This window comes from Citrobacter sp. UYEF32 (assembly GCF_040546205.1).
Lineage (GTDB): Bacteria > Pseudomonadota > Gammaproteobacteria > Enterobacterales > Enterobacteriaceae > Phytobacter > Phytobacter diazotrophicus.
The window spans coordinates 1-115,343 of record NZ_JBEPNI010000006.1 but is presented as its reverse complement, the minus strand read 5'-3'; the positions used below and the strand labels follow the sequence as shown (position 1 = coordinate 115,343).

The 115,343-nt window shown below is 53.1% G+C and carries 109 protein-coding genes, 4 pseudogenes and 1 other annotated feature (1 of these 114 running past the window's edge); of the genes and pseudogenes, 47 read left to right on the top strand and 66 right to left on the bottom strand.

The window, feature by feature from the left end:
• From ABIB59_RS18050 to ABIB59_RS18035, 4 genes are all read left to right on the top strand, one after another.
• Positions 1–433 carry the end of a GntP family permease gene (locus ABIB59_RS18050; RefSeq protein WP_354036449.1) on the top strand. It extends 917 nt beyond the left edge of the window, so 433 of the gene's 1,350 nt are visible here — the last part of the coding sequence; its start codon lies off the left edge, out of view; the stop codon is at positions 431–433.
• Positions 434–834: 401 nt separating this feature from the next.
• Entirely contained in the window at positions 835–2,022 is a 1,188-nt protein-coding gene (locus tag ABIB59_RS18045) for an ROK family transcriptional regulator (RefSeq protein WP_039080080.1), read from the top strand.
• 30 nt (positions 2,023–2,052) lie between these two features.
• Positions 2,053–3,330 carry a hypothetical protein gene (locus ABIB59_RS18040; RefSeq protein WP_354036447.1) on the top strand — a complete coding sequence of 426 codons (1,278 nt, stop codon included), beginning with the start codon at positions 2,053–2,055 and terminating at the stop codon, positions 3,328–3,330.
• Positions 3,330–4,490, top strand: coding sequence for an MFS transporter (locus ABIB59_RS18035; RefSeq protein ID WP_110296008.1), 1,161 nt, complete (start codon positions 3,330–3,332; stop codon positions 4,488–4,490). The genes ABIB59_RS18040 and ABIB59_RS18035 overlap by 1 nt, the downstream gene beginning before the upstream one ends.
• A 99-nt stretch (positions 4,491–4,589) precedes the next feature.
• On the opposite strand, the gene ABIB59_RS18030 is transcribed toward ABIB59_RS18035, so the two are convergent.
• From ABIB59_RS18030 to ABIB59_RS18015, 4 genes are all read right to left on the bottom strand, one after another.
• Positions 4,590–5,363 carry an amino acid ABC transporter substrate-binding protein gene (locus ABIB59_RS18030; RefSeq protein ID WP_354036643.1) on the bottom strand — a complete coding sequence of 258 codons (774 nt, stop codon included), beginning with the start codon at positions 5,361–5,363 and terminating at the stop codon, positions 4,590–4,592.
• A 34-nt stretch (positions 5,364–5,397) separates the two neighbouring features.
• Positions 5,398–6,165, bottom strand: coding sequence for an amino acid ABC transporter ATP-binding protein (locus ABIB59_RS18025; RefSeq protein WP_354036445.1), 768 nt, complete (start codon positions 6,163–6,165; stop codon positions 5,398–5,400).
• On the bottom strand, positions 6,143–6,841 hold the full coding sequence (locus ABIB59_RS18020; protein ID WP_039080075.1) for an amino acid ABC transporter permease: 699 nt from the start codon (positions 6,839–6,841) through the stop codon (positions 6,143–6,145). Before ABIB59_RS18020 ends, ABIB59_RS18025 begins: the two co-directional genes overlap by 23 nt.
• Before the next feature lie 499 nt (positions 6,842–7,340).
• Positions 7,341–8,090, bottom strand: a complete 750-nt coding sequence (locus ABIB59_RS18015) for an SDR family NAD(P)-dependent oxidoreductase (protein WP_354036442.1) — start codon at positions 8,088–8,090, stop codon at positions 7,341–7,343.
• A gap of 117 nt (positions 8,091–8,207) precedes the next feature.
• On the opposite strand from ABIB59_RS18015, the gene ABIB59_RS18010 reads away from it, so the two are divergent.
• On the top strand, positions 8,208–9,107 hold the full coding sequence (locus tag ABIB59_RS18010; protein ID WP_039080073.1) for a LysR family transcriptional regulator: 900 nt from the start codon (positions 8,208–8,210) through the stop codon (positions 9,105–9,107).
• 74 nt (positions 9,108–9,181) lie between these two features.
• Here the strand turns inward: ABIB59_RS18010 and ABIB59_RS18005 are convergent, their stop codons facing one another.
• Positions 9,182–9,868 (bottom strand): B3/B4 domain-containing protein, encoded by a 687-nt coding sequence (locus tag ABIB59_RS18005; RefSeq protein ID WP_125123694.1) that lies wholly within the window; start codon positions 9,866–9,868, stop codon positions 9,182–9,184.
• A 44-nt stretch (positions 9,869–9,912) separates the two neighbouring features.
• Here ABIB59_RS18005 and ABIB59_RS18000 point away from each other — a divergent pair, with 44 nt between their 5' ends.
• Together ABIB59_RS18000 and ABIB59_RS17995 are read left to right on the top strand one after the other, a co-directional pair.
• On the top strand, positions 9,913–10,515 hold the full coding sequence (locus ABIB59_RS18000) for a helix-turn-helix domain-containing protein (protein WP_079496868.1): 603 nt from the start codon (positions 9,913–9,915) through the stop codon (positions 10,513–10,515).
• 202 nt (positions 10,516–10,717) lie between these two features.
• Positions 10,718–11,113 (top strand): (R)-mandelonitrile lyase, encoded by a 396-nt coding sequence (locus tag ABIB59_RS17995; RefSeq protein ID WP_071195109.1) that lies wholly within the window; start codon positions 10,718–10,720, stop codon positions 11,111–11,113.
• Here ABIB59_RS17995 and ABIB59_RS17990 read toward each other — a convergent pair.
• From ABIB59_RS17990 to ABIB59_RS17980, 3 genes are all read right to left on the bottom strand, one after another.
• The gene (locus ABIB59_RS17990; protein WP_071195110.1) at positions 11,070–11,990 is read right to left on the bottom strand and encodes a WYL domain-containing protein; all 921 of its coding nucleotides are present in this window, start codon (positions 11,988–11,990) and stop codon (positions 11,070–11,072) included. The two genes, ABIB59_RS17995 and ABIB59_RS17990, sit on opposite strands and share 44 nt — an antisense overlap.
• Before the next feature lie 218 nt (positions 11,991–12,208).
• Entirely contained in the window at positions 12,209–13,162 is a 954-nt protein-coding gene (locus tag ABIB59_RS17985) for an aldo/keto reductase (protein ID WP_354036439.1), read from the bottom strand.
• A 273-nt stretch (positions 13,163–13,435) separates the two neighbouring features.
• A complete protein-coding gene (locus tag ABIB59_RS17980) occupies positions 13,436–14,371 on the bottom strand; it encodes a LysR family transcriptional regulator (RefSeq protein ID WP_039080067.1) in 936 nt (311 codons plus the stop codon).
• Between the two features lie 205 nt (positions 14,372–14,576).
• Here ABIB59_RS17980 and nfsB point away from each other — a divergent pair, with 205 nt between their 5' ends.
• The 5 genes from nfsB to ABIB59_RS17955 all read left to right on the top strand — a co-directional run bounded on the left by nfsB (position 14,577) and on the right by ABIB59_RS17955 (position 19,378).
• Positions 14,577–15,230, top strand: coding sequence for an oxygen-insensitive NAD(P)H nitroreductase (gene nfsB, locus ABIB59_RS17975; protein WP_039080066.1), 654 nt, complete (start codon positions 14,577–14,579; stop codon positions 15,228–15,230).
• Between the two features lie 442 nt (positions 15,231–15,672).
• Positions 15,673–16,968: an MFS transporter gene (locus tag ABIB59_RS17970; protein ID WP_103281099.1), complete on the top strand. Its 1,296-nt coding sequence runs from the start codon at positions 15,673–15,675 to the stop codon at positions 16,966–16,968.
• A gap of 18 nt (positions 16,969–16,986) precedes the next feature.
• A complete protein-coding gene (gene ttdA / locus ABIB59_RS17965; protein WP_178107383.1) occupies positions 16,987–17,886 on the top strand; it encodes a L(+)-tartrate dehydratase subunit alpha in 900 nt (299 codons plus the stop codon).
• Positions 17,883–18,491 carry a L(+)-tartrate dehydratase subunit beta gene (ttdB, locus tag ABIB59_RS17960; protein ID WP_071195113.1) on the top strand — a complete coding sequence of 203 codons (609 nt, stop codon included), beginning with the start codon at positions 17,883–17,885 and terminating at the stop codon, positions 18,489–18,491. Before ttdA ends, ttdB begins: the two co-directional genes overlap by 4 nt.
• A 26-nt stretch (positions 18,492–18,517) precedes the next feature.
• Positions 18,518–19,378 (top strand): fumarylacetoacetate hydrolase family protein, encoded by an 861-nt coding sequence (locus ABIB59_RS17955; RefSeq protein WP_071195114.1) that lies wholly within the window; start codon positions 18,518–18,520, stop codon positions 19,376–19,378.
• Between the two features lie 45 nt (positions 19,379–19,423).
• On the opposite strand, the gene ABIB59_RS17950 is transcribed toward ABIB59_RS17955, so the two are convergent.
• On the bottom strand, positions 19,424–20,338 hold the full coding sequence (locus ABIB59_RS17950; RefSeq protein WP_107222668.1) for a LysR family transcriptional regulator: 915 nt from the start codon (positions 20,336–20,338) through the stop codon (positions 19,424–19,426).
• A gap of 378 nt (positions 20,339–20,716) precedes the next feature.
• On the opposite strand from ABIB59_RS17950, the gene ABIB59_RS17945 reads away from it, so the two are divergent.
• A complete protein-coding gene (locus ABIB59_RS17945) occupies positions 20,717–21,259 on the top strand; it encodes an RNA 2'-phosphotransferase (RefSeq protein WP_039080065.1) in 543 nt (180 codons plus the stop codon).
• A 43-nt stretch (positions 21,260–21,302) separates the two neighbouring features.
• Here the strand turns inward: ABIB59_RS17945 and ABIB59_RS17940 are convergent, their stop codons facing one another.
• Positions 21,303–22,256 carry a LacI family DNA-binding transcriptional regulator gene (locus tag ABIB59_RS17940; RefSeq protein WP_039080064.1) on the bottom strand — a complete coding sequence of 318 codons (954 nt, stop codon included), beginning with the start codon at positions 22,254–22,256 and terminating at the stop codon, positions 21,303–21,305.
• Between the two features lie 294 nt (positions 22,257–22,550).
• On the opposite strand from ABIB59_RS17940, the gene ABIB59_RS17935 reads away from it, so the two are divergent.
• The 6 genes from ABIB59_RS17935 to ABIB59_RS17910 all read left to right on the top strand — a co-directional run bounded on the left by ABIB59_RS17935 (position 22,551) and on the right by ABIB59_RS17910 (position 28,575).
• The gene (locus ABIB59_RS17935; RefSeq protein WP_071195117.1) at positions 22,551–22,865 is read left to right on the top strand and encodes a PTS sugar transporter subunit IIB; all 315 of its coding nucleotides are present in this window, start codon (positions 22,551–22,553) and stop codon (positions 22,863–22,865) included.
• Positions 22,866–22,876: 11 nt separating this feature from the next.
• Positions 22,877–24,205, top strand: coding sequence for a PTS sugar transporter subunit IIC (locus ABIB59_RS17930; protein ID WP_039080062.1), 1,329 nt, complete (start codon positions 22,877–22,879; stop codon positions 24,203–24,205).
• Positions 24,206–24,219: 14 nt separating this feature from the next.
• Positions 24,220–25,608, top strand: coding sequence for a 6-phospho-beta-glucosidase GmuD (gmuD, locus tag ABIB59_RS17925; protein WP_071195118.1), 1,389 nt, complete (start codon positions 24,220–24,222; stop codon positions 25,606–25,608).
• A 6-nt stretch (positions 25,609–25,614) separates the two neighbouring features.
• Positions 25,615–25,917 carry a PTS lactose/cellobiose transporter subunit IIA gene (locus ABIB59_RS17920; protein ID WP_039080060.1) on the top strand — a complete coding sequence of 101 codons (303 nt, stop codon included), beginning with the start codon at positions 25,615–25,617 and terminating at the stop codon, positions 25,915–25,917.
• A 266-nt stretch (positions 25,918–26,183) separates the two neighbouring features.
• Positions 26,184–27,563 carry a carbohydrate porin gene (locus ABIB59_RS17915; protein ID WP_039080059.1) on the top strand — a complete coding sequence of 460 codons (1,380 nt, stop codon included), beginning with the start codon at positions 26,184–26,186 and terminating at the stop codon, positions 27,561–27,563.
• 106 nt (positions 27,564–27,669) lie between these two features.
• The gene (locus tag ABIB59_RS17910) at positions 27,670–28,575 is read left to right on the top strand and encodes an EamA family transporter (RefSeq protein WP_039080058.1); all 906 of its coding nucleotides are present in this window, start codon (positions 27,670–27,672) and stop codon (positions 28,573–28,575) included.
• A 76-nt stretch (positions 28,576–28,651) separates the two neighbouring features.
• On the opposite strand, the gene nepI is transcribed toward ABIB59_RS17910, so the two are convergent.
• From nepI to rbsK (ABIB59_RS17885), 5 genes are all read right to left on the bottom strand, one after another.
• Positions 28,652–29,833, bottom strand: coding sequence for a purine ribonucleoside efflux pump NepI (gene nepI / locus ABIB59_RS17905; RefSeq protein WP_107222670.1), 1,182 nt, complete (start codon positions 29,831–29,833; stop codon positions 28,652–28,654).
• A gap of 106 nt (positions 29,834–29,939) precedes the next feature.
• The gene (locus ABIB59_RS17900; RefSeq protein ID WP_039080057.1) at positions 29,940–30,392 is read right to left on the bottom strand and encodes a DUF1198 domain-containing protein; all 453 of its coding nucleotides are present in this window, start codon (positions 30,390–30,392) and stop codon (positions 29,940–29,942) included.
• Positions 30,393–30,562: 170 nt separating this feature from the next.
• Positions 30,563–31,576: an aldose 1-epimerase family protein gene (locus ABIB59_RS17895; RefSeq protein ID WP_354036434.1), complete on the bottom strand. Its 1,014-nt coding sequence runs from the start codon at positions 31,574–31,576 to the stop codon at positions 30,563–30,565.
• A gap of 11 nt (positions 31,577–31,587) precedes the next feature.
• Entirely contained in the window at positions 31,588–32,904 is a 1,317-nt protein-coding gene (gene fucP / locus ABIB59_RS17890; RefSeq protein ID WP_354036432.1) for an L-fucose:H+ symporter permease, read from the bottom strand.
• Positions 32,905–32,994: 90 nt separating this feature from the next.
• Positions 32,995–33,915, bottom strand: a complete 921-nt coding sequence (gene rbsK, locus ABIB59_RS17885) for a ribokinase (protein ID WP_354036430.1) — start codon at positions 33,913–33,915, stop codon at positions 32,995–32,997.
• Positions 33,916–34,177: 262 nt separating this feature from the next.
• Here rbsK (ABIB59_RS17885) and ABIB59_RS17880 point away from each other — a divergent pair, with 262 nt between their 5' ends.
• Positions 34,178–34,972 carry a DeoR family transcriptional regulator gene (locus tag ABIB59_RS17880; RefSeq protein ID WP_039080053.1) on the top strand — a complete coding sequence of 265 codons (795 nt, stop codon included), beginning with the start codon at positions 34,178–34,180 and terminating at the stop codon, positions 34,970–34,972.
• Between the two features lie 17 nt (positions 34,973–34,989).
• Here the strand turns inward: ABIB59_RS17880 and ilvN are convergent, their stop codons facing one another.
• The 3 genes from ilvN to ivbL all read right to left on the bottom strand — a co-directional run bounded on the left by ilvN (position 34,990) and on the right by ivbL (position 37,171).
• Positions 34,990–35,280 carry an acetolactate synthase small subunit gene (gene ilvN, locus ABIB59_RS17875; RefSeq protein ID WP_039080052.1) on the bottom strand — a complete coding sequence of 97 codons (291 nt, stop codon included), beginning with the start codon at positions 35,278–35,280 and terminating at the stop codon, positions 34,990–34,992.
• 3 nt (positions 35,281–35,283) lie between these two features.
• Positions 35,284–36,969 carry an acetolactate synthase large subunit gene (gene ilvB / locus ABIB59_RS17870; protein WP_110295997.1) on the bottom strand — a complete coding sequence of 562 codons (1,686 nt, stop codon included), beginning with the start codon at positions 36,967–36,969 and terminating at the stop codon, positions 35,284–35,286.
• A gap of 103 nt (positions 36,970–37,072) precedes the next feature.
• On the bottom strand, positions 37,073–37,171 hold the full coding sequence (gene ivbL / locus ABIB59_RS17865; RefSeq protein ID WP_103281084.1) for an ilvB operon leader peptide IvbL: 99 nt from the start codon (positions 37,169–37,171) through the stop codon (positions 37,073–37,075).
• 519 nt (positions 37,172–37,690) lie between these two features.
• Between ivbL and tisB the strand changes: the two genes are divergently transcribed.
• From tisB to emrD, 3 genes are all read left to right on the top strand, one after another.
• Positions 37,691–37,780 (top strand): type I toxin-antitoxin system toxin TisB, encoded by a 90-nt coding sequence (tisB, locus tag ABIB59_RS17860; protein WP_064572414.1) that lies wholly within the window; start codon positions 37,691–37,693, stop codon positions 37,778–37,780.
• Positions 37,781–37,923: 143 nt separating this feature from the next.
• The gene (locus ABIB59_RS17855; RefSeq protein ID WP_039080050.1) at positions 37,924–38,757 is read left to right on the top strand and encodes a DMT family transporter; all 834 of its coding nucleotides are present in this window, start codon (positions 37,924–37,926) and stop codon (positions 38,755–38,757) included.
• Between the two features lie 175 nt (positions 38,758–38,932).
• The gene (gene emrD / locus ABIB59_RS17850; RefSeq protein ID WP_165159483.1) at positions 38,933–40,174 is read left to right on the top strand and encodes a multidrug efflux MFS transporter EmrD; all 1,242 of its coding nucleotides are present in this window, start codon (positions 38,933–38,935) and stop codon (positions 40,172–40,174) included.
• 166 nt (positions 40,175–40,340) lie between these two features.
• Here the strand turns inward: emrD and ABIB59_RS17845 are convergent.
• Positions 40,341–41,006, bottom strand: a pseudogene (locus tag ABIB59_RS17845) (cellulase family glycosylhydrolase); the annotation flags it as partial.
• 321 nt (positions 41,007–41,327) lie between these two features.
• Here ABIB59_RS17845 and dsdA point away from each other — a divergent pair.
• Positions 41,328–42,662, top strand: a complete 1,335-nt coding sequence (gene dsdA / locus ABIB59_RS17840) for a D-serine ammonia-lyase (protein ID WP_354036426.1) — start codon at positions 41,328–41,330, stop codon at positions 42,660–42,662.
• Positions 42,663–42,665: 3 nt separating this feature from the next.
• Here dsdA and ABIB59_RS17835 read toward each other — a convergent pair whose 3' ends face one another.
• From ABIB59_RS17835 to ABIB59_RS17820, 4 genes are all read right to left on the bottom strand, one after another.
• Complete coding sequence (locus tag ABIB59_RS17835; RefSeq protein WP_039080047.1) at positions 42,666–43,016, bottom strand: DUF202 domain-containing protein; 351 nt, start codon at positions 43,014–43,016, stop codon at positions 42,666–42,668.
• Entirely contained in the window at positions 43,006–43,353 is a 348-nt protein-coding gene (locus ABIB59_RS17830; RefSeq protein ID WP_334749463.1) for a YidH family protein, read from the bottom strand. Before ABIB59_RS17830 ends, ABIB59_RS17835 begins: the two co-directional genes overlap by 11 nt.
• 90 nt (positions 43,354–43,443) lie before the next feature.
• Positions 43,444–44,766, bottom strand: a complete 1,323-nt coding sequence (locus ABIB59_RS17825) for a 6-phospho-alpha-glucosidase (protein WP_354036424.1) — start codon at positions 44,764–44,766, stop codon at positions 43,444–43,446.
• A complete protein-coding gene (locus tag ABIB59_RS17820; protein WP_354036422.1) occupies positions 44,763–46,385 on the bottom strand; it encodes an alpha-glucoside-specific PTS transporter subunit IIBC in 1,623 nt (540 codons plus the stop codon). The genes ABIB59_RS17825 and ABIB59_RS17820 overlap by 4 nt, the downstream gene beginning before the upstream one ends.
• A gap of 222 nt (positions 46,386–46,607) precedes the next feature.
• On the opposite strand from ABIB59_RS17820, the pseudogene ABIB59_RS17815 reads away from it, so the two are divergent.
• A pseudogene (locus ABIB59_RS17815) lies at positions 46,608–47,374 on the top strand (GntR family transcriptional regulator).
• Here the strand turns inward: ABIB59_RS17815 and ABIB59_RS17810 are convergent.
• The 3 genes from ABIB59_RS17810 to ibpA form a co-directional block, all read right to left on the bottom strand.
• Entirely contained in the window at positions 47,321–48,982 is a 1,662-nt protein-coding gene (locus ABIB59_RS17810) for a putative transporter (protein ID WP_354036420.1), read from the bottom strand. The pseudogene ABIB59_RS17815 and the gene ABIB59_RS17810 sit on opposite strands and share 54 nt — an antisense overlap.
• Before the next feature lie 208 nt (positions 48,983–49,190).
• Positions 49,191–49,619, bottom strand: coding sequence for a small heat shock chaperone IbpB (ibpB, locus tag ABIB59_RS17805; RefSeq protein WP_039080041.1), 429 nt, complete (start codon positions 49,617–49,619; stop codon positions 49,191–49,193).
• A gap of 87 nt (positions 49,620–49,706) precedes the next feature.
• A complete protein-coding gene (gene ibpA, locus ABIB59_RS17800) occupies positions 49,707–50,120 on the bottom strand; it encodes a small heat shock chaperone IbpA (RefSeq protein WP_039080040.1) in 414 nt (137 codons plus the stop codon).
• Positions 50,114–50,188: a sequence feature (ROSE (Repression Of Heat Shock gene Expression) occurs in the 5'-region of heat shock genes and acts as an RNA thermometer to modulate expression.), on the bottom strand. It overlaps the preceding gene by 7 nt.
• Positions 50,189–50,427: 239 nt before the next feature.
• Between ibpA and ABIB59_RS17795 the strand changes: the two genes are divergently transcribed.
• Positions 50,428–50,760 carry a YceK/YidQ family lipoprotein gene (locus ABIB59_RS17795; RefSeq protein ID WP_107222677.1) on the top strand — a complete coding sequence of 111 codons (333 nt, stop codon included), beginning with the start codon at positions 50,428–50,430 and terminating at the stop codon, positions 50,758–50,760.
• Here ABIB59_RS17795 and ABIB59_RS17790 read toward each other — a convergent pair whose 3' ends face one another.
• The 6 genes from ABIB59_RS17790 to dgoR all read right to left on the bottom strand — a co-directional run bounded on the left by ABIB59_RS17790 (position 50,761) and on the right by dgoR (position 56,934).
• Positions 50,761–51,987 (bottom strand): YidR family protein, encoded by a 1,227-nt coding sequence (locus tag ABIB59_RS17790; RefSeq protein WP_317077697.1) that lies wholly within the window; start codon positions 51,985–51,987, stop codon positions 50,761–50,763.
• 51 nt (positions 51,988–52,038) lie between these two features.
• A complete protein-coding gene (locus tag ABIB59_RS17785) occupies positions 52,039–53,376 on the bottom strand; it encodes an MFS transporter (protein ID WP_354036417.1) in 1,338 nt (445 codons plus the stop codon).
• A gap of 250 nt (positions 53,377–53,626) precedes the next feature.
• Entirely contained in the window at positions 53,627–54,775 is a 1,149-nt protein-coding gene (gene dgoD / locus ABIB59_RS17780) for a galactonate dehydratase (protein WP_039080037.1), read from the bottom strand.
• Positions 54,772–55,389 (bottom strand): 2-dehydro-3-deoxy-6-phosphogalactonate aldolase, encoded by a 618-nt coding sequence (locus tag ABIB59_RS17775; protein WP_039080036.1) that lies wholly within the window; start codon positions 55,387–55,389, stop codon positions 54,772–54,774. Before ABIB59_RS17775 ends, dgoD begins: the two co-directional genes overlap by 4 nt.
• Complete coding sequence (locus ABIB59_RS17770) at positions 55,373–56,248, bottom strand: 2-dehydro-3-deoxygalactonokinase (RefSeq protein ID WP_125123681.1); 876 nt, start codon at positions 56,246–56,248, stop codon at positions 55,373–55,375. Before ABIB59_RS17770 ends, ABIB59_RS17775 begins: the two co-directional genes overlap by 17 nt.
• On the bottom strand, positions 56,245–56,934 hold the full coding sequence (dgoR, locus tag ABIB59_RS17765; protein WP_039080034.1) for a D-galactonate utilization transcriptional regulator DgoR: 690 nt from the start codon (positions 56,932–56,934) through the stop codon (positions 56,245–56,247). Before dgoR ends, ABIB59_RS17770 begins: the two co-directional genes overlap by 4 nt.
• 241 nt (positions 56,935–57,175) lie before the next feature.
• On the opposite strand from dgoR, the gene ABIB59_RS17760 reads away from it, so the two are divergent.
• Positions 57,176–58,261 carry an FAD-binding protein gene (locus ABIB59_RS17760; protein ID WP_354036414.1) on the top strand — a complete coding sequence of 362 codons (1,086 nt, stop codon included), beginning with the start codon at positions 57,176–57,178 and terminating at the stop codon, positions 58,259–58,261.
• A gap of 21 nt (positions 58,262–58,282) precedes the next feature.
• Here ABIB59_RS17760 and yidA read toward each other — a convergent pair whose 3' ends face one another.
• Positions 58,283–59,095, bottom strand: coding sequence for a sugar-phosphatase (gene yidA, locus ABIB59_RS17755; RefSeq protein WP_039080032.1), 813 nt, complete (start codon positions 59,093–59,095; stop codon positions 58,283–58,285).
• Positions 59,096–59,210: 115 nt separating this feature from the next.
• A complete protein-coding gene (locus tag ABIB59_RS17750; protein WP_354036412.1) occupies positions 59,211–60,236 on the bottom strand; it encodes a zinc-dependent alcohol dehydrogenase family protein in 1,026 nt (341 codons plus the stop codon).
• Between the two features lie 110 nt (positions 60,237–60,346).
• Between ABIB59_RS17750 and ABIB59_RS17745 the strand changes: the two genes are divergently transcribed.
• Positions 60,347–61,282, top strand: coding sequence for a LysR family transcriptional regulator (locus ABIB59_RS17745; RefSeq protein WP_071195134.1), 936 nt, complete (start codon positions 60,347–60,349; stop codon positions 61,280–61,282).
• A gap of 33 nt (positions 61,283–61,315) precedes the next feature.
• Here ABIB59_RS17745 and gyrB read toward each other — a convergent pair whose 3' ends face one another.
• The 4 genes from gyrB to dnaA form a co-directional block, all read right to left on the bottom strand.
• The gene (gene gyrB / locus ABIB59_RS17740; protein WP_039080029.1) at positions 61,316–63,730 is read right to left on the bottom strand and encodes a DNA topoisomerase (ATP-hydrolyzing) subunit B; all 2,415 of its coding nucleotides are present in this window, start codon (positions 63,728–63,730) and stop codon (positions 61,316–61,318) included.
• A gap of 28 nt (positions 63,731–63,758) precedes the next feature.
• Positions 63,759–64,832 carry a DNA replication/repair protein RecF gene (gene recF, locus ABIB59_RS17735; protein ID WP_039080028.1) on the bottom strand — a complete coding sequence of 358 codons (1,074 nt, stop codon included), beginning with the start codon at positions 64,830–64,832 and terminating at the stop codon, positions 63,759–63,761.
• 138 nt (positions 64,833–64,970) lie between these two features.
• Positions 64,971–66,071, bottom strand: a complete 1,101-nt coding sequence (gene dnaN, locus ABIB59_RS17730) for a DNA polymerase III subunit beta (RefSeq protein WP_039080027.1) — start codon at positions 66,069–66,071, stop codon at positions 64,971–64,973.
• Positions 66,072–66,075: 4 nt separating this feature from the next.
• A complete protein-coding gene (gene dnaA / locus ABIB59_RS17725) occupies positions 66,076–67,473 on the bottom strand; it encodes a chromosomal replication initiator protein DnaA (protein WP_039080026.1) in 1,398 nt (465 codons plus the stop codon).
• Positions 67,474–67,817: 344 nt separating this feature from the next.
• On the opposite strand from dnaA, the gene ABIB59_RS26430 reads away from it, so the two are divergent.
• The 9 genes from ABIB59_RS26430 (at position 67,818) to ABIB59_RS17685 (ending at position 74,153) form a co-directional block, all read left to right on the top strand.
• Positions 67,818–67,898 (top strand): hypothetical protein, encoded by an 81-nt coding sequence (locus ABIB59_RS26430; RefSeq protein WP_418904030.1) that lies wholly within the window; start codon positions 67,818–67,820, stop codon positions 67,896–67,898.
• Positions 67,899–68,127: 229 nt separating this feature from the next.
• Positions 68,128–68,268 (top strand): 50S ribosomal protein L34, encoded by a 141-nt coding sequence (rpmH, locus tag ABIB59_RS17720; protein WP_000831330.1) that lies wholly within the window; start codon positions 68,128–68,130, stop codon positions 68,266–68,268.
• A 15-nt stretch (positions 68,269–68,283) separates the two neighbouring features.
• Positions 68,284–68,643: a ribonuclease P protein component gene (rnpA, locus tag ABIB59_RS17715; RefSeq protein ID WP_071195137.1), complete on the top strand. Its 360-nt coding sequence runs from the start codon at positions 68,284–68,286 to the stop codon at positions 68,641–68,643.
• Complete coding sequence (gene yidD / locus ABIB59_RS17710) at positions 68,607–68,864, top strand: membrane protein insertion efficiency factor YidD (RefSeq protein WP_072039764.1); 258 nt, start codon at positions 68,607–68,609, stop codon at positions 68,862–68,864. Before rnpA ends, yidD begins: the two co-directional genes overlap by 37 nt.
• 2 nt (positions 68,865–68,866) lie before the next feature.
• Positions 68,867–70,510, top strand: coding sequence for a membrane protein insertase YidC (gene yidC / locus ABIB59_RS17705; RefSeq protein ID WP_039080024.1), 1,644 nt, complete (start codon positions 68,867–68,869; stop codon positions 70,508–70,510).
• A gap of 103 nt (positions 70,511–70,613) precedes the next feature.
• Complete coding sequence (gene mnmE, locus ABIB59_RS17700) at positions 70,614–71,978, top strand: tRNA uridine-5-carboxymethylaminomethyl(34) synthesis GTPase MnmE (RefSeq protein WP_079496848.1); 1,365 nt, start codon at positions 70,614–70,616, stop codon at positions 71,976–71,978.
• Positions 71,975–72,658, top strand: a complete 684-nt coding sequence (locus ABIB59_RS17695) for a hypothetical protein (protein WP_354036398.1) — start codon at positions 71,975–71,977, stop codon at positions 72,656–72,658. The genes mnmE and ABIB59_RS17695 overlap by 4 nt, the downstream gene beginning before the upstream one ends.
• Before the next feature lie 161 nt (positions 72,659–72,819).
• On the top strand, positions 72,820–73,566 hold the full coding sequence (locus ABIB59_RS17690) for a 4'-phosphopantetheinyl transferase family protein (protein ID WP_071195140.1): 747 nt from the start codon (positions 72,820–72,822) through the stop codon (positions 73,564–73,566).
• A gap of 20 nt (positions 73,567–73,586) precedes the next feature.
• Complete coding sequence (locus ABIB59_RS17685) at positions 73,587–74,153, top strand: NADPH-dependent FMN reductase (RefSeq protein WP_108702268.1); 567 nt, start codon at positions 73,587–73,589, stop codon at positions 74,151–74,153.
• A 92-nt stretch (positions 74,154–74,245) separates the two neighbouring features.
• Here ABIB59_RS17685 and ABIB59_RS17680 read toward each other — a convergent pair whose 3' ends face one another.
• Positions 74,246–75,583: an NCS2 family permease gene (locus tag ABIB59_RS17680; protein ID WP_039080019.1), complete on the bottom strand. Its 1,338-nt coding sequence runs from the start codon at positions 75,581–75,583 to the stop codon at positions 74,246–74,248.
• Positions 75,584–75,751: 168 nt separating this feature from the next.
• Here ABIB59_RS17680 and yieH point away from each other — a divergent pair, with 168 nt between their 5' ends.
• The gene (gene yieH, locus ABIB59_RS17675) at positions 75,752–76,417 is read left to right on the top strand and encodes a 6-phosphogluconate phosphatase (protein WP_039080018.1); all 666 of its coding nucleotides are present in this window, start codon (positions 75,752–75,754) and stop codon (positions 76,415–76,417) included.
• A 38-nt stretch (positions 76,418–76,455) separates the two neighbouring features.
• On the opposite strand, the gene ABIB59_RS17670 is transcribed toward yieH, so the two are convergent.
• From ABIB59_RS17670 to asnC, 23 genes and pseudogenes are all read right to left on the bottom strand, one after another.
• Complete coding sequence (locus tag ABIB59_RS17670) at positions 76,456–77,634, bottom strand: esterase (protein WP_354036394.1); 1,179 nt, start codon at positions 77,632–77,634, stop codon at positions 76,456–76,458.
• A 51-nt stretch (positions 77,635–77,685) separates the two neighbouring features.
• Positions 77,686–79,218: pseudogene (locus ABIB59_RS17665) on the bottom strand (carbohydrate porin); the annotation flags it as partial.
• A 609-nt stretch (positions 79,219–79,827) separates the two neighbouring features.
• Entirely contained in the window at positions 79,828–80,553 is a 726-nt protein-coding gene (phoU, locus tag ABIB59_RS17660; protein ID WP_039080015.1) for a phosphate signaling complex protein PhoU, read from the bottom strand.
• 136 nt (positions 80,554–80,689) lie between these two features.
• Positions 80,690–81,463, bottom strand: a complete 774-nt coding sequence (pstB, locus tag ABIB59_RS17655) for a phosphate ABC transporter ATP-binding protein PstB (RefSeq protein WP_039080014.1) — start codon at positions 81,461–81,463, stop codon at positions 80,690–80,692.
• Between the two features lie 46 nt (positions 81,464–81,509).
• The gene (gene pstA / locus ABIB59_RS17650; RefSeq protein ID WP_039080013.1) at positions 81,510–82,397 is read right to left on the bottom strand and encodes a phosphate ABC transporter permease PstA; all 888 of its coding nucleotides are present in this window, start codon (positions 82,395–82,397) and stop codon (positions 81,510–81,512) included.
• Positions 82,397–83,356 carry a phosphate ABC transporter permease PstC gene (gene pstC, locus ABIB59_RS17645; RefSeq protein WP_039080012.1) on the bottom strand — a complete coding sequence of 320 codons (960 nt, stop codon included), beginning with the start codon at positions 83,354–83,356 and terminating at the stop codon, positions 82,397–82,399. The genes pstA and pstC overlap by 1 nt, the downstream gene beginning before the upstream one ends.
• A 130-nt stretch (positions 83,357–83,486) precedes the next feature.
• Entirely contained in the window at positions 83,487–84,527 is a 1,041-nt protein-coding gene (gene pstS / locus ABIB59_RS17640; RefSeq protein WP_039080011.1) for a phosphate ABC transporter substrate-binding protein PstS, read from the bottom strand.
• Between the two features lie 279 nt (positions 84,528–84,806).
• Entirely contained in the window at positions 84,807–85,373 is a 567-nt protein-coding gene (locus ABIB59_RS17635) for a hypothetical protein (RefSeq protein ID WP_354036391.1), read from the bottom strand.
• Positions 85,374–85,441: 68 nt separating this feature from the next.
• The gene (glmS, locus tag ABIB59_RS17630) at positions 85,442–87,271 is read right to left on the bottom strand and encodes a glutamine--fructose-6-phosphate transaminase (isomerizing) (protein WP_039080009.1); all 1,830 of its coding nucleotides are present in this window, start codon (positions 87,269–87,271) and stop codon (positions 85,442–85,444) included.
• Between the two features lie 171 nt (positions 87,272–87,442).
• A complete protein-coding gene (gene glmU, locus ABIB59_RS17625) occupies positions 87,443–88,813 on the bottom strand; it encodes a bifunctional UDP-N-acetylglucosamine diphosphorylase/glucosamine-1-phosphate N-acetyltransferase GlmU (protein ID WP_039080008.1) in 1,371 nt (456 codons plus the stop codon).
• Between the two features lie 331 nt (positions 88,814–89,144).
• Positions 89,145–89,564 (bottom strand): F0F1 ATP synthase subunit epsilon, encoded by a 420-nt coding sequence (locus ABIB59_RS17620; protein WP_039080007.1) that lies wholly within the window; start codon positions 89,562–89,564, stop codon positions 89,145–89,147.
• 20 nt (positions 89,565–89,584) lie between these two features.
• On the bottom strand, positions 89,585–90,967 hold the full coding sequence (gene atpD / locus ABIB59_RS17615; RefSeq protein WP_039080006.1) for a F0F1 ATP synthase subunit beta: 1,383 nt from the start codon (positions 90,965–90,967) through the stop codon (positions 89,585–89,587).
• A gap of 31 nt (positions 90,968–90,998) precedes the next feature.
• Complete coding sequence (atpG, locus tag ABIB59_RS17610; RefSeq protein WP_039080005.1) at positions 90,999–91,862, bottom strand: F0F1 ATP synthase subunit gamma; 864 nt, start codon at positions 91,860–91,862, stop codon at positions 90,999–91,001.
• Between the two features lie 50 nt (positions 91,863–91,912).
• Entirely contained in the window at positions 91,913–93,454 is a 1,542-nt protein-coding gene (gene atpA / locus ABIB59_RS17605) for a F0F1 ATP synthase subunit alpha (RefSeq protein ID WP_039080004.1), read from the bottom strand.
• A 12-nt stretch (positions 93,455–93,466) separates the two neighbouring features.
• Positions 93,467–94,000, bottom strand: a complete 534-nt coding sequence (gene atpH, locus ABIB59_RS17600) for a F0F1 ATP synthase subunit delta (protein WP_039080003.1) — start codon at positions 93,998–94,000, stop codon at positions 93,467–93,469.
• Between the two features lie 14 nt (positions 94,001–94,014).
• Positions 94,015–94,485, bottom strand: coding sequence for a F0F1 ATP synthase subunit B (gene atpF / locus ABIB59_RS17595; RefSeq protein ID WP_007369369.1), 471 nt, complete (start codon positions 94,483–94,485; stop codon positions 94,015–94,017).
• Between the two features lie 59 nt (positions 94,486–94,544).
• Positions 94,545–94,784 carry a F0F1 ATP synthase subunit C gene (atpE, locus tag ABIB59_RS17590; RefSeq protein ID WP_004393045.1) on the bottom strand — a complete coding sequence of 80 codons (240 nt, stop codon included), beginning with the start codon at positions 94,782–94,784 and terminating at the stop codon, positions 94,545–94,547.
• Positions 94,785–94,832: 48 nt separating this feature from the next.
• Positions 94,833–95,651 (bottom strand): F0F1 ATP synthase subunit A, encoded by an 819-nt coding sequence (gene atpB, locus ABIB59_RS17585; RefSeq protein ID WP_039080002.1) that lies wholly within the window; start codon positions 95,649–95,651, stop codon positions 94,833–94,835.
• Positions 95,652–95,659: 8 nt separating this feature from the next.
• Positions 95,660–96,040 carry a F0F1 ATP synthase subunit I gene (gene atpI / locus ABIB59_RS17580; RefSeq protein WP_039080001.1) on the bottom strand — a complete coding sequence of 127 codons (381 nt, stop codon included), beginning with the start codon at positions 96,038–96,040 and terminating at the stop codon, positions 95,660–95,662.
• 614 nt (positions 96,041–96,654) lie between these two features.
• Complete coding sequence (gene rsmG, locus ABIB59_RS17575; protein WP_165159466.1) at positions 96,655–97,278, bottom strand: 16S rRNA (guanine(527)-N(7))-methyltransferase RsmG; 624 nt, start codon at positions 97,276–97,278, stop codon at positions 96,655–96,657.
• A 112-nt stretch (positions 97,279–97,390) separates the two neighbouring features.
• Positions 97,391–99,280 carry a tRNA uridine-5-carboxymethylaminomethyl(34) synthesis enzyme MnmG gene (gene mnmG, locus ABIB59_RS17570; RefSeq protein WP_071195147.1) on the bottom strand — a complete coding sequence of 630 codons (1,890 nt, stop codon included), beginning with the start codon at positions 99,278–99,280 and terminating at the stop codon, positions 97,391–97,393.
• Between the two features lie 373 nt (positions 99,281–99,653).
• Entirely contained in the window at positions 99,654–100,103 is a 450-nt protein-coding gene (mioC, locus tag ABIB59_RS17565) for an FMN-binding protein MioC (protein ID WP_039079998.1), read from the bottom strand.
• 99 nt (positions 100,104–100,202) lie between these two features.
• Positions 100,203–100,661, bottom strand: a complete 459-nt coding sequence (gene asnC / locus ABIB59_RS17560) for a transcriptional regulator AsnC (protein ID WP_039079997.1) — start codon at positions 100,659–100,661, stop codon at positions 100,203–100,205.
• Between the two features lie 150 nt (positions 100,662–100,811).
• Between asnC and asnA the strand changes: the two genes are divergently transcribed.
• The gene (gene asnA, locus ABIB59_RS17555; protein ID WP_039079996.1) at positions 100,812–101,804 is read left to right on the top strand and encodes an aspartate--ammonia ligase; all 993 of its coding nucleotides are present in this window, start codon (positions 100,812–100,814) and stop codon (positions 101,802–101,804) included.
• On the opposite strand, the gene viaA is transcribed toward asnA, so the two are convergent.
• Positions 101,805–103,256 carry an ATPase RavA stimulator ViaA gene (gene viaA / locus ABIB59_RS17550; RefSeq protein ID WP_079496841.1) on the bottom strand — a complete coding sequence of 484 codons (1,452 nt, stop codon included), beginning with the start codon at positions 103,254–103,256 and terminating at the stop codon, positions 101,805–101,807.
• Positions 103,250–104,746, bottom strand: a complete 1,497-nt coding sequence (gene ravA / locus ABIB59_RS17545; protein ID WP_071195150.1) for an ATPase RavA — start codon at positions 104,744–104,746, stop codon at positions 103,250–103,252. The genes viaA and ravA overlap by 7 nt, the downstream gene beginning before the upstream one ends.
• Positions 104,747–104,968: 222 nt before the next feature.
• On the opposite strand from ravA, the gene kup reads away from it, so the two are divergent.
• The 7 genes from kup to rbsR all read left to right on the top strand — a co-directional run bounded on the left by kup (position 104,969) and on the right by rbsR (position 112,892).
• Positions 104,969–106,837, top strand: a complete 1,869-nt coding sequence (gene kup, locus ABIB59_RS17540; protein WP_039079993.1) for a low affinity potassium transporter Kup — start codon at positions 104,969–104,971, stop codon at positions 106,835–106,837.
• Between the two features lie 203 nt (positions 106,838–107,040).
• Entirely contained in the window at positions 107,041–107,460 is a 420-nt protein-coding gene (gene rbsD / locus ABIB59_RS17535; protein WP_039079992.1) for a D-ribose pyranase, read from the top strand.
• Between the two features lie 7 nt (positions 107,461–107,467).
• Positions 107,468–108,973 (top strand): ribose ABC transporter ATP-binding protein RbsA, encoded by a 1,506-nt coding sequence (gene rbsA, locus ABIB59_RS17530; RefSeq protein ID WP_193796157.1) that lies wholly within the window; start codon positions 107,468–107,470, stop codon positions 108,971–108,973.
• A gap of 5 nt (positions 108,974–108,978) precedes the next feature.
• Complete coding sequence (gene rbsC, locus ABIB59_RS17525; RefSeq protein ID WP_110295981.1) at positions 108,979–109,944, top strand: ribose ABC transporter permease; 966 nt, start codon at positions 108,979–108,981, stop codon at positions 109,942–109,944.
• 26 nt (positions 109,945–109,970) lie between these two features.
• A complete protein-coding gene (rbsB, locus tag ABIB59_RS17520; RefSeq protein ID WP_039079989.1) occupies positions 109,971–110,861 on the top strand; it encodes a ribose ABC transporter substrate-binding protein RbsB in 891 nt (296 codons plus the stop codon).
• Positions 110,862–110,966: 105 nt separating this feature from the next.
• Positions 110,967–111,896 (top strand): ribokinase, encoded by a 930-nt coding sequence (gene rbsK / locus ABIB59_RS17515; protein WP_354036641.1) that lies wholly within the window; start codon positions 110,967–110,969, stop codon positions 111,894–111,896.
• A gap of 3 nt (positions 111,897–111,899) precedes the next feature.
• Positions 111,900–112,892 (top strand): ribose operon transcriptional repressor RbsR, encoded by a 993-nt coding sequence (gene rbsR, locus ABIB59_RS17510; protein WP_103245128.1) that lies wholly within the window; start codon positions 111,900–111,902, stop codon positions 112,890–112,892.
• Here rbsR and mdtD read toward each other — a convergent pair.
• Both mdtD and ABIB59_RS17500 read right to left on the bottom strand, forming a co-directional pair.
• A pseudogene (gene mdtD, locus ABIB59_RS17505) lies at positions 112,858–114,286 on the bottom strand (multidrug transporter subunit MdtD). The gene rbsR and the pseudogene mdtD overlap by 35 nt on opposite strands.
• Before the next feature lie 11 nt (positions 114,287–114,297).
• Complete coding sequence (locus ABIB59_RS17500; protein WP_039079986.1) at positions 114,298–115,002, bottom strand: FadR/GntR family transcriptional regulator; 705 nt, start codon at positions 115,000–115,002, stop codon at positions 114,298–114,300.
• Positions 115,003–115,057: 55 nt separating this feature from the next.
• Between ABIB59_RS17500 and ABIB59_RS17495 the strand changes: the two genes are divergently transcribed.
• Positions 115,058–115,240 carry a hypothetical protein gene (locus ABIB59_RS17495; RefSeq protein WP_165159462.1) on the top strand — a complete coding sequence of 61 codons (183 nt, stop codon included), beginning with the start codon at positions 115,058–115,060 and terminating at the stop codon, positions 115,238–115,240.
• Positions 115,241–115,343: the final 103 nt, after the last annotated feature.

Sequence of the window (115,343 nt, the reverse complement as noted above, 5' to 3'; positions counted from 1 at the left end):
TGCCGGGATTGCTGGTCTGCTGTTGATTATCGGCGGCGGCGGCGCGTTTAAGCAGGTGCTGATTGACTCCGGTGTGGGTCAGTACATTTCCACGCTGGTGTCGGGGATGGATATCAACCCGATTCTGATGGCCTGGGGTGTGGCGGCGTTCCTGCGAATCTGCCTGGGTTCAGCCACGGTGGCGGCGATCTCCACGGCCGGGCTGGTCATTCCGCTACTGGCGGCGCACCCTCATACCAATCTGGCGCTGATTACGCTGGCAACGGGGGCGGGCTCCTGCATCTGTTCGCACGTGAATGATGCCAGTTTCTGGATGATTAAGGATTTCTTCGGCCTGACCACCAAAGAGACATTGTTGTCCTGGACGCTGATGTCGACCCTGCTCTCCATCTGCGGCCTGCTGTTTATCTTGCTGGCGAGTATGGTGATGTAGGTCTTCCCCCTTCATCCCAACCCTCAGAGAGAACAAAGTGTTGCCCGGATAAGCGTCAGCGTATCCGGGCATTTATATTCCTTTTTTATATTTCATTGCATGACAACCCAAATAATACAGCTTAAAAATATTCATGTGATATATAAAACAAACCCTATAATCAGCTCTTAAAATATTTAAAAAACAAATAAAACAACCTCTAAAAATTCATTAAAAAAATACCATGGCGCTAAATAAAAGCAGCGTGTGACAGCGCTCAATAAATTAGTATGGAACACAAACTAAATAAGCAAAAACACTTTACACGAACCTTATTCCTGGCAATAAATACGCAAAAAAGGACATCGAAGTCAGTTAATACTTACGATTAAGTATGGAAAGCAAACTAAAGGGTATTCATTATGACGCCTGTGGTTCCCAATACCTTACGCCAGATGAACGCGACGCTGGTGCTCAATATCATTCGTGAGCAGGGCCCATTATCACGCGCGCAAATCGCTAAAATCAGTGGACTGACCAAAGCGACCGTTTCAGAAATTATTAACGATTTACTGCTGGAGAAAATCATTTTTGAAGGCGGCGTCAGCGAACAAACCGGGCAGGGAAGAAAAGGCATTCTGATTAATTTTGATCCGCACGCCAGGCTGGGGATTGGCATCGATCTGGGCGGAACAAAAATTACCTTTTCGCTGTTTAATCTCGATGCCACGATTTTGTATGAAAAACGCGAAGCGACTTACCAGACCGGCGATCGTAATGCTTTCATTGACCTTTTATCCAACAGCATCGCCAGTTTTATCGTGGAAAGTGGCGTTGAACATCGCCGTATTGGCGTCATTGGTCTTGCGACGCCCGGCATTATCGATATCAGTAATGGCGTCGTGCTGGAGGGCTCGCCCAATCTGCCTGACTGGTCCAGTCTTCCCCTGGCGGATGAGCTAACAAAGCGGCTTTCTCTGCCGGTCATCCTGGAGAATGACATTCGTGCCGCGCTGGTGGGCGAGATGTGGTGCGGTAAATGTCGCAACAGCAACAGCGCCGCGCTGATTGGCATCGGGACTGGCTTAGGATCCGCGCTGCTGATGGACGGTAAAATCATTCGTGGTGCCAATAACGCAGCGGGCGAGATTGGTTACATGATTTTTAACCGCGGCCAGCTCTATAAAAACTGGCGCAATAAGGGGTGCTTTGAAAGCTACTGCTCAGGCTCTGGTATCAGCGACAGGTTTAAAGAACTGACAAACCAGACGCTTTCGCTGGAAAAGATAATGTCATACGTACACAAGGGCGACCCACTGGCCTGCGCACTGCTCGATGAGATGGCCGATTATTTAGCCATGGGGATTATTAATCTCGTGGCGATGGCAAACCTGCAAAAAGTGGTATTAACCGGCGGCGTCACCCACGTGGCGGACTATTTCTTACCCCGTGTGCAGGCCACTCTCGACAGACAGCTTTTCACCAATACCCACGTCACCGTGGAATTATCAGAATTACGCGAAAAAGCACCGCTTTATGGCATCGCCATTCTGGCGCTTTCCGCTATTTATCCCGCAATTCAATTTATGCCAGACGCACAAATTAATTAGTGCCAGTCACCTGACGACAAGGAGAACATAATGGCAGGAATCCATTTGCATCCGCACGATATTCTGGACGAAGGAATGGAGAACATTCTGCAACGCATAGACGGCATGCAGAATGTCGAGCATTTATTTGTCGAATTAAATACCATTTTTGAACGTAATCCTTACCCCGTGGGCGTATTACCGCATAACCCGGTACACGAATCGGTAATGGGCAACGGCATGTTGCACGTCAATATTGATAATCCCGATACGCGTCTGCAGCAGAAAATAGACCCCGGCGTGCTGGCGGGCAACGACCCTTTGCGCCGGGTTCAACAGGCGACAGAAGGCACTCGCTATAAAGTGATTCCCTGGGTAAACATCCTGAACGGGGATTTTAGTGGTGATATCGCTAACAACCAGGTCGTTGATTATCGTGGCCGGGTCATCAAGTACTGGCTATGCCCCAATGCGCCGGATGTGGCCGATTACTGGCAAAAAACGTTCAGCCGCATCAAGAGCCTTTACGGTTACGACACCTTCCTGATTGACCGTATCCGCTTTCCTGACTGGGCCGGAAAAGAGGTCAATCCCGCCGGGCTTTTTACCTGTTTCTGCCCGCATTGCCAGCAGGCCATGAAAGCGCAGGGCCTCGCGCCAGAGGTGGTCAAAGACGAGCTGGATAAAATCGCTGCCGCCCTTGCCGAAGGGGACTTCGCTTATCCCGTCGAGGCGTTTCGCGATAACCCCATCATTGCCCGTTGGGTTGCGTTTCGCCAACAAAGCGTTACCGGGCTGGTCGAACGTAACCTGAAAAACGCGAAAGAGAACATTGGCGATATCCATTTCTGGCTCGACCTGTGGCCACCGGCCTACAGTTGGATCCTCGGGCAGGATTATCGCGCGCTGACGCGTCTTTCCGGCACGCTGAAACACTTCCCTTACCACAAACTCGGGGGCGGTGCGGACGTACAGGGGCTGGTCAATTTCTTTGCCTGCGATGAAGCCGCACATGAACCCGCTTTTGAGGCGTTTAAAAAGTTGTTCAACCTGCCTTACGCGCTCAGCTACAAGGATTTTCAAGCCTCCGGCTTCCCGATCAGTTTCGTCAAAGAGCAAAACGACCGGGTACGCCAGCTCTCACAGGAAGGTACTTTTATTTTCAGCGGCATCCAGATGTGGAATCTGCCGCCAGAGCAGTTGCTGGAAGCGGTACGCGCCGCAGAAGCCAGCGCCTGCGATGACCTGCTCTATTACTGCTACGGATGGGCAGATCAGGCGTTGTTTGACGCCATCGGAGAACATGAACTACGCAAGGAAGCTCAATAATGACGAATGCGCAAAAATGGAAAGTCTTTTTCCTGCTCTTTATGACCATGTTTTTGCTGGGCGGGATTCAGAACACTAAGGGGTTGATTCTTGAACAGGTACAGCACAGCATTGATCTCAATATGGGCCAGGTGGGGACGTTAATTACCCTGTTTCAGATTGGCTTTCTGATTTCCAGCCTGCTGACCGGCTACCTGACCGACAAAAAAGGTCTGAAAATCATGATGCTGGTCGGCTCGCTGCTAATGATTGCCGGCCTGATGGGCACCAGTCTTGCCTATACCGTGGCGCTGTTCTTTGGTTTCTATCTGGTGATTGGTCTGGGCATTGGCTCGATGATGGTCTCCATCGTGACCGTCATTCCGACCTTCTATAAAGACAAAGCCGGGATGATGTTCAATATTTCCAACGCCATGTTTGGCGTCGGGATGATTGTCACCCCGCTGATCCTGCATCAGTTGTTCGCCAACAGTGTCTCCTGGCGCGCCTTCTATGTTGGCATCGCCGTTATCGTCGCCGTGCTGGTGCTGGTTCTGAGCACGTTGAAGCTGGAGAGCAATGCCCAGTCCAGCATGAAGCTGAGCGACTTTATCGAGCTGCTGACCCAGAAACGCATCATGGTCGTGATCGCCTTCCTGCTGTTCTATGTGGCAGCCGAAGCGGCGTTCCTGAACTTCTTCCCGATCTTCTACGCCGCACTCGATATCGCAGACCTGGACGCCGCCGGTAAGGCCGCGAAAGCCGCTTATGTTATTTCCTCGTTTGCCGGGCTGTTTACCATTGGCCGCGTGATTGGCGGTTTTATCACCCTGAAACTGGGCGAGCGCCGGACGCTGATTTGGTTCTCGATTCTGTCGCTGGTTTCCATCATCGTCAGCCGCATGCTGGTAGTGGAGTTCGTCTACCTGTTCATGCTGTTCGGCTTTGCCATGTCCGTGCTGTTCCCGACGGCGGCAGCCATTGCTACGCGCCTTACCCGCAAAAGCGGTTCGGTGATGGGGCTGATTTATGTCGCCTCTGGCTTCGGCGGCGCGCTGGCCGGGTCGGTCATAGGCCAGGTCTCCGACAGTTACGGTATCTCGACGGGCTTTAACTTCATCATCGCTTTCGTCGCCGTGTTCTTTGTCCTTGCAATGCTAATAAAAGAAAAAGCGCAGTAAACGTTGTACTTTTGGCAGCAGTTTGCCCCTGGCTCTCCCGTGCAACTGCTGCCCTTTTTTAAAACCTACAGCGGCGCAATGACCGCTGCGGCTGACCGGTTATTTAGAGACATCGGTCCCGAAGTAGGTATTGGAAATCTTCTGGTAGGTCCCGTCAGCTTTAATGCCGTCCAGGGCTTTATTGATCGCCTTTTGCAGCTCCCCTTCATTCTTACGAATCAGGACACCCACCTGTTCTGCATCATTTTGCGACGCCACAATTTTCACTGGTGCATCCGGCTTGTGTTTCTTGAAGTCGAGGAATGAGAGGTTGTCGTTGATGGTGGCATCCGCACGCCCCTGGGCGACTAACGATACCGACTGGTCAAAGCCATCGGTCCCCACCACTTCCGCGCCGTATTTACGCGCCAGTTGCGCATAGTTACTGGTCAGCGTATGGGCAGATTTCTTGCCTTTGAGGTCATCGAAACTCTTGATCACCGTGTTATTGCTATTAACAATCAGCACCGCTTTGGAGGAAATATAGGGTTCGGAGAAATCAAATTTCGCCTTACGTTCCGGGGTAATCGACACCTGATTGATGACCGCGTCGTAGCGTTTAGCGTCCAGCCCTGCAATCAGGCCATCCCATTTGCCTTCGACAAATTCCGCCTTCACGCCAACACGTTTAGCGATTTCGCGACCAATTTCCACATCAAACCCCACCAGTTTCCCGGAGGCATCATGGTAGGTGAACGGCGGGTAGGTGCCTTCAGTGCCGATTTTTAACACCCCGGCAGATTTGATAGTGGCCAGATCGTCTGCCGCGAAAGCTGCATGGGAAACGCTCAGTTGAATGGCGGTTGCCAGCAATGCAGTGACTAATACTTTCATCATTAGCTCCTTAAAGAGTTGCCGTGTTGTTGTTTTAAATTTCCCAGGAATCGGGAAGGGTGTCGGTCAGGGTGGAAATAAACAGTTGTGTTCGCGTCTTTTTCGCCTGGGTGAATATGGCTTTCGAGGTGCCGCTCTCCACAATGTGCCCGGACTCCAGGAAGACAACCTGGTTGGCGATATTCGCCGCCAGCCGTAAATCATGTGTCGCCATCAACATGGTTGTCCCCTCCTGGGCGAGCTGGCGCAGGACGGCAACGACTTCCAGCGACAATTCAGGATCGATCGCCGACGTCGGTTCGTCGCAGAGCAAAACTTTCGGCGACGGAGCCAGCGCTCGGGCAATCGCCACGCGCTGCTGCTGGCCGCCAGAGAGCATGGCAGGCCAGGCGTCGCGTTTATGTAGCATGCCCACTTTAGTGAGTAACTCTTCCGCCCGTGCTTTAGCTTTGGCAACGGGCCATTTCTGCACCACCACCAACCCGCGCATGATGTTTTCCAGCGCGGTTAAGTGTGGAAATAACTGAAAGTTCTGGAAGACCATGCCGGTCTGCTGGCATATGCGCCGGATGTCTTTTTTCTTCGGTTTGGCGTGTCCGTTAAATGAAATATCTTCGCTGCCAATTTTCACCGTTCCGGCCTGCGGAATTTCCAGCAAATTGACACAGCGTAATAATGTACTTTTTCCACTACCGGAGGGACCAATTAATGCCGTAACGCTGCCCTCCGGAAGCGTAAGAGAAATATCGTGCAGTACTTTCTGCGAACCAAAACTTTTCTCAATTCCGGATAGCGTTATCATTATTATTTTCCTTAACCACGGTATTTCTTTCTAATCGGGTTTCCAGGTGCGACTGTAAATACGATAAGACGGAACTGATCAACAGATAGAGGAGCGCTGCTTCGCTATAAAGAATAAGCGGCTGGTAGGTGACGGCAGCAATACGTTGCGCAGCGAGAAACATCTCCGGAACCGTAATCACCGATGCAAGCGAAGTGTCTTTTACCAGCGAAATAAAGGTGTTTGATAATGGCGGAACCGCCACGCGCGCCGCCTGTGGCAAAATGATGTGCCGCAGCGACTGGCTCCAGCTCATGCTGATGGAGTGTGCCGCTTCCCACTGGCCTTTTGGCACCGAGAGCAAGGTCGCCCGGATCACTTCCGAGGTATAGGCGCCAATATTCAGCGTAAAGCCAATCACCGCCGATGGAAACGCATCGAGCGTGATACCCGCATTCGGTAATGCATAGAAAATAAGGAACAGTTGCACCAGTAAGGGGGTGCCGCGAATAATCCAGACATAAAAGCGCACCAGGCTTTTCAGCGGTGCAGGTCCATATAAACGAATTAACGCCACAACGAACCCCAGAATTAATCCAAGGACGAAGGTAATCAATGTTAATGGAATAGTAAATGTCAGCCCGGCATACAGCATTGGCCAAAATGAATCTATTGCTAACGATAACCAATCAGGCACACTTCACCTTCCCTGAAAATGATTATTTCAGTTGTTATAAATTAGATGACATCGATATATTTTATAAGGCGAGTCTACCACGGGGTTATTGCGGATGTATCGAGATATACCAGGAATGGATAGTTACTTTTAACAATTGCTATTTATGGAAATGCTTTTGTGTTTTAGGCATAAAGGATTTTAGTATCAACAATCCAGAGGGAGTCTATTTCTAAGACTCACCTCAGATATCATTGAATCGTCCAGTCAGACAAACGAATTCCAGGGACCCGCTCAAATTCGCGGGTATTGTTGGTATCCAGCATATATTTCAGCATTAAAAATCTTCCCTGTTTTGCTCCCCTGGCTGCGATTACTTTTAAAGAGTGTCGTTTTTTCCATACGATCCTCCACTGGTGAAAATTTACACGATAAGCTCAAATAATGAACGGGATATGTCAATGGGATATACGTCATTGCCCCACACCTTTCCTTCCTGATGCGGGGCAACACTTATACATTAAATCTGCGCCAGGCCACCATCAACAAACAGCTCGATACCGTTGATGTAGCTCGCATCATCCGAGGCGAGGAACGTGATGGCGCTGGCAACCTCAGAAGGCTGGCCAATACGGCCTGACGGTACCTGTTCGGAGAGCCAGGATTTGGTGCCTTCCGCCTGCTCACCACCGCCAAACAGCTCATTCAGTCCGGCGGTATCGGTCAGGCCAGGGCTTACGGCATTGACGCGAATACGGCGCGGTTTAAGATCCAGAATCCAGCTACGGGCGAAGTTACGTACCGCCGCTTTGGTGGCCGAATAAACACTGAATGCCGGCGTACCTTTCACGCTGGTGGTCGAGGCCGTCAACACAATGGAGGCGCCATCTTTGAGCAGCGGTAGCGCTTTTTGCACGGTGAAAAGCACGCCTTTTACGTTGGTGTTAAAGGTCTGCTCGTAATGCTGTTCGGTAATTTCACCAAGGGGCGCAAAGTCGCCGCCGCCCGCATTCGCCACCAGCACATCAATCTGACCATGCTGTTGCTGAATCACATCATAGAGATGGTCGATATCGGCCAGTTGTCCCATATCGCCACGCACGCCGACCACGCTGCCGCTGATGGCTTGTACCGCCTTGTCCAGTGCTTCCTGGCGACGCCCGGTGATGTAAACATGCGCCCCTTCTGCTGCGAAGGCTTTTGCTGTTGCCATGCCGATGCCGCTGGTACCGCCAGTCACTACCACCACTTTGTTGCTGTATCTGTTCATTTTAAGCTCCGGTTTATTCCGTTGGGTTAGTGATGATGAAGATACCAGTGGAACGATAGTGCAAAAAGATAGCAATTATGCTACCTATCGTTCTATTAAAGGAACGATGAGGCAACAATGCGTACCGATCTGAATGACTATCGCTATTTTGCCGAGGTGGTGCGCCACGGGGGTTTTGCCGCAGCAGGCAGGGCACTACACGAACCAAAATCAAAACTCAGCCGCCGGATTGCCGAGCTGGAATCTCGCCTCGGCGTACGGCTGATTGAACGAACCAGCCGCCGTTTTCGCGTCACCGAAGTGGGCGAGGCGTTTTATCAGCGCTGCCGGGCCATGTTGCAAGAGGCTGAGCAGGCAGAGGCGTTGATTATCAATGCCCATGCCGAGCCGCATGGCCTGGTGCGTTTTAGCTGCCCGACCGGGATGGTGGAGGTGGTTTCCGACACGCTGATGGCCTATATGCACCGCTACCCGAAGGTCCGGCTGCAAATCCTTGCTCTCGACAGGCCCGTGGATTTGATTAATGAACGTATTGATGTGGCCCTGCGTGTGCGCACGCAGCTTAATAGCGATGCGGAACTCATCATGCGCACGCTGGGTACTTCGCACCGCATTCTGGTAGCCAGCCCTTCGCTGGCGCGGCGTGCGGGGGAGGATATCGCCACGCTGAATACCCTGCCCACGCTCAGCACTAACGATGGCGACGCCGAAGTGGAATGGCCGCTGGAAAACCGTGATAAGCAAAGCATGATGTTTCGTCACGAGCCGATGATGAGTTGTAGTGATTTTGCGGCGGTGCGTACGGCGGCAAGTCAGGGGCTCGGCGTGGCGTTTTTGCCGGAGCACTTTTGCCATCGCGCACTAGAGAAGGGGGAGCTGGTGCAGGTATTCCCGCAGTGGCGCAGCGTGCCAGGGATAGTTCACCTGGTATTCACTACGCGCAAAGGGTTGCCGCCTGCGGTCAGGGCCCTGATTGACAGTCTCGCCGCCTATTTTGCGACGTTGACGAGGTTGTAGTGCTCATCCGGGGCATCCCCGGCGGCGCTGCGCTTGCCGGGGCTACGGGCGCACCGCATCCGGGATATTCCCTTTCACACCGTGAGCAGCGACGAACGGATAATGCTGCCAGGCATCATCTCCTGCAAACCGGCAGCCAGCTCATCGCCTGCGGCGTGCAAGGCATCAATCGGCATCTCCGGCAGGCTTTCCAGGATAAACCACATCTGGCTGTCGGTCGCACTCAGGCGGGTACGCACCCCCTGCCGCCAGTTCCAGCGGCGGCACGTCACCCCGAGATCGTCACGCCACACCACTTCACCGGGCTCCGGCGACTCTTCCGCCAGTTGCCCGTCTTTCATCATGTCAAAACGCTCTGTTCCTTCGGCGATAACCAGCCTCGGTGCGCCCACATACGCGGCAAGATTCTCGCCGCCCACCGGAATCGCATAGCGCAAACTGATGGCGTTATAGAGATCCACCACCGGATCAATCGCCGCCATCGAACCGTCACGCAACACCCGTTTTCGCAGCGCGTCGGCAGAACATGGCGTGCGTTTTGGCTTCGCACCGAAGCGTTTAAACACCTCGCTCCACGCATCCAGATGCGCCTGCGCCCAATCAGGGCCACCCGCCACCACCTCTGCACAGGCACGCGCCAGCGCCGCTTCTCCCACCTGAGGATGCCTTAACGGTGCGGCCTCCACCAGCATGCTAAGCGCACGAAACTGTGGTGCAATACGGGCGATACCGGTGTCGATTGACGGCTGAACAGAAAGCATTGGATAATCCTTTTAGTGACTAATTTATCCCATAGTAGTGACCGATGACCAAAAAAGTCAATATACCGACCGACTCAGGTGCCGACCTCCAGACCGTTAGCCAGGCCGTGGCGGTGCGAATTAAAGCGTTTCGCCAGCAACAAAAACTATCGCTGGACGAATTGTCCCGCCGGGCAGGTGTCAGCAAAGGCATGCTGGTCGAGATCGAAAAATGTCTGGCCAACCCCAGCATCGCGATGCTGTGTAAAATCGCCGCGGCGATGGGCGTTTCCGTGGCGGATATTGTCGATGTGGCCAGTAAACCCGCCGTCCACCTGATTGACGCCGGGGATATCCCGGTACTCTGGCACGGGGATAAAGGCGGTTCGGCCCGCTTACTGGCAGGCACCAGTGGGCCCGACATGCTGGAAATGTGGCGCTGGCATCTGTTTCCCGGCGAACGTTTTAGCTCACCGGGCCATCCGACTGGCACCTTTGAACTGCTGCATGTGGAGCAAGGCACATTGACCGTCACCGTCGATGAAACCGTCCTGGCCGTCACGCAGGGCAGCTCCGCCGTGGCCCGGACCGATGCGCCCCATGCCTATGCCAACGACAGTGATGAAGAAGTGTGGTTTACCATGACGGTCAGTGAACGCCATTCATGAGTTAGTCTTTTAACCCCATTTTGCCGCCCGCAATCCGATTCCATCGCTCCGGCTCGCCGTTACTCTGTAGCCGCACAGCCGGGCTCCCCCCTGAGACACTCATGAATGTCTCTCATAAGTCCTTTTCGATTTCCCCGACTAATCAATCCCGGCGGCACTGCGTAAACTTAATCCTGTGGCTTTTACCTTTCAGGAGAAGAAAATGAAAATTATCCGTAGTGGTTCTGTCCCTTCCGCACCCGGCCCGGAGGCCTATTTTACCGGCCGCGTGCGCCTCGACGCCCCGTTCCAGACCGATGCCCCGGCGCGCGTTGGCGGCGCGACTGTCACCTTTGAACCGGGTGCGCGCACGGCATGGCATACCCATCCGCTTGGCCAGACGCTGATCGTCACCCATGGCAAAGGCTGGATCCAGTGTGAAGGGGAACCCATTGAGGAGATGAACCAGGGCGATATCGTCTGGATCCCGCAGGATGTGAAGCACTGGCATGGCGCAACGCCAGACAATGCGATGACCCATATCGCTATCGCCGAATCACAAAACGGCAGCCCGGTTACCTGGCTGGAACAGGTATCGGATGAACAATATCGTCGCTAGCTTCGGCGTAGCGCCGCTGTAAATCTTGCTTAAACGCGTCGCGCAGGGAAGCGGGCGAATGGATGCTGACATCCGGTAGCCAGTAGCGCAGCCAGCGAAACAGCGTGTGCGGGTCGCGAATGTCACATGAAATCGTCATGCCGCCATCGTCGTGCCGTTCCACCAGGCGTTGAGCAGGAAAAAGCGGGCGTCGGCTGACGAACTTCGCCGCATGAGCCGAAATCCGTAACTGCACCTCTGTCTTTTTGCCAAAGCGAATACCCGAGCCTGCTTCCAGCTCTTCCAGCACCAGTGGATCGGCCGTGAAGCGGTTTGCCCCTGGCGCAAACTGGGAAATCAGCGCCAGTTCGAAGGCCTTGAGCGTGCCCGCATCCACCGCCGCCAGGTACCACAAACCATAATGGTTTATCAGGCGATACGGCTGAACGCAGCGGTTTTTCTCACGATAGCGGTACGTGACTTCCTGCCGGGCGGCGATAGCCTGATTGAGCTGGCCTATCAGGTCATCCATGGTGTAATTTTCCCTGCTACTGACGCCATGAAAAGCGATGTTATCCCGGTTTTTCATGCTGTTACGTAGCGACTGTCCGTCCCGACGAGGGAAAAGATGCGCAACGCCCGCGAAATCAGCAAATTCCGCCAGGTGCCCGGTATGGAGTGTCGGCAGCAGATGCGTGCTCAGGCGATAGCGGCCAGGCGAGACCTGATCCAGCAAGTGGGCAAGCCGCGCCAGGTCCCGGTACGCGGTGCGCGCCGTAATGCCAAATTTTGTACATAACCATGCTTTATCGATGGTGTTTCCCTGATAAAGGACCGAGAAAATTTCGCACAGTCGCTCAATCAGCACATCGTGTTTCTTTGCGTGACTTTCCTTCATTGTTCCCTGTCCCGAACGACAAGTCAGAAGGTGCTTACGCGGCGGCAATCACCTGCCGGACTTGTACGGTAATACGTGGCGTTCATCAAAAGGGTTAACGGCAGGGGCGACAAAAACTCCAACCGAACGACGGGAAAAATTGTCTCAGGTCATGCAAAACTACAATTTTTAGGTGGGAAAAGCGCACCGGATGGCGCATAACCATCCGGTTTTGCGCCTTACTGACCGGCGTTATTCAGTGCCGCGATATCCTCACTGGAAAGGGCCAGCGACACCGCCGTCACGAAGCTCTCCACATGGGCGATTTTTGTGGCGCTGGCGATAGGCGCAGTCACACCAGGCTGAGCGATAAGCCAGGCTAGCGCTACCTCAGCGGGTTTCACATTATGTTTCACCGCCACCTTGTCCACCGCATCCAGAATGGCAAAGCCACGTGCATTCAGGTACTTGTTGATGCCCTGCCCGCGCTGACTCTGGCTGAGATCGTTTTCGCTGCGGTATTTGCCCGACAGAAAACCCGACGCCAGGCTGTAGTAGGTCACCACACCGATATTTTCCCGAACCGTTAACTCCTGCAGTTTTCCTTCAAAACTGTCACGGTCATACAGGTTATATTCCGGTTGCAGTACCTGATAGCGCGGCAAGCCGTTGTCATCCGCCACCTTCAGAGAAGCCTGTAACTGTTCCGCATTGAGGTTTGACGCCCCGACCGCACGGATTTTCCCGGCTTTAAGCAGCTTTTGATATGCTCCCAGGGTTTCGTCATACGGCGTTTCGCTGTCCGGCCAGTGGGAGAAATACAAGTCGATGTAGTCGGTTTGCAGACGGCGCAATGAGTCCTCGACCGCCTGTTCAATCCAGCGTGCGGAAAGGCCTTTTTTGCCTGGAGCGCCCAAATCAGCGCCGACTTTCGTAAAAAGAGTCACTTTGTCACGCACGCCAGGATGGGCGGCAAACCACTTACCAATGATGGTTTCCGATTCGCCGCCTTTGTTACCCGGCGCCCACGCAGAGTAAACGTCCGCGGTGTCGATTGCCGTGAAGCCTCGCTCCAGCAACGCGTCCAGCAAACTAAAACTCTGCTTCTCATCCACGGTCCAGCCAAATACGTTACCGCCAAAAACCAGCCGGGGGATCTGTAAACCCGTGGTACCTAATGAACGTAAAGCCATTCGTACATACCTTTTAGATGACGGACTGAACCCGGCACTCCTCGCGTCGCCAGCCCGGACAACATTAGGCGCTGATATACGCCTTTTCGCCGCATTCCTCACTGAACGCGATCCCTGATTTTTTGTATGGCTTCAACAATAGTCGCCTATCACCACATCAGGGGTTAGCAAAACGTGGCTTTTTGAAAGCTGAATATTGTCTGACGATAGACGCACAGGGCATACCCCACCACGCAGGGCCGACGGAGTGTGTGCAAATGCAGGATGAACAAATCAGGGCTGTGGGTGAAACGCCGGGTGGGTATGCAGCAACGCAGTAATCGCGCGCAGAGGCTCGCGTAACACGCTGTGCAACTGGCGAATCGCCGGGGAGAACTGCTTGCGGTGCGGGCAAATCAGGTTGAGGGGCGCCGCTTCGCCAGGGTGCTGCGGTAAGAGTACTTCCAGCCTGCCCGCCTGAACATCCGCGCTGATATCAATCCACGATTTGTAGATGATACCCATCCCTTCCAGCGCCCAGCGGCGGGCAACATCCGCATCGTCGCATAGCATGCGGCTTTTAACGATAAGCTGGCGGCGCATACCGTCTTCCGGGAAGCTCCATTTGTCATAGACGTGGCTGTTCATGGTAAACAGCAGGCAGTGATGATTGACGATGTCGTCCAGGATTTGCGGTCTGCCGTGTTGTTGCAGATAAGCCGGTGAAGCGGCCAGTACGCGGCGGTTATCTTCTGCCAGCGGTAGTGCGACATAGCTACTGTTATCCAGCACGCCATAGCGAATCGCAATATCCACCGGGTCGCGAAAGACATCGCTGATTTCATCGGAGAGCGACAGGCGCAGCGAGATTTTGGGGTACTGCTGGCAAAACCGGGTGATAAGCGGCAAGAGCACGTTGCGGCCAATATCAGACGGTACGGCCACACGCAGTTCGCCCTGAATGTCGTTGTCACTGCTGTGCAGACTTTCCGCCCCCGCATGCACCACGGCTAACATCTCCTGAGCGAAGGGCAGATATTTTTCGCCCTCTGTGGTCAACCGCAGACTGCGGGTCGAGCGCGCAAACAGGCGCTTGTCGAGGTCGCGCTCCAGACGGTGCACGGCGGCGCTGACCTGCCCCGGCAACAGCCCCGCCTCTCGCGCCGCACTGGAGAAACTGCCCAGCGCAGCAGAGCGAACAAATAAGGTGACATCTTCAAGGCGAATCATGCTTTCTCCTGCCGGGCTTACGGTCAGCCCTCTTTTTGCCAGAAAAAACCACAGGCGCAAAGCGCCATGACATTATTTTCACTCCCGGAGGGAAAGTGCTGCACAGCGGAGGTGATTTATCTCGTCACTGTTTGTGTTTATTCTCGACCTACCAGACGGGGCGGCAAGTCCCGTATTTATTTCATTTTCCTGCCGGAGAAAGACGATGACTTTAGATGATGCTGTGCTTGCCCGCCATACCGTTAAAGCCTTTGAAGGGGGTAAGACGCTGCCACAGGAGCAGATTGAGACGCTGCTTAATGTACTACAAAACAGCCCCTCTTCGGTGAACTCCCAGCCGTGGCATTTTGTGGTGGCATCGACGACCGAAGGCCGCGCCGCGATTGCAAAATCCACCACCGGCGCTTTCATTTACAACGAACCTAAAGTGCTGAATGCCTCGCACGTTATTGCACTTTGCATGCGTACAGATCTGGATGATCAGCATCTGCAAAAGGTGCTGGCGCAGGAGAGCGCAGATGGCCGTTTCGTCGCCGAAGGCGCGCAGGCAGGCCAGGATAAGGGCCGTCGCTCTTATGTGGATATGCACCGCTATGAATCCCGTGATATTCCGCAGTGGATGGAGAAACAGGTTTATCTGGCGCTGGGCGGCCTGCTGCTGGGCGCGGCGATGTTAGGTATCGACGCAACGCCGATGGAAGGTTTTGATCAACGTGCGCTGGACCTCTCGCTGGGTCTGCGTGAAAAAGGATTGACCAGCGTGGTGCTGGTGTCGCTCGGTTACCGCAGCGAAAGTGATTTCAACGCCGCATTGCCGAAATCCCGCCTGCCGCGTGAAGAGATTTTTACCTTTATTTGATGGTGAATGCTGTACGCGTGCAGTTTGCGGCATTTCCCCCTCACCCTAACCCTCTCCCGCAAGGGAGAGGGGACCGTACTGCGTGCGCGATGCATACGGGACACTCCCCGGCGGCGCCTGGCATTTTACAGCCAAACATCATAACTGCAGATATTTGAGCCTTATCACATTCCCCACGATTTCTTTCATTCTGAATTTGTTCAAATTACGTTACCAATTCCGGTTTATTTTGTTAACAATTGACCTGTTTTTGCGATTTAATTGATCATAACCATGCTTTATGCATGGGTTTGTTATTCTCACCTCGATTATTCTAATTTTTTATACAATCTTCGTTGGATGATCCCCACCATTATTCCCCGCATAGTTGCCCGCGTCAGCAGGTCACTTTTTATTCCATCACGTCACCTGCCATTATTATATTACCGCTGGAAACGATGACATGAATCCATCAATAGAGCAGATTACCCTCAAGAAAATATCGTGGCGAATAGTGCCATTTGTGATGTTTGCTTATTTTATTGCATTTTTCGACCGTATTAATATCGGCTTTGCTGCGCTCACCATGAACCAGGACCTGGGATTCTCTTCCACGGTATTTGGGGTGGGTGCGGGCATGTTTTTTATTGGCTATTTTTTAACTGATGTTCCATCGAACGTTATTTTACAAAAAGTCGGTCCGCGTATTTGGTTAGCACGAATTATGGTGAGCTGGGGCATTATTGCCGCTTGCATGATGTTTGTGCAAACCGTTACTGGTTTTTATATTCTGCGTTTCTTATTAGGTGTCGCAGAAGCGGGCTTTTTCTCTGGCATTATTCTTTATTTAAGCACCTGGTTCCCGATTAAACGCAGGGCGCAGGTTATTGCGTTATTTATGGCAGCTGCGCCGATCTCCTCCATGCTCGGTTCCCCACTGGCGGGCATCATTCTCAGTATGCACGGCGCGTTTGGCATGAAAGGCTGGCAGCTGATGTTCATGCTGGATTCCGTGGCAGCCATTCTGCTCGGCATCTTCACCTTCTTCTACTTGAGTGACCGTCCGGAGAAAAACCGCTGGCTGTCTAAAGATGAAACTCAGTGGTTGATCGACACTCTGGCAGAAGAGAACAAAGGCAAAGCCGGGCAAGCGAAAACCAGCATCTGGAAGGGGCTGACCGATGTACGCGTCCTGACGCTGGCAGTGGTCTATTTCGGTACTTCCGCGGGGCTTTATTCTCTCAACATCTGGTCGCCGCAGTTTATTAAATCCTTCGGCCTGACCACGATGCAGATTGGCTTTATCAACGCCATTCCGGCTGCGCTTTCTATCGTCGCGATGATTCTTTGGGCCAGACATTCTGACAAAACCAAAGAGCGCACCTGGCACGTTGTGGGCGCTTGCCTGTTCGCCTGTCTGGGCTTCATCCTGGCCGGTACTGTGCACAGCCTGCCCCTGGCGGTTGTCGCGCTGGTGATGGCAAATGTAGGTATCTCGTCGTGCAAACCGCCGCTGTGGAGCATTCCGTCACTGTTCCTCAATGGCCCGGCAGCCGCAGCAGGCCTCGCCGCCATCAACTCAATTGGCAACCTCGGTGGCTTTGCTGGCCCGGCAGTCATTGGCTGGCTGAAAGAGACCACGGGCGACTTCTCCCTCGCACTCTACTGCGTTGCAGCCATGCTGGTGGTTTCCGCCGTACTGACCCTTTCTATTGAAATTAGCCGTAAACGCAAGGCAATGAAAAGCTCATTGGCTTAACGAAAAATGGAGCAAATTGTGAACACTTCAGATGCAATGTCGTCTTTAACTGATGTGATGACCCGCTTTACCGGGTATGTCGGTAAACGTCTGCCAACAGACGTCATGAAAAAACTCGAAGCTTTACGTGCAGAAGAAGATGCACCGCTGGCTGTCGCGGTTTATGACTCAATGTTTGAAAACCAGAAACGGGCGGATGAGTTGGACCGCCCATGCTGCCAGGACACCGGGGTGATTCAGTACTTTATCACCTGCGGCGCAAAATTCCCGTACTTAAGCGGCCTGCAGGATGCGCTGCGTACCGCCACGCTGGAAGCCACCAAAAAAGCCCCACTGCGCCATAACGCGGTTGAAACTTTTATCGAGAAAAACACGGGCACCAACACCGGTTCTCGTGTGCCGTGGCTGGACTGGGACATCATCCCGGATGACGACAGTTGCACCATCGAGGTGTACATGGCGGGCGGCGGTTGCTCCCTGCCGGGCGCAGCAAAAGTTCTGATGCCAGGCCAGGGTTATGAAGGCGTGAATCAGTTCGTGTTCGACGTGATCACCTCATACGGCGTTAATGCCTGCCCGCCGCTGCTGGTTGGTGTAGGGGTCTCCACCTCCGTTGAAACGGCGGCACGATTATCGAAAAAAGCGATTCTGCGTCCGGTGGATTCCGCTCACCCGAACGCTGATGCGGCGAAAATGGAAGTCTTGCTGGAAGAAGGTCTGAACAAAGTCGGTCTGGGTCCACAAGGGCTGGGCGGTAAAGCGACCGTGATGGGGGTCAATATCGAATCCTCCGCACGTCATCCATCCACTATCGGCGTTGCCGTGTCGACCGGGTGCTGGGCACACCGTCGTGGCGCGATCCGTTTCGCAGCTGACCTGTCTTACGAAATTCTTTCCCATGAAGGCGCCGTATTATGAAAAAAGTACTGACAACCCCTATCAAAGACGAAGACTTACTGGCACTTAAGCCGGGCGACATCGTCTATCTGACCGGTACGCTGGTGACTTGTCGTGACGTGGCGCATCGTCGTCTGATTGAACTGAAGCGTGAGCTGCCGGTAGATCTGAAAGGTCTGGCTATTTTCCATGCGGGTCCGATCGTCGTCGAAAAAGGCGAAAATGAGTTCGAAATGATCTCCATTGGGCCGACAACTAGCATGCGAATGGAGAAGTTCGAGAAAGAGTTTATCGAGCAGACCGGTGTGAAGCTGATTGTTGGTAAAGGAGGTATGGGGCCGAACACCGAAGAAGGTTGCCGTACCCACAAAGCCGTGCATGCAGTCTTCCCCGGCGGATGCGCCGTACTGGCGGCCACCTGCGTGGAAAAAATTGAAGATGCCCAATGGCGCGATCTCGGTATGCCAGAGACCCTATGGGTCAATAAGGTGAAAGAGTTCGGTCCGCTGATTATTTCCATCGACTGCGAAGGCAACAACTTATTTGAAGAGAATAAGAAGGTCTTCAATGCGAGGAAAATGCCGATTATCGAAGAGATTAATCAGCAGATTAAGTTTATTAAATAACTCGCCGTCCAGGCACAGGTATTATCATGAAGTTATTAAGTTTTGTTAATCCGAAATCCGGTGTAAAAACATGGGGCTGTATTGAAGGCGAAATGATTTACGATTTGGGAAAACGCCTGTCAGCGTATTATCCCGATTTAAAATCCGTTATTGCCGCCAAAGCAGTAGACGAATTGTCCAGAGTAAAACCGGAGCAGGCAGATTTTCACGCCAGCGAGATCCGTTTTCTTCCAGTCATCGAAAACCCTAACAAAATTTTCTGTGTGGGCATGAACTACATGGAAAAGCGGATCGAGTTTGAACAAACTATCGATGCGCCAACCCTGTTTGTTCGCTTCCCGGACACCCTCTCCGCCCACGGCGAAGTGGTCTGTAAACCGGATAGCAGCAATGAGTTCGACTATGAAGGCGAGCTGGCGGTGATCATCGGCAAACCGACCGACAACGTAAGTCGCGAAGAAGCGTTAGATCATATTGCGGGTTACAGCTGTTTCATGGATGGGTCGGTGCGCGACATGCAATATACCTGGTTTACGTCTGGCAAAAATTGGCGCAAGACCGGCGCATTCGGTCCGTGGCTGGTCACCAGCGACGAAATCCGCGACCCGCAGGATCTGGCGATCAGCACATGGCTGAACGGCAACCGTGTTCAGCACGACACCACGCAGAATATGGTCAGGTCGGTTGCCGCCCTGGTGGAATACATCTCCCGCTTTAGCCCGCTGGAGGCTGGCGATGTGATTATCACCGGTTCACCGGGTGGCGTTGGTAAAAAACGCACACCGCCGCTATTCATGAAAGAAGGCGACGTGATTGAAGTGGAAATCGGCAAGATTGGTCGTCTCGTTAACCGCGTGACCGCCCTGTCAAACGCCATGGCACACTGATTGCGATGAAATAAACCCGGCAGTGCATACTTGCCGGGTTTTTCGTTAATATAAACTGGTTATCGTCTTTAATTCATCCATGACGATCTGCATCATATTATCCCGGGTTTCATCCCGCGCCCCTTTTACCCACACGGCAGACATTGGTAATTTATTGCGAATATTTTCGTAACCTCGACCAATGGGGATAAATTTAATATTTAGCGCCGCCATTCGCATGACCCATTTTGGCATAATCGCCGCACCTAATTCCGCCGCGACCATATTAATGATGGTCTGTTTTTCATCAGCAATCTGGATAAGCTGGGGTTTAAACCCGGCGTGCTCAAACAGGCTCAGGGTTAAGTCATAGCTATGCGGCCTGACACGCTTTTCCGGTACAATCAATGAGATATCGCGTAAATCCTCAACATTAATTTCCGTTTTCTGCGCCAGAGGATGATTTTGCGAAATCGCCAGTACCACATCTTCATAAAACAAAAACTGGCTCTGAAATTCACTGTCCATCGCCCCCATCGGGCGAATAAAAATAAGATCCAGGCGTCCGGTTTTTAACTTTGGTAGCAAGCGAGAGGATTTATCTTCCAGAAAATGGATTTCCACGCCCGGCCACTTTTCACGAAAGTGATGCAGCACATGGGGAATGAGACTTATTGCCGCGCTGTCGATGGCGCCTACACGTAATGTACCGGCATTTTGCCTTGCAAGCGTCTGAAAGCGTTTTTGCACGTCATCCGCCCGGGTAACCAGTTCCCGCGCTTCTGGCAGAAAAAGCGCGCCGTGTGCCGTCAACGAAACATTACGCGTGGAGCGCGTGAGTAGCCGCGTGCCAAGGTTCTCTTCGAGAAGTTTAATATAACGACCCAGCGCCGATGGCAGCATATCCAGCTTCTGTGCCGCGTGGCCAAAATGTAATTCGTCGGCAACAGCAATAAAACAGCGAAGCTGATGGAGTTCCACAAACATTCCTCACAGGTAAATTACTTTTTTTTCTTATACTATTAATAATTCGAGTTGCAGGAAGGCGGCAACATAGTGAATCTCCAGGAGCCTACTCCAGTAAGTGACCGGGGTGAGCGAGATAAGCCAACGCACATGCAACTTGCAGTATGACGAATATATAATAATATTTCGGCCTGCATTCGCGCCAGCGTATAAGTTAAAATGTGTGACACTGCTAAATAACAATTGGCTTCTGCAAGTCTAATTATCTACAGGCTCGCTTCCCAACCATTAACATATCAAAAAGCGAGCTTCCTCAGCGAGGTTTAATTTTATTATTTGCAAAACAGCATTGAATGGTATTCTCACTGAAAACGATGTCTAAGGCAGACAATAATGAAAAAAGCACATAATGAAGTCAGTAAGTTTCTGAGCTACGTTCTGCGCCATCAACCTGAAGCCATTGGTCTGGAACTGGATAGTGAAGGGTGGGCGAACATTGATGCACTGATCGCAGGCGCGGCAGGCCAGGGGCAATCACTGGACAAACAACTCATTGAGGCCGTCGTGGACGGCAGTGATAAAAAGCGCTTCGCCCTCTCCGAAGACGGGCTGCGTATTCGTGCCGTTCAGGGGCACTCGACGGCGAAAGTCGATATCGCCTTTACTGAAAAAAAACCACCGGACATCTTGTACCACGGCACCGCCAGCCGTTTTCTTTCCGCCATTCTTGCAGAAGGATTAACCGCACAGTCGCGACAATATGTTCATCTCTCCGCCGATCGGGAGGTGGCCATCCAGGTCGGACAGCGTTACGGTACGCCGGTGGTGCTGGAAATTAACGCATTAGCCATGTTTGAACAGGGTTATCCGTTCTATCAGGCGGAGAATGGCGTCTGGCTGACCCGGCAGGTTGCGGTGGAATTTATCAGCCCGTGATCCCGGCGTAAAAAAGCCTCCGGGCGGAGGCTCTCTTTAAACGTTAACGCTTGATCATCTCAGGAATAATTAAGTCCCCGCGCACCACACAAGAGCCCAGCGCGCTTTGGGTTTTTTCGTTGAGCCACGCGACAATCCGCGCCGCCATCGAGTCTATGGAGTACTCAATCGCCGGGATTTTTGGAACCCCCGGCAGATGCAGTGACCCCGCCAGGCTAAAGACCATGATGTCGCCCGGTACGGATTTATTGAACGCCTGCAACTGCGGGATCACCCGCTGTGCTTCCTGCTCATCGGCAACCAAAAGGGCGTTGAAATTCAAGGTAGTAGCATTGTTGAGCAATACCTGCAGCGCCACAGATGACGAGGTGTCATCCATAAAGACCAGATTGCGATTAAACGGCAGGAAATTGTTTTCCAGCGCATGCTTATAACCGAGCAGTACCTGGTCCGCCGGGCCGCTGGTATCGGGGTGGATGAGGGCAATCTGGCGTCTTCCCTGGCTTATCAGGAAATTACAGGCCGTTTCCGCCGCGAACGCGTGGTCGAACTGGATACTGTTTGGCGTTTCTGACTCCGCACAATCCACCAGAATAACATTCTCGTCGTTGATATTCAGCGGGAAACGGGCGCCGATAATCAACACATCGTCGCACAACCCACAGGTAAGTTCTTCCAGCGCGCTCAGCACCCCCGCTTTGCTGTTGGCAAAGCGCAGCAGCAAATGTTTCTGACTTTGGCTGAGGTGTTTTTCCAACGCGTAAAGATATGCGGTGGTCTGGTTGATATTGTCCTGGGCGCAAATCACACCGATGCAGCCTGTCGACTGGCTGAGTAAGGACTGTGCGATAACATTGGGCCGATAATTCAGCTCATCGACCGCTTTCAGTACTGCAAGGCGGCTGGCTTCCTTAACGCCGCGCGAACCACTCAACACCCGTGAGACTGTGGCTTTGGACACCCCAGCTAAACGTGATACATCGTTGATTGTAGACATCTTTCTCCCCTGACAGACGACTAATTTACGCCTGAAAATACCAAGTACAGCAATGGTTCATAATATAACCATTCGCAGTATATCCTTTTCTTTTTTTCATGGAAACCGATTTTCCATTTGGACTCTATTGCTATCAGAATCCATCCAAATTCCGTGACCTTAATCCAGAAAAAAGCGCTTATATCATTGAGACTTTGATACCCATCACACTTCTTTTGCGACGAGATGGAAACCGGTTTCCGTATGATATCCAATCATCCCCGCAATAACTTTTTACATTCGAGGAAGGTCAAGATGTTCAGGATTATGTTGTGTTGCTCCGCCGGTATGTCTACCAGCCTGTTAGTCAGGAAAATGGTTGAAGAGGCGCAGCAACGGAATTTGCCGGTCGAGATCGATGCGTACGGTGTGGCTGAATTTGATATGCAGTTTCCACGATACCAGGTCGTGCTTCTCGGACCGCAAGTGAAATATATGTTAAATACGCTGTCAGAAAAGGCCGCCGCCGCCGGTATCCCCGTGCAGCCCATCAATCCGATGGACTACGGGATGCAGCGTGGCGATAAAGTACTGGACTATGCACTGTCGCTGATTGAAGCGGCGCACTAAAAGGTGAACCCATGAGTTCGTTATATCAGTCTATGATTGGCGTCATTGAGCAGTCCATTACCCCGCTTGCGGGCAAACTCGGACAGCAGAAATACGTTATCGCTATCCGCGATGGCTTTACCGCCGCGCTGCCGTTCATGATCATCGGCTCGTTTATGCTGGTGTTTATTTTCCCGCCGTTCTCCCCGGAAACGACCAACGGTTTTGCCCGCGCCTGGTTGGATTTTTCTACCGAATATCGCGCACAGCTAATGTTGCCTTTCAACCTGAGCATGGGGGTCATGACCTTCTTCATTTCTGTCGGTATCGGTGCGAGCCTGGGCCGTCAGTTTAATCTTGACCCGGTGATGACCGGCCTGCTGGCGTTTATGGCGTTCCTGCTGGTAGCGGCCCCCTATCATGAAGGACAGATTTCCACTCAGTACCTCTCCGGCCAGGGGATCTTCACCGCACTGCTGACGTCGATTTACTCCGCTCGCGTTTATGCCTGGCTCAAGCAGCACAACATCACTATTCGCCTGCCGAAAGAGGTGCCGACCGGTGTTGCCCGCTCGTTTGAAATCCTGATCCCGGTTCTGGTGATTATCGGTACGCTGCATCCGCTGAACCTGTTTATTGAAGCGCAAACCGGCATGATCCTGCCGCAGGCGATTATGCACCTGCTGGAACCGCTGGTCTCCGCATCAGACTCACTGCCGGCCATTCTGCTCTCTGTGCTGCTGTGCCAGATCTTCTGGTTTGCCGGTATCCACGGTTCGCTTATCGTCACCGGCATCATGAACCCCTTCTGGATGGCAAACCTCTCCGCCAACCAGGCTGCTCTGGCCGCAGGCGCTGCATTGCCGCACGTTTACCTGCAAGGTTTCTGGGACCACTACCTGCTGATCGGCGGCGTGGGTTCAACCTTACCGCTGGCCTTTTTGCTGCTGCGTAGCCGCGTTGCGCACCTGCGGACTATCGGCAAAATGGGTGTTGTGCCAAGCTTCTTCAACATCAATGAACCGATTCTGTTCGGCGCGCCGATCATCATGAACCCGATGCTGTTTATCCCGTTCGTCTGTGTCCCTCTGGTAAACGCCATTCTGGCGTATGCGGCAACCCGCATGGGCTTACTGGCGCAGGTCGTCTCACTGACGCCATGGACAACACCGGCACCGATTGGCGCATCCTGGGCTGCCAACTGGGCATTCAGTCCGGTGGTGATGTGCGTGATTTGTATGGTGATGTCCGCACTGATGTACCTGCCGTTCCTGCGTGCTTACGAGCGTTCATTGATGAAGACCGAAGAGCAAAAAGCGCAGAACAGCGCACCGATGGCGGAAACCGTCGGCAGTAACTGAACAAGGAGAGAAAAATGAAATATGCATTTCCCGAAAACTTTTGGTGGGGCAGCGCCAGTTCCGCGCAACAAACCGAAGGGGAAAGCTTACAGGGCGGGAAGAGCGCCACAACATGGGATGCCTGGTACGCCAGCCAACCCTGGCGCTTTCATCAGCAGGTGGGCCCACAGGATACGTCCACCTTTTACCAGCACTGGCGCGAAGACATCGCCCTGTTAAAACAACTGAACCACAACAGTTTTCGTACCTCAATAAGCTGGAGCCGACTGATTCCTGACGGTACCGGTGAGGTGAATACCCAGGCTGTTGCGTTTTACAGCACCATGCTTAACGAACTGGTGGAACAGGGCATCGAACCGTTTATCACTCTGTTCCACTTCGACATGCCGATGGTGATGCAGGAGAAAGGCGGCTGGGAAAATCGCGAAGTGGTTGAGGCATTCACCCGCTACGCGCAGATCTGTTTCGACCTGTTTGGTCATCAGGTGAAGCACTGGTTTACCTTCAACGAACCCATTGTGCCGGTTGAAGGGGGTTATCTGTATGACTTCCATTACCCGAACGTGGTGGATTTCAAACGGGCAGCCACAGTGGCATACAACACGGTACTGGCTCATGCCAGCGCGGTGCGGGCGTTTCGCGCCGGGCGTCACCCTGGTGAGATCGGCATTGTGCTCAACCTGACGCCGTCGTATCCGCGTTCACAGCACCCGGCGGATGTGAAAGCCTCACACCATGCGGATCTGCTGTTTAACCGCAGCTTCCTCGATCCGGTACTGCGGGGTGAATACCCGGCGGACCTGGTGGCTTTGCTGAAGGAGTATGATCAGCTTCCTGAGTGCCATCTGGGCGATAAGGAGCTGATTGCCGACGGGAAAATAGACTTACTGGGCATTAACTATTATCAGCCGCGGCGGGTGAAATGCCGGGACAGCGCCGTTAACCCAGAGTCACCGTTTATGCCGGAATGGCTGTTTGATTATTACGAGATGCCGGGGCGAAAAATGAACCCTTATCGCGGCTGGGAAATTTATGAGCCGGGTATTTACGATATTTTGGTTAATCTTCGTGATAATTATGGCAACCCCCGCTGCTTTATTTCTGAAAATGGAATGGGTGTCGAGAATGAACAGCGCTTTATTGAAAACGGGCAAATAAACGATCAGTACCGGATTGCATTTATTGCCGATCACCTCAAATGGCTGCATAAAGGAATTAGCGAAGGCTGTAATTGCCTTGGTTATCATATGTGGACTTTTATTGATAACTGGTCATGGTGTAACGCGTATAAAAATCGCTACGGTTTTGTTCAGCTCGATTTAGAAACCCAGAAACGTACCGTTAAGAAAAGCGGAGAATGGTTTGCCGCCACCGCGAAGAATAATGGTTTTGATGAAGAGTAAATAAATATGGTCGCATTAGAAGAAGCGGTAATGGAAATTATCGTTAACGCGGGTCAGTCACGCAGTCTGTGCTTTGAAGCATTGCGTGCCGCAAGAGCGGGCAACTTTGAGGAAGCCCAAACACTGCTGCGTGAAGCCGATGGTTATTCACGTCAGGCCCATCAAATGCAAACCAAATTAATTGAACAGGATGCCGGCGAAGCCCGGCAACCCATGACATTAATTATGGTACATGCCCAGGATCATTTAATGACGTCGTTACTGGCGCGTGAATTATCAGAGGAGATTATTCAGCTTTATCAGCGTTAAAAGCTCATAGTTTATGGAAGATATAACTCTGTACCTGAATTATAAAATATAAATCAGCTTGTTTTGATACTGGCATGTTGTTCTGTCAAATCAGGACAGGATGGTTATTGTTTAAAAACAACCAACGAGACCCTAAATAATTCGAGTTTCAGGAATACGGCAGGCGAAAGAATCCCGATGAGCTTACTGATGTAAGTGATTCGGGTGAATGCGCGTAGCTAATGCCCATGCAACTTGAAATATAAAGGGTATAAATTGAGATAACTATGAAATTAAACAATAAACTTCCAGTGGCACTGGCGGTTGCGGCTGCGCTTTGCTCTGGTTCGGTGATAGCACAAGAATTTACGCAAGAACAAATCGACGCCATCGTGGCAAAAGCGGTGGATAAAGCATTAGCCGAGCGGCAGGCAAAAATGGATGCCGCCATTGATAAAAAAGCGGATGTCATTACCGAGCCGCAAAGCACTGCGCAAACGCCTGACTTAGCCATTCCTTATGGCGTGAAATTTAGCGGTTACGCCCGTTATGGCGCCCATTACCAGAGCGGCGATCAGAAATATGTTGGCGTAGACGGTTCATATAATGGCTCGTCTGCGATTGGCCGTCTGGGTAACGAAGGCAACGGTGGCGAGTTCCAGCTTTCCAAAGCGTTTAAGAGTTCGCATGGAGCAATCTGGGACGTCAACGTGATGTTCGATCACTGGGGCGACGAAGTTAACCTGAAAAAAGCCTACGCCGGTGTGACCAACCTGCTGGAATCCAACCCGAACGCCTATTTCTGGGCAGGTCGTGACTTCCACCAGCGTCCACAACAGGGCATCAACGACTACTTCTGGATGAACCACGATGGCCAGGGTGCCGGGGTGAAAAACTTCGATATCGGTGGCGTACAGTTTGACGTGGCCACTGTAGCTGCCGTGCAGTCCTGTAACCCGGAAGTGGAAGACAACGGGGATAACCCGTCACGCATTACCTGTACCGGCGGCTCCGGCACCGGTGACAAAGGCAACTACGCCGTCACCTCAAAAATCCACGGCATGAAAGTCGGCCCGCTGGATCTGGAAGTTTACGCAAACTACGGTTTTGACTCGAAGGCCGTTGAAAGCGACGCCCGCCTGAAAGCCTGGCAGGGTGGCGTGGTGTTAAGCCATACCAACGACAGCGGTGTGAACAAAGTTATCGCCCGTTATTCTGATAACGCAGATAACAGCGTTTATAACAAAACGGATGATTTAAAGACTATTTATGCCAGCTTCGAAGGGCTGCACAAGTTTAGTCGCCAGATGCAGGTGGAATATCTCCTCGCCTTCCACGATTACGACAACAGCGCAGACAAGTCTGACAACCGTAAGAACTACAACGCCATTGTGCGCCCGATGTACTGGTGGAACGACGTTCATTCTACCTGGCTTGAGCTGGGCTGGCAGAAAGTGGCTTACGACAAAGGCGGTGATAACAACGGCTGGAAAGCGACCCTGTCGCAGAATATCTCCATCGATATGGGGCCAGAGTTCCGTCCGATGCTGCGCTTCTACGTGACCGGTGGCGAAGTTGACAACAAGCGTACCGCGCGTGTTAACGGTACGGATGACACCACGCTGGACTCCTTCAACGTCGGTGCAATGTGGGAAGCCTGGTTCTAATGTAAATCCACGGGCGGCAGGGATGCTGCCTCCGGTTATCCATCACGCCTGTGTTATGATGCAAAATTCATCAATAAGAAAGCAGCATGGCAGGACTGGGTAGAAAATGGGTTTCACAAAAAAAGGGATGCTTTATGTACTGATTGCCGCCATTTTATGGGGCAGTTCCGGGGTTTGCGCTCAGTACATCATGGAGAAAAGTCACATCGCAGCCCCCTGGTTGACGATGGTTCGCCTGCTGTCCGGCGGCGCGGTGTTATTAATTCTGTCGTTTTTCCATGGCGATAAAATTTTCGCGATCGTGAAAAACCGCAAAGACACGCTGAGCCTGCTGTTCTTTTCGCTGTTTGGCGCGCTTATCGTTCAGCTCACCTTCCTGGTGACCATCGAGAAATCGAATGCCGCCACCGCTACGGTACTGCAATTTCTCTCGCCAACAATCATCGTGACGTGGTTTGCCCTGGCACGAAAAGCGAAGCCGACGCTCGCTGTTACGGCGGCGATTGCAACCTCTCTGATTGGCACCCTCTTGCTGGTGACCCACGGGAATATGACATCGCTGTCGATTTCCACCGAAGCGCTGGTATGGGGCATCGCGTCGGCGTTTTCCGCCGCGCTCTATTCCACCTATCCGTCGAAGCTTATCGCCCGCTACGGCACACTGCCGATTGTCGGCTGGAGTATGTTTCTCGCCGGATTAATGCTGACGCCGTTCTATGGCAATAAAGGTGGCGATTTCGTTATCGATGGCAATCTGGTGATGGCGTTTATGTATCTGGTGATGGTGGGTACCGCGCTGACCTTTAGCCTGTATCTGAAAGGGGCGCAGATGATTGGCGGCTCACGCGCCAGTATTCTGAGCTGTGCGGAACCGCTGAGTAGCGCGCTGCTCTCGGTTGCCCTGTTGGGTATCGCTTTTACGCTGCCGGACTGGCTGGGTACGCTGATGATTGTGTCGTCGGTGCTGCTGATTTCGCTGGATTCCCGCAAACGCATGCAGGCTGCAGCCTGACATTCCCCCGGTGGCGCTGACGCTTACCGGGGCTACGGTTAGCGCAGCGATAACCCGGATAAGGGTGAGAGGAAAATCACTTCACCTTCACTTTTCCTGCCACCAGCAGCGCGGTAAGCAGCATCAACGCTCCGGACAGCACCAGCGGTGAAAGCAGGCCCAGGTTGTCCAGCGCATAGCCGCCAACCGCCGCGCCGCAGGTATTTGCCAGTTGAATAACTGCCACCTGAATCGACCCCGCCTTTTCCGCCTGATCGGCAAGCGAGCGGGTGATCCACGTCGACCAACCCACCGGCACCAGGGCGAACGATAATCCCCAGACGATGGCAATCCCCGCAGCAACCACTTTATTGCTGCCCCACAAAATCAGCACCAGCGCGCTCACCGCAAGGATCAGCGGCGCACAGGCCAGCGCCAGTTTTACCGAGCGCTTTAAGATATGTGATGAAAGCGAAGTACCCACAAAGCTGGCAACACCAAAGCTCAATAACACCAGCGTCAGGCCATCAACATCAAAGCCGGCGAGGGTCATAAAGATCGGACGAATATAAGTGAAAAACGAGAACTGCCCGGCGAAAGCCATAAAAATCGCCAGCATCCCGGCCAGGACGCCAGGGCGCTTCAACAAACCAAACATATTCTGATGATGTTCCGTCTGTCCCGGCATCGACGGCAGCGCCATCCACACCCAGCCAATACAGACGAACCCCATTAGCGCTGCACCGTTAAACACATGCCGCCAGCCAATGATCCCGCCGAGAAAACTACCCAACGGTGCCGCAATCACCAACGCAATGGAGACCGCACCGAAGATGACCGACAGCGCCTTCGGAATGGTGCGGGCAGGCACCAGTCGCATAGTCAGGGAGGCGGACATCGCCCAAAAACCGCCCAGCGCTAACCCAAGGCACGCACGCCCGAGCAACAGCAAGGTAAAATTATTGGCAAACGAGACCAGCAGACACGAGAGCGTCAGCAGCACGGAAAAGGCAATAACCACCAGACGGCGATCCGTTTTGCCGATGATATGGGTGATAAACAGGCTGGCGAACATGGCGACAAATGCCGTTACCGTCACCGATTGTCCGGCAACACCTTCCGACACGCCCAAATCCTGCGCCATGGGCGTCAACAGACTCACCGGCAGAAACTCCACGGTGATCAGGCACGCCACACAGAAGGCGACGGCAAATACCGCCGACCAGTTTGGGCGACTTACGCCGCCTGTTGCAGGCTGCGTCCGCTGCATTTCCATCATTTTTACACCCGGCTTCATGTTTTATTGAGAAAGCCGTGTAGTGTAACAAACAATAGTGTGATTCATTTAACATTTACGCAACTATTTACAGCGTCGGACAGTAAGATCAGTGTAACCAGTGCACCCCTTCCTCAGGGACAAACAAAGTGTTGTAGCGCATCTGGAAGGCATTAAGCTCAGCAACATCCGGCTCGAGTTCGCGTAAAAAGCCCAGCGCGAGACGGACTTGCGCATCGGTAATGGGCGCGGCCAGCCGGGCCTTTTGCAGAATGCGATGCCAGGATTGCAGATGCTGTTCACTGCCATCGACAATAAAAACCTGCCAGATAAAGAGCATCTGGGCGGCATTTTGCAGATGTGCTTCATCCGGGCGAGCCAGATACTGAATAAACTCCGCCCCTGCGCTTTTCCCCATCTGATCAATCATGGTTTCCACCGGCACCGGCGTGATTGCCAGCCGCTCACTCAACCGGCGGATCGCGCGACGTGAGTCAGACGTTAATACCCTGAAACCAATAATAAAAACCACAACCAGTGTCGTCAGTGTTAACCAAATCATGAAAGCTCCCGCCACATCTCAGGAGGCACATCATAAAGTCAAAATGCACAAAATGGACAGTCGAAGCGTGAGCTTACTGGTTTTTCGTAGTGCACGGGATCACGCAGATGGCTGATTTTATTGATGAGAATACACAACGAAGCCCGGCGAACCGGGCTCAGGTAAGGCCATCAGGCAATGCCCGTGGTGACGCTAAAATGGCGGGTTTGCTGTGGCGCAAGGCTGAGTAAACTGCCGCTACGCTTCGCAGCAAGAAACCCCTCGGGGCGACAGGTTGCCGGAAGGGCAAATGCCGCGACCTGCTGATCGCCGTTGTAAAGGATCCAGCGCGTGACGTAATTAAACTGCTCACTGGAAAAACGCGTCACAAAGGTGGTGCCATCCGGTGCATGCATAGAAAATTCAGGCTTATCCGTGTAGCGGTCAAGCCTGTCGGCAAAGAAGACGATTTCCGGATCGTAGAATTCCGGCTCCGTCAGCGCATTGACCGTCGCTTCGCCCTGCTGTACGCGGCGATTGAATTCCAGCCACTGCTCCGTCGGTTTCACATGCGCCGGGATGGATTCGCGCAGCGTTAACGCTTCATCCGGAATGTTCTGGCTAAATGTCGCCTGCGGAACATAGGCGTAATTCATATGGCACATGTACTGCAGCGGCATCGGCACCGACGCCAGATTGGTAACATCCATGGCGATATCAAACAGCGCGCTCGCTTTATGCAGCGTGACCGACGGTTGTGCAAAGTAGTGATCGCCAAAACCCATCACATACTCATAGCGCCCGCCCAGACGCAGCGCGTCGCCGTCAAGCTCCAGCCACGCCTCATCCATCGTGGCGCAGGCCATTTCGCCGTGCAGCGCGTGAGTATCTTCCGCTGACGGACAGCCGTTCGCCAGCAGCCCGGAATGAAAAGCAAAACAGCCGTATGTTTCAACAATCACATTCGCCGGTTTGGGCTGGCTGAACATGTTACGCATCGTCAGGTCGTGCCCGTCGAAGGTCGCATCCCAGATCATCTGTCCAAGCCAGGGCAGTACGACCAGGTGCCCACGGGCGTTCTCCAGCCGTACAGCCTCCACGTCGCTCGGGTAGCGGAACGCGGTGACGGTAAAATCGCTGTTTTCCAGTAAGGTGCGCGGCTGTTGGGTGAACAGCTCACGCCACAGAGTCAATCGTGTTGCCATCGTCCTTCTCCTCAGGAAGCGGTCGCTTCGGTCAGTTCGCGACGCACTCGACTTTCGCGCCAGAAATAGACGCCAACGTAGACAAAGCACAGCATGGAAACGAGGAACGACAGTTGCAGTGAATGGAGCATATCTGCCACATAGCCCTGAATCGCCGGGACCACCGCCGCGCCAACAATCGCCATCACAATTACCGCGCCTGCCATCTCCGTATGTTCGTTATCCACGGTATCCAGCGTGCCGGCATAGATGGTCGCCCAGCACGGTCCAAACAGGATGCTGACTGCCACCGCCACGTACACCGCGCTAAAGCTGGGGGCCAGCGCCACGTATGCCAGGAACAGGGCGCCAATCACGGAATAGAGGATCAGCACTTTGGCCGGGTTAAACCGCGTCATCAGAATGTTGGCGACGAACTTGCCAATAAAGAAGCAGGCGAAGCTATAGACCATAAAGTTTGACGCATCGCGTTCGTTGATATCGCCCAGTTCCAGTGCCAGACGAATGGTGAACGACCACACCGCCACCTGCATGCCGACATACAAGAATTGCGCGACAATACCACGACGAAAACGGGCATTCTGTGCCAGATAACGCAGCGTTTCCATGGCGGTTGGACGTTTATGGGTCTCCGTTTGCGCCACTTTGCATTTCGGGAAGCGGGTGAACATAAACAGCGCCATGACAACCACCAGCACCATAATCATGTATTTATAGGGCTCAAGGGTGTTTTCGAGCATCAACACTTTAAAATTATGAATCTGCTCGGGTGTCATCCCGGTCATCTGCTTTTGCAGACTCTCACCTTCGGAGAAAACCAGGTACTTACCGAGCAAAATGCCCGCCGCCGCGCCAATCGGGTAGAAGGTCTGGCTGATGTTCAGGCGCAGAGTCGCATGTGATTTTGGCCCCAGCATCGAACTGTACGTATTGGCCGCGGTTTCAAGAAAACTCAGCCCAATGGCGATGGCAAATATCGCCGCCAGGAACATGGTATAGGTCGCCATATGCGAGGCCGGGAAGAACAGCGAACAGCCGACGATATAAAGGGTCAGCCCGATTAATATCGCAATTTTATAGCTGCTCTTTTTAATAACCAGAGAAGCCGGGAGCGCAATTAAGAAATAGCCGCCATAAAACGCACTCTGCACTAACGCAGAGGCAAAGTTACTTAATGAGAACACGCTTTTAAATTGCGTTATGAGAATATCATTTAACGCAGCGGCGCATCCCCACAACGGGAATAAACAGGATAACAAAATAAACTGGAACAAAGGGGTTTTATTCAAATACCCGTCGGGCATCTGAACGATATTTTTTTCGTTCATAGTGCTACCTTTCAATGTGCAGGGTTTATCACTGTCTTATTCCGAACAGCAGGCGGCAATGCGCCTGCTACAGAATAAACTCAGCGGTTATTATTCATGTAAAGCCAGGTACTCATTAAATTGTTCAATGCTGGGGTAAGACGATTGTGTGCCTTTGCCGGTCACACTAAAAGCAGCGAATAGCGCGGCTTTTTTCATCGCCGCTTCGACATCGCCGCCCTGGACATAGTAGTGGGCAAAACAGCCGATAAAGGCATCGCCAGCGCCACTGGTATCAATGGCGTTGACCTTGTGCGCCGGAACGTGAACTTCGCGCTCGCGGGTCATCCATAGCGCACCCTTTTCACCCATGGTCACGATAATATTATTCAGGCCATTATCAATCAGGCTCCGCGCCGCCGTACGAATATTATCGTAGGTGTCGACCGGCATGCCGGTCAGAATTTCAAGCTCGGTCTCATTGGGAATAAAGAAATCACATTTACAGGCGTAGGTCATATCCAGTTCACGCAGTGCGGGGGCAGGATTTAATAACACTTTAATACCATGCTTTTTACCAAATTCGATGGCGTGATATACCGTTTCTAATTGTACCTCCAGTTGCAGGACAATTAACTGGCATTTTTTCAAATCTTCGGCAGCACGATCGATATCTTCCGGAGAGAGAAATTTGTTTGCGCCTTTAATAATTAAAATACTGTTGCTGGAGTTGGGATTGACAAAAATCGGCGCGACGCCGCTGCTGGTACAGGGGACTTTTTCCACATAGGTGGTGTTAATTCCCCAGGACTCCAGATTACGGATGGTATTGTCCGCAAAGATATCATCACCCACTTTGGTCAATATCATCACTTTCGAATTCATTTTAGCGGCGGCCACCGCCTGATTCGCGCCTTTACCACCGCACCCGATTTTGAAGGCAGGGGCTTCAAGGGTTTCTCCCTCTTTCGGCATCTGGTTGGTATAGGTGATGAGATCCACCATGTTGGAGCCGATGACTGCGATATCCATTTTGCTACCTCTCAGAAACAATCACATAACAATGATATTTTAGTAACATTAACATGTTATTTTAGTATCATTTGTGACCATGATCGCGATTAGAGAATCACATTTATTACCCTCCAACACCGCAAAATCCCTGACATACCGCGCCACATCACTTTTATTTGCCGGGTAACAGGATTATAGTGTTGATATCATTACGTGTTCCTGATTGATAGAAAATGTTACTTTAGAAACACAGCAGAGCAAAGCAGAGCGGAGAAAGAGAGTGGAAACGAAGCAAAAAGAACGTATCCGACGTCTGGTGGAGTTACTGAAAAAGACCGACCGGATCCACTTAAAAGATGCCGCGCGTATGCTGGAAGTGTCTGTCATGACCATTCGCAGGGACTTTAGTCAGGATGACGAACCGCTGCCGTTAGCGCTGTTGGGGGGCTATATCGTGATGGTGAACAAACCATCCGCCCCCATCGCCGCACCGCAACCTACCCTACGTCCCCACCATCGTGATGATTTACCTGTCGCCATCCTTGCCGCCGGACTGGTGAGCGAGAACGATTTGGTCTTTTTTGATAATGGGCCGGAAATGCCGCTGGTTATCAGCATGATCCCGGATGACATTACCTTTACGGGCATCTGCTATTCCCATCAGGTATTTGTCGCACTTACCGCCAAGCCTAACGCAACGGCTATGCTCTGCGGTGGCACCTGGCGCGCCAAAAGCGATGCCTTTTACGATCCGAATAATCCCTCGCTGTTAGATTCATTAAACCCGCGAAAAGTGTTTATTTCCGCCAGCGGCGTGCACGAACACCACGGCGTAACCTGGTTTAACCTGGATGATTTGCCCATGAAGCGAAAGGCGATGGAGCACGGCATGCGCAAAATTCTGCTGGCACGCCATGCCCTGTTTGATGAGGTCGCACCGGCGAGCATTGCGCCGCTGTCCGGGTTTGATGTGTTAATTAGCGACCGTCCATTACCGGCGGATTACCCGACCCATTGCCGTAACGGATTTGTGAAAGTGATTACACCAGACTCAGAAAACGATCAGGCCCGCTAAGCGAGCCTGGTGTCGCCTTACTCGAAGAACACGGCCAGTTTGTTGAACATCCCTGGTGAAGACTGGTTACGCACGACCTGCACTACGTCTTCCAGCTTCTCAATCTGGCTAATCATCTGCTCCAGACGCTGATCGTCATTCACCAATAGCCAGATGCGACTCTGCTCGCTCTCTTTGATTGGCAAACAGAGTATGCCTTCCACGTTAAACGCGCGGCGGGCAAACAGGCCGCAGACGTGGGTCATCACACCCGGATGGTTACGCACGGTGAGTTCGAGAATTACGTTGTCAGAAACTGTCTGTTGCATGGCTTATTCCCCCACCATCTCAGTATTTGCCGCACCTGGCGGCACCATCGGATACACTTTTTCTTCGGCGTCGATGCGCACGTGAATGAGCGCCGGACCAGGGCGAGCAATGATCTCCTGCAGCGCGGCATGCGGGTCAGCCTCGTTGTTGAGATCACAGGTTTGCAGGCCAAAACCGGCGGCAATCTGCATAAAATTAATCATTCCCGGATACGTCGCCGCGAACACGCCCTGCTTGTAAAACAGACTCTGCTGTTGATGCACCAGACCTAACGCTTCGTTGTTCATCAGAATGATTTTCACATCCAGATTATTTTCTGCGGCGGTGGCCATCTCCTGAATGTTCATCATCAGGCTACCGTCCCCGGAGAAGCAAATCACTTTGCGTTGCGGGTTCGCCAGCGCAGCACCTACCGCCGCAGGCAGACCGAAGCCCATAGTGCCCAGCCCGCCGGAGGTCAGCCACTGACGTGGTCGATTGAGCGGATAGGCCTGTGCGGTCCACATCTGATGCTGGCCCACGTCGGTGGAGATGATCGCCTCGTCATCGACGCAGGCGGCAACGGCATTGATCAGGCCGTAATGGGTCAGCGGGTCACCGCCCTGCGGAATGGCAGACGGGAATTCCTGCTGTAATTGCGCCACCAGACCACGCCACTCCTCACGCGGCTGCGCGTCAATTTGCGGCAGCAATTGTGCCAGCACTTCACCCACATCGCCCTGAATGGCAACGTGTGGCTGTTTGATTTTACCCAGTTCGGCGCGGTCGATATCCACATGAATGATTTTCGCATTCGGACAGAACTGCTCGGTTTTACCAATCGCCCGGTCATCAAAACGCGCACCAAGAACAACCAGCAAATCAGACTCTTGCAGAATAAAGTTGGTACTACGCGCGCCGTGCATTCCTAACATCCCCAGCGACAGCGGATGCGCTTTTGGCAACATGCCCAGCGCCATCAAGGTCATGGTGGTCGGCAGATTCGCTTTTTCCGCCAGAGCGCGCACCTGTTCCGGCGCGTTAATCACCCCGCCGCCCAGGTACAGCACCGGACGCTGTGCGGCATTAATCATCGCCGCCGCTTCCTGCACGCTTTTCGCGTCAAACGTCGGAGCTGGCGCTCTGCCGCCCGGCTCCGGCAACTCACTCAGCTCGATGGTCGCGGTCTGAACATCTTTAGGAATATCTATCCACACCGGGCCGGGACGGCCGGATTGCGCAATGCGAAACGCGTCGCTCATCACCTGTGGAAGTTCGGCGATATCCCGAACCAGGTAATTGTGCTTAGTGATGGGGATAGAGATGCCGTAAGTGTCGACCTCCTGGAACGCATCGGTGCCGATCATGGAGGCAGGCACCTGGCCGGTGATACATACCAGCGGGATGGAATCGAGACGCGCATCGGCGATGGCGGTCACCAGGTTGGTGGCGCCTGGCCCGCTACAGGCCATACAGACGGCGGGTTTGCCTTCGGTACGGGCCATGCCCTGGGCGATAAACCCGGCGCCTTGCTCGTGGCGCGCCAGGACGTGGCGAATTTGCGTGCTCTGACTTAATGCGTCATACAGTGGGAGAACGGTCCCGCCAGGAATACCCGCTACCGTGGTAATGCCCTGACGTTCCAGTAAATGAACGATCAATTGTGCGCCGGTAAAGCGTGTCGTTTGTGTTGTGCCCGAACTTGCCATGCTCCAGTCCTTTTCTTCTGGGCCGACTTTCCGGGAGGCTTTGAACGAAAAACCCCGCCGGTTTGCGCCGGCGGGGTTTTGGAATCGTGTGTTGTTCCAGTCCCTACGGCGCATTGCCGACGACCACCACCACACGCACGACGACCACCGCGGCGTTATGCGCGGTTTTTAGTAGGTTCATCGTCATAGTGGAAGCGTTCATTGGGGACTCGTGTTTGAATAATTAACAGGATTTATACAAACACAGGAATGGCGTTTGGACAACCGGTTTTTACACCGCAGCGGTAATATGTGTCATTAATCACATTTTAATGGTCAGGCGATAAAAATAAAAAACCCCGCCGGAGCGAGGTTTTTAGCAGGTTTTTGCGGTTGGTAGCCGCAAGCACACTGTGTTACGTCAACAGTGAAACTATACGATCAATTAATCCTGCGCGCAAATTATGCACACACTACGAGCAGTTTGAGTATGAAACAGGATGCAAATTTCGTCCAGAAATCACTGTATATATTTACAGTATGAATTTATAATGATCTTGCCGACCACGGTGTATGAGGGGACCGCTATGATACGGGCGCACATAAAGTCCTGGCTGAAACGGGTGGTGCCGTCAGTGCCTTAACCCCTTGAGAGCACACTGTGTTACGCCAACAAAACGGCTGGTTACAGGCAGCGGAAAGGTACGCCAGCCGGTCGTGCTCCTTGCCAAAGGAGAAACGTATGGGCGAAATGGATATGGTTATCCTTATCCTGAAACTCATAGTTGCCTTGCTGCAACTGCTTGAAGCTGTCCTGAAATTACTGCGGTAATTCAGGTTCAAGTCGTACCTAAGAGGGGCGGGCAACCGCCCCTCTTTAATAAACGCGGGCTGTCTTCGTCACCGCACAGAATAGTCGCTCCGATCAATGCTTTCATGGTACGTTTTTACGCCGCCCACTGACACTGCATACTCATGACTGTTACTGTTTTTTGTATTCTGCTGTTTGCCGCACTTCTACATGCGAGCTGGAACGCGATTGTTAAAGCGGGCAGCGACAAACTCTATTCCGCCATCTGCGTCAGCGGCTCTGCGGCTTTAATCGCCCTGGTCATGCTGCCCTTCTCACCGCAGCCGTCGCTTGCCAGCGTGCCTTATCTCGCCGTTTCCTGCCTGCTACAGGTTGTCTATACGGTGCTGGTCGCTAAAACGTATCAAGTTTCCGATATGAGTCAGACCTACCCGTTGATGCGCGGTACCGCGCCACTTCTGGTGGCCTTGATCAGCGTACTGTTCCTCGGGGATACATTATCCACCTTTGCCTGGCTCGGTATCGCGGTCATTTGTCTGTCCATTCTTGGCATGGCTTGTAACGGGCGACACAGCTCAACGCGTGGGATCTGGCTTGCGCTGCTGAACTCCTGTTTTATCGCCGGGTACACGCTGGTGGACGGTACAGGTGTACGCCTTGCGGGTAGCGCGTTCGGTTACACCCTCTGGACCTTTTTCATGAACGGTTTTTGCCTGTTGGCCTGGGCGATGATCGCTCGCCGCCGTGAAGTCTCTCACTATCTGGTGAATAACTGGAAAAAAGGGCTGCCTGGCGGCATTGGTACCATGGGCTCGTACGGCCTGGCGCTATGGGCGATGACGCAGGCACCGCTGGCGGTGGTCGCCGCACTGCGTGAAACCTCCATTCTCTTTGGCGCGCTGCTCGCCTTTTTAATGCTCAAAGAAAAGGTTGCCGGATTACGCATCGTTGCCGCCTGTGGCATCGCTGCGGGGGCTATTTTGCTGCGCCTGTCCTGATCACGCTGGCAACAAATGTTGCCGATAGTTGTTTACAAATCCTGCCTGGCGGCGGTCACTCTTTCTGACCCCGCATCTTGTTGTGTCACATTACTGTGGTAGATTCCTCTCGCATTTTACGGTTATGGCAGCACCATATTCTTTATTTATCTATTTTTAAAACGTATTCAGCGAAATGAAAAGACAGCGTAATGTCAGTTTACTCTTGATGCTGGTCCTGTTGGTGGCCGTGGGGCAGATGGCGCAAACCATTTATATTCCCGCGATTGCCGGTATGGCGCAGGATCTCAGTGCCCGTGAAGGGGCGGTGCAGAATGTCATGGCCGCCTATCTGCTCACCTATGGCGTATCACAACTCTTTTACGGCCCGTTAGCCGACCGTTTTGGCCGCCGTCCGGCGATCCTCTGCGGCTTAACAGTGTTTATGCTGGCAACACTGGTCGCTGTCACGACCCACAGCCTGACCGTGCTGATAGTCGCCAGCGCCTTTCAGGGCATGGGGACCGGCGTCGGCGGCGTCATGGCACGTACCCTGCCGCGCGATCTCTATTCCGGCACCGAATTACGCCACGCTAACAGTTTGCTGAATATGGGCATTCTGGTAAGCCCGCTGCTTGCGCCGTTGATTGGCGGCTTGCTGACTACCCTCTGGGGCTGGCGCGCCTGTTTTGCTTTCCTGCTGGTGCTCTGTGCTGGCGTCACATACAGCATGGCGCGCTGGATGCCGGAAACGCGCCCGACCGGTACCGTAAAAATGGGCCTGATTGCCCGTTATAAAACCCTGTTGGGTAACGGCATGTTTAACTGCTATTTGCTGATGCTAATTGGCGGGCTGGCGGGTATCGCGGTGTTTGAGGCCTGCTCAGGCGTGCTGATGGGCGCTACGCTTGGGCTTTCGAGTATGGCGGTCAGTATCCTGTTTATTCTGCCCATTCCGGCCGCCTTTTTCGGTGCCTGGTTCGCCGGGCGGCAAAATGCGCGCTTCTCCACACTGATGTGGCAGGCGATCGCCAGTTGTCTGCTGGCAGGCGTAATGATGTGGATCCCCGGCTGGTTTGGCGTGATGACGGTCTGGACGCTGCTGGTTCCCGCCGCACTGTTCTTCTTCGGGGCGGGCATGCTCTTTCCACTGGCGACCAGTGGTGCAATGGAGCCGTTCCCCTTTCTGGCGGGCACGGCGGGGGCGCTGGTGGGCGGCATGCAGAATATGGGTTCAGGCGCCCTTGCGTGGTTTTCCGCTCAACTTCCCCAGACCAGCCAGTTTAGCCTTGGGATGCTGATGACGCTGGCAGGGCTTTTGATTGTGCTGAGCTGGCTGCCGCTGGCGCTGCGCCAGAAGCGCCATGAACATGAACAGGCGGCTTCCCTTCCCGGCGATCCGGCTTCGCATCAGCCTTCTCACAGTCCGGTGAAATAATTGCTTTCAGCAACGGTTCGGTTGTCGGACGCCACGCCCCCTCTTCGCCATCATAAAATTGCGTGTCCGCATTGAGGGCGAAGGGGATCTGCGCCTTATTCAGTTCGCAGGCCATAAACGCGGCGAACGCCAGTTGCGACTCACCTGGCGGGCTTTTAATGGTTTCCCCCACCGACCAGCCGCCAACCCAGGTTGCGTGACCGGTTTTTTGCTGCCAGTGCACCGCGGTGTTAATGCGTGCTCTGATTGCCGCTTTCTCAGCCGCCGTACCCGATGTCCACGGGTACTTGCCATTATTTTTCAATGGCCCCCACGGGAAGATATGCCACTCTGCCAGCAGGTAGTTCTGGCTACGCCCTGGCAATTTCAACGACATTAAATCCTCAGGCGCGGCCCGCAGACGCGGCGCAATAAAGATCATGCGCTGCGGATCGATGTCGTGGATGGTCTTGATGATATTTTCATACGCACGGTTAAGCGCTGACAGATCGTGATTGAGCTTATCCGAAGGCTCATAAATCAGGTCGAAACCCAGCATTGGATGTTCGGTGCCAAAGTAGTTCGCCATCGTTGACCACCAGGCGACCAGTTGGGCTTCGTTTTTTGCGACCGGCTCAGCCTTAAAGGTATCTGCCTGGTAGGAGATTATCGGGATCACACCGTATTTTTCGCAGGCCTCCACCAGCTTACGCAGGTGAATGAGGCGGGCTTCGGTTAACGGATCGGCCACCCGGATACGTACGTGGCGAATCCCCTCCGCATAGAAATCACGGACGATAAGCGGATCGAACTCGCGGATACCGCGCTCGGTTCGCGCCCAGTCGACATCCATCCCCACGCCCAGTTCCTGAGCGTAGCGTGTCGCCGTAAGCGGCGTATCAGCAGCAAACGCAGGCATGCCCGCCAGAAGAAGAGCAATCGCTAACAGTGGTTTTAACACAATTGACCTTGCCAAAATCGGTGGTGATTACATGTATTTAGCATGATTTATCGCCGAATACGTAGCGTATAAACGTAATAAATTCGCAGTTATGCGACAGAATATGAAGATTATGCCCGGATATACCGTCGTAAACGTTGTCGATGCTGGCGCTTATAAAAAAAATCGACCACTGTAGAGCATACACCTTTCGTTTATTGTGCAGAAATTAACATGAATCCTGACCAAATACAGACACTCATCGCGACGTTCCCACAGTTACAAGCCTTGATAGATTTACAGGAAACGACCTGGTTTAACCCGGCCACGACCTCTCTTGAGCAGGGGCTGCCTTATGTCGGCCTCACGCAGGCGGACGTTGAGGACGCCCATGCACGTCTCAGCCGTTTCGCGCCCTATCTGGCAAAGGCCTTCCCTGAAACGGCAGCTTCTGGCGGCATCATTGAATCTGAACTGGTTGCCATTCCGTCGATGCAAAAGCGGCTGGAAAAGGTTTACGGACAACGTATCAGTGGTGAAATGCTGCTGAAAAAAGACAGCCATCTGCCGGTCTCGGGCTCCATCAAAGCCCGTGGCGGCATTTATGAAGTGCTGGCCCACGCGGAAAAACTGGCGCTCGAAGCCGGTTTGCTGAGTATCGACGATGACTACAGCGTGCTGCTCTCCCCTGAATTCAAACAGTTCTTTAGCCAGTACAGCATTGCCGTTGGCTCGACCGGTAACCTGGGGCTGTCGATTGGCATTATGAGCGCCCGTATCGGCTTTAAGGTCACGGTACATATGTCTGCCGACGCCCGAGCCTGGAAAAAAGCCAAACTACGCAGCCACGGCGTAATTGTCGTCGAATATGAGGAAGATTACGGCGTGGCGGTGGAGCAGGGGCGCAAGGCAGCACAGTCCGACCCAAACTGTTTCTTTATTGATGATGAAAACTCGCGCACGCTTTTTCTGGGCTATGCAGTTGCCGGGCAGCGTCTGAAAACGCAGCTTAAAGAGCAAGGCCGGGTGGTGGATGCCGAAAGCCCGCTGTTTGTCTATCTGCCGTGCGGTGTGGGCGGCGGTCCTGGCGGTGTGGCCTTCGGCCTGAAACTGGCGTTCGGTGATAACGTGCACTGCTTTTTTGCTGAGCCGACCCATTCCCCCTGCATGCTGTTGGGGGTGTATACCGGGCTGCACGATGCTATTTCCGTTCAGGATTTAGGTATTGATAATGTCACTGCGGCAGACGGCCTGGCGGTAGGCAGAGCGTCCGGGTTTGTGGGCCGCGCCATGCAACGACTGCTGGATGGCTTTTATACGCTCGACGATCAAACGATGTATGACCTGCTCGGTATGCTGGCGCAGGAAGAAAATATCCGCCTTGAGCCCTCCGCACTGGCAGGAATGGCGGGGCCACAGCGCGTTTGCGCGAGCACGAAATATCAAAGTTTACAGGGACTTACGGCGCAACAGTTAGACAACGCCACCCACATCGTCTGGGTGACCGGAGGGGGCATGGTGCCAGAAGAAGAGATGACGCAGTATCTGGCAAAAGCCCGGCAGCTCTGACGCTTACAGAGAACTCAGGATATGGCGGATATGCGTTAGCCCGAACAGCAGCGAAAGAGAGAGCACAGCCAGCGCAATCAGCAACTTATCGCGGATCGCGCCAGGCTTTGCGAAATCGCTGCTTTCTACATCCATCAGGGTGCGTTTGCGCGTATAACGCCACAGCATACCGCCGACCAACAGCAGCACCACCAGCGAGATCCAGAAGGTGATCCCCGAGTGCTGCCAGTTGTGCTTCACCGCAAAGGCAAGCAGGGCAATATAGCCAAAAAAGGTACGCAGCCAGGCAAGCGAAGTGCGCTCCGGCTGTAGCCCTGGATCTGCCGCGCGGCGCGCCTTGCGGTTATCTGCCATACAGCACCAGTCCCATCACCACGGTAGCCACCGTCAACAGAACGGCGCTTATCACCAGCAGGCTTCGCGTATAGGGCAGGTCTTCTTTCAGACGCATCGCTTTTTCATTGCGTAGCCAGCGCATATAGCCGTAAACCGCCAGCGCGCCAGCAAACAGACAGAGCAGCAGCGCCAGCACCTGACGAATCAGCGGCGTGGCAAACTCCGGCGCCAGTTGATCAAGCCCGACCCCTGCAGCCAGAAAGCCCAGCGCGGTGCGTATCCACGCCAGGAAAGTGCGCTCATTGGCCAGTGAAAAGCGGTAATCCGGCGCTTCACCGAGGTGGGAAATTTTCATGAAGGCTCCTTGTCATGCTCACGCTGGCATCAGCATAGCGTAAATCGACAAGGACAAAAAACCGGCATCGGGTGATGCCGGTCGGGAAGATTAGTGTAGTTCTGGCCAATACTCTTTATTGGCTTCAATCAGGTCATCCAGAATCGCTTTCGCAACCGAGGCGCTCGGTACGGTTTTGGACAGCGTGATCGCCTGCCATAATTTCTGATACGAGCGCTGCTCCCAGGCATCCACCACCAGTTTTTCCACCGCCACTTGCTGACTCATCAACCCTTTCTGGAAGTGTGGAATATCCCCCACGGTGAGTGGCTCTGGGCCGTTATGACCGACCAGGCAGGGGATTTCCACCATCGCGTCAGCATAAAAGTTATGAATTGCGCCGTTATTCGCCACAATCAACAACATGCGCTCCTGGGTATTGAACGCAATCGCGGTCGCCAGATCGACGATATACGACGCATGTTCATCGATTTCCAGCTCCCCGGCGGAGGATTTACCGGCTTCAATAATCGCCCGGCAAGCGCTGAAAACATGCTTCTCACGATGATCCATTACTTCATTGGCACGGGTGCGTTCTGGATTGGAGTGCGCCACCACGTAATCCGGAAAGAGATAATATTTCAGGTAAGTGTTTGGCATGGTATCAGGATCGAGCGCCTGCACGTCTTTTGCTTTAGCAAAGGTATCATTCCAACTGGCTTCTGTATGGGCGTTGTCAGATGGCGGCACATAACCGTTTTTCGCCACATATTCCCGCAACTTTGGCATCAAATCATTACCGTTTAGATCTTCAATCGACGTCCACCAGCCAAAGTGATTCAGACCATAGTAACGCACACGCATCTCTTTGCGGTTTTTCAGTCCGACAATCTGAGCCATACGTCCTTCAATGCCGATCGGCATATCGCAAATGTTGAGAATTTTGGCGTTCGGGCGCAGACGGCGAGTCGCTTCCGCGACAATAGCCGCCGGGTTGGAGTAGTTCAGCATCCAGGCATTCGGAGAATACTGCTCCATATAGTCCACCAGTTCCAGCACACCGCCGATAGAGCGCATACCGTAGGAAATTCCACCCGGTCCGCAGGTTTCCTGGCCCAGCACGCCATGGCGCAGCGGAATTTTCTCGTCTTTTTCGCGCATCGGGTATTTACCCACGCGGATATGCGCCATCACAAAATCGACATCGGTAAAGGCCGCTTTCGGATCGGTGGTGTAACTAAAGGCAATCTCCGGCGCCTGTTCTTTGAGGATGATTTTGCACGCCTCCGCGATGGTCTCCTGACGTGCGCCATCGTTGTCATAGAATTTCAGAGCGCGCAGCGGGAAGCGATCACGGTTAGCTAATAACATCAGGACAATACCGGGAGTAAAAGTACTACCGCCGCCTGCAATGACAACTGAGAATTTTTTCATGATACAGCCTCCGTCATGGTGGTTTGTTCGTTCGTTAAAGGGGTTTTCATCAGCGATTCAAGCTGGTCGCGCACCTGGGGAACATGCAGACCGACAATCACCTGAATGCCGTTGCCGCGTCGCACCACACCGTGTGCGCCCAGGGCTTTAAAGACTTCATCGCTTTGGGTTTGCGCCATATCAACCAGCGCGATGCGTAAGCGGGTGGCGCAGTTGTTGATGCTTTCGATGTTTGCCGCGCCGCCAAGAGCCTGTAAGAATCCGGCGGCTTGACCAATCTGTTGGCTGGCTGCGGCCGGTGCGGTGGTTTGCCCGCGCGCCGCTTTATAATCAGCCTTGCTGTAGAGTTTGATTTCGCTCTCTTCCCGGCCAGGGGTTTTGAGGTTCAGTCGTTCAATCAGCGTTTTGAAAACCACGAAATAGAGACCGGTAAAGCAGACGCCAATACCAATCTGGGTGAAGACCATCGAGGCGTGGTTGTGGAACATCGGAATCCAGTTCTGGGGCAGGAACTGGTCAAGCAGTCCGCCGCCCATATTGCCCACAACGCCAAAAACATACATCGTTGTCGCCATTGAGGCCGCCAGCACGGCATGAATGGCAAACAGCAGCGGCGAGATAAACAGGAAAGTGAATTCAAGTGGTTCAGTAATGCCCACCAGCACGGCGGTAAGCGTGGCCGGAATCAGCAGGCCCGCGACCTTAACGCGGTTTTCCGCTGACGCCGTATACCAGATTGCCAGCGCAATCCCGACTGAGCCGAACACTTTGGAGTTGCCGTGCAGCGCAAATCCGCCTTCCGGGAACAGCGTTTTCAGCGGCAAGGTGCTCTGGCTGAATTCTTGCAGGTGCTGCGCCCAGTAGACCTGGATACCGCCTTCTACCGCCGCCGGGCCAAAGATGAACGGACCGTAGACAAAGTGGTGTAATCCGGTGGGGATCAAAATACGTTCCAGGAAGGTGTAAACCCACACGCCCAACGCGCCAGCGGAGCGTAAGAAAGCCTGCAGGGATTCGATGCCCATCTGTACTTTTGGCCAGCCCATCAGGGTGAGCCAGGCGCAGGGGAGCATCACGAAAAACGCGAGGATAACGACAAACGAGGTGCCCTGGAAAATCCCCAGGAAAACCGGAAGCGGCTTATCGAAAAAGCGGTTGTGAATAGCGGTAACGATGCCTGAAATGATAATAGCCCCGATGATGCTGGTATCGAGCGTTTTGATACCCGCGATCATCGCCAGCCCGCTTCCGGCTACGGGTTCTGCTGAGAAGTTAACGCCAAAGAAATGCCCCCAGGTCATCCCCATCGCGTTGATGAAGTAATTCCAGGTCAGGAAACTAATCAACACTGCGAGACAGGCTCTGCCCTGCGCCTGTTTCGCCAGGCCAATCGGTAAACCGACAGCAAAAATCAGCGGCATATTGCGAAATACTGCCCAGCCGCCCTCTTCAATGATGTGAACAATTTGAGCGAACAGATTATCAGGGGCGGTTAAGGCCTCGCCGACAAACAGCGGGTTGCTAAGCATGATAGCGATTCCCACCACGATCCCGGCAAACGGAAACAGTAATACCGGGGTAAACATGGCACCGCCAAAACGTTGTATTTGACTGAGCATTTTTAAATCCTCACGTAACAACCTGTAGGGAGTAGAGGCCTTTATGGTTTTTTGCTGGCCTGGAGTGAGCATAAAAATTTATTCATACGCGAACATGGCGTGCCGCTGCGATTCGTGATCACATTCATGGTTTTAATTTGACCTCTCAGGTCTACTTTCGCTTGTAAATATGGATGTGTCATAACCGCATCCCCGGCCTGATAAGGGCAGAGAGGTCTACTGGTGATCTATAAATCCATCGCCGACAGGTTACGGCTGCGGCTGAACTCGTCGGACTACAATATCGGCAGCCCGCTTCCGGGAGAAAAAGCGCTGGCGCAAGAATTTGGCGTGGCGCGAATGACAATTCGCAAGGCGTTAGATCTGCTGGTGGGCTGGGGGCTGGTTGAACGCCGCCATGGCAGCGGGACATTTGTTACACGCAAGGATGTGCACCATGAAACCACCAATCTGACCGGGCTGGTGGAGGTACTGCGCCAGCAGGGTAAAGAAGTACAGAGTAAGGTTCTGCAGTTCGAGGTGATGCCCGCGCCACCAGCCATTGCCAGCCTGCTGCGGATTCAGGTGGATGAGCGGATCTACTTTTCACGCCGGATGCGTTACGTGGAAGGGAAACCCCTGATGCTGGAGGATAGCTTTATGCCCGTGAAGCTGTTTCGCAATCTGTCACTGGCGCATCTCGAGGGGTCGAAATTTGATTACATTGAGAAGGAGTGTGGGATAACCATCAGCGGTAATTATGAGAGTCTGACTCCCGTGCTGGCAGATAAATCGTTGGGAGGATATCTGAATGTTCCGGAACAGACGCCGCTGCTGAGAATCACTTCCCTTTCCTACAGTGACAGCGGCGAGTTCCTGAATTATTCCGTTATGTTCCGTAACACACGTGATTACCAGGTGGACTACCATCTGCGGCGTATCCACCCGGAAAAGTGCTAACTGACACCCCAGAACAGTACGGCCAGCAATTGCGGCGTGATGATACGTAAGAACATCACCAGTGGATAAACCGTAGCATACGAGAGCGCGGCGGCGCCGCTGGTGGCATGCAGGCCGTTGGCAAAAGCCAGCGCCGGGGGATCGGTCATCGAACCGGCCAGCATGCCGCACAGGGTCAGATAGTTCATCTTCGCAAACAACCGCGCCAGAATCCCGACGGTCAGCAAAGGAATAGCAGTAATAAAAATCCCGTAGCACATCCAGTTAAACCCATCGCCGTGGGTCAGCGTCGCGATAAAATCACTACCGGATTTCAGTCCAACCACCGCGAGAAACAGCACGATACCCAGCTCACGCAGAGCAAGGTTGGCACTGGGCGGCATGAACCAGTAGAGCTTACCCACGCTGCCGATACGCCCAAGGATCAGCGCCATGATAAGCGGCCCGCCCGCGAGCCCCAGTTTTAATGCCACCGGGAAGCCGGGAACAAAGACGGGAATCGACCCCAACAACACCCCCAGTCCAATACCGATAAAGACAGGCAGCATCTGGACTTGCTGGAGTTTGTGCTGCGCGTTCCCCACCTCAGAAGCCACCGCATCAATTGCCGCCTGACGCCCGACAAGGTTGAGAATGTCACCGAATTGCAGGCTGGAATCACTGCTGGCTACCAGTTCGACCCCGGCGCGGTTAAGACGGGAAATCACCACGTCATAGCGCTCTTTGAAATGCAGATCGCGAATGCGTTTCCCAAGGACTTTTTCGTTGGTGACGACCACACGCTCAACGCGCAGGTCGGTCCCCCGCGTTGAGAGCGAGGTGTCCACCTCCTGGCCCATCACCAGTTGCGCGCTATGCAGGTCTTTCGGCAGACCAACCAGGTGCAACAGGTCGCCAACCTGAATAATGGTGCCCGGCGAAGGTACCATCAGCAATTCATCGCGTTTCAGGCGCGAACAGATGATTTTATCGCTGTTCAGCATCGGCACATCCTGAATCGCCATATTGTTCAGGTTCGGGTTTTCCACGCGAATATTGATGGTCTTGATCAACGAGTTACCCGAGCTAACGCCCGCATCATGCAGTTGCGCTTCCTGCTCAACGTTGATGCGAAAACCGACGCGAATCAGCCACATGGTCAGTAAAATGCCGCAGATGCCAAACGGGTAGGCCATCGCATAGCTCATCCCCATCTGATCGAGAACGTTAGACGGTGTTCCCAGATCATGCAGGATCTGCTGCCCGGCCCCAAGTGCCGGGGTGTTGGTGACCGCACCAGAGAAAATCCCCAGAATGACTGGCAGCGGAATATTGAAGAGTTTGTGCAAAATAGCGGTGACCAGGCCGCCAAGTATCACAATCAGAATGGCAAACAGGTTCAGGCGTAGCCCGGAAACGCGCAGCGAGGCAAAAAAGCCCGGCCCGACCTGAATACCGATGGTATAGACGAAGAGGATAAGGCCGAACTCCTGCACGAAATGCAGCATCGGGCTGCTCAGGGTAATCCCAGCCTGATCAACAAAATGGCCGACGATAATACCGCCGAAAAGCACGCCACCAATCCCAAAACCCACGCCGCGTATTTTTACATTGCCGATCCACAAACCGACGACCGCGACCAGCGCCAGCATGCTTACGGTTAACGCTATATCACTCATGATGGCTCCCTGTGAATAACATTGTAATTATCAAGGATTCTCTCAGAGCTATAGCAGGATGTATGGGCTTTGGCGCACAAAAAAGCCCCGCCGAAACGGCAGCAAAGTAAACGCAAAACGGCCACCCTGAGGTGACCGTTTTGGTGTTTGCGCCCTCTCGATGTGAAAGAGCGCAGGCGCCCGGTTTGGGCACCTGCCATAACAGGTATTAGCTGTTTAGCGCAGGACGTTCGCTAATGGCGATCCGTTGTGGCGCAATGGCTTCCGGCACGTTACGGGTCAGATCAATATGGAGTAAGCCGTTAGCGAAGGTCGCGCCAGAGACTTCCATATTTTCTGCCAGTGTAAAGCTCAGGGTAAAAGGTTGGATAACCAGCCCCTGGTGCAACCATTTAGGCTCATTGGCCGGTTTTTCCGGCGAACCTTTGATCACTAACCGGGTACCTTCCAGTTGAATATCCAGCTCTTGCTGGTTGAATCCGGCCAGAGCCAGCGTAATGCGGTAATGGTTGTCATCGCCCTTTTCAATGTTATAGGGCGGGAATGTCTGTTGCTCAGTGGTGCTTTGCAGCGCGTTAGCCAGTTTGTCAAAACCGATCCACTGACGCAGCAGCGGGGATAAATCGTAGTTACGCATGATATTTCTCCTTCTAAGAAGCGAGTAAGTTCCTGCAAGCCGATGGCTCGCATATGCTCCCTGACGGCAAGCATTCAGTTCAGGTAATTAGTTAATCTCAATGCGACGTGGTTTCTTTGCTTCCGGAATCACGCGTTCAAGATCAACGTACAGCAGGCCATTCACCAGATTTGCGCCTTTAACATAAATGTTTTCGGCAAGCTGGAATTTGCGCTCGAAGTTACGTTCGGCGATGCCCTGGTAGAGGTAGGTACGTTCTTTCTGTTCGGTCGCGTGCGCGCCTTTCACGATAAGCAGGTTGTCCTGCGCGGTGATGTCCAGTTCGCTTTCCGCGAACCCCGCTACCGCGATCGCGATGCGATAATGGTTTTCGTCAACTAATTCAACGTTGTACGGAGGATAGCCGCCGTTGCTTTGGTTTTGATTGTTTTCCAGCAGGTTGAACAGACGGTCGAAACCAATAGCTGAACGATAAAGCGGAGAAAGATCGAAGTTACGCATAAATAAAGCTCCTGAAATCAGCGAGATTGTCGTTTGCCTTCCACAATGGACAGGCTGCGGTAGCCCAACACCCTTCCGGCGTGTCTTCCGGCTACATTCTTAAAATAGGGGTGACGCTGATGTTTTCAAGGGTCTTTTTCTGACTTTTTTTTGCAGTTTCTCGCGCTTTGCATAGACTGGGATCACAGCACAAAAGGTGAAAGTGCGAATGTCGCCACAGAGCGCAGCATGGAGGCTGTTTATTTCGGCGCAGGACAGATATAACGCCAGCAGCAGTCTTCATACTGCCTATAACGATGATTAATGAATGATGAAAAATACTCTGTTTATTTCGACGCTGCTTAGTGGAATGGTGTTACTCAGTGGTTGCTCCAGCGTGATGTCGCATACCGGGGGCAAGGAAGGCCTGTATCCGGGTATGAAAGCAAGCTCCACGATGTTGTCCGACGATGACACCAATATCGGTATGAAATCCCTGGTGGTTCTGGATATGCCTTTTACCGCGGTCATGGATACGATACTGTTGCCGTGGGATATGTTCCGCACCGACAGCTCCGTTAAATCTCGCGTTGAGAAAAGCGAAAAGGCCACCATGGCGACGGACAACGCGATTCCACCCGCCCCCATGGCTAAGCAGTAATTACATACCCGTTTCCGTCATCCAGATCTGGCGGAAACCCGCAATCTCTTCCATCCAGGCGATAGACCGACCGTCCGGCGAGAACACGACGGCGTCGGCAGACGGCGGATTGCCGTGATCGGTTGTCAAAAAGGTGATGTTGCCGCAAGCGGCATCGCACAGCGCGATACGATTATCCAGCACAAAGCCCAACGCCGCCCCCGAAGGATGCCAGTTAAAGGCAGACTGAATGCCCGTTTCCGTGTGGGTTAGCTGCTGCGGTTCGCCCCCCTGTGACGAGATCAGCCAAAGCTGGACAATACCCGCATCATCACGCATTAAAAATGCAATCGCAGTGCCCTGCGGGTTACTGCGCACCCAATGGCGCGGTACGTTAACCAGCCCAGGAAAGGCACGTTGATGGGTAAAGGTCAGGCGCCGTTGCAAAACCCCGGCGGGTGGAGCAGGCAGGCTTGTCGGCGTACCCTGCAGCGGTGTATCGCCTGGTTGTTTCCATCCCTGCGCCGCTTTCGGCAGATCAACGATAAACAGCTCCGGCACTTTCTCGCCTGTTAATGACAGCGTATCGCCAATAAAGGCCAGCTTATCGTTACCCACCCAACCTTCTTCATACGCACGGTTGATCTCATCGCTGCCGGGAGCAGGCGCTGGGGTGGTACGGCTTACCAACACGCACCAGTGGCTTCCCGCATACTCGCGTGGATGTGTGAGTGGGGGGTGTACCGGGCCAAAAGGTACGGCGACACCGACGTTACGCAAATCCTGCGCCGGGTCCAGCTCATGCATAACATGATCGTTATAGGTAAAACTGACGTTCTCACCGTTGGGGCTAAAGACATGCACATGGCTACCGCCGCGCAGCGCGCCCGGCGTAAAGGGGGCGGTGATGTCCATCGCGTCCAGATTGGCGGTTTTGCCGTTGGCGTGGATGACGCCGCGACGATGGTGAAAATCATAATGCCAGTCAGCATCCGGGTTTTCCGGGCCGTGGATAAAAACGTATTTCTCTTCATGAGGATGAACGGTCACTACGCCAACGTGTGCCCCCTCTTTCGCCTGATAGATAACCTCAACGGCGCCCGTATGGATATTGACGCGTTCAATGGTTTCACCGGTAAAAGACGCTCCGGAGGGGCGTACATCAAACACCAGCCACTGACTGTCCGGTGTCCAGGTGTGAATATTGGTGAGTTGATGGTTGCGCGGCGCGCGAGTGATTTGCTTCATGCGGATACCCTGATGCCCTATTTGGCATCAGGGTAGCGCAAGGCGGGGAGATTAACCTACCCGTTTTACGTCGCCGACCAGCAGGATGTAGGAGAGTGCGCCAATCAGCGCCACCACGGAGATATACACCAGCGCCGGGGCAAAACCGTAGCTCTGTGCCAGATAACCAATCACCAGCGGCACGGTGATACCACCCAGACCGCCGACAAAGTTAAAGACGCCACCCGTCAGCCCGATAAGACGCATCGGCGCAAGGGAGGAGACCAGCGACCAGGTGATAGAGGCGAAGCCGTTGCCAAAGAACGCGATGGCCATCAGCGTCATGATCCACACAGGGTCATTGGTGTAGTTCGCGCCCATAATGCAGGTGGAGATCAGCAGGCCGCAGATAATGGGCGTTTTACGCGCCGCGCCAAGGGAGAAGCCTTTGCGCACAAGCCTGTCCGCCAGCCAGCCAGAGAGCAGCACGCCAAAGAACGCGGCGAGGAACGGTACCGTGGTCATAAACCCGGCTTTCAGCGCGGTGATACCTTTTTCCTGGGTCAAATAGTTCGGAAACCAGGTCAGGAAGAACCACAGCGTAGAGGTGACGGCGAACTGTCCCAGGTAAACACCGACCAGTTTACGGTGGAACACCAGTTTCCAGTCGGCTTTGGTGAGCGGCTGGCGCGCCTCTTTGGTCACAGGCGCATCGCCATCTACCAGACCACCGCCTTCACGAATGTATTCCAGCTCTTCATGGGTGACGCTTCTAGTCAGACGCGGCGGCTGATAGACCTTAAACCAGATTAGCGACCAGATGATGCCAATCCCGCCGGTAACGATAAATACCCAGTGCCAGCTCAACAGTTCCTGAATCCAGATAAGCAGCGGGGTAAGAAATGCTAGGCCGACAAACTGACCGGAGGTATAAAAGCCCACGGCGGAAGCGCGTTCGTGTTCCGGGAACCAGCTTGTCACCATGCGGTTGTTGGTCGGAAAGGCGGGCGCTTCAAAAATCCCGGTGATGGCGCGCAGACCAATCAGCGACATTAATCCTGTCGCAAAGCCCTGGAACAGGGTCGCCACCGACCAGCCAAAGATGGCGATAAAATAGGTGAGGCGAGAGCCGACCCGGTCGAGGAACCAACCGCCGGGGATCTGACACAAGGTATAAAGCCAGGCAAAGGCAGAAAAGACATAGCCCATTTCCGCTTTGGTAATACCGAACTCTTGCTGAATATGCGCGGAGGCCACCGCGAGGTTGGCCCTGTCGACATAACAAATAACAACCGTAATAAAGATCATCACCAGCGTCAGATAACGCCGACGACCGACTTTTGCAGCAGTAACTGAAATATCCATCGCAATCTGTCTCCAGATTTTGGGCATAGCGAGGCCGCTCACCATGCCCGGTAATTTACAGAGGGTGTTTGAATTTATTTATTAATTAAAATGCTACACGTAATGCGCTAATTAATTCGTGCTGGGGACAAAAACGCATTAGCGTTTTTGAACAGCGCTTGCGCTGGCCCCAAAGGGGCGAGGCGACAAGCCGAGTAACGCGGCAAGCTTTCGCATCCCCAGGAGCATACAAAAGTATGTGACCGGGGTAAGAAAACGCAGCCAACGCGCCACCAGTGCAAAGTATGAAGCGCATTTACCATTCGGCGACGGTGCCGTCTTCATTCCGCCAAACCGGATTACGCCAGTCCGGCGCATTCTGACTTAACGCAATGACTTTCTCTTCATCAATATCCACACCCAGCCCTGGTTTCATCAATGGTTTAAAGAAACCACCTTCCATATTGAAATCTTCTTTATTTTTCACGAAGTCGAGCAATTCAGCGCCTTTATTGTAGTGAATGCCCATACTCTGCTCCTGGAATACCGCATTGTGGGAAACGAAATCCACGTGCAGACAGGCCGCCAGCGCCACCGGGCCGAGTGGGCAGTGCGGTGCCAGAGCCACATCATAGGCTTCGGCCATTCCGGCAATTTTATAGCACTCGGTAATCCCGCCAGCGTGGGATAAATCCGGCTGCAATATAGAAATACCACCGCCTTCCAGCACGCGTTTAAATTCAAAACGCGAGAACATACGTTCGCCTGCGGCAATCGGAATATGCGTTTGCGCCGCCAGTCGCGGATAATATTCCGCCTGCTCCGCCAGCACCGGTTCTTCAATAAATAACGGGCGATACTGCTCGAGTTCTTTAATTAATACTTTTGCCATTGGCGCACTGACACGACCATGGAAATCGAGACCGAATTCAATTTGATTGCCAAAGGCTTCACGAATTTGCGCCACGGTATTCACGGCGGCATCTACCGCGCGGGAATTATCAATCACGCCCATCTCTTCGCAACCGTTCAGCTTAAAGGTATCGAAACCGATATTGCGCAGGGTTTTAATGCCGTCGATCACTTCCGCCGGACGGTCACCGCCAACCCAGCTATACGCTTTGATTTTGTCACGCACCAGGCCGCCCATCAGTTGCCAGACCGGCGCGTTATGGACTTTGCCTTTGATATCCCACAGCGCCTGGTCAATACCGGCAATCGCGCTCATCAGAATCGGACCGCCGCGGTAAAAACCGGCGCGGTACATCACCTGCCATAAGTCATTGATGCGCGCCGGGTCCTGGCCAATCAGATAATCACTCAGTTCATGAACTGCCGCTTCTACCGTGCGGGCACGACCTTCTATGACCGGCTCTCCCCAGCCAACCACCCCTTCGTCGGTCTCGATTTTCAGGAACATCCAGCGCGGGGGTAAACGGTAAGTGGTGAGTTTCGTTATTTTCATTTCACTGCCTCTCGATACGCGTTAACAAATGCGGTTGCCTGCTGCACGGTGCGTTCCACGGGCTGCCCGGCACGATACAAATCGCTGCCCAGCCCTGCCCCCACGCAGCCAGCTTTAATCCATTGCGCCAGGTTGTCTGGCGTCACCCCACCCACGGCAAAGACCGGTACGTCCGATGGCAAGACCGCTTTCAAGGCTTTGATATAGTCCGGGCCAAAGGCCGAAGAGGGGAAAATTTTCAGCGCCTGCGCACCCGCATCAAGCGCGGTAAAAGCTTCGCTGGCAGTCGCACAGCCCGGGCAGACCGTCATGCCGTAGCTCACCGCGCGGCGAATAACTTCGGGCTGAATATTGGGAGTGACAATCAGTTTGCAGCCCATCTCAGCCAGTTGGTCAACCTGCTCCGGCTTAAGGACGGTACCCGCGCCGATCAGCGCCTTGTCGCCATACGCCGCGACGATGGCCGGAATACTTTTTTCCCATTGCGGCGAGTTGAGCGGGATCTCTACCGCATCGAATCCCGCGTCAATGACCGCGCCGACATGCGCCAGCGCTTCATCGGGGGTAACGCCACGTAATATTGCGATGAGCGGAAGGTTAGTTTGCCACTGCATGAGCGATGCTCCTTATTCCTGTCTGAAATGCGGTGTCGCCAGAAATGACCACAGCTTTGCGGCCAATCGCCTCCAGCGCCTGTTGATAGCGGCCGGACAGTGCCTTTCCCGCAACGATGGTGACCTGATGATCGATAACGTACTCAGCCATGCTGGCGACTTCGGCGCCAATCAGCAGGCCCGATAAAAACTCGCTAACCTGTTCGCGCGGCAGATTGCCCAGCACATGAGCAGCACGGACCTCGAACAGTTGCGGCAGAATGGCGGGGGTAGCGAGGCCGCGTTCAAGCCCGGATGTAAAAGCCGCCGATGACGGTTCTTGCTCGGGCAAGCCCGCCCCCACCAGCGAATGGCGCAGCAATAGATGGTGCAATTCACCGGTCATCACGGTGCGAAAATCATGGATTTGCTGTGCATCTGCGCGCACCCATTTGCAGTGGGTGCCCGGCATGACATAAACAGAAGAGGGAGAAAGTTCGCGAGCGCCCAGCAATTGCGTCTCTTCGCCACGCATCACGTTGTGGTTATCGTCACGAGAAACGCACAGGCCGGGAATAATCCAGACATTGTCGCCAACGGCAGTCAACTGCTCGCCAATGGCGGAGAAAAAGGCGGGAACGGGTAAGTATGGCGCCACTTTCCAGCCGACATTGCTGCCCACCATGCCTGCCATCACGACGGGCGTTTTTTCATCGCGCCAGCCGTGGGTAATATCTGCTAACACCGCTTGTGGGGATTTGCCATTCAGGCGCGTAACACCGGCTTCTGATTGCCTGCTCTCCAGGCATTCCGCCCCCTGATAAAGCCAGGCGCGTAAGTTGGTCGACCCCCAGTCAATTGCGATGTAGCGAGATGTCATGTGATTTCCTTAAGCCTTCGGGTAGAGCTGGCAATCATGGTGAGCGCCGCCTGCTCTGCTGCATCGCCGTCCTGATGCCGTATCGCATCGAACAGCGCCTTATGTTCCTGGAGCGTTTTTGGCATGTTGGCTTCATCGCCCATCCAGGTTCGTTCAAATACCGCTCTTTGAAGCGAGCTAATCGCCACGGTCAGTTGCTGTAACACCGGGTTATGTACCGACTCCAGCACCGCTTCGTGATAACGAATATCCGCCTCATTGAAGGCATCGCGATTCTGGTTGTTCGCAATCATGTCGTTGAGCGCCGCCTCTATTTGCGCCAGATCGCTTGAGGTAGCGCGCTCCGCCGCCCAGCGGGCAATGGCAGGCTCTACCAGATTTCGCACCTCGCTCATCGCGCTGATGAGCCGCGGGTCATAGTCGTTTTCCAGCACCCACTGCAGTACTTCGGTATCGAGGTAATTCCACTGATTACGCGGTGCTACAAACGCACCGCGATAGCGTTTTATCTCGATGAGCCTCTTCGCCATTAAGGAGCGAAAGACTTCGCGAATGATGTTGCGCGAGGTTTCAAACTCCTCGCAGAGTTCTGCTTCTGACGGAAGCGCTGAGCCGGGGACATATTTCCCGCTCACAATCTGGTGCCCTAACGTGATGACGATACGGTCGGTTTTGGTGAGAGTCATGGCATGCCCTTATTCACTGTGTATGCATGCCTACTTTACCTCGACCGGCGATTTTCACCTCATCCTTGCAGTACAAACAGAGCGTACTTTTCTTTTGCTGGAGCTGAATGTAGTACAATCATTTATTGTTGTACTACAATTTAGATCGCAAAATGAACGACAGATCACAAAATTAACCCCCTTCACTTCACCGTAACTTCACCCGAGCCGCTTATCGTCCTTATCAACATGAGGAGGGGATATGCAGCATTTTGATGTGGCGATTATTGGTCTGGGGCCTGCGGGAGCAGCGCTGGCGCGGCAGTTAGCAGGCGGGATGAGCGTGCTGGCGTTAGATAAAAAACAGCAGCAGGGTACGGGCGGATTTATGAAGCCGTGTGGCGGATTGCTGGCCCCGGACGCGCAACGTTCGTTTATCCGTGCCGGGATTACGCTGCCAGTGCAGGTGATGGCCGATCCGCAAATTTTCAGCGTACAAACGCTGGATATGCAAACGGGGATAACGCGTAACTATCAACGCAGTTACGTTAATATCGACCGACACGCCTTTGATTTATGGATGAAATCATTAATCCCCGCTTCGGTCACCGTTCACCACGACGCCTTGTGCAAGAAGGTCTGCCGACAGGATAACCGCTGGCATTTGACGTATGCGGTTGACGGTAAAACCCATGAAGCAACGGCAGATTACCTGGTGGGCGGCGATGGTGCGAACTCGATGGTGCGGCGATTGCTATATCCCGATCATGAGATCCGCAAGTACGTCTCGCTGCAGCAGTGGTTCAAAGACCGTCACCCGTCGCCGTTCTATTCCTGCGTGTTTGATAATGAGACAACCGATTGTTATTCATGGAGTATCTGCAAAGACGGTTATTTCATTTTCGGTGGGGCTTTTTCCATGAAGGATGGCAGGGAGAATTTTAGCCGCCTCAAGCAGTGCCTTGAACCGTTCGATTTCCGCTTTGGCGACGCGGTGAAAACAGAGAAATGCACAGTGCTGTGCCCGTCCCGCTGGGCGGATTTTGTCTGCGGAAAAGAGAATGCGTTTCTGATTGGCGAAGCGGCAGGGTTTATCAGCGCCAGTTCGCTGGAAGGCATAAGCTATGCACTGGATAGCGCGGAAATCCTGGCAGGGGTGTTGCGCGAAGAAACAAAAAACCTCAACGCGGCATACTGGAAGAAAACGCGTCGATTACGCATGAAGTTGCTGGGAAAAATCATCAAAAACCGCTGCCTGACGACGCCCTGGATACGCAGTCTGATCATGAAAAGTGGGATTGGTCATATCCCGGTGCAGCAGCAGACGCCTACGCAGGCAAGGGCATAATCGCCCCTGCCTGGCGGCAGATTAATTCAGTACAAACTTCTCAATGGCATACGCTACGCCATCTTCAAGGTTGGATTTGGTGACAAAGTTGGCCACTTCTTTCACCGACGGAATGGCGTTCCCCATTGCCACACCTACACCCGCATACTCGATCATGGCGATGTCGTTTTCCTGATCGCCAAGGGTCATGATCTCTTCGGGTTTGATGCCCAGAACGTCGGCCAGGGATTTCACCCCAGTCCCTTTATTGACGCGCTTATCGAGCATTTCGAGGAAGTACGGCGCGCTTTTCAGCACGGTGTATTTCTCTTTCACTTCTGCCGGGATACGGGCAATGGCTTTATCGAGGATTTCCGGCTCATCAATCATCATCACCTTGAGGAACTGGGTGTTCGGATCCATGTTTTCCGGCTCGCAGAAGACCAGCGGAATAGTGGCGACGTAGGATTCGTGAACCGTGTAGTAGCTGATATCGCGGTTGGCGGTGTAGAGCGTATTGCGGTCAAGCGCATGAAAGTGCGAACCAACGTCACGAGACAGTTTTTCCAGATAGCGGTAATCGTCATAGCTCAGCGCCGTTTGCGTCACCGTGCTGCCGTCATGGGCGTTTTGCACCAGCGCGCCGTTATAAGTGATGCAGTAATCACCTTCCCGTTCCATGTGCAGCTCTTTGACGTAGGCATGAACCCCGGCGTAAGGGCGGCCTGTCGTCAGCACCACTTTCACTCCACGTTCGCGTGCAGCCGCAATGGCGTTTTTAACCGCTGGCGAGATGGTGTGGTCCGGCAACAACAGCGTTCCGTCCATGTCGATTGCAATAAGTTTGATAGCCATGAGTTCCCCGGGATAAATGAGTGCTGCCTCATGCTAACGCGATTTAGCCTACAAAAATAGAGCTACATTGCGCAACAAAAGCACCCCTTTTACACCTATCCCAGGGAGCGACGGCTTACTCGCGGGTGAGAACTATTTTGCCAAACGCACCACGGTCAAGGTGTTCAAGCGCCCTTTCAAGCTCGTTAAAGTGGTAACGGTACTCAATAACAGGTTTCAGTCCGTTGACATCAACAGCGCGCACCAGATCTTCCAGCGCACGACGGTGACCGACACCAATCCCCTGAACCACAGGCGATTTCAGCAACAGCTCGCTGGCAGAGAGCGATATTTCATTTCCGGCCAGCACACCAATGACCGAGATTCGCCCATGAACCGCTACGGCTCGCAGGGAATGCTTCAGATTTTCCCCGCCCACGGTTTCAATAATATGGTCAATACCGCGATCGTCGGTCAGCGTAAGAATCGCCTCTGCCCAGTCGCCTTTTAGCCGGTTAACCCCCTGATAAGCCCCCAACTTTTTGGCCTGCGCCAGTTTTTCATCACTGCCGGACGTGACAAACACGTGCGCACCATGCGCTTTAGCGATTTGCAGCGCGAATATCGCCACACCGCCCGTCCCCTGCACCAACACCGACTGACCGGCCCGTAAATTTCCCCGCTCCACCAGCGCGAACCAGGCCGTTAACCCTGCACAAGGCAAGGTGCTGGCCTCTGCGTCATCCAGAGTTTCCGGGGCGGCAACCAGCCAGTTTTCATTCATAATCATGTACTCAGCCAGCATGCCCTGGAAGTAACCGCCAAGGGTTCGGTAGGGCAAATGGCGTGCGTCCGCTTTTGGCTTGCCGTCGATCCACTCCGGGAAGAAGCTGGAGATGACGCGTGCCCCGGATTTGAAACGTGTGACACCCTCGCCCGTACTGTCCACGACGCCCGCCATGTCAGAAGCCGGCGTAAAGGGGAAGGAGCGCGAAATTGGCATGTTGCCTTCAATGACCATTTTATCGCGATAGTTGAGCGCAACGGCATTCACCCGTACACGGACTTCACCGGGGCCAGGTTGCGGAAGAGGTACCTCGGTAAGTCTGAGGTTTTCGCGCCCGAGGGCGTCCATTGACCAGCGTTGTATCGTCTCTGTCATCGTATTTCTCCTGCCATCAAATAAGTTTCAGTATCGACAGTCTATCGTTGACTCAATGTCGCCAGTGGCGATATGTTTTCTCTTTATTGATGCCATAATGGATACAATTGATGAGCGATACGCTAAAGGACATTCCGGTTTTCGTGGCGGCCGTTGAAGCGGGCAGTTTTGCTCAGGCCGCTGTCCGTCTGCATTTATCGCGCTCGGCAGTGGGAAAAAGTATCGCCCGGCTTGAACAACGGCTGGGGGTGCGTCTGTTTCAGCGCACCACCCGCAGCCAGCGGCTGACCGATAACGGCGCGCTTTTTTATGAGCGTTGCCTGCGCGCACTGGAGGAGATCCGTAGTGCAGAATCGCTACTGGAAACAGGGAAGCAACAGGTGAGTGGCCGCCTGCGCGTAGCGATGCCGGTGCTCTTTGGTCGTCAGTGCGTCGCTCCGCTGCTGATCACGCTGGCGCAAGAGCATCCGGGGCTTGAGCTGGAAATGTCATTCAGCGACAGGGTGGTGGATCTCGTGGAGGAAGGATTCGATATGGCAGTGCGTAACGGCACACTGGCAGACAGCACCGTGCTGGCCGCCAGAAAGCTGGGAGAGCACCAAATGGTTCTGTGCGCCGCGCCGGATTATCTGAGGGAAAAAGGCCATCCTGAAACCGTTGCCGATTTACGTCAGCATACGGCCATTAACTATCTGCAGGCAGGCAGAATTTTACCCTGGCAGCTTGCGGACAACGAAGGAAAACCGCAAACCCTTGTTCTGCGATCATCACTCAATATGGATGATTTACAGGCGATCTGCGACGCAGCAATTGCCGGACACGGTATTGCATGGTTGCCCTGCTGGATGGCAAGCAAAGAGATTCAAAATGGAAAACTCGCCCTGCTTTTCAGGCAGGCGCCGAATGTGCGCTTTGACGTTCATGCAGTCTGGCAGAAGACGCCGCACCTGCCGCTGAGGGTGAGAATTGCCATAGACACACTGGTGAACCGCTTACCGGCGGCGATGTCGCTGGATTTTCCGGATCCTATAAAAAAGCCGCGCTAATAGCGCGGCTCAGATATAGCTGTATAACGATAATTAGATATCAATATTCGCCGCTTTCAGGGCGTTCTCTTCGATAAAGGCACGGCGCGGTTCAACGGCATCACCCATCAGGGTGGTGAACAACTGGTCAGCGGCAATCGCATCTTTAACGGTCACGCGCAGCATGCGGCGGCTTTCCGGATCCATGGTGGTTTCCCACAGCTGATCCGGGTTCATCTCGCCCAGACCTTTATAACGCTGGATAGCAAGACCACGACGGGACTCTTTAACCAGCCAGTCCAGCGCCTGCTCAAAGCTGGCGATCGGCTGCTTACGCTCACCGCGTTCGATAAACGCATCGTCTTCGATCAGACCACGCAGTTTTTCACCGAGCGTGCAGAGACGGCGATATTCGCCCCCGGCGATAAATTCATTATCCAGCGGATAATCCGTATCGACACCGTGGGTACGCACGCGAATAATCGGCTCGAAATGGTTCAGTTCCGCATTTTCGCGAATATCGAACTTCCAGGTGCTACCGTGCTGCTCTTTCTCGTTCAGCTCGGTGACCAGCGCATTCACCCAGCGGGTGACGGCCTGCTCGTTGCCCAGATCGGCTTCGGCCAGCGTCGGCTGATACACCAACTCTTTCAGCAGCGCGCGCGGGAAGCGACGTTCCATACGGCCAATCATCTTCTGCGCGGCATTGTATTCAGAGACCAGTTTTTCCAGCGCTTCACCGGCCAGAGCGGGTGCGCCTTCGGTCGTGTGCAGAGTTGCACCGTCCAGAGCGATAGCGATTTGATACTGATCCATCGCCTCATCGTCTTTAATGTACTGTTCCTGTTTGCCTTTTTTCACTTTGTACAGCGGTGGCTGGGCAATATAGACATGGCCACGCTCAATGATTTCCGGCATCTGACGATAGAAGAAGGTCAACAGCAGCGTACGGATGTGCGAGCCGTCGACGTCCGCATCGGTCATGATAATGATGCTGTGATAACGCAATTTGTCCGGGTTGTACTCGTCGCGACCGATACCGCAGCCGAGCGCGGTGATGAGCGTCGCCACTTCCTGAGAAGAGAGCATCTTGTCGAAGCGTGCCTTCTCAACGTTAAGGATTTTACCTTTCAGCGGCAGAATCGCCTGGTTCTTACGGTTACGCCCCTGCTTCGCAGAGCCGCCCGCGGAGTCCCCTTCCACCAGGTACAGTTCAGACAGCGCCGGGTCGCGTTCCTGACAGTCCGCCAGTTTGCCCGGCAGGCCCGCTAAGTCGAGTGCGCCTTTACGACGGGTCATTTCACGGGCTTTACGCGCCGCTTCACGGGCACGCGCCGCATCAATAATTTTGCCGACCACGATTTTCGCATCGGACGGATTTTCCAGCAGGTATTCAGCCAGCAGTTCGTTCATCTGCTGTTCAACCGCCGATTTCACCTCAGAAGAGACCAGTTTGTCTTTGGTCTGCGAGGAGAATTTCGGGTCCGGCACCTTCACGGAAACGACCGCAATCAGGCCTTCACGGGCATCGTCACCGGTGGCGCTGACTTTTGCTTTTTTGCTGTAGCCTTCTTTATCCATGTAGGCGTTCAGGGTACGGGTCATCGCCGCACGGAAGCCTGCAAGGTGGGTACCGCCATCGCGCTGCGGAATGTTGTTGGTAAAGCAGTAGATGTTTTCCTGGAAACCATCGTTCCACTGCAGCGCTACTTCGACGCCGATACCGTCTTTTTCGGTGGAGAAATAGAAGACATTCGGGTGGATTGGCGTTTTGTTCTTGTTGAGATACTCAACAAATGCCTTGATACCGCCTTCATAGTGGAAATGGTCTTCTTTGCCGTCGCGCTTGTCTTTCAGGCGGATGGATACGCCAGAGTTCAGGAAGGACAGCTCGCGCAGACGTTTCGCCAGAATTTCATACTCAAATTCGGTGACGTTGGTGAAGGTTTCATAGCTCGGCCAGAAACGCACCATGGTACCGGTTTTTTCTGTATCACCGGTCACGGCCAGCGGCGCCTGCGGCACACCGTGTTCGTAGATCTGACGGTGAACTTTATTATCACGCTGGATAACCAGCTCCAGTTTCTGCGACAGGGCGTTTACAACCGAAACGCCTACGCCGTGCAGACCACCGGACACTTTATAGGAGTTATCATCGAACTTACCGCCCGCGTGCAGCACGGTCATGATGACTTCGGCTGCTGAGACACCCTCTTCCGGGTGAATACCGGTTGGGATCCCACGACCATCATCCTGTACGGAGACGGAGTTATCGCTGTGGATCGTGACAACGATGTCTTTACAGTAACCTGCGAGCGCTTCGTCGATAGCGTTATCTACCACCTCGAATACCATGTGGTGCAGACCGGTGCCGTCATCCGTATCGCCGATATACATACCCGGGCGCTTACGCACCGCATCCAGCCCTTTCAGGACTTTGATACTGGAGGAGTCATAAGAATTCGACATCAACGTTTCTCGCTCATTTTGTCTTGGGTTAATCCGTTATTTTACCCTTTTCCACGGTGAACATCTTCGAATTTTTGTCCGACATGTCCAGTACGTGTTCAGCGCTGATGGCGCTGACGAAAACTTGTGATTGCGTGGCTTTTAAGCGGCTGGCAAGCAGTCCGCGACGCGCATCATCCAGCTCCGAGGCAAAATCATCTATCAGGTACAAACAGCGGCGACCGCTCTCGCGGGTTAAAAACTCCCCCTGCGCAAGACGTAGCGCACACATCAGGAGTTTTAGCTGCCCACGGGAAAGCGTATCTTCCACCGGCGCGCCGTCGGCACGTATACGGAAATCCGCTTTGTGCGGGCCGTGTGCGGTGTAAGTCAGCAGGCGATCGCGTTCGAAGTTCTTCTCCAGCACCTCGGCATAATCCGTCTCTTTCTCCCAGCCGCGCTGGAAAGAAAAGGTCAGAGAGAACTCCGGTAAAAATTGTTTGCAGGTGTCGGCCATATCTTCGGCGATACCGGCACTGTATTCGGCACGCCACAGGCTGATTTGTTCCGCCAGCGGAATCAGTTCTTTATCCCACGGGCGCAACTGGCCGTAGTGGCTTACCTGCCGTAGCGCGGCATTACGCTGTTTGAGCAGCCGCTTAAGGTTGCTCCAGGCGGTAAAGAAACCGGCTTCGTTGTGGAAGCATCCCCAATCAAGGAACGCTCTTCTGTATTTGGGGCCGCCGTTGAGTAATGTAAACCCCTCAGGCGTAATCAACTGCATTGGCATCAGCAGCGCCAGTTCCGCCACCTTGTGGCCATCCGTTCCGTCGATACGCACGGTGCTGTCGCCTTGTTTGTCTTTCGTCAGACCAATGGCGATTTCCCGCTCCGCCTCCTGCAAACGCCCGTGCAGAATAAATGACTCCTGCTCATGGCGAATGACGCGGCCAATTTGCAAACTGCGAAACGCCCGGCCATGACCAAGCGTATAGATAGCTTCCAGCACGCTGGTTTTGCCGCTGCCGTTCGCGCCAACCAGGAAGTTAAAGCCGGGAGATAAGGCGAGATCCGCATTTTCAATATTGCGGAAGTCTTTGATTAGGAGTCGGGATAGCGACATATCAGCTCATAACCAGGGCGTTATCGGCGCAGTTAGTCTGGTTACGGCCAGCGCGCAGCAACCGGAGCGTACTAAGGTACGTGAAGATTGCGAGCACTGCCCGGAGCCAGAATAACAAGCAAGATAGCCCGATATTTTTTACAGCCTCATAGGCATAACAACGTAAGCTGCGGATTGCGAAGCCGCATCCTCAATCTGCACGCTCGAAACGGAATCCGTCAGCATAATACGCACATTTTCGCACTTCAGCGCATTAAGTACGTCCAGCACATAACTAACGTTAAAACCAATCTCCATTTCGCTACCGGAGTAGGTCACATCCAGTATCTCTTCCGCTTCTTCCTGTTCCGGGTTGTTAGCGGTGATTTTCAACTGATTTTCGCTGACATACAGACGCACGCCGCGGAATTTCTCGTTCGAGAGAATAGCGGCACGGGCAAAAGCCTGCTTAAGAATGTCGCATCCCGCATCCAGATGTTTGTCCGGGTTTTTCGGTAATACGCGGCGATAATCCGGGAAACGACCGTCAACCAGCTTCGATGTGAAGATAAAATCACCAACATGCGCACGGATGTTGTTGCTGCCGATCTGCACGGTCAGCGGGTTGTCTCCGCCGTCGAGCATACGCATCAACTCAATCACCCCTTTACGCGGCACGATCACCGAATGGTTTGGCAAACTCACACCGACAGGCATAGAGCAGACCGCCAGGCGGTGGCCGTCCGTTGCCACGGTACGCAGCTCTTCACCTTCGGTCTCAAACAGCATGCCGTTTAAGTAGTAACGCACATCCTGATGCGCCATTGAGAACTGGGTGGCTTCAATCAGACGTTTCATCGTGGCCTGCGGCAGAGTGAACTCCACCTCGCTTTGCCAGTCATCCAGATTCGGGAAATCGGCGGCAGGTAGCGTGGAAAGGGAGAAGCGGCTGCGACCAGAACGCACCAGCATACGCTCGCCTTCGAGCTGGACGGCGATTTCCGCGCCTTCCGGCAAACCACGGCAGATATCAAAGAATTTCCGCGCCGGGACGGTAGTCGCGCCGGGCTCATGCGGCTGGACGAGCGCAACACGGGCCACCATTTCCATTTCAAGATCGGTACCGGTCAGCGAAAGCGTACCGTCTGCAACCTGAAGCAGCAGATTACCGAGAATGGGCAACGTCGGGCGACCGCCCAGCGGGCCGCTAACTTGTTGCAGCGGCTTTAAAAGGTGTTCACGTTCAACGGTAAATTTCATAGCGTCACGACGATAATGTTCTGATTAAATTGGAAAAATCTTCTTTGATATCGTGGCTCTCTTCACGCAACTGCTCAATCTTGCGGCAGGCGTGTAGCACGGTAGTATGGTCACGGCCACCAAACGCATCGCCAATTTCCGGCAGACTGTGGTTGGTGAGCTCTTTCGCCAGCGCCATCGCCATCTGGCGCGGACGCGCGACTGAACGGGAGCGACGCTTCGACAGCAGGTCCGCGACCTTAATCTTGTAATACTCTGCCACCGTCTTCTGAATATTGTCGATGGTGACCAGTTTTTCCTGCAGCGCCAGCAAATCACGCAGCGCTTCACGCACGAAATCAATAGTAATCGCCCGGCCCGTAAAGTTGGCATTGGCAATAACGCGGTTCAGTGCCCCTTCCAGTTCACGCACGTTAGAGCGTAAACGCTTGGCAATAAAGAAGGCCACTTCACCCGGCAGACGAATGTCATTCTCGTCGGCCTTTTTCATCAGGATCGCAACGCGGGTTTCCAGTTCAGGCGGCTCGATCGCGACCGTAAGCCCCCAACCGAAGCGGGATTTCAGACGATCTTCAACGCCATTGATCTCTTTAGGATAACGATCCGACGTCAGGATGATCTGTTGATTCCCTTCCAGCAGCGCGTTAAACGTGTGGAAAAACTCTTCCTGCGATCGTTCTTTATTGGCAAAGAACTGGATGTCATCGATAAGCAATGCGTCAACGGATCGGTAGTAGCGTTTAAACTCTTCGATCGCATTGTTTTGCAGGGCTTTTACCATGTCCTGGACAAAACGCTCGGAGTGCATATACACCACTTTGGCATTGGGTTTACGCGCCATGATGCCATTACCCACCGCGTGCAACAGGTGAGTTTTACCCAAACCCGTTCCACCATAAAGGAATAGTGGATTGTAGGCGCCGCCTGGGTTATCCGCCACTTGACGCGCCGCCGCGCGCGCAAGCTGGTTCGACTTACCTTCGACGAAGTTATCAAAGGTGTGTTTAAGGTTAACGTTGGAGCGGTAGGTCGGTTCCGCCGGTGCGGGAACGTTGTCCCAGCCAGGGCGCACTGCCGGCGCAGCGCGCTGCGGCTGAACGTGAGTCGTCTGTACTGGCGCGGCGATATGAGCAGGTTCTCTGTGGACCTGCGTGACGGGCTTCGTACCGACCTCAAAGCGCAGTTGCGGGGCGTCCGCACCGCAGAAATCGTTCAGCAGCCCATTGATATTATTGAGATACTTGTCTCTTACCCAATCGAGCACAAAACGGTTTGGCGCATACAAAGCCAGCGTGTTATCGCTCAGTTCCGCCTGCAACGGGCGGATCCACATGCTGAATTCTGTGGCTGGTAACTCATCCTGCAATCGGGCAAGACACTGCTGCCAAAGCGAAAGTGACACGGCGGACTCCACTCGAACAAAAATCGATAAATAAAAGGCAGAAACATTAATGATTGTTGACACACGTCGATCAGACCCAACGAGGGTGACGTGCGAACCGCTATCTGCGGTTTTACACGCTTCCTTCTGGCTGCATCATTGCACCGTTGAGGAAAGTGTACTTTGCCCTGTTCACGATCCACGGATCGCGATCGGGACCGCGGATCATAGCCTAAACTGCGTCAGAGATCTTCTGTTTATCACAGATTCTTCACGATTTATCCACAGGGGGATTCGGAATCGGGTAAGTGTAATCGATCCCAGGTGCAGTGCGGGACGATTTAGGCCGCATATTGGAAAATTTAATGAGTAATGCCAATTTCCTGCTTAATCGATCTAATGAAGATCCAGGCGGATCCTTGCGCTTTGCCCGCCAGGCCGTATAATCCACCACCCGGCGTGCTTTGCTCGTTTTTAGTCGTCGAGCACTGCTTATTTTTTACGCGAAACTGTGCAAAAATAAGCGTGTTATAAGGAAAGAGAATTGACTCCGGAGTGTACAATTATTACAATCCGGCCTCTTTAATCACCCATGGCTTCGGCGTCCGTCGTACGATATTCGTTCGGGTATCCAAAAAAGCCATTGAATTTATTCAAGTTTAGGTAGAAATCGCCATGAAACGCACTTTTCAACCGTCCGTACTGAAGCGCAACCGTTCTCACGGCTTCCGTGCTCGTATGGCTACTAAAAATGGTCGCCAGGTTCTGGCTCGTCGTCGCGCTAAAGGCCGCGCACGTCTGACCGTTTCCAAGTAATAAAGCTAACCCTGAGTGGTTAAGCTCGCATTTCCCAGGGAGTTACGTTTGTTAACTCCCAGTCATTTCACTTTCGTCTTCCAGCAGCCACAACGGGCTGGCACGCCGCAAATCACCATCCTCGGCCGCCTGAATTCGCTGGGGCATCCCCGTATCGGTCTTACCGTCGCTAAGAAAAACGTCAAACGCGCACATGAACGCAATCGGATTAAACGTCTGACGCGTGAAAGTTTTCGTTTGCGTCAACATGAACTTCCCGCAATGGATTTCGTGGTAGTGGCGAAAAAGGGGGTTGCTGACCTCGATAACCGTGCTCTTTCGGAAGCGTTGGAAAAATTATGGCGCCGCCATTGTCGCCTGGCACTCGGCTCCTGATAGGCCTGATTCGGGTCTATCAAATCCTGATTAGTCCGCTACTCGGGCCGCGTTGCCGTTTCAACCCGTCATGCTCTCGCTATGGAATTGAGGCATTGCGCAGGTTTGGAGTGATAAAAGGCAGTTGGTTGACAGTGAAACGCGTATTAAAATGCCACCCTTTACACCCGGGTGGAGACGACCCCGTCCCGCCAGGACCCTTTAATACCAGAGAACACTAACGATGGATTCGCAACGCAATCTTTTTGTCATCGCTTTGTTGTTCGTGTCTTTCATGATCTGGCAAGCCTGGGAGCAGGATAAAAATCCTCAGCCTCAGCAGCAGACCACGCAGACTACGACCACCGCAGCGGGTAGCGCAGCCGACCAGGGCGTACCAGCCAGTGGCCAGGGGAAACTGATTACGGTTAAAACCGACGTGCTGGAATTGACTATCAACACTCGTGGTGGTGATGTCGAGCAGGCACAGCTTTTGGGTTATCCGAAAGAGCTGGGTTCCAGCGAGCCGTTCCAGTTACTGGAAACGACCCCGCAGTTTATCTATCAGGCGCAGAGCGGTCTGACCGGTCGCGACGGCCCGGATAATCCGGCGAACGGCCCACGTCCTCTGTACAACAGCGAAAAAGATGCGTTTGTGCTGGCTGATGGCCAGAACGAACTGGCCATTCCGCTGACCTATACCGATGCTGCTGGTAACACCTTCACCAAAACCTTCACCCTGAAACGCGGTGAATATGCGGTGAACGTAGGTTACAACGTGCAGAACGCCGGCGAGAAACCGCTGGAAGTGGCTACCTTTGGTCAGTTGAAACAGTCCATCAATCTGCCGTCGCACCGCGACACCGGCAGCAGCAACTTTGCATTGCATACTTTCCGCGGCGCTGCGTACTCCACGCCGGACGCGAAGTATGAAAAATACAAATTTGACACCATCGCCGATAACGAAAACCTGAACGTCAGCGCAAAAGGCGGTTGGGTCTCCATGCTGCAGCAGTATTTCGCTACCGCATGGGTTCCGCGTAACGAAGGCACCAATAACTTCTACACGGCGAACCTGGGCAACGGTATTGCCGCTATCGGTTATAAATCTGAACCGGTTCTGGTTCAGCCGGGTCAAACCAGTACGCTGGGCAGCACCCTGTGGGTCGGCCCGGAAATTCAGGATAAAATGGCTGCCGTTGCGCCGCACCTGGATCTGACAGTGGATTACGGCTGGCTGTGGTTTATCTCTCAGCCGCTGTTCAAACTGCTGAAATGGATCCACAGCTTCCTGGGTAACTGGGGCTTCTCCATCATCGCAATTACCTTTATCGTTCGTGGCATCATGTACCCGCTGACTAAAGCGCAGTACACCTCCATGGCGAAAATGCGTATGCTGCAGCCGAAGATTGCGGCAATGCGTGAGCGTCTGGGCGATGACAAGCAGCGTCAGAGCCAGGAAATGATGGCGCTGTACAAAGCAGAGAAAGTTAACCCGCTGGGTGGTTGCTTCCCGCTGGTTATCCAGATGCCAATCTTCCTTGCGCTGTATTACATGCTGATGGGTTCCGTTGAACTGCGCCATGCGCCGTTCGCCCTGTGGATCCATGACCTGTCTGCACAAGACCCGTACTACATCCTGCCGATCCTGATGGGCGTGACGATGTTCTTCATTCAGAAGATGTCTCCGACCACCGTGGCCGACCCGATGCAGCAGAAGATCATGACCTTTATGCCGGTCATCTTCACGGTGTTCTTCCTGTGGTTCCCGTCAGGTCTGGTGCTGTACTATATCGTCAGCAACCTGGTGACCATTATTCAGCAGCAGTTGATTTACCGTGGTCTGGAGAAACGTGGGCTGCATAGCCGCGAGAAGAAAAGCTCCTGATTCGGTGAAGGCCGGGTAAGCGTAGCGCCACCTGGTAATCAGAATAGTAATGACAGGGCGGTCTCATGACCGCCCTTTTTATTGGGATTCAATGAGACATATCATGAGCCATAACGACACGATCGTCGCCCAGGCTACCCCACCGGGACGCGGTGGCGTTGGTATCCTGCGTATTTCCGGCCTCAACGCGCGTGATGTCGCGCAAGCCGTGCTGGGTAAGCTGCCAAAACCGCGCTACGCCGACTATCTGCCGTTTAGGGATGCCGACGGTACCGCGTTAGATCAGGGCATTGCGCTGTGGTTTCCAGGCCCGAATTCATTCACTGGCGAAGACGTGCTGGAACTGCAGGGCCACGGCGGCCCGGTGATCCTCGATCTGCTGCTCAAACGTATTCTGACACTTCCGGGCGTACGCATTGCGAAACCGGGAGAGTTCTCCGAACGAGCCTTCCTCAATGACAAGCTCGATTTAGCCCAGGCGGAAGCCATTGCCGATCTGATTGACGCCAGTTCAGAACAGGCGGCACGCTCGGCGCTGAACTCGCTGCAGGGGGCGTTTTCCGCACGCATTAATCACCTTGTGGAAGCACTCACTCACCTGCGTATCTACGTGGAAGCGGCCATTGATTTCCCGGATGAGGAAATCGACTTCCTGTCTGACGGCAAAATTGAAGCTCAGCTTAACAGCGTGATGGGCGATCTGGATGCCGTGCGCGCCGAAGCGCGCCAGGGCAGCCTGCTACGCGAAGGGATGAAGGTAGTGATTGCTGGCCGTCCAAACGCCGGGAAATCGAGCCTGCTGAACGCACTGGCAGGCCGTGAGGCGGCGATCGTGACCGACATCGCCGGCACTACCCGCGACGTGCTGCGTGAGCATATCCACATTGATGGTATGCCGCTGCACATCATCGACACCGCCGGGCTGCGCGATGCCAGCGACGAAGTTGAGCGTATCGGCATTGAACGTGCCTGGCAGGAGATTGAACAGGCAGACCGCGTACTGTTTATGGTGGATGGCACTACCACCAGCGCCGTTGACCCGGCGGATATCTGGCCGGACTTTATTGCACGTCTGCCCGCCAAATTGCCCATTACCGTGGTGCGTAACAAAGCGGATGTGACCGGTGAAACGCCGGGCATCAGCGATGTAAATGGTCACTCACTTATCCGCCTGTCGGCACGTACTGGCGAAGGCGTGGATGAGTTGCGTAATCATCTCAAGCAGAGCATGGGCTTTGATACCAATATGGAAGGCGGCTTCCTGGCACGTCGTCGCCATCTGCAGGCGCTCTCAGACGCCGCCAGTCACCTTGAACAGGGTAAAGCGCAGCTACTGGGTGCCTGGGCAGGTGAACTGCTGGCAGAAGAGCTGAGACTGGCACAGCAGGCATTGAGTGAGATCACCGGTGAGTTTACCTCCGACGATCTGCTGGGCCGTATTTTCTCCAGCTTCTGTATCGGTAAATGAGCCAGACGGCCGATGCCCTGTCCGCCATCTACGAAGCGACCAGTGAACGCACGCTGGTCGCCTGGCAGAAGGCGCCTGATTGCGGCGAGATCATGCAACAAGCTTATTACGACCCGCACAAACTGGCGCTGGCGAGCGGGATTCAACCCTCCCTACCCACTGCCATCGCCTCGCTGCGCCAGCAGCTTGCGATACGGGTGAGCGATGATGCGCTGGCCGATGTCATGCCTGCCGACGGCCTGCACTTTACCTTTCTCCCGATCACGCTGCCGCTTTATAGCGCCGCAGAGCCGCCTGAGAATATGGCCTCTTTACTGACGCTCTGGCAGCGCTGGCGGCAACATACCGTTCACATAAATGAGCTGCGGCTGGTTGCGCTACCGGGTCAGATTTTGCTGGCTGGTATTCCTGATGAAAAAAGCCAACAGGCACGCCAGCAATTTTGCGAAGCGCTACTGGCCTCCCCCTGGCGCAATCATCTGATTGACCGCCATGCGCATACCCCACTACCACCGCCATTCTGGCACACAACGCTATTACGTTATCAGGCACAATACCTGCCCCCATCATTACGGCACTTTTACCTCGCAAATCGCCAGCAACGCTACGGCAGCGTAGAAGGCACTTTGAAACTGGCTCAGGTGAATTACAACTGGACACGCGTGCTGCCGATTGAATGAATTGTGCAGGAAATATGTAGATGGGCACATATTGACTAAATTTATTGTAAATGTGGCCTGATTGGCCTTTTCATCAGCGTTTTTCCGCATTAAAACCTATGCGGTATGCGCGATAATGTTGATTATCGTTTCCTGCATCAGACCATTATCACGGAGGGAAAATGGCAACGCATTTTGCACGAGGGATCCTCTCAGAGGGATGTTTAGTTTCAACGCGGCTCTCCCAGGCCTGTCATAACAGCGCCCGGCAACTTCCTGAACACCAGCAGTCGCGTTATCTGGCTTCACGGGCACTGCTCGCTGAAATGATGTTTATGCTTTATGGCATCAGCGAACTCCCGGACATCATAATTGAATCCAGCGGACGCCCGAAATTTTCCGATCCTGGCCTGCCACATTTCTCTCTGGCATACGCCGGAAATATGGTTGGCGTGGCGATCACTACCGAAGGCGAGTGTGGTCTGGACATGGAGTTACAGCGCGCCACCCGCAGTTTTCACAGTCCCCATGCACAAAAATCCTGGCAGTTCAGCAGCAACGAACAGCTCTGGATCAACAACCAGAACGATCCCAACGAAGCACAGGCGCAGCTCTCAACCCTGAGACAAAGCGTGCTTAAGCTTCTCAATCAAATGCAGGATTCCCCCGGCATGTTGCAACTGCTACCTGGCGCCGGACGACTGCGCGTTCCCCAACTGGCTCAGGTCGAAGTTTTATGTGATGCTGAGGATGTCTTGATCTGGTCGGTTGCGGTGACGCCGGCCATCGAGAGCCTCAAGATCTGGGAGTTTGACAGCAAAAATGGGTGGCGCTTTCTGCCAGACGTGCAGACACGCGCGAACGATCCCCTCTCCCGCCTGATGCGCTTCACCAGTTTGCCAGCAGAAAAAGCCCTTATTATTAACTGACCCGATCGCAAGGAGTCATTATGTCTGCATCACTTAACGTTGTGACGTTACTGGGTAGTTTGCGTAAAGGATCGTTTAACGCGATGGTTGCGCGGACGCTACCCAAACTGGCCCCGGCGGGCATGGCAGTCTTACCTTTGCCGTCCATCGGTGACATTCCGCTGTATGACGCCGATTTGCAGCAGGAAGAGGGTTTTCCCGCCCGTATCGAAGAGATTGCACAACAGATTCGCGAAGCGGATGGTGTGGTCATTGTGACCCCGGAATATAACTATTCCGTACCCGGTGGGCTGAAAAACGCCATTGACTGGCTCTCACGTCTTCCTGAACAGCCGCTGTCCGGTAAACCGGTGCTTATCCAGACCAGTTCAATGGGCGCGATTGGCGGCGCGCGTTGCCAGTATCACCTGCGGCAAATCCTGGTCTTCCTTGATGCCATGGTAATGAACAAACCAGAATTTATGGGCGGCGTGATTCAAAGCAAAGTCGATCAGCAAACGGGAGAAGTGGTGGATCAAAGCACGCTCGATCATCTGACCGGGCAGTTGACGGCCTTTGGCGACTATATTCAGCGGGTAAAAGCGTAAGCGAAGTGCGGGCTGATACCCTCACCCAGGCCCTCTCCCACGGGGAGAGGGAGCAAACACTAAAGCCCTTTTCTTCGAAAAGGGCTTACTGCTTATTTGGCGTCGATAAAGACGATTTTCAGCACGAAGAGCACCGCAACCACAACCACACAAGGGCTGAGGTCACGCAGGCGCCCAGTGAACAGCTTCATCACACAGTAAGAGATAAAGCCCAGCGCGATCCCTTCGGTAATTGAGAAGCTGAACGGCATCATCACGGCAGTAATAAACGCCGGAACCGCTTCGGTCAGATCATCCCACTTCACGCGAGAAAGGCTGGATGTCATCAGAACGCCAACATAAATCAGCGCGCCCGCAGCAGCGTAAGCAGGAACCATTCCGGCCAGCGGCGACAGGAAGATAACCAGCAGGAACAGGATGCCGACGACAACAGCAGTCAGACCTGTGCGGCCACCAACAGAGACACCGGATGAGGATTCGATATACGCGGTCACCGAAGAGGTACCGATGAACGAACCCGCCACGGAAGAGATACTGTCGACATACAGCGCCTGCTTCATGCGCGGGAATTTACCGTTCTCATCAACCAGACCCGCTTTGTCGGTCACACCAAGCAGGGTACCGGAGGAGTCAAAGAGGTTAACCAGCATAAAGGAGAAGATAACGCCTGCCAGGCCAATGTTGAACGACCCGGCCAGATCAACATTACCCACTACGCTCGCCACGCTCGGCGGCGCGGAAATAATCCCGTGATACTGCACATCGCCCATCATCCAGCCCAGCAGAGTGGTCACGACGATAGAAATCAGTACCGCAGCATGAATATTGCGGGAAGCCAGAACAGCAATAATAAAGAAGCCCAGAACACCCAGCAGGACGCTGTGAGACGTCAGGTTACCAATGGCCACCAGCGTATCTTTGTTCGGCACAATCACACCGGCGTTTTTCAGGCCCATCATACCGATAAACAGACCAATACCGCTGGTGATGCCCACACGCAGGCTCACCGGGATATTGGCAATCATCCAGTAACGAACGCGGAAAATAGTCAGCAACAGCAGACCTACCGCACCCCAGAAAATCGCGCCCATCCCAATTTGCCAGGAGAGCCCCATCGCGCCCACCACCACGAACGCGAAGAAGGCGTTCAGGCCCATCGCGGGTGCCAGTGCAACCGGCAGGTTAGCAAACAGACCCATCAGGATACTGCCGAACGCGGCAATCAGACAGGTGGTGACGAAGACCGCACTGGTGTCCATCCCGGCGACACCCAAAATCTGCGGGTTAACAAAAACGATGTAGACCATCGTCAAAAACGTGGTGAAACCGGCGATCACTTCGGTGCGTGCCGACGTGCCATGTTCACGCAGTTTAAACACGCGCTCAAGCAACCCTTGGCTCGACGCCTGGGTAGTGTGTTGTTGGCTCATTATCAATTTCCGAACAAGGAGGGAAAATTCGTCGCTATCCTATACCAAAATGAGACAATGTTGACGGTTATCACACACTTTTTTTCATTGAATTTGCTTATACGGCAACGATTGCGTGGGGTAATCTGCCTTAAGTAAACGATAAACTTGCAATATACAGGAAACGGCATGTCCCAAATTGAAGCAGTATTTTTCGACTGTGACGGCACCCTGGTAGACAGTGAAGTCATCTGTTCGCGCGCATATGTGCATATGTTTAAAGAATTTGGCATCACGCTCGATCTTGAAGAGGTGTTCAAACGTTTCAAAGGCATGAAACTCTACGAGATAATCGAGGTGACAGGCGAAGAACACGGCGTGACGCTGGACAAAACCAAACTGGAGCCAGTATTTCGCAGCGAAGTGGCGCGGCTGTTTGATTCCGAGCTGGAAATCATTCCGGGGGCGAAAGAGCTGCTTGATGCAGTCACCGTGCCTGTCTGTGTGGTCTCTAACGGCCCGGTAAGCAAAATGGAGCATTCACTTGGCAAAACCGGTCTTCTGCACCATTTCCCGAATCTGCTGTTCAGCGGCTACGATATTCAACGCTGGAAGCCCGACCCGGAACTGATGTTCCATGCGGCAAAAGCGCTGAATGTGAATACAACGCGCTGCATTCTGATTGATGATTCGGTGGCGGGCGCACAGTCGGGTATTGCTGCAGGCATGGAAGTCTTTTATTTCTGTGCCGATCCGCATAACAAACCGATCGACCATCCGCAGGTGACCACGTTCACCGAGCTGTCGCAGCTCCCGGCATTGTGGAAAGCGCGCGGCTGGAACATTACGCGCTAACGGTAAACGCCTCTCCCTAACAGGAGAGGCGTAATGCATTACTTAAACAGTTTCTGGACAAACTCGGCATACGCCGGACGCCAGACATCCATTTCGTGGTTCAGACCCGGGTACATCTTGTAGTCGAATTTAATGCCTTGCTTCTCAAGATCGCTTTTCAGACCGGCAATGTCTTTGCCCGTGACGGAATCTTTTTCACCGACCACCACCGTGAAGTTATGCAGTTGCTTGTTGATCTCCTGAGGCTTGTTAAGCTGAGCGGTAACACCCGCATCCGGAACGGTTGTGGTCGTTACGCCACTCAAGGTTGCCAGCCAGCCAAAGCTATCAAGATGGTTCATCCCTGAGACCAGCGCCTGATAACCGCCCTGCGATAACCCGGCCAGCGCGCGCCCGCTTGCATCTTTGCGCACGTTAAACCGCGCATCGACCATCGGGATGATGTCATGCATCAGTTCGCGATCGGCCGCTTTAGCATTCAGCGGATAGAAAGTTTTGCGACGCTCTTTCGGCGGATAGTTTTCCGCAATCGCCTGCGTGATGTCGGTTTCCGTATCCGGCACGACCACCAGCATTGGTTTGATTTTCCCTTCGGCCAGCAGGTTGTCCATGATCTGCGGCAGGCGCCCCTGATCGATAGCCGAAAGACCGGTATCACCAAAACCATGATAGAAATAGAGGACTGGCAGCGGCTCGCCTTTGCCGTTATAGCCTGGCGGTGTCCAGATATAGACGCGACGCTCTGAGCTCAACGCTTTCGAGTGATAAGTCACCGTCAAGAGATCGCCATGCGGTACGGCGCGATCGTCGAGAATACTTCCCGGAACCAGGATCAGGCTGGTGTTAACCTGACGCTGCGGTTTCTGAAAACGGCTTCCCGTGTCTACCGAACGGAAACCATCCACATCAAAGTAATATTCGTACAGATTCGGCGCCAGAGATTCGCTTTTCCAGGACCAGACGCCGCTCTCATCTTTGCTCATATCATGGGAGACAAAGCTGTCCGGGGTGGAACCGGTAACCACCGACACCCGTTTTGCTGCTGGCGCAAACAGGCGAAAGGTAATGCTTTTATCGGCATTCACCTGAGTCACATACTGGCTGACCGGCACCGACAAATCCGGGGTTGCCGGAAAAGGGGCCGCAATGGCGGGAATAGCCGCGCTGCCAAGCAGTGCGGTGATGGCGAGTGTCAGACAGGCGATGTTTCTTTTCATATCAAATCCCTCGTATTTTTTTGTCGTTCATGCAGAGTTATTAAGCGGGCATTACCACCAGACCTCAGCCTGAACGCCTGCGGCAAACTGGTTATTTTTCTCATCAGCGAAGCTGAAATTATCCAGTTCGTTATCCAGCGCATGGATGTAGGTACCATAAAAACGAATTTCCGGGCGGGATGTCAGCATACTGGTGTTGACCTTAAGCGTATGGTAAAGCGTGGTTTTATACCCTGCCTCTTTGAACTTCGCGCCGTATTGATTTTTGTTCTGCTGGTTGAAATACGCCAGTTCTACGCCCGTCTGGTTGTATTTGTCCCAGATATACGCCGGACGTACCACCGCACGATAGCTGGTGAAGTCACTGTGAGCGCCAGTCTCATAGCTATAGACATCTTCGCCTCGTGAATAGACCAGCGCATTGGCCACGATCACATCGTCACGCAAATAGGTTTCGCCCTGCGAGACCAGACGAATCGCCGTACCGTTGGTGTGATCGCCATAGTAACGACCATTGAACGCGATGTACGGGCTGGAACCGCTGTAACGGGCAAAGCTGCTTGCCAGTGAGTTATTGGCCATCAGGAAGCTAAATTCGTTATAACCGCCGTTTTTAAATTTCTGCGTTAACGCCGTGCCAAACATCCAGGTGTCTTTCCATTTGTAATACCCGTTGTCGTTCACGTTCTCTTTCTGCGTATCCGTCGAGTTCGCCATCGCGTAACGACCATTGACCATCAGTTCTGCTTTATCCCACAACGGAATGGCTTTATAGCGGACATCAACGGTGTTGGTGTTGAGTTTCTGTGAGTGACTCAGTGAGCGGTCGTATTGATCAATGTCTTCACGCAGCAGCGCGATATCAAGCTTACCGCTGCCAAGCTTCATGTTTTCAATCCCAACGCCGCCGGAGGCATCAGTACGCTGCGTTTTCCAGTCGAGCATCTGTACTTCATATTTGGGAAGCTGGTGCTTACCCACCCACATATCCGCTTCCGGGGCGAACGGCAGGAAACCGGTGGTGGTCAGGTAGATATCAGAGAACTGCAGGTAGTTTTCATTGGTGCTGTTGTCGCCAAACCAGCCAGCAGAATAGGACTGCCCAACGTTACCATCGAGCATGACGACAGCTTTCGCGCTCTTACCATTTTCGTTATAGACACGCTGGGAGAACTGCAAATCAAACCAACTGGTGTATTCGTTGCCAAAACGCCCCAACGAGCCGATAGCCCAGGATTTGGGCGATCCGTTCGTGGTGGTCGCCCATCCCGAGCGAAAATAACCGTTGTAACTAAAGCCAATTTCGTCTTTGACGAACTTACTGAGATCTTTCATCGACATGGATGAAACATCTTCAGTTTTAGACGGCTGAGCACCCGGCGCTGGCGCTGTCTGAACCAGCACAGCAGCAGGGGCCGGTGTCGTTTTCGCTGTACTTGCCGTCGCAGATGCGGGCGCAGGCGCAGAAGCGGTCTGTGCAAAGTAAACCGCCTGCTTATTCTTCTCTTCGTCCTTGTAGCGCTGTAATTCCTTTTTTGTTTCGCTGAGATCTTTCTCCAGCGCCGCAAGGCGCTGTTCGATGGTCATATTTCCGGTTGCGGCCATCGCAGGGGTAACTGAGTATAAAAATGATGATGCCAGAATTAAGGGTATTGTTTTTTTCATGGTTTCCATCCAACCATTTTTTGGATAAAAAAAAACCTGAACCCACCCGAGATGAATCGGGTGTGAGTTCAGGTTTTGCCTGTCGAAAGCAGTAACAATCCTGTACTGGACACATCTTTGCGGCTGGCTGTTTTTTTACTCAGCCCTAAAAACAAAAAACCTGGCACCTCCAGAAGGGAGATGTCAGGTTTAGCCCGCAAAGCGGTAGCAATCCAGTTTCAGCCCACAACATAGCGATTTTTAACCCACCGGCAATGCGCAAAATAATAAACTGTGATTAACCACGGGTTTTTAGTTCACCATTTCAGCAGCGGTACATTTTTATGGGCCAGATTCCGGTACCGGGCCTGATACAGAAACGTCATTAATTTATTCCAGAATCAGAACGGTGGGTTTTCAGGAGAAAGAAATGGGAAGGCCTGTGGGGGTTATAAATAAACAGTGCTTTGCATCTGACACTCTCCTGCAAATCAGCAAAAAAACGCCAGCAGATATGTCGCTGGCGTTTTTATTTGCTGAGCGCGGAAATCACTCTTTCGGGTCTTTTCCGGCGAGCAGTTTATCCAGTTCATCACCGCCAACATGACGGAAATCCTGGCCTTTAACAAAATAGAAAATGTATTCGCAAATATTCTGGCAACGGTCGCCGATACGCTCAATGGAACGGGCGCAGAACAGCGCGGTTAACACGCTTGGAATGGTGCGCGGATCTTCCATCATGTAGGTCATCAGTTGGCGCACGATACCTTCATATTCCTGATCCACTTTCTTGTCTTCACGGTAGATACGTACCGCTTCGTCAATATCCATACGCGCGAAAGCATCCAGTACGTCGTGCAGCATCTGCACGGTATGGCGCCCCAGAGATTCCAGGCTTACCAGCAGCGGCTGGTGCTGCGAGGAGAATTTCTCCAGCGCTGTGCGGCAGATTTTATCGGCAACATCGCCAATACGTTCCAGCTCAGCGATCGTTTTGATAATCGCCATCACCAGACGCAGGTCGCTGGCGGTCGGCTGGCGCTTGGCAATAATACGCACACAGGCTTCGTCGATAGCGACTTCCATCATGTTCACCTGCTTATCACCCTCAACAACGCGCTGAGCCAGCTCGCTGTCCTGGTTATGCATCGCAGTGATCGCGTCAGAAAGTTGTTGCTCTACCATCCCACCCATGGTCATCACCTGAGTGCGGATACTTTCCAGCTCGGCGTTAAACTGGCCGGAAATATGTTTGTTAAGATTGAGGTTGTCCATGGTGTCTCCTGATGCCCAACTATTTTTGGGCTATAACAAGGCGGCAACTGAGCGAATCCCCGGGGCGCATCATATGGCACGACCGGGGTGAACAAAGGCAGCCAACACAGTTAGAGCCTGAAAGCAGTATGGCAAATCAACCGTAGCGGCCAGTAATATAATCTTCGGTTTGCTTTTTCTTCGGCTTGGTGAACAGATCATCCGTGTTGCTGAACTCAATCAATTCGCCGAGATACATAAACGCCGTGTGATCGGAACAACGCGCAGCCTGCTGCATGTTGTGGGTCACGATGACGACGGTGTAATCCTGCTTCAACTCGGTGATCAATTCTTCGATACGACCAGTCGAAATGGGGTCGAGCGCCGAGCAAGGTTCATCCAGCAGTAAGACTTCCGGACGGATCGCAATCCCACGGGCGATACACAGACGCTGCTGCTGACCACCGGAAAGAGAGTACCCGCTCTGGTGCAATTTATCCTTGGTTTCATTCCATAATGCGGCCTTGGTCAAGGCCCACTGCACACGTTCGTCCATATCGGCACGAGACAGCTTTTCAAACAGACGCACACCGAAGGCGATGTTGTCGTAAATCGACATCGGGAACGGCGTTGGCTTCTGGAAAACCATCCCAACCTTTGCGCGCAGCAGGGCGATATCCTGGGTATTGGTGAGGATGTTATCCCCATCCAGCAGGATTTCGCCTTCTGCGCGTTGCTCCGGGTACAGTTCAAACATTTTATTGAATGTACGCAGCAGCGTGGACTTACCGCAGCCTGACGGCCCGATAAACGCCGTTACCTGGTTTTTAGCAATGTCCAGGCTGATGTTTTTCAGGGCATGGAATTTGCCGTAATAGAAGTTCAAATCGCGAACCTGAATTTTGCCCGGCGTTGTATCAACCATACTCATTTATCTCTTTCCTCACTCGGCACCGCGTTTCACCGCGCCGCAAAAATTAGTGTTTCTTCGCCGCGAAAATGACACGCGCCAGAATGTTCAGTAGCAGCACACACAGCGTAATAATCAGAACACCGGCCCAGGCCAGTTGCTGCCATTCAGCAAACGGGCTCATCGCAAACTTAAAGATGGTGACCGGCAAGTTTGCAATCGGCCTCATCATGTCCGTGCTCCAGAACTGGTTCGACAACGCGGTAAACAGCAGCGGTGCGGTTTCACCCGCGATACGCGCAACCGCCAGCAGCACGCCGGTCATGATCCCGGAGACAGAAGCTTTCACGGTAATAGCGGAAATCATCTTCCACTTCGGCGTCCCCAGCGCGTATGCCGCTTCACGCAGGCTATCCGGCACCAGTTTCAGCATGTTCTCTGTGGTACGAATCACGATGGGCACCTGCAGCAGCGCCAGCGCAATCACGCCTGCCCAGCCAGAGAAGTGTTGCATCTGCGCCACCACAATGGTGTAAACGAACAGGCCAACAACAATAGACGGTGCGGAAAGCAGAATATCGTTAATAAAACGGATAATTTCGGCCAGAATCGATTTACGCCCGTACTCAGCCAGGTAGATCCCGGCCATGATACCCAGCGGCGTACCGACAGCGGTCGCCCAGAAGATGAGCAGCGCACTTCCCGCCAGCGCATTCGCCAGACCGCCACCCGCCGTGTTCGGCGGCGGCGTCATTTCGGTAAAGAGCGCCAGAGACATCCCATCAAAACCACGACTAATGGTCGACAGGAGGATCCAGACCAGCCAGAACAGACCAAACGCCATGGTCGCCATCGAGAGCGTCAGGGCGATACGGTTTTTGGTACGGCGCTTAGCCTGCATCTTGCGACGGGATTCAGCCAGCTCTGCGGTGGTTTGCATTTCAAGCGTAGCCATTAGCGGGCCCCCTCATTTTTCGCCAGACGCATGATCATGAACTTAGAAATCGCCAGCACAATAAAGGTAATGACGAAGAGGATCAGACCCAGCTCCATCAAGGCTGCAACGTGCAGACCGGATTCCGCTTCGGCGAATTCGTTCGCCAGCGCGGAGGTAATACTGTTACCCGGCATATAGAGTGATGCGCTGTCGAGCTGGTAGGTGTTACCGATGATAAAGGTCACCGCCATGGTTTCGCCCAGCGCACGACCCAACCCCAACATAATGCCGCCGATAACACCATTTTTGGTGAACGGCAGAACAATACGCCAGATAACTTCCCAGGTGGTGCAGCCGATGCCGTAGGCCGACTCTTTCATCATCACCGGGGTTTGCTCGAATACATCGCGCATAACGGCGGCAATGTACGGAATGATCATAATGGCGAGGATAACCCCCGCGGCCAGGATACCAATACCAAATGCCGGGCCAGAGAAGAGGGCGCCAACAAACGGGATAGCGGACATAACGTTGCCGACCGGTTCCTGGAAATATTTGGCAAACAGCGGGGCGAAAATAAACAGACCCCACATGCCGTAAACGATACTGGGAATCGCCGCCAGCAGTTCAATCGCGATCCCAAGAGGACGTTTCAGCCAGCCAGGCGCCAGCTCCGTCAGGAAGAGGGCGATACCAAAACTTACCGGGACAGCGATCAGTAGCGCGATAAAAGACGTTACCAGCGTGCCGTAAATCGGAACCAGAGCACCAAAGGTCTCATTCGGCGCATCCCACTCTTTGTTCCATAAGAAGGAAAAACCAAATTTCTGGATACTCGGCCAGGAGGAGAAAATCAGAGACACGATAATGCCGCCGAGCAGCAATAGCACAATCAGCGCAGCCAGTTTTACCAGCGCGCTGAAAATCATGTCACCTTTTTTACCCGGGGGGCTAAAAGCCGGCTTGGTTGCAGCCATAAATCACTCTTTAAGTTTGGGCCAGGAAGCGCGCATTTTATCGTGCTTCCTGGCTAACGTAATGCCATACCCTAACTAATTCGAGTTGCAGCCAACACCAACACTGCTACGGCTCGAAGTATGGCGGGTATTAGTACAGCGCTTTACCGCTGCTGTCTTTCACGTTGGTTTTCCATGCAGCGCGAATCTGTGCAACAACGCTCTCAGGCAGGGTAGCGTAGTCCAGGTCATTAGCCTGTTTGCCACCGTTTTTGTATGCCCAGTCGAAGAATTTCAGCACTTCTGCGCCCTGCTCAGGATTTTTCTGCTCTTTGTGAACCAGGATGAAGGTGGTGGACGTAATCGGCCACACATCGGCACCTTTCTGGTTGGTCAGGTCCTGCGCGAAGGATTTGCTCCAGTCGATGTTTTTCGTCGCATTGGAGAAGTTTGCTTCGGTCGGGCTAACCGGTTTGCCATCAGCAGACAGCAGCTTGGTGTAGGTCAGGTTATTCTGCTTAGCGTAAGCATATTCAACATAACCAATGGAGCCCGGCAGACGCTGTACGAATGCAGCAATACCGTCGTTACCTTTACCGCCCAGACCGGTCGGCCAGTTAACAGTAGAGCCAGCGCCTACAGACGATTTCCACTCTTCGTTAACTTTCGCCAGGTAGCTGGTAAATACGAAAGATGTACCAGAACCATCAGCGCGACGTACGACAGCGATATTCTGAGAAGGCAGTTTTTTGCCCGGGTTCAGCTTAGCAATTGCCGCATCATCCCATTTTTTGATTTTGCCCAGGTAGATATCGCCCAGCGTTTTGCCATCCAGCACCAGCTCGCCAGATTTGAAACCTTCCAGGTTAACAGCCAGGACAACACCACCGATTACGGTCGGGAACTGGAACAGGCCTTCCTGAGCCAGTTTGTCGTCAGCCAGCGGAGCATCAGAAGCGCCGAAGTCAACGGTGTTTGCAGTGATCTGTTTTACGCCACCAGAAGAACCGATACCCTGGTAGTTAACCTTATTACCCGTTTCTTTCTGGTAAGTATCGGCCCATTTGGCATACACCGGCGCTGGGAAAGTTGCACCCGCACCAGTCAGGCTTGCAGCGGCGTTAACTGCAAATGCACTCAGTGAAAAGGTCGCGGCGACAACAGTTGCGACAGTGGTACGCATAACGTTCATAATGTCTCCTGCAAGGATCGTAAATCGTTGTTTAAGTGGCTACGACGAGCAAAATAGGACACTTTGATGACAGTTATATGCAATGATTGTTACTGTTTGATGACAATGACGGCTTTCACATAGATTAACCCTATCTTGTATGATTTATCAGCAAGATAACGTTATTAATGACAGTGAGATGTCAGCAAGATTTTAGTTTTATGACACTAAAAAAGTAGTTGATGCCAACCAGATGTCCCAGCAAAAAGCGACAAAAAGTAGCCTTAGATCAATTCATTTTCACCTGGGTTGCGTCAATGCCTGACGTCGATACTGGGCTATTCTGAGTGACGCACGCCACTGTATTAGTTTCGTCAGTTCTGGCCCGTTCATGACCTGCCGCGTCAGCCATAAGAGAAGCAAACTCCCGGCCCAACACCCGACACTTAGCCATGAGAAAGAGGTGAACAACAGCCATCCTGCCACCAATAGATTACAAACACATAACGCCAACCAGACGGCTAAAAATAATCTCAGGGATAATGTTCTTCCTTTCTCTGCTCCTGATAACGCCACCACAAGCAGAATGAAGATAACAAGACCTGCAATAACGCCCCAACCGCCGGTAACGGTTCTGAACGCAATGGCAAGACCGGCAAAGCTCAACAGCAACGTATAAAACAACACCAATATGCTGGCGAAATATGTCGTCCCACGGATGTAGTAAGCCTTCGGCATTTCCTGAAAGGCCTCCGCCAGCGCTTTTAATTGCGCCAGTTTACGGCCCGATATCCCCATTTCTACCTTGTCGCAGTAGTCGATGAGCGCCAAAAATTTAAGCCCGATAATGCGTTTCAACAGATTCATCATCATCCTGAAAAAAAAGAGGCTGCCACCAGGCAACCTCTTTTATGCGTTATGACGTGGTTACGCCTTTATTCCACAGTGACTGATTTTGCCAGATTACGCGGCTGATCCACGTCGGTGCCTTTAATCAGCGCCACGTGATAGGCCAGCAATTGCAACGGAACAGTGTAGAAGATAGGAGCGATAACTTCATCAACGTGCGGCATATCAATGATATGCATAGTGTCGCTGCCTACAAACCCGGCATCCTGGTCGGCAAAGACATACAGTACACCGCCGCGCGCGCGAACCTCTTCAATGTTGGATTTCAATTTTTCCAACAGTTCATTGTTCGGCGCAATAACGATAACCGGCATATCATCGTCAATCAGGGCCAGTGGGCCGTGTTTCAGTTCACCGGCGGCATAGGCCTCTGCATGGATATAGGAAATCTCTTTGAGCTTAAGCGCGCCTTCCAGGGCAATCGGGTATTGATCGCCACGCCCCAGGAACAACGCGTGATGCTTGTCAGAGAAGTCCTCGGCCAGTTGTGCGATACGTTTATCCTGAGACAGCATCTGTTCAATGCGGCTCGGCAGCGTCTGCAGGCCATGGACAATGCTATGTTCGATTGAGGCATCCAACCCTTTCAGACGGCTCAGTTTCGCCACCAGCATCAACAGTACCGTTAGCTGAGTCGTGAAGGCTTTGGTGGACGCCACGCCAATTTCCGTACCCGCATTCGTCATGATGGCCAGATCGGATTCACGTACCAGCGAGGAGCCAGGAACGTTACAGATAGCCAGCGAGCCCAGATAGCCCAGCTCTTTAGACAAACGCAGCCCCGCCAGGGTATCTGCCGTTTCGCCAGACTGAGAGAGCGTAATCATCAGACTATTGCGACGCACGGCAGATTTGCGGTAACGGAATTCGGAGGCGATTTCCACATCACAGGGTACACCGGCCAGCGATTCAAACCAGTAACGAGAAACCATGCCGGAGTTGTATGAGGTACCGCAGGCAATGATCTGAATATGCTCAACCTTGCTCAGCAGATCATTCGCATGGGAGCCCAGCTCGCTTAAATCCACTTCGCCGTGGCTGATACGCCCGGTCAGGGTGTTTTTAATTGCATTCGGCTGCTCATAGATCTCTTTCTGCATATAGTGACGGTAAGCGCCTTTGTCGCCTGCGTCATATTGCAGATTGGATTCAATCTCCTGGCGCTTAACCAGCTCGCCCGTTTTATCAAATACCGTCACGCTGCGACGTGTTACCTCAGCGATATCCCCCTCTTCAAGGAAGATAAAGCGACGGGTTACCGGCAACAGAGCCAGTTGATCGGACGCGATAAAGTTTTCACCCATGCCCAGACCGATAACCATCGGGCTACCAGAACGAGCTGCCAGCAGTGTACTCGGATCGCGGGAATCCATGATAACCGTGCCGTACGCGCCACGCAGTTGCGGGATAGTACGCAGCACAGCATCACGCAGCGTACCGCCTTTCGCCAGCTCCCAGTGCACTAAGTGAGCAATCACTTCTGTATCGGTCTCAGACACAAAAGTGTAGCCACGCGCTTTCAGTTCTTCGCGCAGCGGTTCGTGGTTTTCGATAATGCCGTTGTGTACTACGACGATGTGTTCAGACACATGCGGGTGTGCGTTGCCTTCTGAAGGTTCCCCGTGGGTCGCCCAACGGGTGTGAGCAATACCGGTACCACCGTGTAACGGATGCTCTTCCGCAGCCTGAGCCAGCATCTGTACTTTTCCGAGACGACGCAGACGGGTCATATGACCTTCTGCATCAACCACTGCCAGACCGGCAGAGTCATAACCACGGTATTCCAGACGACGTAAGCCTTCCAGAAGGATTTCAGCAATATCACGCTGCGCAACTGCGCCAACAATTCCACACATAGTTAGATTTCCTGATTATGGCATTGTGCCATGCGTTGTCGCTGACCTGTTTGCCCTTTACGGGCGCCCCGAGCCTTGTAGAGAGTGGGGTTATTTTTATGGTACTGCTTGTCGGGCGGGGGATTATGTTATCCCCTCATCCCTTGTTACCGGATTACTCCGGCATGAAAATTACTTTTTCTTCACCGGACGCTGCCAGCCTTTTTTATGGACCTGCGGCACACGGGTTAAGACCAGTTCGTTATCGGCGACATTGCGAGTAACCGTCGTACCTGCCGCAATGGTTGCCCCTTTACCCACGCTCACCGGCGCCACCAGTTGGGTATCGGATCCAACAAACACATCATCACCAATAATGGTCTTGTGTTTATTGGCGCCATCGTAGTTGCAGGTTATGGTTCCCGCGCCGATATTGACGTTGTCGCCAATTTCCGCGTCGCCAAGGTAAGTCAGATGACCCGCTTTCGAGCCTTTACCCAGACGCGCTTTTTTCATCTCAACGAAGTTGCCTACGTGCGCGCCTTCCTGCAACTCAGCCCCCGGACGCAGGCGGGCAAACGGGCCAATCGTACAGGCGGCTTCAAGCGTGGCATCTTCCAGCACGCTATAAGGACTGATTTCACAGTCATCGCCAATGACGCTATTTTTGATGACACAGCCTGCGCCAATTTTCACGCGGTTGCCGAGTTTGACGTCACCTTCAATAATCACGTTAGCATCAATCTCAACATCCCGCCCATGCGTCAGCGTTCCACGCAGATCGAAGCGGGCCGGGTCGCGCAGCATCACGCCTGCGAGAAGTAATTTTTCAGCCTGTTCAGTTTGATATACACGTTCGAGGCGGGAGAGCTGGAGGCGGTTGTTCACGCCTTCCACTTCGCTCAGGCGCTGCGGATGGACGGCAGCGATTTCATGGCCTTCCTGATAAGCAAGAGCAATAATATCGGTGATGTAATATTCACCCTGCGCATTATTATTGGTGAGCTGACTCAGCCAGCGTTTCATATCGCCGCCGTTAGCTATCAAAATACCGGTATTGATTTCCTGAATCTGGCGCTGCTGCTCAGTCGCATCTTTATGTTCAACAATGCCGGTTACTTTACCGTTCTCACGCGTGATACGGCCGTATCCACTTGGATCATCCAGCTTCACGGTGAGCAGACCAATGCCACCCTGCGGCTTCGCTTCACGCAGACGGGTAAGGGTATCGATCGATATCAGCGGCACATCGCCATACAGCATCAGGATATCTTCGTCGTCGGCGAAGAATGGCGCAGCCTGCTGCATTGCATGCCCGGTGCCCAGTTGTTCAGCCTGTAACACCCAGTTAAGTTTTTCGTCAGGCAGCGTTTGTTTTAACAGATCGCCGCCGTGCCCATAGACAAGGTGTACATGATCGGCGCCTAGATTATTCGCCACATCAATGACATGCTGAACCATCGCTTTCCCTGCAAGGGTATGCAGCACTTTCGGAAGATCGGAATACATGCGTGTGCCTTTGCCAGCGGCAAGGATCACCACACTCATTTTCGTGTTCAACATACGCGTCCTGACTTTAATTTGAGTGGAAGTTTTACTGTTTCACCTTGAAAATTCTACATTTTTTTCAACGCAAAATGGCAAGAAAGTAAAATGCACAACCTGCCTTACCAGATCGTAATTTAGGGCATTTTTTTGGCTTTTACATGGTACTTTATATTCAAAAATGGTGCTTCCTGCATGGGTATCAGGAGCAGGACAATGTTTTTGCTATTTTTTTTAGCCATGAATAAAGTCCTGAGCAAAACATTCATGTGTCCAATAAAAGTACAGAATTTGCCCATAAAAAAAGCCAGCCTGATAATCAGACTGGCTTTTTGACTTTAAGCCGGTGTTACATCGCTTTTTTGGTCAACTCGATAACGCGCAGTTTCGCAATAGCTTTCGCCAGTTCGGCAGACGCCTGAGCGTAATCCACGTCGCCGTGCGAGCTCTTAATGTGCTCTTCGGCTTTACGTTTCGATTCCAGCGCTCGCGCTTCGTCGAGATCCTGGCCACGAATAGCGGTATCAGCCAGTACGGTCACGTTGCCAGGCTGCACTTCAAGAATGCCGCCGGACAGATAGATAAACTCTTCATGACCGTGCTGTTTCACGATGCGGATCATACCAGGCTTAATGGCGGTGAGCAGCGGCGCGTGACCAGGGTAAATCCCCAGCTCACCTTCGCTACCCGTTACCTGGATTTTCTCGACCAGACCAGAGAACATTTGTTGCTCTGCACTGACGACGTCCAGGTGGTAAGTCATTGCCATATCACCCTCCGATTAAGGCGTTAAAGTTTTTTGGCTTTTTCCACGGCTTCGTCAATGGAACCGACCATGTAGAACGCCTGCTCCGGCAGGTGATCGTATTCGCCTTCCATGATGCCTTTAAAGCCACGGATGGTGTCTTTCAGGGAGACGTATTTACCCGGAGAACCGGTAAATACTTCTGCCACGAAGAACGGCTGGGACAGGAAGCGCTGGATCTTACGCGCACGTGCTACCACCAGTTTGTCTTCTTCTGACAGCTCATCCATACCCAGGATGGCGATGATGTCTTTCAGTTCCTGGTAACGTTGCAGGATAGACTGTACGCCACGCGCAGTGTCGTAGTGCTCCTGACCAACAACCAGAGGATCCAGCTGACGGCTGGTGGAGTCCAGCGGGTCAACGGCCGGGTAAATACCCAGAGACGCGATCTGACGGCTCAGTACCACGGTTGCATCTAAGTGAGCAAAGGTGGTGGCTGGTGACGGGTCAGTCAAGTCATCCGCAGGTACGTATACCGCCTGTACGGAGGTGATAGAACCGGTTTTGGTGGAGGTGATACGTTCTTGCAGAACACCCATCTCTTCCGCCAGAGTCGGCTGATAACCTACCGCTGAAGGCATACGACCCAACAGTGCAGATACTTCTGTACCGGCCAGGGTGTAACGATAGATGTTGTCGACGAACAACAGTACGTCACGACCTTCGTCACGGAATTTCTCTGCCATGGTCAGACCGGTCAGCGCAACGCGCAGACGGTTTCCCGGCGGCTCGTTCATCTGGCCATACACCAGGGATACTTTGTCGATAACGTTGGAGTCGGTCATTTCGTGGTAGAAGTCGTTACCCTCACGAGTACGTTCACCTACGCCCGCAAATACGGAGTAACCGGAGTGCTCGATCGCGATGTTACGGATCAGCTCCATCATGTTTACGGTTTTACCTACACCCGCACCACCGAACAGACCTACTTTACCGCCCTTAGCGAACGGACACATCAGGTCGATTACTTTGATACCGGTTTCCAGCAGTTCCTGAGAGTTTGACAACTCTTCGTAGGAAGGTGCTGCGCGGTGGATCGCCCAACGCTCTTCTTCACCGATGTCGCCTTTCATGTCTACTGGTTCGCCCAGTACGTTCATGATACGACCCAGTGTTGCTTTACCTACCGGGACTTCGATCGGGTGAGCCAGGTCTGTTACTTCCAGACCACGACGCAGACCATCAGAAGAACCCATTGCGATGGTACGTACAACGCCACCGCCGAGCTGCTGCTGAACTTCCAGCACCAGACGCTCTTCACCATTCTTTACCTCAAGTGCATCGTACACTCGTGGTACGGCATCCTGAGGGAACTCGACGTCCACCACGGCGCCGATTACCTGGATAATTTTTCCAGTAGCCATCTTGAATCCTCTACGAAATTCGTAAACCTGGTTAAACCGCGGCGGCCCCCGAGACGATCTCGGTGAGTTCCTGAGTAATGCTGGCCTGACGAGCTTTGTTGTAAACCAACTGCAGCTCTTTAATCAGGCTGCCGCCATTATCGGTCGCGGCTTTCATCGCCACCATACGTGCGGCCTGCTCGCTGGCCAGGTTTTCAACAACACCCTGATAAACCTGAGATTCCACATAACGACGCAGGAGAGTATCCAGCAGCGCCTTCGGATCAGGTTCATACAGATAATCCCAGGATTTACGCTTCAACTCTTCATCTTCTTCTGCCGGTAATGGCAGCAGTTGAGTGATGGTTGGAACCTGAGACATGGTGTTGATAAATTTGTTGCTGACAATATAAAGCTTATCCAGACGACCTTCGTCGTATGCCTGCAACATCACTTTAACCGAGCCGATCAGTTCGGACAGAGATGGGTTATCACCCATACCGGTCACCTGGGCGACAACGTTGCCACCAACGGAATTAAAGAAAGACACGCCTTTCGAGCCGATCATCGCGAGGTCGCTCTGAACGCCTTTATCGGACCATGCTTTCATATCCGCCAGTACTTTCTTGAACAGGTTAATGTTCAAGCCGCCACACAGACCACGGTCGGTCGACACCACCAGGTAGCCCACGCGCTTAACGTCGCGTTCTTCCAGGTAAGGGTGCTTATATTCCAGATTACCGTTCGCAAGGTGACCAATCACTTTGCGCATGGTATCTGCATAAGGACGGCTGGCCGCCATGCGATCCTGCGATTTACGCATTTTGGAAGCGGCGACCATTTCCATCGCTTTAGTGATCTTTTGCGTGTTCTGGACGCTTGCGATCTTACTACGTATCTCTTTTGCGCCGGCCATGAGCTTCTCCTCAATGCCTTGCGGCCTGCCCTAAGGCAGGCCACCAGACGTTACCAGGACTGGGTTGCTTTGAAGGAATCGAGGATGCCTTTCAGCTTGCCTTCGATTTCGTCGTTATAGCCACCGGACTGGTTGATCTCTTGCATCAACGGAGCGTGGTCACGGTCAACGTAAGCCAGCAGAGCGGCTTCGAAGCTACCGATTTTCGCCAGCTCTACATCCGCCAGATAACCACGTTCTGCTGCGAACAGAACCAGAGACTGCTGCGCAACGGACATCGGCGCATACTGTTTCTGTTTCAGCAGCTCGGTCACTTTCTGACCGTGGTCAAGCTGTTTACGGGTTGCATCGTCAAGGTCAGATGCAAACTGGGAGAACGCTGCCAGTTCACGATACTGCGCCAGCGCGGTACGGATACCACCGGACAGTTTCTTCATGATCTTGGTCTGCGCTGCGCCACCAACACGGGATACGGAGATACCCGGGTTAACCGCAGGACGAATACCGGCGTTAAACAGGTTGGTTTCCAGGAAGATCTGACCATCGGTAATCGAAATTACGTTGGTCGGAACGAACGCGGAAACGTCACCCGCCTGCGTTTCGATAATAGGCAGAGCGGTCAGAGAGCCGGTTTTCCCAGTCACTTCACCTTTGGTGAAGGCTTCAACGTATTCGGCGTTAACACGCGCAGCACGCTCCAGCAGACGAGAGTGGAGGTAGAATACGTCGCCCGGGAATGCTTCACGTCCTGGCGGACGACGGAGCAGCAGGGAAATCTGACGGTAAGCAACGGCCTGTTTAGACAGGTCATCATAAATGATCAGCGCATCTTCACCGCGGTCACGGAAGTATTCACCCATTGCGCAGCCTGCATACGGAGCCAGGTATTGCAGTGCGGCAGATTCAGATGCGGTTGCAACCACAACGATGGTGTTAGCCAGCGCGCCGTGTTCTTCCAGTTTACGTACCACGTTAGAAATGGTGGACGCTTTCTGGCCGATGGCCACGTAGACGCACTTGATGCCGGAATCACGCTGGTTGATGATGGCGTCGATGGCCAGAGCGGTTTTACCGGTCTGACGGTCACCGATGATCAATTCACGCTGACCACGACCGATTGGGATCATGGCGTCAACGGATTTATAACCAGTCTGTACCGGCTGATCGACGGATTGACGTTCGATAACGCCCGGTGCGATAGCTTCAACAGCGGAGAAGCCGTCGTGCTCCAGCGGACCTTTACCATCAATCGGTGCACCCAGAGTGTTCACAACGCGGCCCAGCAGACCACGACCAACCGGAACTTCCAGGATACGACCCGTACATTTAACCTTCATGCCTTCGGCGAGGTCAGCATACGGACCCATCACAACTGCACCCACGGAGTCGCGCTCCAGGTTCAGTGCGATAGCGTAACGGTTACCCGGCAGGGAAATCATCTCACCCTGCATACAATCGGCCAGGCCGTGGATGCGGATAACACCGTCACTTACAGAAACAATAGTACCTTCGTTGTGAGCTTCACTCACAACACTGAACTGAGCAATGCGCTGCTTGATCAGTTCGCTGATTTCGGTGGAATTCAGTTGCATGCTCCAGTCCCCTTAAGACTGCAAGACGTCTGCGAGGCGTTCAAGACGGCCGCGTACGCTACCATCAATGACCATATCACCCGCACGGATGATAACACCTGCCATTACAGACTTATCGATTTTGCAATTCAGCTTAACTTTGCGTGACAGACGTTTTTCCATCGCGGCGCTGATTTTCGAAAGCTGTTCTTCACTCAGTGCGGTCGCAGAGGTCACTTCGACTTCTGCGATAGCCTCGCTGGCTGCACGCAATTGAACAAACTGCTCAAGAACATCAGGAAGCACTTTAAGACGACCATTTTCAGCCATCACCCGAATCAGGTTCTGACCGTTGTCGTCAAGTTGCTCCCCACAGACTGCGATAAACGACTCGGCAAGCGTTTCCGGCGCAATAGCACCGGAGAGAAGCTCTGCCATATGTTCGTTTTTCGTCACCTCGGCCGCGAACGCCAGCATATCCTGCCAGCGATCAACACCCTGGTGTTCGACAGCAAAGTCAAAAGCTGCTTTGGCGTAGGGGCGAGCTACCGTTACAAATTCAGACATCGGCCCCTCCCTCCTTACAGTTCAGCGACCAGTTTATTCACGATGTCGCTGTTAGCAGCTTCATCCACGGAACGCTCGATGATCTTCTCGGCGCCGGCAACAGCCAGCAGAGCCACTTGTTTACGCAGCTCTTCGCGAGCACGTTTACGCTCGGCGTCAATTTCCGCCTGAGCCTGCGCCACGATTTTGTTACGTTCCTGCTCGGCTTCTGCTTTCGCTTCGTCCAGGATCTGAGCGCGACGTTTGTTCGCCTGCTCAATGATGACCTGAGCTTCTGCTTTCGCTTTTTTCAGCTGGTCGGTCGCATTGGCCTGTGCAAGGTCCAAATCCTTCTTAGCTCGTTCCGCAGAAGCCAAACCGTCAGCGATTTCTTTCTGACGTTTTTCAATGGCTGCCATTAATGGCGGCCATACATACTTCATGCAGAACAGAACGAACAGGACAAACGCGATGGCCTGGCCGAGGATTGTTGCGTTTAGATTCACAGCACAATGCCTCTTATCTGGTTAACGTTCTAAATACTTGCTGTAAAAAGCAACCCTTACTACGCGACAGCAAACATCACGTACAGACCCAGACCTACAGCGATCATCGGGATTGCGTCCACCAGACCCATAACGATAAAGAACTGAGTACGCAGAAGAGGAATCAGATCAGGTTGACGCGCTGCGCCTTCCAGGAATTTACCCCCGAGGATGCCGATACCGATCGCAGCACCGATTGCCGCCAGACCCATCATAATAGCGGCAGCCATGTACAGCAGATCCATATTCAGGTTTTCCATGACAGTCTCCAGATTGTTTCAGTTAAAACGTAGTAGTGTTGTTAAAAATCAATGCTCTTCAGACGCCATCGACAGATAGACGATCGTCAGAACCATGAAAATGAAGGCTTGCAGCGTAATAATCAGGATGTGGAAAATGGCCCATGGCACATTCAGGATCCACTGTGACCACCACGGCAACAGACCAGCAATCAGAATGAAAATCAACTCACCGGCATACATGTTGCCGAACAGTCGCAGACCGAGAGAAACCGGTTTGGACAGCAGGCTAACACCTTCCAGGATAAGGTTGACCGGGATAAACACCGGGTGGTTGAACGGCTGGAGTGTCAGCTCTTTAGCAAAACCACCCAGGCCTTTCATTTTGATGCTGTAGAACAGAATCAGGATAAATACGCCCAACGCCATCGACAGGGTGATGTTCACGTCCGCAGACGGCACCACGCGCAGCGCAGGCAGACCCAGTACATGCTCAGCAATGTACGGCAGCAGGTCGATAGGCAGCAAATCCATCAGGTTCATCAGGAATACCCAGACGAAAATCGTCAGGGCCAGTGGCGCGATAAGCTTGCTTTTGCCGTGGTACATGTCTTTCACGCTACCGTGGACAAAACCAATAACCAGCTCAATCGCGGTCTGGAATTTCCCCGGGACGCCGCTGGTGGCCTTTTTGGCTACGCTACGGAACATCACCAGGAACAACAGACCCAGAACCACCGAGAAAAACATGGAGTCAATGTTGAGAGTCCAGAAGGTGGCCGGGGGGTTATGCGGATCCACCAGCGAAAGCGTACGAAGGTCAATCTGAAGGTTATTCAGATGGTGGCCTATGTACTCCTGCGGTGTTGAGATTTCTCCTGCAGACATGATGCCTCTTACCCTTTGTTGTTAATTACAGCGGGTGCCAGTATCTGAACAACCAGCACCGAAACCCACGTGACTATCAGCGGTAAAAACACCGCCTTTAAAACTGCCAGCGCCACCACCAGCAACACGAATGTTGCTAACACCTTGAACACTTCGCCGAAGGCGAAGGACCAGGCCACTCGGCCTCTGGCTGGTGTATGCGCCTGATGACGCCAGGCAAAAATCATAAACAACATATTCGGCAGAAAGACTGCCATACCGCCGCACACGGCGGAAGTGCCCCAGAAGGGGTCTTTGAGGCTAAACAGCAATCCGCTTGCTATTACCGCCAGAAACTGAATAAGCAGAAGCCTGCGAGCAACATTTCGACCCAAGAGCGACACAGACATCACTTTTAACTCCTGCTCACTTCGAGGTAGGCCGCGTGTCGTATAAAACGTTCTTTAAGGCCCGGAGTCAAGCATCAAAAAGCGGTCAAATTATACGGTGCGGCCTCGTGATTTCAAACAATAAGTAGCGAAAAGGTGAATAAATGTTTAAATAATTTTCCCGAGGGCTATTTTTCAACTTTTAGCGAAACTGTGAACCATCAGACACAATGTTGAATAACGCGAAATACCTGTTGCTAAAGCGTGCACCAGATCACAAATTAAACATTTATGCGCTCGCCAAAATATTGCCATCGGGAATTTGCGCCTTTTCATCTTTTTGATATTACAGATGATTATTGACAACTCTTTTTAAAACAGCTCGGTATACAATAAAAACCTTTCATTGACATTTATAATAATCATTTAACATTCATCAATACGTGCGAACGTCGATTTTTAGCAGGCTGATATTTTCGCTGTTGACTATTTTCATGGTTAAGCAAAATTACGGCGTTAAAACTTAGAAAAAACGAAGTGAAATATGCGTTAAATGTAACCGAACGTATCACTGTTTTTTACGCCGTTTTTTAACATTCAGAAAACAGCACGAATTCTACATTTTTTGATAAAAATTAAATTTTGTTTGCCTTAATGACCACGAGATGTCGGTCACCCTCAAGGTGAGGCACGTCTAATTTGACGATAGATTCTACTGAAAACTGAGCAGGCAGCGTGTCAATTTCATCATTTGGAATCAACCCCTTAAGGGCATAGAACTTGCCTTGTGTTCCAGGCAGATGCTGACACCAGTTCACCATGTCATTCAATGATGCGAATGCCCGGCTGATGACGCCATCAAAAGGCGGCTCGGCCGGAAAATCTTCGACGCGGCTCTGTACGGGAGTGATGTTCGGCAAATGAAGCTCATGCTGAACCTGGCGCAGAAAACGGACGCGTTTACCCAGGCTATCCAGCAGGGTGAAGTGTGCATCAGGAAGAACAATAGATAACGGGATTCCCGGCAGGCCTGGCCCCGTTCCTACATCGATAAACCGCTCCCCCAGCAAGTGCGGCGCAACCACGATGCTATCGAGGATATGGCGAATCAGCATCTCGTTCGGGTCACGTACGGAAGTCAGATTGTAGGCTTTGTTCCATTTGTGGAGCATTTCGACATAGGCTACCAGCTGGTTTTTCTGGTGATCGGTGAGCGAAATACCTGCTTCATCGAGCAGACGAGAAAGTTTATTGAGCACGGTGATTACCTGTCTGAAAAATATACCCGGTGGCGTTAACGCTTACCGGGCTTTAATTCTGTTGTGCTGACAGGCAACGCACTCTCTGCCAGCACATGTTGCGTGAAGAGTATCAGGCGCTACGGCGCAGCATACCCTGTTTTTTCAACCAGACCAGCAGAATGGAGATCGCGGCAGGTGTGATCCCGGAAATACGCGATGCCTGTCCGATGGAGGCCGGTTTGTGATCGTTTAGTTTCGCGATCACTTCATTCGACAGACCGCTGACCTGACGGTAATCCAGCGATGCAGGTAACAGCGTATTCTCGTTACGCTGCTGTTTTTCAATTTCATCCTGCTGACGCGCGATATAACCCTCGTACTTCACCTGAATCTCAACCTGCTCAGCCGCCTGTTCGTCGCTCAGACCTGGAACGAACGGTGCCAGTTGTACCAGTTGGTCGTAAGTCATTTCCGGGCGACGCAACAGATCTTCACCGCTGGCTTCACGAGACAGCGGTGCCGTCAGGTTTTTATTCACTTCCGGCGCAGCTTCCGAGGTTGGGTTCACCCAGATAGATTTCAGACGCTGACGTTCACGTTCGATATTTTCGAGTTTCTCGTTGTAGCGCGCCCAGCGTTCGTCGTCCACGAGGCCAAGCTCACGGCCGATTTCGGTCAGACGCAGATCGGCGTTATCTTCACGCAGCATCAGGCGATATTCGGCACGGGAGGTGAACATGCGGTACGGTTCTTTGGTACCCAGAGTGCAAAGATCGTCGACCAGTACGCCCAGATAAGCCTGAGAACGTGCCGGCGCCCAGCCCTCTTTCTCGGCAGAGAAGCGTGCTGCGTTCAGACCAGCCAACAGCCCCTGGGCCGCTGCCTCTTCGTAGCCAGTGGTGCCGTTGATTTGGCCGGCAAAGAACAGCCCATGGATATATTTACTCTCCAGGGTCGGTTTCAGGTCACGCGGGTCGAAGAAATCGTACTCAATGGCATAGCCAGGGCGAACGATTTTGGCGTTTTCCATCCCCTGCATCGAGCGGACGATTTTCATCTGTACATCGAACGGCAGGCTGGTGGAGATACCGTTCGGGTAAATTTCGTTAGAGGTCAGCCCTTCCGGCTCCAGGAAGATCTGGTGCTGGTTACGATCGGCAAAGCGCATCACTTTGTCTTCGATCGACGGGCAGTAGCGTGGCCCGATCCCTTCGATCACGCCAGCATACATCGGGCTGCGATCGAGGTTATTGCGAATAACCTCATGGGTTTTCTCGTTGGTGTGGGTGATGTAGCACGGCACCTGACGCGGGTGTTGCGCGGCATTGCCCATAAACGAGAAGACCGGCATCGGATTATCGCCGTGCTGCTGCGCCAGGACGCTAAAATCAATGGTACGAGCGTCAATGCGCGGCGGCGTACCGGTTTTCAGGCGGCTTACGCGCAGCGGTAGTTCACGCAGACGACGAGAAAGGGGAATGGACGGCGGATCGCCTGCACGGCCACCGCTGTAGTTATCCAGCCCGATGTGAATCTTGCCGTCAAGGAATGTCCCGACGGTCAAAACGACCGCTTTAGCGCGGAATTTCAGGCCCATCTGGGTGACTGCACCCACCACTCGATCGTTTTCCACAATCAGATCTTCTACCGCCTGCTGGAAGATCATCAAATTTGGCTGGTTTTCCAGCGCGGTACGCACAGCCTGACGGTAAAGTACGCGATCTGCCTGTGCTCGGGTCGCACGGACTGCCGGGCCTTTACTGCCGTTTAGTATCCTAAACTGGATACCCGCCTGATCGATCGCTTTTGCCATCAGACCGCCGAGTGCATCCACTTCTTTTACCAGGTGTCCTTTCCCAATACCGCCAATGGCCGGGTTGCAACTCATTTGCCCCAGCGTGTCGATATTGTGTGTCAAAAGCAGAGTCTGTTGACCCATACGCGCTGCGGCCATCGCGGCCTCAGTGCCTGCATGACCCCCGCCAATGATGATGACGTCAAAAGGATCCGGATAAAACATGGTGTATTGCCTCGCGTAAAGCGGTTAGAAAGTGGATTGATGCCTGGGCCGTGGATTCTACTTAACTTTAGCTCAGTGAGAAAGCATCAGGATCCCGGGTATTAAAAAGAAGATCTTTATATAGAGAGATCTGTTTTACTGTGATCTCTTATTAGGATCGGCCTGTCTTGTGGATAACCCGGATCCTGATATGAAGATCAGGATGTTAGCCTGGATCATTAGCTGTGAATGATCGGTGATCCTGGTCAGTATAAGCTGGGATCAGAATGGGTAGTTATACACAACGCAAAAACTAAGCGACGGTTATACTTTGGATAACTACCGGTTGATCAACGCTTTTAAGCATAGTTATCCACACTCGATCGCGCGATCTTTAATCGATATTGAGTAAATTAATCCAGGATCCGAGCCAAATTTCAGCCGGATCTTCAGGAATGTCATGATCAAGGATGTTGATCTTCGCTGTTTCACCTAGCTGTTTTGCCCCACAGGCTTTCAATGAAACCTCGAGTTTTTCAATCGCACCGCAAAAGGTGTCGTATTCGCGGCTGCCGATACCAATCGCGCCAAAGCGTACGGCAGAAAGGTCAGGTTTTTGTTCATTAAGATCGTCATAAAACGGCTGGATGTTATCCGGTAGATCGCCTGCGCCATGGGTAGAACTTACCACCAGCCAGGTTCCTGACTGCGGCAGATCTTCCAGTAACGGGCCGTGCAGGGTTTCGGTTGTAAAGCCTGCTTCTTCCAGTTTTTCCGCCAGGTGTTCCGCTACATATTCTGCGCCACCCAGGGTACTGCCACTAATAAGCGTAATATCTGCCATCAGGTCCACTCCGGTTATGAGCTGCGTATTGTACGCTGTGAATGGGCTGGGATCTACCTGTGGACAATATGGGTATTAACGGTGGGGTAAAACGCCCTGTTACGGGCGGATCGTACGCATGATGGGGTTTTGCAAAGAGATCAGCGTTTCAGTGGACTGGATTTCATCAATTGTTTGGATCTTGTTGATAAGCACCTGTTGCAGAGCATCGATCGAGCGGCACATGACTTTAATAAAAATGCTGTAGTGGCCGGTGGTGTAGTAGGCTTCTGTCACCTCTTCCAGGCTTTCCAGGCGCGCCAGCGCGGAGGGGTAGTCTTTTGCGCTTTTAAGGATAATGCCGATAAAGCAGCAGACGTCATAACCTAATTGTTTGGGGCTGACGTCAATTCGCGCGCCGGTAATAATCCCCGCCTGCTTCATTTTCTCTACGCGAACGTGAATTGTCCCCGGGCTTACACCGAATTGCTTGGCAAGCTCAGCGTAAGCAGTACGCGCATTCGCCATTAAGGCGTCAAGGATGCCTCGGTCCAGATTGTCGATCTGATAATTTTCCATAGGTTTTTCTTATGATGAATAAACATTCTTCCTATTTTAGCGGCTCATTTTAACGAATCAAAACCCTCTCCGGCTTTTTTGTTGTTGATTATTGAATAAAGGCGAGATTTTGTTGCTTAATCGTTTGCAACAGAACAAAGGAGTTAAAAAATGAAATCCGCTTACATCAGCAAACAACGTCAGATCGTATTCGTGAAGTCGCATTTTTCCCGCCAGCTTGAAGAAAAACTGGGGCTAATTGAAGTTCAGGCACCGATTCTAAGCCGTGTAGGAGATGGGACTCAGGATAACCTGTCGGGCTGTGAAAAAGCGGTACAGGTAAAAGTCAAAAACCTGCCGGATGCGCAATTTGAAGTTGTCCACTCGCTGGCCAAATGGAAACGTCAGACGCTGGGACAACATGATTTCAGCGCTGGCGAAGGGCTGTACACGCACATGAAAGCCCTGCGTCCGGATGAAGACCGCCTCTCCCCAATCCATTCTGTTTATGTTGATCAATGGGACTGGGAGCGCGTACTGGGTGATGGCGAACGCCACACCGGCACGCTGAGATCGACGGTTGAAGCCATCTATGCCGGAATCAAAGCAACCGAAGCGGCAGTGAGCAAAGAGTTTGGCCTGACGCCCTTCCTGCCAGCGCAGATCCACTTCGTGCACAGCGAAGAGCTACTGAGCCGTTATCCGGGGCTGGACGCAAAAGGGCGTGAACGCGCAATAGCCAAAGATCTGGGCGCAGTCTTTCTGATGGGGATTGGCGGGAAACTCAGCGATGGTCAGCGACACGATGTCCGTGCACCGGATTACGACGACTGGAGTACGCCCGGTGAGACAGGTTTGCACGGCCTGAACGGTGATATTCTGGTATGGAACCCGGTACTGGAAGATGCGATTGAACTCTCTTCTATGGGGATCCGCGTAGATGCTGATGCACTGAAACGTCAGCTTAACATCACGGGTGATGAAGATCGTCTGCGTCTCGACTGGCACCAGGCGTTGTTGCGCGGTGAGATGCCGCAAACGATCGGTGGTGGTATTGGCCAGTCTCGTTTGACGATGCTGCTACTGCAACTGCCGCACATCGGCCAGGTTCAGTGTGGCGTATGGCCAGCACAGGTTCGCGAGACCGTCGACGCGTTGCTGTAATTAGCGGCGCCAGCGCCTGAGCAGACGGCTTCTCATCCCGGTATCAAAGCGCCAGATATGATCGAAGATGCGCATGATGCCGGGTTTTCCGTGTGCTGACATCGCAACGGCGTGAAAACGGTGCTGGTGTACAGCCTGTAGTTCCTTGACCTTGCCTATCACATCGTCCGGCAGGCGCTGGGCGATAAAGTCAGAGATGACCACCGCGTCGGCGTCATACCACTCCCCGCCCTGCATGCGTTCAATAATGGCGCGAAAGCAGCTTGCTAAATCCGTACCGCCGCGAAAACGCTGGCTCAGAAAGCGGATAGCGTGCTCCAGCCCTTGCTGGCAGGTCAGCTCATAACGCACGACCTCGCTGGAAAACAGCATAATAAAGCAGCGTCGTTTGTCTGCCAGCGCCACGCGCATCAGCGCCAGGCAGAAGGCTTTTGCACACTGTTCATTGAACCCGCCCATCGAACCGGATGTGTCCACACACACAATGAACGGCCCGCGCGGCTGTTCATCGAAATCCTGATGAATAACCGGGCGCTCAACCTCTCTTTCCCGCCAGGCATCGCCATGCAGGCGGTAGGTCAGCAGTTGTTTCTCTACCAGCCGACGGTAGAACTCATATTCCAGCTCGGTAATACCCAGCGTCGCCAGTTCCGGCGGCAACAGACGCAGGATATCGTCACTTTGATGCAGCCCGTCAACCTGCTCCGGCACGGTAGAGGGTTCGCGCACCAGCATACGGAAGGTTTCCATGGGGGCATCTTTGCGCGGAACGGATTTTGCCTCACGGGATCGCCCAAGTTGTTCCGCCAGTTGCTTGAGTTCCGGCTGCTCGGTCAGGAAGTCACCGTATTGCACGATAAGTCGGTAATCGCCGCGCTTAATTTGCCCGGCGCTCATATCCCATAACCGCCCGGCGGCATTTTCGTTTTCAATCAGTACCGGTTCAAGCTGGCCGCTTAGGGTCATGCGTTCCTGTACTTCACTGAGTAACTGCTCGCGTTCCTCTTCCAGGAGTTGCTGATTAAACGCGGTTGTCTGTACCACCAGACTTAACCGCCAGCGCTGTAAGAAAAGCGTTTGTAACGCCGGGGTAAAGGTCGGGTTGTCCTTCACCATGGTGTTTGCCTGCGCGGAAAACGGCGAGCGAAGCTTATCCAGAAGCGTCAGAATTTGCGGCAACTGAACGACGAACTGTGAAGTGGAAAGCAACTGGCTCTGCTGATAGCAGAGCACTTCTTCGGCAAGTTCTGGCGGCACCTGTGTCTCTTTCAGGTGATTTTTCAGCGCTTCGCGCCAGCGGGGGACATCTTCGGTAATGACGTGCTTGAGTTTGGGGAATTTTTCAAAGAAAACAGCCAACTGGGGGGAGGCCAGTAAGGCGACGATAAGCTCTTCAACTATCGTCTCCTCACTGATAGCCAGCAGGGCATTTAGTGCATCCAGCGTCAGCATTGAAGCGCCTGTTGTATCTGCGCGCGAACGTCCTGCAGGCTGGCTTCAATGCGACCCAACCAGTCGCCAGGAATGAACAGGCATTTTTGCTGTTCGCTAAAACGGGTGTGCTGCTGATGCCAGAGCGTGTCGAGCGCTTCCAGTTGCTGCTTTATTTCTTCCGGCACATGGGTTGCCGTTCCACCTGGTAAAGCAAGACGGGAACCCTGCAGGCTGATATCGCGGATCAACAGATGCAAACTGGTGTCGACTTCAAGGTTAAGGATCTGCGCGAAGCCAATGCCGTTAAGTTTGCCACGGATCTCCCCGCCTTTTGCCAGCCACTGGGCCAGCGCGGCGCGTTCGATAGTCACATGAATGACCTGCATGTCATGTAATTTTAACGGTTGCTGGAGCAACAATGTCAGCGTGCTGTCTTGCAGATCTTCCGGCAAATCGTAATGCGGACGACGGCTGAACATGCCGCCCTGGCGCGAAACTTTGAGGGCCGTTTTGTCGCTGTGCTGCTGCTGGAGCTGGATGTTGCGCTGCGCAATCGCGCCCAGTTGCGTCAGCATGGATTGCTGCTGCCATGCGTGCCCGGTCATCAATATTTCCAACTGATTTTGCATCAGACGCATGCTTTCAGCGTCATGCCACAGGCAGTCTTTCAGCAAGATCAAATCCACAGGGGCCACCGCATCGCGTCCGCTGAAAAAGGCGCTGGCCTGAAGCAGGCGAATGGCCTTTTTCCAGCGACGGTCAGAGACATAAGGCGCAGTAGGTAAGTTATCAAGCTGCTGGCGTAGCATGAAAATCAGCTCAAAAACGGCGTCGGGTAGCTTCACCTGCACGATTTCCTGCTGCCAGCGCGCATAATCCTCATCGCTGATTTGCAGATCAACTGGCACCGGATTATCGCTTTCATCCTGCTGGCTGATGAGCATTGAGCGGAAGTTACTCTTATCCTGCACTTTATCGAGCCACAGGCGAATCAACATGCGGTCATAGAGTGCTTCGAGGCTGCTGTCAGCCTCGGGCAGTTCGTTAGATGCCGCCACCAGCAAACGCATGGGGATTTTCTCTTCCAGCGCGCCGTTGCGAAAGCGACGTTCGTTAATGGCGGTTAATAGCGTATTCAGGATCGCCGGGCCGGCTTTCCAGATTTCGTCCAGAAACACAATCTCCGCTTCCGGCAGATAGCCATGTGTTAAACGTTCATAACGCCCTTCATCTTTCAGCGCCTGAATAGAAAGAGGACCAAACACCTCTTCGGGTGTGGAGAAGCGGGTCATCAGATATTCAAAAGCGCGGGCATTTTTAAAGGCGAATTTCAGGCGGCGGGCGATCAGGCTTTTGGCGATACCCGGCGGGCCGAGCAGAAAGACGCTTTCACCACTTAACGCGGCCAGCAGGCACAGGCGAATAGCGTGGCTACGCTCAAAAAGACCTTTTTCCAGCGCGCTACTTAAGCGGGAAATTCTTTCTGCTAATAAATGTGAGTGAGCCATAATTGATTTGCATCCTTTCGCCGCGATTCCGGCTTGCAACTGCGAGTATAGACGTTTCGATAAAGGCTTGTAATAGACTGAACAACGGCATCATTTTCTTTGCGCCAGGTTAATACGGTCGCAATTAGGGGGTACGATTTCATAAATAATCGTGCATACTGTGCGCTTTTTGTGGGCCAAGGGACTAAGCACACATTTGTCATTCAAACAAAAGATTAGTCTATGAGCACTGATAATAAGCAATCGTTGCCCGCGATAACACTCGCGGCTATTGGGGTTGTCTACGGTGATATCGGCACCAGCCCGCTTTATACACTTCGTGAATGTTTGTCAGGTCAATTTGGTTTTGGGGTTGAACGCGACGCCGTCTTCGGCTTTTTGTCGCTCATCTTCTGGCTGCTGATACTGGTCGTCTCGGTTAAATACCTAACTTTTGTCATGCGTGCAGATAACGCGGGTGAAGGTGGGATCTTAACGCTGATGTCGCTGGCAGGACGCAATACCTCCGCCAGAATGACCTCCGTGCTTGTTATCATGGGGCTTATTGGCGGCAGTTTCTTCTATGGTGAAGTGGTCATTACTCCCGCCATCTCAGTGATGTCGGCTATAGAAGGGCTCGAAATCGTTGCACCATCGCTGGATACGTGGATTGTTCCGTTGTCCATTTTGGTGCTCACGCTGCTGTTTATGATCCAAAAGCACGGCACAGGGCTGGTGGGCAAACTCTTTGCTCCCATCATGCTGGCCTGGTTTTTGATTCTGGCGGTGCTGGGTGCGCGCGGTATTATCAGCAACCCTGAGGTGCTGCAGGCGCTTAACCCGGCCTGGGCGGTCAATTTCTTCCTTCAATACAAAGCCGTCTCGTTTGTTGCGCTGGGCGCGGTGGTACTTTCTATCACCGGGGTAGAGGCGTTGTATGCGGATATGGGCCATTTCGGTAAGCTGCCCATTCGCCTTGCGTGGTTTATCGTGGTGTTGCCATCACTGGCGCTGAATTACTTTGGTCAGGGGGCGTTGCTGCTGAAAACCCCGGAAGCGATCAAAAACCCGTTCTTCCTGCTGGCTCCAGAATGGGCTCTGATTCCGATGTTGATCATCGCAACGCTGGCGACGGTCATTGCGTCTCAGGCGGTTATCTCGGGCGTGTTCTCTCTGACACGCCAGGCAGTGCGTCTGGGTTATCTCTCGCCAATGCGCATTATCCATACCTCGGAGATGGAATCCGGGCAGATCTACATTCCCTTTATTAACTGGCTGCTCTACTTCGCGGTTGTTATCGTGATCGTGAGTTTTGAACACTCCAGTAACCTGGCGGCGGCTTATGGTATTGCGGTGACCGGTACAATGGTGCTGACGTCGATTCTTTCTATGACCGTGGCGCGCAAGAACTGGCACTGGAACAAAATGGTTGTCGGTCTGTTGCTTACCATGTTCCTGTGTATAGATGTGCCGCTTTTCTCGGCTAACCTCGATAAGTTGCTGTCCGGTGGCTGGTTACCGCTGAGTTTAGGTCTGGTCATGTTCATCGTGATGACCACATGGAAGAGCGAGCGTTTCCGCCTGCTGCGGCGCATGCATGAGCACGGCAACTCACTGGAAGCGATGATTGCCTCGCTGGAAAAATCGCCGCCGGTGCGAGTTCCGGGTACGGCGGTATATATGTCCCGCGCGCTGAATGTGATTCCGTTTGCTATGTTGCATAACCTGAAACATAACAAAGTACTGCATGAACGTGTGATCCTGCTGACGCTACGTACAGAAGATGCGCCCTATGTGCACAATGTGCGTCGTGTGCAGATTGAGCAACTCTCGCCGACGTTCTGGCGTGTGGTAGCCAGCTATGGCTGGCGTGAAACGCCAAATGTGGAAGAGGTATTCCACCGCTGCGGTCTGGAAGGGCTCAGTTGCCGCATGATGGAGACATCCTTCTTTATGTCGCATGAGTCGCTGATTGTGGGTAAACGGCCCTGGTATCTACGGCTGCGTGGCAAGTTATACCTCCTGTTGCAACGCAATGCGCTGCGTGCGCCGGACCAGTTTGAAATCCCACCCAACCGGGTTATTGAACTCGGTACGCAGGTTGAAATTTAACGCCTTTTAAACCCCCTCTTTGTGAGGGGTTTTTGCTATTTATCTCCCGCAATTTTATTTAAGTAAGATAACTTGTGTTTTCTTTCTGCAACGCGCGCGAAACGTTTCGATTTCGATCACAATTCTGTAATGCCATGGTGGTTTTCTGAACATTCTCAGGTCTACACTGAGATCAGCGAAACGTTTCGCTAATGGAGCATAAAATGAAAAAAGGTACTGTTCTCAACGCTGAAATCTCGTCGGTCATCTCCCGTCTTGGGCATACCGATACGCTGGTGGTTTGTGATGCAGGCTTGCCTGTGCCGAAAAGCACCGCGCGTATTGATATGGCATTAACCCAGGGGGTTCCATCCTTTATGCAGGTACTGGAGGTGGTCACCGCCGAGATGCAGGTTGAAGCAGCTATCCTCGCGTCGGAAATCGAACAGCAGAATCCACAGCTCCACGAAACGTTGCTCAATCACATTGAGCAGCTGCAGCAACACCAGGGGAATACCATAGAAGTTCGTTATGTTTCACACGAACAATTTAAAAAACACACCGCGGACAGTCAGGCGGTGATTCGCAGCGGGGAATGTTCCCCGTATGCGAATATCATTCTCTGTGCTGGCGTCACCTTCTGAGGCCATCATGGACGCATTACTGCAACTCAAAGGGATCGATAAAGCGTTCCCGGGCGTGAAAGCCCTGTCTGGCGCCGCGTTAAATGTTTATCCCGGCCGCGTCATGGCGCTGGTCGGCGAAAATGGCGCGGGCAAATCCACGATGATGAAAGTCCTGACCGGCATCTATACCCGTGATGCCGGTTCATTGCTGTGGCTGGGTAAAGAGACCACCTTTACCGGGCCGAAATCTTCGCAAGAAGCCGGCATCGGCATTATTCACCAGGAACTCAACCTGATCCCCCAGCTCACCATTGCCGAAAATATCTTTATCGGCCGTGAATTCGTTAACCGCTTTGGCAAAATCGACTGGAAAAAGATGTATGCCGAAGCTGATAAGCTGCTGCTTAAACTGAATCTCCGTTTTAAAAGCGACAGGCTGGTGGGTGAGCTTTCCATTGGCGATCAACAGATGGTCGAGATTGCGAAGGTCCTGAGTTATGAGTCGCAGGTCATCATTATGGATGAACCGACCGATGCCCTGACCGATACCGAAACTGAATCCCTTTTCCGCGTCATTCGCGAATTGAAAGCGCAAGGGCGCGGGATTGTCTATATCTCTCACCGTATGAAAGAGATCTTCGAGATTTGCGATGATGTGACCGTGTTCCGCGACGGCCAGTTTATCGCCGAGCGTGAAGTTGCAACGCTGACCGAAGATACGCTTATCGAAATGATGGTTGGACGCAAACTGGAAGATCAATACCCGCGCCTCGATAAAGCGCCGGGCGATATCCGTCTGAAAGTAGATAACCTGTGCGGTCCAGGCGTGAACAATGTGAGTTTTACCCTGCGCAAAGGGGAGATTCTGGGCGTGGCGGGCCTGATGGGCGCCGGGCGTACCGAACTGATGAAAGTGCTTTATGGCGCGCTGCCGCGCATCAGCGGAAGCGTCACGCTGGATGGCCATGAAGTTGTTACCCGCTCACCGCAGGATGGCCTGGCGAACGGTATCGTCTACATCTCCGAAGACCGCAAGCGTGATGGTTTAGTGCTGGGTATGTCGGTTAAAGAGAATATGTCGCTGACGGCGCTAGGTTATTTCAGCCGTCCGGGTGGCAATTTAAAACATAAAGAAGAGCAGCAGGCGGTGAGTGATTTCATTCGTCTGTTCAATGTCAAAACACCATCAATGGAACAGGCTATTGGCCTGCTTTCTGGTGGTAACCAGCAGAAAGTGGCTATCGCACGCGGTTTGATGACGCGCCCGAAAGTGCTGATCCTCGATGAGCCGACCCGCGGCGTTGACGTTGGGGCGAAAAAAGAGATTTATCAGCTCATTAACCAGTTCAAGGCCGACGGCCTGAGTATCATTCTGGTGTCATCGGAGATGCCAGAAGTCTTAGGTATGAGTGATCGCATCATGGTGATGCATGAAGGGCATCTCGGCGGTGAATTCACGCGCGAGCAGGCCACTCAGGAAGTATTGATGGCTGCCGCAGTGGGCAAGCTTAATCGTGTGAATCAGGAGTAAAAAAGATGACTACCCAGGCTGTTTCTGGTCGCCGCTATTTCACCAAAGCGTGGTTGATGGAACAAAAATCGCTGATCGCCTTGCTGGTGCTGATTGCCATTGTGTCGACCATGAGTCCGAACTTTTTTACCGTCAATAACCTGTTGAATATCCTGCAGCAAACCTCTGTGAACGCCATTATGGCGGTTGGCATGACGCTGGTTATTTTAACTTCCGGGATCGATCTGTCCGTTGGTTCTCTGCTGGCGTTGACCGGTGCGGTTGCCGCGTCGCTCGTCGGTATGGAAGTAAATGCGCTGGTAGCTGTCGCCGCCGCTCTGGCGCTGGGGGCTGCTATTGGCGCGGTAACCGGGACTATCGTGGCGAAAGGGCGAGTTCAGGCATTTATCGCAACCCTGGTCATGATGCTCTTACTGCGCGGTGTGACGCTGGTGTACACCAACGGGAGTCCGATCAACACCGGTTTTACGGACAATGCAGATGTCTTTGGCTGGTTTGGTATTGGTCGCCCGCTGGGGATCCCGACACCAGTATGGCTCATGGCAATTGTCTTTATCGCCACCTGGTACTTACTGCATCACACCCGTCTGGGACGCTATATCTATGCGCTCGGGGGAAATGAAGCCGCAACACGCTTGTCCGGTATTAGCGTCGATAAAGTCAAAGTGATTGTCTACTCTTTGTGTGGGCTTTTGGCGTCACTGGCGGGCATCATTGAAGTTGCGCGCCTCTCCTCAGGGCAACCGACTGCAGGTACCGGCTATGAGCTGGATGCTATCGCTGCGGTGGTGTTGGGCGGTACCAGTCTTGCAGGCGGTAAAGGGCGCATCGTTGGGACATTGATCGGCGCATTGATTCTCGGCTTCCTGAATAATGGATTGAATTTGTTAAGTGTTTCCTCCTATTACCAGATGATCGTTAAAGCAGTGGTGATTCTGCTGGCGGTCTTGGTAGACAACAAAAAGCAGTAATTACCTACACTACAGGACATCATGATATGAACATGAAAAAACTGGCTACTCTGGTTTCTGCTGTTGCACTGAGCGCCACCGTAAGCGCGAACGCGATGGCGAAAGACACGATTGCATTGGTTATTTCCACGCTGAACAACCCGTTCTTCGTTAGCCTTAAAGATGGCGCGCAAAAAGAAGCGGACAAACTGGGTTACGATCTGGTTGTGCTGGATTCACAAAATAACCCGGCAAAAGAGCTGGCTAACGTTCAGGACTTAACGGTACGCGGTACCAAACTGCTGCTTATCAACCCGACTGATTCCGACGCTGTAGGTAACGCCGTGAAGATGGCGAATCAGGCAAATATTCCGGTTATCACCCTTGACCGTGCTGCTGCGAAAGGCGAAGTGGTAAGCCACATCGCTTCGGATAACGTGCTGGGCGGTAAAATTGCTGGCGATTACATTGCCAAGAAAGCCGGTGAAGGCGCGAAAGTTATCGAATTGCAGGGTATTGCAGGGACATCTGCTGCCCGTGAGCGTGGCGAAGGCTTCCAGCAGGCTGTTGCCGCCCATAAATTTAACGTCCTGGCGAGCCAGCCGGCTGACTTTGACCGTACAAAAGGCCTGAACGTTATGCAGAACCTGCTGACGGCGCACCCGGATGTACAGGCGGTGTTTGCACAGAACGATGAAATGGCGCTGGGTGCGATGCGCGCCCTGCAAACTGCCGGTAAAACAGATGTGATGGTGGTTGGGTTTGACGGTACGCCTGATGGCGTAAAAGCCGTAAATGACGGCAAAATGGCGGCGACGATTGCTCAGCTTCCGGAAATGATTGGCGCGAAAGGCGTAGACACCGCAGCACAGGTGCTGAAAGGTGAAAAAGTCCACGCGAAGATCCCGGTAGACCTGAAACTGGTTATCAAACAATAAAAATCGTCAGGCTATCTCACCAGGATAGCCTGAAAAAAAGCATCAAGAAAAGCAGAGCTCGCGCCACCCGCTGGCGGGTGGCGCATTTTAATGGACAAGCTCATCATGAAAACCACAGGCAAACTTGTTGTCCTCGGTAGTATTAATGCCGATCACATTCTTAACCTTGAATCATTCCCAACCCCCGGGGAGACCGTTACCGGCACGCAATATCAGATTGCATTCGGCGGTAAAGGTGCAAACCAGGCGGTGGCTGCCGGGCGCAGCGGTGCGGATATAGCCTTCATTGCCTGCACGGGTGATGACGACACCGGTGAACGTGTCCGCCAGCAACTAATTAGCGACAACATTGATGTGGCGCCTGTTAGCGTGATTGCTAATGAATCGACCGGCGTGGCGCTGATTTTTGTTAATGGCGAAGGTGAGAATGTCATCGGTATTCATGCGGGCGCGAACGCGGCGCTCTCCCCGGCACTTGTTGATGCACAGCAGGAGCGTATTGCCCAGGCTTCCGCGCTGTTAATGCAACTGGAATCCCCGGTAGAAAGCGTTTTGGCCGCAGCGCGTATTGCCCATGCGAACCAGACCATTGTGGCGCTCAACCCCGCTCCGGCACGTGAGCTTTCTGATGAGTTGCTGGCGCTGGTGGACATCATCACACCGAATGAAACCGAAGCCGAAAAACTGACGGGTATTAATGTTGCCAGCGATGAAGATGCGGCGCGCGCGGCGCAGGTACTACACGCCAAAAGCATTGATACGGTCATCATTACGCTGGGAAGCCGTGGTGTCTGGGCTAGCGTGAAAGGCGACGGTCGTCGTGTTCCGGGTTTTAAAGTGAAAGCCATTGATACCATTGCAGCCGGGGATACCTTTAATGGTGCTCTGATGACCGCACTGCTGGAAGATCTCGCGCTGGATGATGCTATTCGTTTTGCTCATGCGGCGGCGGCCATTGCTGTCACTCGCAAAGGCGCGCAACCGTCTGTTCCGTGGCGCAAAGAAATTGACGATTTCCTGGCTGAGCAGGGGTGATGATTGGCTACGATGAAGGATGTGGCCCGGATGGCGGGCGTATCGACGTCAACCGTTTCGCATGTCATCAATAAAGATCGCTTTGTCAGTGAAGCCATCCGCGAAAAGGTGGAGTCCGCGATCAAGGCGCTCAACTATGCGCCGTCTGCGCTGGCGCGCAGCCTGAAAATCAATCAAACCCGCACTATCGGGATGTTGATTACCGCCAGTACCAACCCTTTCTACTCTGAACTGGTACGTGGCGTGGAACGTAGCTGCTTTGAGCGCGGTTATAGCCTGGTGTTATGCAACACCGAAGGGGATGAGCAGCGCATGAACAGCAATCTGGAAACGCTGATGCAAAAGCGTGTCGATGGTCTGCTGCTTTTATGTACGGAAACGCATCAGCCTTCCCGGGAAATTCTGCAGCGTTACCCCTCGGTGCCCACGGTGATGATGGACTGGGCTCCGTTTGATGGGGACAGTGACCTTATTCAGGATAATTCTCTGCTCGGCGGCGACATGGCGACGCAGTACCTGATCAATAAAGGCCATACCCATATTGCCTGTATTGCTGGCCCGCTAGATAAAACGCCTGCCCGCCTGCGCCTCGAAGGTTATCGTGATGCGATGGCCCGCGCGGGTCTGACCATCCATGACGGTGATGAAATTATTGGCAACTTTGAGTTCAGCGGCGGCTTTGAAGCAATGCAGATGCTGCTGGCACTGGAAGCGCGCCCGCAGGCGGTATTTATTTGTAATGATGCGATGGCTGTCGGGGCTTACCTGGCACTGTATCAGGCCGGGCTGCGTGTGCCGCAGGATATTGCCATTGTCGGTTATGACGACATTGAACTGGCGCAGTATATGACGCCACCGCTCACCACCATTCATCAGCCGAAAGATGAACTGGGGGAGCTGGCGATCGATGTGCTGATTCACCGTATCTCTGACCCTACGCAACAACAACAGCGGCTACAGCTTACGCCGGTGTTGATGGAGCGTGGCTCAGCGTAGTTTTAATGCTTTTCTTTTATCAGGTTACGACCATCTTTCGGCTTTAACAGCATAAAGGTCAGGGCGGATACCAGGGTGATGGCGCCCATCGTCACAAAGGTATAGTGAAACTGCTCCACGGTATTCGCGCTGTCAAACCCTTCGTAAAACCGCAAAACTGCCGCACTGACGGCGACACCAAGGCTAATGGAGAGCTGTTGCGTTACGGCAAGCACACTATTCCCGCTACTGGCGTTTTCGTCAGTCAGGTCGGCAAGCGTAATGGTATTCATGGCGGTGAATTGTGTGGACATGGCCATCCCCAGGATGAACAGCGGTAATATCAGCAGCCACACTTCCATTGACGGTGATTGCAGAGAAAATTGCGCAATCATCAAACCGATAAACAGGGTAATGGCTACCAGGGTTTTCCTGTAACCCAGGCGGCGCAATACCTGGGTGACCATAGATTTTGCCAGAATGGACCCCATAGCCGTCGGCGCCATCATGCATCCGGCAATCAGTGCAGGATAGCCAAACCCAACCTGTAGCATCAGCGGCATCAAAAATGGCACACAGCCCGTCCCCAGTCGCGAAGCAATATTACCGATAATGCCCACAGAGAAGGTGCGTGTCTTAAACAGATTGAGCGAGATGAGCGGCGTGGGGTGACGGCGCGCGTGGCGAATATAAAGAAGAAATAACAGCACGCCGCTCAGTATCACGGCCGATGCCAGCCAGCTTGCGACAATTTTCTCGCCAAACAGCTCCATGCCACTGGAAAACAGGACCAGGCTCAGGCCAAAGAGGAAAAAGCCGCCGCTATCGAAGCCTTTACGCGGTGTGGTGAAGTTCGGCATATATTTACGTGCATATAAAATCCCGGCTATGCCAATCGGAATATTAATAAGGAAGATCCAGTGCCAGCTTGCCCAGGTCACCAGCACGCCACCCAATACCGGGCCGAGAATGGGACCTACCAGGCCTGGCATAGTGACAAAGTTAAGTACCGGTAGAAGCTCACTGCGCGGATAGGCGCGCAGCAGCGCCAGACGTGCAACTGGCATCATCATTGCGCCGCCTATTCCCTGAATCACGCGAAAGCAGACCAGCGCCCCGAGCGACGTCGAGAGTGCGCAGGCCAGTGAACCCAGCGTAAAGAGGGTGACGGCCAGCATGAAGACACGCCGGGTGCCAAAACGGTCTGCCAGCCAGCCGCTTGCCGGAATCAACATGGCGACCGTCAGGGTATAACTGATAATGGCGGACTGCATCGCAAGAGGAGAACGATCAAGGCTTTGTGCGATAGCGGGTAGTGCGGTGTTCAGAATGGTGGCGTCCAGCGCCTGCATAAAGAAGGCCATGGCCGCAATCCACGGCAATCCGGCCATACTGCGAGCTTTCTTTTCAGTCATTCTTTGTCCTGTTATTTTGCCGTTGGCGCGTTTGGCGTCTTCAACAGAGTCTGGCAGGCCTGAAAGGCACTATCCCCATCACTTTCCTGAATCGCATCAACAATAGCCTGATGCAGATCGAGCTTTATGGCCTGGTCCTGAGTGATGGAAGTAAAGTAGGTATGGTATATAGAATGGAACAGCGTAGCGAAAGAGATAAGAAAAGGATTAGCACTCATCGTATAAATATGTTCGTGCCAGGACATATCAACTTCAATCCAGCGATCACGGTTAAAGTGCTTTTTCAGATACACCATCTCTTCCATTAATGTATTGAGGTGTGCTTTTTGTTCCGCGCTGCCTAATTGTGCTGCCAACTGGCAAGCTTGTGGTTCGAGACTGTTACGCATAATAAGGAAGTGCTGGATGACTTCATGAAAGTTATCCTCGCTCATCCACCAGACCAGTAATTCTTTATCAAGGAAATTCCAGTTCTCTTTGGGCATAACCCGGGTCCCGATGCGCGGGCGAGGAAGCACCATACCTTTCGCCGTTAATGTCTTTACCGCCTCCCTGACCGCCGTGCGGCTTACACCGAACTGTTCACCCAACTCTATCTCGCCAGGCAAAATGCAGCCCGGGGCGTATTCGCCTCTCAGAATTTGTTGTGCCAGTTTCTCCGCCAGCACCCATGAGAGGTTTTTTTGCGCGGCAAGCTGTTGTGCGTTCAAAGACATTTATCGCTTCCTTTTATTCTTATTCACTCTTTAGTATGCCACCGGGGCTATTCCTGTGGTGGCAAAAACAGCAAAACAGGCCTTTTACGGTGGTTTTTACCGCGTCTTGTTGAAAAAAGAGACGGTTAAAAACTTTTTTGAAATTTATGCTTGTCACTTCACAAGAACTCCCTATAATGCGCCTCCACTGACACGGAACAACGGCAAACAAGCCGCCGGGTCAGCGGGGTTCTCCTGAGAGCCCCGGCAGAGAAAAGCGAAAATAAACGCTTGACTCTGAAAGAGGAAAGCGTAATATACGCCACCTCGCAACGGTGAGCGAAAGCCGCGTTGCACTGCTC

Excerpts from the sequence above, each read along its gene's own strand:
- ABIB59_RS18045 (WP_039080080.1), top strand. The coding sequence starts at position 835 with ATGACGCCTGTGGTTCCCAATACCTTACGCCAGATGAACGCGACGCTG.
- ABIB59_RS18040 (WP_354036447.1), top strand. The coding sequence starts at position 2,053 with ATGGCAGGAATCCATTTGCATCCGCACGATATTCTGGACGAAGGAATG.
- ABIB59_RS18035 (WP_110296008.1), top strand. The coding sequence starts at position 3,330 with ATGACGAATGCGCAAAAATGGAAAGTCTTTTTCCTGCTCTTTATGACC.
- ABIB59_RS18030 (WP_354036643.1), bottom strand. The coding sequence starts at position 5,363 with ATGAAAGTATTAGTCACTGCATTGCTGGCAACCGCCATTCAACTGAGC.
- ABIB59_RS18025 (WP_354036445.1), bottom strand. The coding sequence starts at position 6,165 with ATGATAACGCTATCCGGAATTGAGAAAAGTTTTGGTTCGCAGAAAGTA.
- ABIB59_RS18015 (WP_354036442.1), bottom strand. The coding sequence starts at position 8,090 with ATGAACAGATACAGCAACAAAGTGGTGGTAGTGACTGGCGGTACCAGC.
- ABIB59_RS18010 (WP_039080073.1), top strand. The coding sequence starts at position 8,208 with ATGCGTACCGATCTGAATGACTATCGCTATTTTGCCGAGGTGGTGCGC.
- ABIB59_RS18005 (WP_125123694.1), bottom strand. The coding sequence starts at position 9,868 with ATGCTTTCTGTTCAGCCGTCAATCGACACCGGTATCGCCCGTATTGCA.
- ABIB59_RS18000 (WP_079496868.1), top strand. The coding sequence starts at position 9,913 with ATGACCAAAAAAGTCAATATACCGACCGACTCAGGTGCCGACCTCCAG.
- ABIB59_RS17995 (WP_071195109.1), top strand. The coding sequence starts at position 10,718 with ATGAAAATTATCCGTAGTGGTTCTGTCCCTTCCGCACCCGGCCCGGAG.
- ABIB59_RS17990 (WP_071195110.1), bottom strand. The coding sequence starts at position 11,990 with ATGAAGGAAAGTCACGCAAAGAAACACGATGTGCTGATTGAGCGACTG.
- ABIB59_RS17985 (WP_354036439.1), bottom strand. The coding sequence starts at position 13,162 with ATGGCTTTACGTTCATTAGGTACCACGGGTTTACAGATCCCCCGGCTG.
- ABIB59_RS17980 (WP_039080067.1), bottom strand. The coding sequence starts at position 14,371 with ATGATTCGCCTTGAAGATGTCACCTTATTTGTTCGCTCTGCTGCGCTG.
- nfsB (WP_039080066.1), top strand. The coding sequence starts at position 14,577 with ATGACTTTAGATGATGCTGTGCTTGCCCGCCATACCGTTAAAGCCTTT.
- ABIB59_RS17970 (WP_103281099.1), top strand. The coding sequence starts at position 15,673 with ATGAATCCATCAATAGAGCAGATTACCCTCAAGAAAATATCGTGGCGA.
- ttdB (WP_071195113.1), top strand. The coding sequence starts at position 17,883 with ATGAAAAAAGTACTGACAACCCCTATCAAAGACGAAGACTTACTGGCA.
- ABIB59_RS17955 (WP_071195114.1), top strand. The coding sequence starts at position 18,518 with ATGAAGTTATTAAGTTTTGTTAATCCGAAATCCGGTGTAAAAACATGG.
- ABIB59_RS17945 (WP_039080065.1), top strand. The coding sequence starts at position 20,717 with ATGAAAAAAGCACATAATGAAGTCAGTAAGTTTCTGAGCTACGTTCTG.
- ABIB59_RS17940 (WP_039080064.1), bottom strand. The coding sequence starts at position 22,256 with ATGTCTACAATCAACGATGTATCACGTTTAGCTGGGGTGTCCAAAGCC.
- ABIB59_RS17935 (WP_071195117.1), top strand. The coding sequence starts at position 22,551 with ATGTTCAGGATTATGTTGTGTTGCTCCGCCGGTATGTCTACCAGCCTG.
- ABIB59_RS17930 (WP_039080062.1), top strand. The coding sequence starts at position 22,877 with ATGAGTTCGTTATATCAGTCTATGATTGGCGTCATTGAGCAGTCCATT.
- gmuD (WP_071195118.1), top strand. The coding sequence starts at position 24,220 with ATGAAATATGCATTTCCCGAAAACTTTTGGTGGGGCAGCGCCAGTTCC.
- ABIB59_RS17920 (WP_039080060.1), top strand. The coding sequence starts at position 25,615 with ATGGTCGCATTAGAAGAAGCGGTAATGGAAATTATCGTTAACGCGGGT.
- ABIB59_RS17915 (WP_039080059.1), top strand. The coding sequence starts at position 26,184 with ATGAAATTAAACAATAAACTTCCAGTGGCACTGGCGGTTGCGGCTGCG.
- ABIB59_RS17910 (WP_039080058.1), top strand. The coding sequence starts at position 27,670 with ATGGGTTTCACAAAAAAAGGGATGCTTTATGTACTGATTGCCGCCATT.
- nepI (WP_107222670.1), bottom strand. The coding sequence starts at position 29,833 with ATGATGGAAATGCAGCGGACGCAGCCTGCAACAGGCGGCGTAAGTCGC.
- ABIB59_RS17900 (WP_039080057.1), bottom strand. The coding sequence starts at position 30,392 with ATGATTTGGTTAACACTGACGACACTGGTTGTGGTTTTTATTATTGGT.
- ABIB59_RS17895 (WP_354036434.1), bottom strand. The coding sequence starts at position 31,576 with ATGGCAACACGATTGACTCTGTGGCGTGAGCTGTTCACCCAACAGCCG.
- fucP (WP_354036432.1), bottom strand. The coding sequence starts at position 32,904 with ATGAACGAAAAAAATATCGTTCAGATGCCCGACGGGTATTTGAATAAA.
- rbsK (WP_354036430.1), bottom strand. The coding sequence starts at position 33,915 with ATGGATATCGCAGTCATCGGCTCCAACATGGTGGATCTCATCACCTAT.
- ilvN (WP_039080052.1), bottom strand. The coding sequence starts at position 35,280 with ATGCAACAGACAGTTTCTGACAACGTAATTCTCGAACTCACCGTGCGT.
- ilvB (WP_110295997.1), bottom strand. The coding sequence starts at position 36,969 with ATGGCAAGTTCGGGCACAACACAAACGACACGCTTTACCGGCGCACAA.
- ivbL (WP_103281084.1), bottom strand. The coding sequence starts at position 37,171 with ATGAACGCTTCCACTATGACGATGAACCTACTAAAAACCGCGCATAAC.
- tisB (WP_064572414.1), top strand. The coding sequence starts at position 37,691 with ATGGGCGAAATGGATATGGTTATCCTTATCCTGAAACTCATAGTTGCC.
- ABIB59_RS17855 (WP_039080050.1), top strand. The coding sequence starts at position 37,924 with ATGACTGTTACTGTTTTTTGTATTCTGCTGTTTGCCGCACTTCTACAT.
- emrD (WP_165159483.1), top strand. The coding sequence starts at position 38,933 with ATGAAAAGACAGCGTAATGTCAGTTTACTCTTGATGCTGGTCCTGTTG.
- dsdA (WP_354036426.1), top strand. The coding sequence starts at position 41,328 with ATGAATCCTGACCAAATACAGACACTCATCGCGACGTTCCCACAGTTA.
- ABIB59_RS17835 (WP_039080047.1), bottom strand. The coding sequence starts at position 43,016 with ATGGCAGATAACCGCAAGGCGCGCCGCGCGGCAGATCCAGGGCTACAG.
- ABIB59_RS17830 (WP_334749463.1), bottom strand. The coding sequence starts at position 43,353 with ATGAAAATTTCCCACCTCGGTGAAGCGCCGGATTACCGCTTTTCACTG.
- ABIB59_RS17825 (WP_354036424.1), bottom strand. The coding sequence starts at position 44,766 with ATGAAAAAATTCTCAGTTGTCATTGCAGGCGGCGGTAGTACTTTTACT.
- ABIB59_RS17820 (WP_354036422.1), bottom strand. The coding sequence starts at position 46,385 with ATGCTCAGTCAAATACAACGTTTTGGCGGTGCCATGTTTACCCCGGTA.
- ABIB59_RS17810 (WP_354036420.1), bottom strand. The coding sequence starts at position 48,982 with ATGAGTGATATAGCGTTAACCGTAAGCATGCTGGCGCTGGTCGCGGTC.
- ibpB (WP_039080041.1), bottom strand. The coding sequence starts at position 49,619 with ATGCGTAACTACGATTTATCCCCGCTGCTGCGTCAGTGGATCGGTTTT.
- ibpA (WP_039080040.1), bottom strand. The coding sequence starts at position 50,120 with ATGCGTAACTTCGATCTTTCTCCGCTTTATCGTTCAGCTATTGGTTTC.
- ABIB59_RS17795 (WP_107222677.1), top strand. The coding sequence starts at position 50,428 with ATGATGAAAAATACTCTGTTTATTTCGACGCTGCTTAGTGGAATGGTG.
- ABIB59_RS17790 (WP_317077697.1), bottom strand. The coding sequence starts at position 51,987 with ATGAAGCAAATCACTCGCGCGCCGCGCAACCATCAACTCACCAATATT.
- ABIB59_RS17785 (WP_354036417.1), bottom strand. The coding sequence starts at position 53,376 with ATGGTGAGCGGCCTCGCTATGCCCAAAATCTGGAGACAGATTGCGATG.
- dgoD (WP_039080037.1), bottom strand. The coding sequence starts at position 54,775 with ATGAAAATAACGAAACTCACCACTTACCGTTTACCCCCGCGCTGGATG.
- ABIB59_RS17775 (WP_039080036.1), bottom strand. The coding sequence starts at position 55,389 with ATGCAGTGGCAAACTAACCTTCCGCTCATCGCAATATTACGTGGCGTT.
- ABIB59_RS17770 (WP_125123681.1), bottom strand. The coding sequence starts at position 56,248 with ATGACATCTCGCTACATCGCAATTGACTGGGGGTCGACCAACTTACGC.
- dgoR (WP_039080034.1), bottom strand. The coding sequence starts at position 56,934 with ATGACTCTCACCAAAACCGACCGTATCGTCATCACGTTAGGGCACCAG.
- ABIB59_RS17760 (WP_354036414.1), top strand. The coding sequence starts at position 57,176 with ATGCAGCATTTTGATGTGGCGATTATTGGTCTGGGGCCTGCGGGAGCA.
- yidA (WP_039080032.1), bottom strand. The coding sequence starts at position 59,095 with ATGGCTATCAAACTTATTGCAATCGACATGGACGGAACGCTGTTGTTG.
- ABIB59_RS17750 (WP_354036412.1), bottom strand. The coding sequence starts at position 60,236 with ATGACAGAGACGATACAACGCTGGTCAATGGACGCCCTCGGGCGCGAA.
- ABIB59_RS17745 (WP_071195134.1), top strand. The coding sequence starts at position 60,347 with ATGAGCGATACGCTAAAGGACATTCCGGTTTTCGTGGCGGCCGTTGAA.
- gyrB (WP_039080029.1), bottom strand. The coding sequence starts at position 63,730 with ATGTCGAATTCTTATGACTCCTCCAGTATCAAAGTCCTGAAAGGGCTG.
- recF (WP_039080028.1), bottom strand. The coding sequence starts at position 64,832 with ATGTCGCTATCCCGACTCCTAATCAAAGACTTCCGCAATATTGAAAAT.
- dnaN (WP_039080027.1), bottom strand. The coding sequence starts at position 66,071 with ATGAAATTTACCGTTGAACGTGAACACCTTTTAAAGCCGCTGCAACAA.
- ABIB59_RS26430 (WP_418904030.1), top strand. The coding sequence starts at position 67,818 with ATGAGTAATGCCAATTTCCTGCTTAATCGATCTAATGAAGATCCAGGC.
- rpmH (WP_000831330.1), top strand. The coding sequence starts at position 68,128 with ATGAAACGCACTTTTCAACCGTCCGTACTGAAGCGCAACCGTTCTCAC.
- yidD (WP_072039764.1), top strand. The coding sequence starts at position 68,607 with ATGGCGCCGCCATTGTCGCCTGGCACTCGGCTCCTGATAGGCCTGATT.
- yidC (WP_039080024.1), top strand. The coding sequence starts at position 68,867 with ATGGATTCGCAACGCAATCTTTTTGTCATCGCTTTGTTGTTCGTGTCT.
- mnmE (WP_079496848.1), top strand. The coding sequence starts at position 70,614 with ATGAGCCATAACGACACGATCGTCGCCCAGGCTACCCCACCGGGACGC.
- ABIB59_RS17695 (WP_354036398.1), top strand. The coding sequence starts at position 71,975 with ATGAGCCAGACGGCCGATGCCCTGTCCGCCATCTACGAAGCGACCAGT.
- ABIB59_RS17690 (WP_071195140.1), top strand. The coding sequence starts at position 72,820 with ATGGCAACGCATTTTGCACGAGGGATCCTCTCAGAGGGATGTTTAGTT.
- ABIB59_RS17685 (WP_108702268.1), top strand. The coding sequence starts at position 73,587 with ATGTCTGCATCACTTAACGTTGTGACGTTACTGGGTAGTTTGCGTAAA.
- ABIB59_RS17680 (WP_039080019.1), bottom strand. The coding sequence starts at position 75,583 with ATGAGCCAACAACACACTACCCAGGCGTCGAGCCAAGGGTTGCTTGAG.
- yieH (WP_039080018.1), top strand. The coding sequence starts at position 75,752 with ATGTCCCAAATTGAAGCAGTATTTTTCGACTGTGACGGCACCCTGGTA.
- ABIB59_RS17670 (WP_354036394.1), bottom strand. The coding sequence starts at position 77,634 with ATGAAAAGAAACATCGCCTGTCTGACACTCGCCATCACCGCACTGCTT.
- phoU (WP_039080015.1), bottom strand. The coding sequence starts at position 80,553 with ATGGACAACCTCAATCTTAACAAACATATTTCCGGCCAGTTTAACGCC.
- pstB (WP_039080014.1), bottom strand. The coding sequence starts at position 81,463 with ATGAGTATGGTTGATACAACGCCGGGCAAAATTCAGGTTCGCGATTTG.
- pstA (WP_039080013.1), bottom strand. The coding sequence starts at position 82,397 with ATGGCTACGCTTGAAATGCAAACCACCGCAGAGCTGGCTGAATCCCGT.
- pstC (WP_039080012.1), bottom strand. The coding sequence starts at position 83,356 with ATGGCTGCAACCAAGCCGGCTTTTAGCCCCCCGGGTAAAAAAGGTGAC.
- pstS (WP_039080011.1), bottom strand. The coding sequence starts at position 84,527 with ATGAACGTTATGCGTACCACTGTCGCAACTGTTGTCGCCGCGACCTTT.
- ABIB59_RS17635 (WP_354036391.1), bottom strand. The coding sequence starts at position 85,373 with ATGAATCTGTTGAAACGCATTATCGGGCTTAAATTTTTGGCGCTCATC.
- glmS (WP_039080009.1), bottom strand. The coding sequence starts at position 87,271 with ATGTGTGGAATTGTTGGCGCAGTTGCGCAGCGTGATATTGCTGAAATC.
- glmU (WP_039080008.1), bottom strand. The coding sequence starts at position 88,813 with ATGTTGAACACGAAAATGAGTGTGGTGATCCTTGCCGCTGGCAAAGGC.
- ABIB59_RS17620 (WP_039080007.1), bottom strand. The coding sequence starts at position 89,564 with ATGGCAATGACTTACCACCTGGACGTCGTCAGTGCAGAGCAACAAATG.
- atpD (WP_039080006.1), bottom strand. The coding sequence starts at position 90,967 with ATGGCTACTGGAAAAATTATCCAGGTAATCGGCGCCGTGGTGGACGTC.
- atpG (WP_039080005.1), bottom strand. The coding sequence starts at position 91,862 with ATGGCCGGCGCAAAAGAGATACGTAGTAAGATCGCAAGCGTCCAGAAC.
- atpA (WP_039080004.1), bottom strand. The coding sequence starts at position 93,454 with ATGCAACTGAATTCCACCGAAATCAGCGAACTGATCAAGCAGCGCATT.
- atpH (WP_039080003.1), bottom strand. The coding sequence starts at position 94,000 with ATGTCTGAATTTGTAACGGTAGCTCGCCCCTACGCCAAAGCAGCTTTT.
- atpE (WP_004393045.1), bottom strand. The coding sequence starts at position 94,784 with ATGGAAAACCTGAATATGGATCTGCTGTACATGGCTGCCGCTATTATG.
- atpB (WP_039080002.1), bottom strand. The coding sequence starts at position 95,651 with ATGTCTGCAGGAGAAATCTCAACACCGCAGGAGTACATAGGCCACCAT.
- atpI (WP_039080001.1), bottom strand. The coding sequence starts at position 96,040 with ATGTCTGTGTCGCTCTTGGGTCGAAATGTTGCTCGCAGGCTTCTGCTT.
- mnmG (WP_071195147.1), bottom strand. The coding sequence starts at position 99,280 with ATGTTTTATCCGGATCCTTTTGACGTCATCATCATTGGCGGGGGTCAT.
- mioC (WP_039079998.1), bottom strand. The coding sequence starts at position 100,103 with ATGGCAGATATTACGCTTATTAGTGGCAGTACCCTGGGTGGCGCAGAA.
- asnC (WP_039079997.1), bottom strand. The coding sequence starts at position 100,661 with ATGGAAAATTATCAGATCGACAATCTGGACCGAGGCATCCTTGACGCC.
- asnA (WP_039079996.1), top strand. The coding sequence starts at position 100,812 with ATGAAATCCGCTTACATCAGCAAACAACGTCAGATCGTATTCGTGAAG.
- viaA (WP_079496841.1), bottom strand. The coding sequence starts at position 103,256 with ATGCTGACGCTGGATGCACTAAATGCCCTGCTGGCTATCAGTGAGGAG.
- ravA (WP_071195150.1), bottom strand. The coding sequence starts at position 104,746 with ATGGCTCACTCACATTTATTAGCAGAAAGAATTTCCCGCTTAAGTAGC.
- kup (WP_039079993.1), top strand. The coding sequence starts at position 104,969 with ATGAGCACTGATAATAAGCAATCGTTGCCCGCGATAACACTCGCGGCT.
- rbsD (WP_039079992.1), top strand. The coding sequence starts at position 107,041 with ATGAAAAAAGGTACTGTTCTCAACGCTGAAATCTCGTCGGTCATCTCC.
- rbsA (WP_193796157.1), top strand. The coding sequence starts at position 107,468 with ATGGACGCATTACTGCAACTCAAAGGGATCGATAAAGCGTTCCCGGGC.
- rbsC (WP_110295981.1), top strand. The coding sequence starts at position 108,979 with ATGACTACCCAGGCTGTTTCTGGTCGCCGCTATTTCACCAAAGCGTGG.
- rbsB (WP_039079989.1), top strand. The coding sequence starts at position 109,971 with ATGAACATGAAAAAACTGGCTACTCTGGTTTCTGCTGTTGCACTGAGC.
- rbsK (WP_354036641.1), top strand. The coding sequence starts at position 110,967 with ATGAAAACCACAGGCAAACTTGTTGTCCTCGGTAGTATTAATGCCGAT.
- ABIB59_RS17500 (WP_039079986.1), bottom strand. The coding sequence starts at position 115,002 with ATGTCTTTGAACGCACAACAGCTTGCCGCGCAAAAAAACCTCTCATGG.